The following is a 114,705-nucleotide window of genomic DNA, read 5'->3' on the forward strand; positions in this document are numbered from 1 at the left end:
AAAAGAACCACGAACAGCTCGATTCACAGCGCAGCTGATGAAACCGAAGCACAGAAGGGCGGCAGGCAACTGCCGCCTTTTTCAGACCACTAGTAACTTTATGAATCTATAGGATTTTTTTGAATTTGGCGTTTGAAACGGGATTAACATCGGACGGGTATCAAACGTCAAATTCAATCCACTAGAACTGTCTACCGATCAATCGGTCTACTGACCAACGTCCGCTGCCCTGTGTGCTCAGATAGGCGAAGACACCTAGCCAGACGGTTGAAAGCTGAAAGCCGGAGCCGCGCGGGATCATGACCATGACCAGAATGACAATCATCTGAATGAAAAGCATGAAGGAAAGCGGACGGGTCAGCAGGCCAAGCGCAATGGCAATGCCGCCGAAAAACTCCAGCCCACTGGTGAAATAGGCCAGCGGCACTGCGGGTTCGAGACCCAGCTGCTGAAACAGCTCGATGTCGCGGGGCATGTCGCCATTGAAGAGTTTCTCCCAGCCAAACCAACTCATGATACCGCCGCTGGTTACTCTCAGCGCCGTATAGGCTGAATCGTGAGTCTTGCGATATAAAGGCGCTAGAAATGGAAATATCAGCGGTGTGTCGTGGTTCGGGTCTGTCGCTGTCATGGGTCCTCCACCCTGAAAATGGAAGACAGATCATTACGCACCGGGATCACCCTTATCTGATAAAATTCACGTTATCGCAGCATCTCTACGTTCACGTTTCAGTGTGTTTCGCCGCTCCCGGCCAGAAAATACTTTCATCGATGGCTTTGCGTTGCACAGCGCATTCCCTTGCCAGAAAGTCGATCAGGGTCCGCACTGAAGGCAACAGGCCGCGCCGAGATGGAAATACCGCATGCACAATGCCCGATGCCGGACGCCATTCGGGTAGAACCGGCACCAATGTGCCTGCCGCCAGATCCCGCCAGATCATCATCGTTGGCAATTGTACGATCCCGGCTCCGTCGAGTGCTGCGTCGCGCAAGGCTGCCATGTCGTCAGTCAGAAGACGGGGGCGGTGCGGAATAACGGCACGCTCACCATTATGCTTTTCAAGCCGCCATTCATAATTATGGGAGGCCGATGTCCATGCAAGGCTTGGCAGGCCTGTCAGGCCAGCGGGTGTTGTGACCGGCGTTTTAAGAAATCCCGGCCGCGCGACCAGATATTGCGAGCTGTCATCCAGTTTCCGCATCAGAAGATCGGTCTGCTCCAGCGGTGGAAACCGCACGCGGATGGAAACGTCGAACCGTTCGCCGATCACATCAACACGGCGATTGGTGCTTTCAAGATGCAGATCCACCTTTGGGTAGGCTGTGAGAAATTTTGCGAATAACACACCGAACTGGAATGAAATCAGCGCTGTCGGGCAGCTTACCCGCACCACGCCCTGCGGCTCGTCGCGATGTTGTGCGATGAAAGCAGTCGCGGCTTCCGCTTCCACCAGAACGGCGAGACAGCGGCGGTAATATTCACGTCCGATATCGGTGACGGAAAAGTGGCGCGACGAGCGCTGAATCAATCGGACACCCAACCGCTCCTCCAGAAGCGCAATGCGGCGGCTGAGTTTCGATTTATGCAGGCCCATGGCGCGGCCTGCCTGCGCGAAGCCGCCATGATCCACCACCTGCACAAAGTAATAAAGGTCGTTCAGGTCTTCCATCGTTCTATTGATAGAACGCAACGTCGATTTTTACAATCTTTTGCGCTTTTCGTTGCTGAGATAGCTTTCATTCATTCCACTAATGCCAACCGTAACACGAATATACGGGCGGCGATCCAAACTCTGGCTTCCAGAAAGGAACCGTCGATGACCAAGCCATATGTACGCCTCGACAAGGATGACGTTGCTGTTCTTCTCGTCGATCACCAGACCGGCCTGCTGTCGCTGGTACGGGATTTCGATCCGGACAAGTTCAAGAACAACGTGCTCGCCCTTGCCGATCTTGCCAAATATTTCAAGCTGCCGACCATTCTGACTACCAGTTTTGAAAACGGCCCGAACGGCCCATTGGTGCCGGAACTGAAGGAAGCGTTTCCCGATGCGCCTTACATTGCCCGACCGGGACAGATCAACGCCTGGGACAATGAAGAGTTCGTCAAGGCGGTGAAGGCTACCGGTAAAAAGCAATTGCTGATCGCCGGTGTCGTGACCGAAGTCTGCGTGGCCTTCCCGGCATTGTCTGCCATCGAGGCTGGTTTCGACGTCTTTGTCGTCACCGATGCGTCAGGTACTTTCAGTGAAGTAACCCGCCATTCGGCCTGGGACCGCATGAGCGCAGCCGGTGTGCAACTGATGACCTGGTTCGGTGTGGCTTGCGAACTGCATCGCGACTGGCGCAACGATATTGAAGGTCTGGGCACGCTGTTTGCAAACCACATTCCGGATTATCGGAACCTGATCACCAGCTACAACACGATGACGACCGGCAAATAATCCGCCTGCCACAATAATCCCGGTCAGCGAGCCTTGCTTGCTGACCGGGATTATGAGGTTTTTATCGCCTCACGGAGAATGGAGCGCAACCAGGCAACAGCCGGATGCGCCCCGAAAGTATTGTGCGACAGCATGTTGATCTGAGTGGCTGGCAGCGGATAGGGCGCCTCATGCAGAACGAGGCCATAAGTGTCTTTATAGGTTTCCGCCACGCTACGCGGCACAAGGGCGATCATGTCGGTTGACGCCACAAGCGGCGGCACGGCAAGAATAAGGGAAACTGTTGCGCCGATGCGGCGAGACAGCCCCGCGTCCCGCAGCAGACCCTCAAGAAACGGTGGATTGCTGGTTACAAATGCGCGTTCAAGACCTTCTTGCTCTTGCATGCCAGCAGCTTCCATTGCCGCGCGGCCCGACAACAAGACGTCAATATGCGGATAATGGCCGAGCGTCTCAATCGTCAGTGCAGCAGAAGAGGCCGGATGGCCTTCGCGCATGATCCAGACACTATCGACGGATACGAGCGGTTCACGCCTGAAGCGGCTGGGAACGCGCCCGAATGCGCCAACAACCAAATGTAACGTTCCCCGATCCAGTTCTTCAACGAGATTGAGATCGTTGAATAACCGCAGCCAAAGCCGGACACCGGGCGCTTCCCGTTCAAGCCGCGCCATGACAGCCGGGAAGAGAGTGCCGATATAAAAATCGGAAGTGGCGACCACGAAACTCATATCCGCCGTGGCAGGATCAAATTGCACCGGTGAAAGTGCCGCCGATATATCGGCAAGGGCGGCACGCAGCGGCTGCGATAATTCCTCCGCTCGTGGCGTCGGGTGCATCCCCTGCGGCCCACGCACGAACAGCTCGTCCGACAGCGCTTGACGCAACTTCCCGAGAGCATGACTGACTGCGGACTGGGTGAGATTAAGTCTTTCCCCCGCCTTGGTCACGTTCCGCTCTTCCATCAGAGCATTGAAGACGCGGATGAGATTGAGGTCGATATTATGAATACTGCTCATAATTCAAATTATAACAAATCATTTCAATCATGGAAGGGTAGGCGCCATATTCGCTTCATCGAACGGCTTCGATTTTCTCGAGCCGAAAGCAAGGTCCAAGGAGACAGAAAATGAAAAAGATTGCTCTTGCCATCACCGCGATTGTGTTCAGCACAGGCATCGCTTCGGCTGAAAACCCATTCGTTGGCCAGCCGGAAGCCATGGCTGCACAGGACAAGGCATTTGTTCTGCCTGGACGGAGCGTGAACACTTCGTTCCGCAAGCTCGATTTCACGAGCACGGCTGCGATCACTCCTGCAAAACAGGTCACAGAGAACGGTTCGGCACATCGCTTTGGTGATGCTTCGCCTTCCAGTTACCAGAACTAACGACACCCGTCCTGTGTCGAAACCGAAAGGCGAAGCCACGGCTTCGCCTTTCGGTTCTCACCATCGGGCACCGATTCAGACAATCAATTCAGGAACTGCGTGTTATGAACAAGCCAGTTGTTCTCTTGCAGCAGCCAGCTCCAGCCAAGGAAAAGCCGGAGACCCCAAAAGCAACCAGAAAGTCTCGCCGCCGGGTCTATCTCAGCCTTGCACGTGCGTCTGTGATTGTTGCCGGGATCGGTCTTGCCATCGTCATTCCGCTTGGCTGGGGCAGTTGGGTTGCCGGCATGACCAGCCAGACGACCGATAATGCTTATCTGCGTGCCGACACAACGCCGGTCAGCGCTGAAGTTGGCGGGCGTGTCGTGCACCTGCTCGTAGAAGACTACCAGCACGTCAAGGTCGGCCAATTGCTGATGGAGATCGACCCGACTCAGTATCAGGCCAAGGTGGATCAAGCCAAGGCAAGTGTAACCGCCGCACAGGCTGCAATCCGCAATGCACAGAGCAACATCACCTTGCAGCAGCGTGTGATCGAGCAGGCAGAAGCGGGGCTGGCCGCGCTCAATGCTGATCGCGAACGTATCGTAAGCGAGGGCCAACGCCAGACGTCTCTGACGAAAAACGGCTGGTCGACCGCGCAAAAGCTGGAGGCCGCAATTGCCGATGTCAAACGCATAGAAGCGCAGATTGCCGAGAAGCAAGCCGAAATAGGAGCCGAGCGCCAGAAGCTGGACGTTCTCGCAACCCAGTCCGATCAAGCGCAAGCAGAACTGTCCAGTCAGAGGGCTGCATTGCGGCTCGCGCAGATCGACCTGGATCGTACACGCATCACAGCCCCGGTCGATGGTGTCGTGGGTGTCAGTAGCGTACGTGAAGGGCAATATGTGCGAGTCGGATCACAGCTTGTTTCGGTCGTGCCTGTCTCGAAGCTTTATGTGGTCGCCAACTTTAAGGAAACGCAGTTGGCCAAGTTCAGGCCGGGGCAGGTTGTCAGCGTGACGGTGGATACATTCCCGGGCAAGGAATTGCGCGGTCATGTGGAGCGGCTTTCACCGGCAACAGGTTCGGAGTTCAGTCTGCTGCCGCCGGACAACGCGACCGGCAATTTCACGAAGGTGGCTCAGCGCGTCGGCGTACGCATCGCACTGGAGCGGGATAATGAACTCGACAGCCTGCTTCGTCCAGGAATGTCGGTTATTGCAACCGTGCATACTGACCAAAGCATCGAGACGACTGCCAGTCTCATCAAATAGCTAGTTAGACCGCGTGTCGCGAAACTTGGTTTGAAACCGGCAGGCGGCGGGAGCAGAAAAGCCATGTCCATCGCTACGACCGTTCAGGGTGCCGCCCAATCGCGCCCCACAGGACTGCCCGACATGCGGGCTCTGGTCGGTGTCGCCGCCGTCTTGCTCGGCACGACGACATCCCTGTTGAACTCCCGCCTTACCGATATCGGACTTGCTGATATTCGCGGAGCACTTGGCGTCAGTATGGATGAGGCAAGCTGGCTGACGACAGCTTATGTCGTGGCCGAAGTGGCAGCTATACCATCTGCCGTCTGGTTGCGCTCCATCCTCTCACCTGCCCGTGGCGTTATGATCGGTGCACTCATTTTCACGGTTGCATCGATGGTGGCGCCACTCAGCCCCAATCTCCAGACACTTATCAGCGTCCAGGCGATACGCGGCCTGAGTGCAGGTATCCTGATGCCGATGGCTTATGCCGTGATTATGCGGCATCTGCCGCAGCACTTACGGCTTTATGGATTATCGCTTTACGCGCTTGCCTCGTCTCTTACGCCTAATCTTGCCGTCAGCATCGAAGGATGGGTAATTACCCATCTTTCATGGGAATATCTGTTCTGGATCAATATCGTGCCTGGCAGCCTTACCCTGCTGGCCGGAGCGTACGGACTTGCCAACGATCCTATCAAGTTCCTGTGTTTCCGCAGACATGACGGGTTCGGTCTGCTGGCGCTGTCTTTCGGGCTGGCGGCATTGGTAACGGCACTTGATCAGGGCAATCGCCTCGACTGGCTTGGATCGGGATTGATCGTGGGTCTGCTGGCTTCAGCCTTGTTCTTTCTAAGCATCTATCTCATCCATGCATTGTGGCATCCAGACCCCGTCGTCAGCCCGCGCCTGCTTGCCAGACGCAATATTGGTTTCAGCTTGTTCTTGATGTTCGCCATGCGTATCGGGCTGATGACCTCTGCTTTTCTGCTGCCGCAATACCTGATCCGTATTCAGGGGTATCGTGCACTGGAAAGCGGCACAATGTTCTGGGTTTCGGCTTTGCCGCAGATCGTTCTGACACCATTTGTCGCCTGGCTGGCTTATAGAATGGACCCACGCAGTATGGCCGCTTTCGGACTGATGCTGTTCGACGCAGGCGTTCTTATACTGTCCAATCTGACGCATCTGTGGACGTCGGATCAGATATTGCCTTCGCTGTTCGTGCAATCCATCGCCGCACCATTTACCGCAGTGCCGTTGATGGTGCTGATAACGGAAGATATCAGCGTCAGGGAAATACCATGGATTGCTTCTCTCGTTCATATCGTTCGTACAGTCGGCACAGCCATCGGGCTTGCTGCGGTCAGCACATTCACACGCATACAGGAACAGGTGCACTCCAATCTGCTCGGTTTACACCTGGAACGGGGTGCTGCTGATGTGCAGGCTCGCATCGACCAAACCGCTGCCATGCTGGAAATCCATAACAGCGACCCGGCGACTGTGACTGCACAAGCCACGGCCATGCTCGCCAGAACCGTTCAACGTGAGGCTTTTGTGCTGGCTTACAGCGACATGTTCGTCATGATCGGCCTCGGTATCGCTCTTGCTGCGCTGGTGACACTCTTCATGCGCCGTCCACCGCTGCCGGGAAAATTCCTCTAATCCGAGCAGCATTCTGCACCGCCTCGATTCACCTGTCGGCAACCGTCCTATTTATAGGACATTGAGTACCGAAATCCGCACTACTCAGCGTTGGGCCGTGAAGCTACTTACAAAGGCATCGAAGCATGACTGCTTCAGGCGGACTATCAAAATTTCGCTCGCATTCACGCTTCACCATTACATCTCGATAAGGAAATAGACATGAGAGTATTCGCACTGCCGATCTTCGCCTCGTTGCTGTCCATCTCGGCTGCTCAGGCGGCAGATTACAAGCTGGACCCAACACACACAAAAGCTGTTTTCTATATTGATCATTTCAATACATCGACCAACAGCGGCGGTTTCTATGAGATCAACGGCGATATCTCGTTCGATCCTGAAACCATGGATGGGAAGATGGATATTTCAATCCCGGTAAAGACGCTGAATACAGGCATGGCCGCATTTGATAAGCACGTGACAGGTGCTGACATGCTGGACGCGGAAAAGTTCCCGACCATTGAATTCAAGTCGACCAGGTGGAATTTCGCCGGAGACAAGCTGGTATCGGTCGATGGCAATCTGACCATGAAGGGAAAGACACAGCCAATTCAGCTGACCGCCACCAAATTCGGTTGTTATCAAAGCCCTATCTTCAAAGCGGAGGTCTGCGGCGGCGACTTTGAAACAACTATCGATCGCACCCAATGGGGCGTGGACTTCCTCGTCAAGGAAGGTATGGCCAAGATGGTCAAGCTTGAAATTCAGGCTGAGGCAATCAAGCAGTAAATCAACTGCACTGTCGACATATATAGGCTTATAGTTCTTGGTTCCCATATGTAGCCCGCGAGCCAATGGCTCGCGGGCTACAGGGACAGCTTGGTGATAATCAGCCACTCGCTTAAAAGCCGATTGTGGACTCAGTTGAGGAGTAACTTGACGAGCAACGGAACCACAAGCGAGGTTGCAATCGCATTCAGGGCCATGGCAATCCCGGCAAACAGTCCCGCCGTTTCGTTGACATCGAAGGCGCGCGCAGTTCCAATGCCGTGCGATGTCAACCCAACGGCAAATCCCCGTGCCGCATAATCCGTTATCCGCATCGCATTCATGAAAGGGGTGACGACAAGTGCTCCAATAATACCGGTCAGTACGACCAGTACTGCTGTGAGTGAGGGTGTGCCGCCAAGCGTGGAGGAAATTGCCATCGCCACGCCTGCCGTTGCCGATTTTGGAAGGAAAGAAATCAACACTTCATTGGAGAGATTGGCCCATTTGCCCATCACGACGATGGAAAAAACAGCAAAGAAGGAACCGACGACCAATGCGGCCCCCATCGGAATGAGGGCTTTCCGCACCTGATGCCATTGGCGGAATAGAGGCACTGCGATGGCGACAGTAGCTGGACCAAGCAGGAAGTGGATAAACTGGGCTCCCTCAAAAAAACTTGTATAGGGAACATCGAAAATCACAAGCAGGCTGGACAGCAACAAGATGGAAATCAGAACCGGGTTGGCCAGCGGATGGCGCCTCAGCCGGACCGAGATTTGTGTTGCCACGATCCATGCGCAGAGTGTGAGAGTGAGCCAGAGCAATGGCGAGGCTGAAAGGTAAACCCATAGTTCAAGTGGATGTTTCATAACGCTATCTCCGCCCCATGAAGCGCTGTACGAGAACGAATGTCCAGACCGTCACCGCCAATGTAAGAATTGCAGAGACAACGACGATTGCCAGAATTGCGGTAGCTTGTCCCTGAATCTGGCTCCACATCGCCACCACCCCAACGCCGGCCGGAACGAAGAGCAGACCGAGATTGCTGAGAAATGCATCCGCCGCTGTTTCAGCTTCGGCAAAGATATTCCAGTTGAATGTCTTGCACAGTTGCATGGCTACGAACAGAAGCACGAGTCCCACAACAGGGCCCGGTACGGGGAACCCGCTCATGAAGATGATGCTTTCGCCAAATAGCTGGAACAACAATAGAAGCGCTATACCCTTGATCATGAAGGCTTCGTCTCCAATTAAAGCATGCTTCCCGCAAGCGGGCCGGTTTCAGGATGAAACACGCTTAAAAACAAAAGGATAGAGCATTTCCAATAATTCAGGAAAACCGGAAATGCTCTGGAATCTGAACAACCAAGTTAAACGACCGATAATCCGGCAGTCTACATGATCTCCGACGATAGTGTTTTTCTGGTTTGCGAGAAAATTTACTCGTCGAATTGATCTCATCACAGGCACTTTCAGGATACCGGGTTTCGAAAATGTGCCTTCTTGCATGTCGGCAGGTAGTACCGATATTACACTCAGTCACTAATATATACCATTAGGCGTATGGTGTTCCCTGCGCCTCAAGGAGAGAACGACATGGAGCTAGGCGTATATAGTTTCGGGGACGTGCAGAAGAATACCGCTACTGGCGAGCTCGGCTCTACGGCGGATGCAACGCGCAACTTGCTTGAAGCCATTCAGCTCGCCGATGAGGTTGGCCTCGATTATTTCGGTATTGGCGAGCATCATACACGTGAGATGCCGGCTTCGGCTGCGACCGTCATTCTGGGCGCCGCGGCGTCGACCACCAAGAACATCAAACTTGGCAGCGCTGTAACAGTGCTGAGCACCGATGATCCCGTACGGGTCTATCAGCAGTTTGCTACGGTGGACGCGCTGTCTAACGGTCGTGCTGAAATTACGGCTGGTCGAGGTTCTTCAACCGAATCCTTTCCGCTTTTCGGACATGATCTGAACGACTATGACGAGCTTTATGCTGAGAAACTCGATCTGCTTTTAAAGATCAATGAAAGCGAGAACGTCACCTGGCAGGGTAAATTTCGTCCGGCGTTGAACGACGCGCTTGTTGTACCGCGTCCAGATAGCGGTTCGCTGCCAGTCTGGCTCGCAACCGGGGGAAATCCGCATTCGTCGGTTCGTGCTGGCCTGCTCGGTTTGCCAATTTCCTACGCAATCATCGGTGGGCAGGCATCGCGTTTTGCACCGCTGGCTGATCTTTACCGGCGCGCGGCCGCCCAGGCGGAAATCGCACCGGAAAGAGTGAAGGTCTCGGTCGCAACACCGGGCTTCATCGGTGAGAATGCCACGGAAGCAAAAGAATTCTTCTGGACTCACTGGCATGCAGTCATGGAACAGATCGGCAAAATCCGGGGCTTCGCTCCACCGCCCCGCTCGCATTACGACCGTGAGGCAAGGGGTGCAGGTGCGATTTTTGCGGGCAGTCCGGAGGAAATCGCCGAACGTATTGTCGAGTTGCACAAGCACATCGGTCATATGCGGCAGTTCTTACAGATGGACGTCGGACAAATGCCGCACAAGGCATTCCTGCGTTCGATAGAGCTGCTGGGTACCAAGGTAAAGCCGCTTGTCGATGCGGAACTGGGTTCTGGAAAATAAACAGGAGTAAACGGAATATGCCAATATCTCAGGTCAGGACCATCGGCATATTGGGGGCGGGCCGTGTTGGCACCGCCATAGCTCGCCGTGCAATTGCGGCGGGCTATGAGGTGCGGCTGGCAACGTCCAAAGCGCCGGAAGATATCGCACTTGTGCTGGAAATCATGGTGCCAGGCGCGCGGGCCGATACGGCCGAAAGCGTGATTGCGGCTGCGGATATCGTCGTGCTTGCATTGCCGCTGTCCAAATATCGCAATCTTGCGCCGGAATTGATGCAGGGCAAGATCGTTATCGACGCCATGAACTACTGGGCACCGACGGACGGAATGATCGCAGAGTTCGAGGGTGAGCGTTCAAGCAGTGAGGTTGTGCAGGATTTCCTGCCGGGTGCACGACTGGTGCGGAGCTTCAACCACATGGGCTATCATGAAATAGATGAGGAAGCTCGTTTGAAAGGTGATCCCGAGCGCCGTGCGCTTGCTGTTGCCGGGAACGATGCGGATGCACGCAGGGAAGTGGGTGCCTTTATCGACCGTATCGGGTTCGATCCTGTCGATGCAGGACCGCTGGTTTTCAGCCGTTTGTTCGATACCGGCACTCCCTTGTTCGGTGCGACAGTCAACCGGGCGGATATGGAGCGCGCCCTTCAACTGCAACGCGCGGCATAGAGCCGGTTTTAAACAGCCGGGACGATCAGTTCCGTTCGTATCATTTCAGGCAGGTCGGTTGTTTGAGCCGGTTCGTCCAGAAGCTCAAATGCACGCTCGATCATAGCCTGAACATTCTGGCGGATCATGACAACCGGAAAATGCAGAACCTCGATGAAGGGATCCCAGTCGAAACACCCGATGGAGCATTCTCGAACTTCATCGACCGGAAGCGTCTTGAGAAAGCTGACGACGCCCTCGAAGGGGCTCGTCGAGTTGACGAACAGGGCCTCGGGTAGCCCATTCAGCTCTTTGTAAATATCACGGATCGTCCTTGCGGCGATATCGGGATCGTAGCCATTTGTCATGATGGCATCAGCGTGTACCGGGAGGTTCAGAGCGTCCAGCTCATCTCGGTAGCCTTGAACGCGTGCGCGTGTATTGTGGTCACTGTCCACTCCGCCAATGAAATAGAAACTGTTATCCTTTCGACGGGGGCGACGATGGGCAATCTGATGCGTGAGTTGGCGGGCGCCATCATAATTGTCGCTGATCACAGACGCGCCGCGCTTTCCTGGAAGATCGACATTGATATGTTTCAGGTGAGCCGTTTCACAGAGTCTGGCGACGCTGTCCGGATCGGTTGCGCCTGCGATCAAGAGGGCATCGACATTATGGGCGATCAGCGTTTCCACAGTGCTGCGTTCCTGTTGTGGGTCGCGCAACGTGCTGGCCACAACGGGGATAAGATTGCGTGAGCGCGCCACCGTTTCGAACGATGCTGCCATGGAGCTGAAATAGCGATTGTCCAGCATCGGCAAGATCATGCCGATAAGGCCGGAATTCGATATACGTAGTCCACGCGCCTGAAGATTGATTGTATAGCCGAGATCGTCGGCTATCATTCGGATTTTATCGGCCGTTGCTTTGGTAATTCTCCGATTTTTCCATGAACCATTCATAACGGAAGCAACGGTTGAGGCAGATACACCTGCCCGCTCCGATATATCATAGATGGTTACTTTCCGGGGAATACTCATCAAGCGCGCTTATCCGTCTGAATTGGAGCCCGATCTTAACGGGCAGACACCATTCACCGCAAGTGGGGGCGGGATCTAATCCGACCTATTCCTCCGTCATTTTCCTCTTGACCAGATGTGGGGTGTTGAGCAATGTTAATGCTGCACTATCGATGGTGCAGCATAATAATGCCCCGGTGATGCGATGAGTTGCAAAACGAAGCGACGCCGAAGAAGCGGCATTCATGGAGTGGAGGCCGCTGCGGGGAGAAATATGGGTGGAGCAGCGAATTTTAATTCGCCCGCAAGTTGGTCGAACCAGAAATGGAAAAATGGTGGGAGTGAGATATGAAGAATATGTTCGGTAAGGCAGCTTTTGCTGCAGTGGTGCTGTCATCTTTCGCAAGCAGTGGCGCACAGGCGGAAGTGAAGGATGCAGTGGTTGGCTTTTTGATGCCGGATCAGGCATCGACACGCTATGAGGAGCGCGATTATCCAGGCTTCGCTGCCGAGATGAAGAAGATCTGCGAAAGCTGCAAGGTGCTTTATCTTAATGCCGATGGCGATGCGAGCAAACAGCAGCAGCAGTTCAATTCGGTCATTTCGCAGGGTGCGAAGGTGATCGTGCTCGACGCGGTCGATACGGCAGCGGCAGCTTCGCTGGTCAAGCTCGCCCAGTCGCAGGATATCAAGGTCATCGCCTATGACCGTCCGATCCCGGATGCGACCTCCGATTTCTATGTCTCGTTCGACAATGAAGCCATTGGCAAGTCGATTGCGGAATCGCTCGTCAAGCACCTGAAGGACAAGGGGGTGCCGGGTGACAAGGGCGGCGTTCTGCAGATCAACGGCTCGCCGACCGATGCCGCAGCCGGTCTCATCAAGAACGGTATCCATGCCGGATTGAAGGACAGCGGCTACAAGACGCTTGCCGAATACGACACGCCTGAATGGGCGCCAAGCAAGGCCCAGCAATGGGCGAGTGGCCAGATCACCCGCTTTGGCGATCAGATCGTCGGCGTTGTGGCTGCCAATGACGGCACCGCAGGCGGCGCGATTGCGGCCATGAAGGCGGCTGGCATCGATCCGCTTCCGCCGGTCACCGGCAATGATGCGACGATTGCGGCACTTCAGCTCATCATTTCGGGCGATCAGTACAACACGATCAACAAGCCGTCCGAAATCGTTGCTGCAGAAGCTGCACGCGTCGCGGGTCAGCTTCTGAATGGCGAAACCCCGAAGGCCGAAGCTACGCTTTACAACACACCGTCGAAGCTTTTCGTCCCAGTGGTTGTGACGGCTGAAAACCTCAAGGCTGAGATCATCGACAAGAACATCGTTCCCGCCGCTACGCTCTGCGTGGACCGTTATGCCGAAGGCTGCAAGAAGCTCGGTATCACCAACTAAATAGCGACACGCCCGGCCGGTTATCCGGCCGGGCAATTCGGTGCGGAATGGCATGTCCTGCTATGTGCCAGGGAAAGTGAGATCATGTCCCAAGATCACAAAGCCGCCGCGACATCATCGCAGCCTGTGCTGCGTCTTAGCGGTATATCCAAGAATTTCGGCGCCGTTTCAGCGCTGACCGATATCGATCTGGAAGTCTTTCCGGGCGAGGTTGTCGCTCTTGTCGGCGATAATGGCGCGGGAAAATCAACCCTCATCAAGACGCTGGCTGGCGTCCATCAGCCGACATCCGGCACCATCGAGTTCAACGGTGAGAAAGTCACGCTTTCCTCGCCCGGCGTTGCTCTCGATCTCGGCATTGCGACGGTCTTTCAGGATCTGGCGCTGTGCGAGAACCTCGATGTCGTCGCCAATATCTTTCTTGGCCGGGAGATGAGCCCATACCGCCTCGACGAGGTGTCGATGGAAATCAAGGCGTGGAAGCTTCTGAACGAATTATCCGCCCGCATTCCAAGCGTGCGCGAGCCGGTGGCCTCGCTCTCCGGTGGTCAGCGCCAGACGGTTGCGATCTCGCGCTCGCTGCTGCTCGATCCGAAGCTCATCATGCTCGACGAGCCGACGGCAGCGCTGGGTGTGGCACAGACGGCTGAGGTTCTCGATCTTATCGAGCGTGTGCGGGACCGCGGGCTCGGGGTTCTGATGATCAGCCACAATATGGAAGACGTGCGCGCCGTGGCAGACCGCATCGTCGTGCTGCGGCTTGGCCGCAACAACGGTGTTTTCTACCCGGATTCCTCGAACGAGGAACTGGTCGCAGCCATTACCGGCGCGAGCAGCAACTCCGTTTCCCGCCGCGCCGAACGGCGTCAGGCGCAGCATGAAGCCGGTCAGGTCCATGATCGGGGAGAAGCATAATGAACCAGGCAACCGGAAATACCCCTCTCGACCGCCAGGATACACGCGTGCGCCATGATGAAGGCGTTTTGGGCGCGCTGCGCAATTTCTTTGACCGTGTTCGTTCGGGAGATCTTGGATCGCTGCCGGTTATCGTCGGCCTCGTCATCATCTGGACCGTTTTCCAGACGTTGAACCCGGTCTTTCTGTCGAGCAACAATCTCGTCAATCTGCTGTTCGACTGCTCCACCATCGGCGTTATTTCGCTCGGCATCGTCTGCGTGCTGATGCTGGGCGAGATCGATCTTTCGGTCGGTTCGGTCAGCGGTCTGGCTTCGGCCATCGTCGGTGTGCTCTGGGTCAATCACGGCTGGCCTGTCGGCTTTGCGATGCTGGCAGCACTTTGCAGCGGCGCGCTGATCGGCCTGCTTTACGCATTTCTCTATAACCGCTTCAGCATGCCGAGCTTCGTTTCCACGCTGGCCGGCCTGCTCGCAGCCCTTGGGCTTCAGCTTTATCTTCTCGGCAATACCGGCTCCATCAATCTGCCTTACGGCTCGTGGCTCGTGAGCTTCGGCCAGCTTCTGGTCATGCCGCGCCCGCTTTCCTATGCATTTGTACCAGTTGCGGGACTGGCCATCTTCTTCACCGGTTTCCGCGCCGCTGGGCGCCGCCGTGAAGCCGGTCTGTCGGCGCCGTCGTCAGCCGGGATCGCGCTCAAGGCCATTGTCATCACGATCATCGTCGGTGGTGCGGTGTTCTATCTCAACCAATCGCGCGGTGTGCCTTGGATGTTCGGCCTGTTCGTGGCGCTGGTGATCGCGATGAACTATGCGCTTACCCGCACCAGATGGGGCCGCTCCGTGCAGGCAGTCGGCGGCAATCGCGAGGCCGCGCGCCGCGCCGGCATCAATGTGAATTTCATCTATGTTTCGGCTTTCATGGCGTGCTCCACACTGGCGGCGGCAGGCGGCATCATGGCTGCGGCGCGTCTGGCATCTTCCAGCCAGCAGGCAGGCACCGGCGACGTCAACCTCAACGCCATTGCGGCGGCGGTTATCGGCGGCACCAGCCTCTTTGGCGGGCGCGGCAGCGCATGGTCGGCCCTGCTCGGCATTATCGTCATCCAGTCGATTGCCAGCGGTTTGACGCTGCTCGATCTGTCATCCTCGCTTCGCTACATGATTACAGGTGCCGTGCTTGCAATTGCAGTGATCGTCGATTCCCTTGCCCGCCGCTCGCGCCAGTCGCACGGTCGCGCCTAAACCTCTAAGGACTGAAAAATGGCTCAGGATCTCAACGGAAAAGTTGGCGCCGTTACCGGTGCTGCCTCCGGCATTGGCTTTGAATGTGCAAAGCACATGATCGAAGCGGGCATGACAGTGTTTCTCGTCGATCGCGACGAGAAGGCGCTGGTCGAAAAATGCGCCGAGCTTGGCGACAAGGCAAAGCCGCTGGTCGTCGATCTGCTTAATCCGGCATCTGTCGCCACCATGATGCCGCAGATACTTGAACAGGCGGGGCAGCTCGACGTTTTCCACGCCAATGCGGGTGCCTATATCGGTGGTCCTCTGTGGGAGGGCGACCCGGATGCCTGGGACCGCATGCTGAATCTCAATATCAATGCGGCCTTCCGCACCATCCATGCAGTGCTACCGCATATGATGGAACGTAAGACCGGCGATATCATCATGACGAGTTCCGTCGCAGGTGTCGTACCGGTGATCTGGGAGCCAATTTATACGGCTTCCAAGCACGCCGTTCAGGCTTTCGTGCATACGGTTCGCCGTCAGGTCGCCCCGCATGGTATCCGCGTTGGCGGCGTTCTGCCGGGTCCGGTCGTGACCGCGCTCATCAGTGATTGGCCGAAGGCCAAGCTCGACGAAGCGCTTGCCAACGGCAGTTTGATGGAAGCGAAGGAAGTGGCTGAATCGGTGATGTTCATGCTGACCCGCCCGCGCAACATCACCATTCGTGATCTGGTCATTCTTCCGCAGAGCCTCGATCTGTAAATGGGAGAGACCATGAGGAGCTATTATCTGGGCGTCGATGTCGGCACTGGCAGCGCCCGCGCCGGTCTCTTCGACGCCAGCGGTACCATGCTTGCTTCGGCCAAAAGCGATATCACTATCTGGCGTGAGGCGGGCAGCATCGTGGAACAGTCGAGCGCTAATATCTGGCAGGCCGTTTGCGAAAGCGTGCGCGAAGCGGTCAAGCTTGCGGGTGTCGATCCGGCCGACATTGCCGGTATCGGCTATGACGCCACCTGCTCGCTGGTTGTGCTGGGCGATGGAGGCAAACCGCTTGCCGTCGGCCCGTCCAACGATCCCGCGCGTGACATCATCGTGTGGATGGATCATCGCGCAATCGCTCAGGCCGAACGCATCAATGCGACGAGGGCCGGGGTTCTCGATTATGTGGGCGGCGCCATTTCGCCCGAGATGGAAACGCCCAAACTGCTGTGGCTCAAGGAAAACAAACCTGAAACTTTCGCCGTAGCCTGGCAGTTTTTCGATCTGACTGATTTCCTCACATGGAAATCCTGCGGCAGTCTTGCCCGCTCCGCCTGCACCGTCACCTGCAAATGGACCTATCTCAGCCATGAAAATCGCTGGGACGAAGCCTATTTCCGCGAAGTTGGCCTTGGCGAACTGGCGGATGAAAATTTCGTCCGCATCGGTACCGACGTTCGCGCTGGTGGTGAGAAACTTGGCGGATTGAACGAACAGGCTGCAGCTGAACTGGGCTTAAAGCCGGGCATAGCAATTGCCGCCGGTCTGATCGACGCCCATGCAGGCGGTATCGGCACGGTGGGGGCGCGCGGTTCGGAAGGCCGGATATTGTCGCGCATGGCCTATGTGTTCGGCACGTCGGCCTGCACCATGACCACTACCGAGCAGCCGGTCTTCGTGGATGGCGTCTGGGGACCATATTATTCGGCTATGGTGCCGGGTCTGTGGCTGAACGAGGGCGGACAATCGGCGGCGGGTGCTGCTATCGATCATCTGATCCACATGCATCCTTTCGCGGCAGAAGCTGAAAAGCAGGCGGCGGCTCAGGGCAAAGGGCTGGCCGACAGCCTTGCTGCCGAAGTCGAGGCGAGGGGCGGTGTTGACAAAGCGGCTGCGATCATCGGTGACATTCATGTCGTGCCGGAATTCCTCGGCAATCGCGCACCGTTCGCGGATCCTGATGCGCGCGCGATCATTGCCGGGCTTGATCTCGATGCCGGGATCGACAGCTTGACGGCACTTTATCTCGCCGGTCTGTGCGGACTTGGTTATGGTGCGCGGCAGATCGTCGAGGCGCAGAAGGCAAAGGGAATCGAAACCGATACTATCGTGGTTTCGGGCGGTGCCGCGCGTTCAAATCTCGTGCGGCAGGTACTCGCAGACACGACGGGTCTCGTCATCGCTGCCTCCACATCGCCGGAGCCGGTGCTGCTTGGTTCGGCCATGCTGGGCGCGGTGGCGTCTGGGGCCTATCCGGATCTTGCCGCCGCCATGCATGCTATGTCGGAACTTGGCGCGGTGAACAGGCCGGATGCAGAGCGCGCCAAATGGCACGACAGGCGTTTCGAAGCGTTCGCGCTACTGCAGGCAACCGCACGCCAGATACGCTCCATGGACAGCTGAACTAACTTGAAAATAAACAGGTGGCGATAAGAAAACTTCTGTCGCCGCCTGTCTGCTTGGCTGAAGTCGTACCCGGCGGGCCGTGCATCTCTCTCGATCCGATCAAAGCGGCCCCTGCAAGCTGATGGTTCTGCTGCGACGAGTTCCTTCATAACCAGTACGACGCGTGATCTGGTTTTAGCTGTCGCCAATCGCCCAGACCGCGGCACCGGCGAGCATTCCGGCACCCGCTGCCGACAGGAGCAGCTGTTCACCGGGCTGAAAAGGCCGTGATCGGGCGGCGAGCGACAGCGACAGCGGTATCGTTGCCGCTGACGAATTGCCGAATGCGCAAATCGTTCTGGCAGCGATGGAAACAGGCAGCTCAAGCTGGTCGCAGACCGTGTCGATGATCCGCGTATTTGCCTGATGCGGAAAGAACCTGTCCACATCAGCGGTACCAAGCTGCGCTTGTTCCAACGCATCCCTGGCGCAATGCGTCATCAGGCGCACGGCCTGCGCGAAGACGGCTTTTCCATCCCGCATGGTCATTTTCGTGTCGCCAGCGGAAATGGATATCAGGCCGTAATTTCCGCCATCCGACAGGAGTGACGATCCACGCAATCCGGCCTGCGGATCGTTCGATGGCGCAAGCAGGACGGCCCCGGCGGCATCGGCAAACAGAATGGCCGTGTTGCGCTCCTCCATATCGATGCGGCGGCTCAATATATTGGCGGCGACCACCAGAACCGGCTTGCCGGTATTTCTGACGAAACCGTCGGCCAGCACGAGCGCATAGAGGAAGCCTGAACAGGCGCCCGCCAGATCGATCGCGCCGCAATTTTTGAGTCCCAGCTTGTGGGCGAGAAGCGGCGCGGAAGGCGGCAGAAGATGGTCGGGCGTCGATGTAGCCAGAATGACGAGCGCCACCGAATTGTGTGGAACACCTGCATCATTGAGCGCCATTTTCCCGGCCTTCATTGCCATGTCTGTCAGGGTTTCGCCGGGTGCCGCCCACCGCCGTTCTCGAATGCCGGTGCGCCTTTCGATCCAGCCGGATTCCAGCCCGAGCCGCTGTTCCAGTTCGGCATTTTCAACCCGGCGCTCCGGCGTATAATGGCCGAAGCCCGCCATGCGGCTTGCACTCTTCATCGCGCCGCCATCCCGATCCTGTCGGCTGCCGCATCGATGGCATCATAGGCAAGGTCCAGATCGGCAGGCGTCACGCAATAGGGCGGCATCAGATAGATCACATTGCCGAGCGGACGCAGGAGCACACCCTGTTCGCGGAAAAAGGTTTTCAATTTCGGTCCCGCATCGGAAAGATAGCCGGTCTGCCCGACGGCAAGATCAAGGGCGGCAATCGTGCCTTGCTGGCGCAAATTGGTGAAACGGGGGTCGTCCTGAAAGCGGGCAAGCCTTTGCGCATGCCATTGCGCCAGCGTCTCGATACGGTTTGCGACGGGTTCGGTCTGCCAGACGTCGATATTGGCGCATGCGGCGGCGCAGGCAATCGGATTGGCCGTATAGGAACTGGAATGAAAGAAGGCGCGGCTGCGATCCGTCGAAAAATGCGCGTCGAAGATTTCAGCCGTGCTGAGTGTCGCAGCCAGCGGCAGCGCACCGCCGGTAATGCCTTTGGACAGGCACAAAATATCCGGCGTGATGGATGCCTGTTCGCAAGCAAACAGGGTGCCGGTGCGTCCCCATCCTGTCATTACTTCGTCGGCGATGAGCAGCGTTCCATAGCGGCGCGTGATCCGCCGGAACTCGGACAGGAGATGCGCGGGATAGATTTTCATTCCGCCTGCCCCCAGCACCAGCGGCTCTATCAACAGGGCAGCAACATCGCCGCTGCGACAGAACTGCTCCAGCGCATCAAGCGTTTCCTGTTCCCGCCCCGCAATTGGAAACGGGATGGTGTCAACCTGAAACAGCAGAGGCTCATAAGCCGCGTTGAACACTCCGCGCGCGCCTGTGGACATGGTGCCGATGGTATCGCCGTGATAGCTGTGCTCCATCACCACGATGCGCGAACGCGGTTCTTTTCTGTTGTGAAAAAAACCGAGCGCCATCTTGATCGCCACCTCGACCGCAGTGGAGCCGCTGTCGGAATAGAAGACGTGGGCAAGGCCCGGTGGCGCAAGCCTGACCAGATCACGCGCAAGCCTTTCTGCCGGTTCGTGGGTGAATTCGGCAAAGATGATCTGGTCAAAGCGTTCCAGCGCATCGCGGATCGCCGTCATGATTTTCGGGTGACGGTGCCCATGGGTAATCACCCACCATGAGGAGATGGCGTCCAGCACCGACCGGCCGGTTTCATCGTGCAGATAGGCGCCGTCGGTTTTGACGATCCTGCGGAAAGCTGGTTCGGTGGCGTGCTGGGTGAAGGGATGCCAGACAGGAGAAGAATGCCCGGTCATGCGGAAGCCTCGTTAAAAGCGTTCATGTCGAAATGTTCGCGAAAGGCGCGGCGGAGCCCGTCCCGGTCAAGTTTTGCCAGATGCGGCAACCGGCCCAGCCTGCGCACGCCGCTCATGTCCGGGATAATCTCCTCGGTGTCGGGTTGCGGTTCGCCGATAAAGGCGATGCCGAGTACGGGAATATTGCGCCGGCTCAATGCCTCCAGTGAAAGCAATGTGTGGTTGATGGTTCCAAGGCCGGTTCTAGCACACAGGATGACCGGCTTTCGCCAGCGCGCAAAAACATCGATGAATGTCGTGCGGCGCGTCAGCGGGACATGCAATCCGCCTGCCCCTTCGATCACCAGAGGCGCATCGAGCATCGGCACTTCCAGCGCATCCGCATCGATTTCCACGCCATCGATCCGTGCGGAGAGATGCGGCGAAGCCGGTGTTTTGAGCCGCCAGGCTTCAGGGATGATCCGATGCCGCGAAAGCCCGGCCAGCCTTGCCACGGTTTGGCTGTCGGTCGCCTCGTCCAGCCCCGATTGCACCGGCTTCCAGTAACAGGCATCGAGCGCATCCGTCAGCGCAGCGGAAAAGACGGTCTTTCCGATACCCGTATCGGTGCCGGTGACAATGAAAGTGCGGTTCATATCGTTTCCTCTCCCATGATCGCGGCAAGGCGCTCGAACATGCGCGCTATTGTGGGTTCATCGACATTGAGCGTGATGGTGATGCGCAGGCGCGCCGTGCCGGAGGGCACTGTCGGCGGGCGGATGGCGCGTATGTCGAAGCCTTCGGCCTGTAAGCGGCGTGCGATGCGCAAGGCGCACCCGGCATCGCCGATGATGAGCGGCAATATCTGCGTTCCGCTGCCGGCCCTGCCGAAAAGATCGGCGAAACGCGCATTGGCGAAAGCGACAAGCCGGTGCAATTCCTGCCGCCGATGGTCTTCTGCAACCATGGTTTTCAGTGCCAGCCGGGTTGCGAATACCTGCAAGGGGGACGGCGCGGTGGAATAGATGAAGGGCCGCGCGCGGTTGACGAGATAATCACGCAGGATCGGATCTGCTGCAACCAGCCCACCGGAACTGCCCATGGCCTTGCCGCAGGTGTGGAGCACAATCACATTTGGCCTGCCTTCCAGCCCCGCCGCAAAACCGCGCCCGTCCGGTCCGTGCACGCCGGTGGCATGGGCTTCGTCGATGAAGAGAAAGGCATCATGGCGGTCGGCGATTTCAACGAGATCGGAGACCGGCGCGCAGTCTCCATCCATCGAATAGAGGCTTTCCACCACAATCCATGGCGTGCCGCTTCCGCCCTTGTTGCGCCAGGTGCGGATCGCCGTGTCGAATGCCTCCGCATCATTATGCGGGATGGAAACGGTGTCGGCCTTTCCGGCCCGCATCCCCTCATGCGCGCTGGCATGGACCAGCGCGTCATAGGCGATCAGGTCGCCGCGTTGCGGCAAGGTTGAGAGAACGCCAAGATTTGCTGCATAGCCGGTGCTGAAATAGAGCATCGACGGCGCGCGAAAAAAGGTGGCGGCTTCGGCCTCCAGCAGCGTGTGTTCCGGGTGGTTGCCGCGCAACAGCCGTGACCCGCCCGCCCCGCTGGCAAGGCTGTTTTTAAGCGCGTCGATCAATGCCTCGCGGAGTGACGGCGCGGCGGCAAGGCCCAGATAGTCGTTCGAACTGAAATCCGCGCCGCCATGATGCGAAAGCCTGCGCAGATGCCCGCGCCGCTCAAGGCTTTTCAGCCTGGCGGCATAGCGGGCCAATGGATCAGCGTTCATGCATGGGCGTCCGCTGTGTCGGCGGTGAGGCCAAGCCGGCGCATGAGGCTGGTGTCGCGGTCTTCGCCCGGATTGGCGGCGGTCAGCAGCGTGTCGCCGATAAAGATCGAATTTGCGCCCGCGAAAAAGCAGAGCGCCTGCATTTCATCGCTCATCGCATGGCGTCCGGCGGTCAACCGCACATGCGATTGCGGCATCATCAGGCGGGCAAGCGCGATGATGCGGATAAAGGCGATTGGGTCGACAGGCTCGGCTTTTTCCAGCCGCGATCCCGGCATGGGGATCAGCATGTTGATCGGCACGCTTTCGGGCGGGGTGGGCAGATTTGCCAGCGACACCAGCATGTCGATGCGGTCGTCCTCGGTTTCTCCAAGACCGAGAATCCCGCCGCTGCAAACCTTGATCCCGGCGTCGCGGACATTGGCAAGCGTTTCCAGCCGGTCATCGAAACTGCGCGTCGTGATGACCTGCGGATAGAAACGCTCAGATGTATCGATATTGTGGTTGTAGTAATCGAGGCCCGCTTCCGCGAAGGTCTGTGCCTGATCCGGGTTCAGCATACCGAGTGTCATGCAGGTTTCCAGCCCAAGCGCCTTAACCTGTTTGACCATCTCGACAATCGCCGGTTCGTCGCGCGGCTTCGGGCTGCGCCAGGCAGCGCCCATGCAATAGCGGGTCGCACCGCTATCCTTTGCCTTCCGTGCTTCTTCAAGAACCCTATCAAGGTCCATCAGTTTCGAGGCTTTCAGGCCCGAGGCATGATGCGCCGACTGGCTGCAATAGCCGCAATCTTCGGGACAGCCGCCCGTCTTGATGTTGAGTAGCTTGCTGAGCTGAACGCGGTTCGGGTCGAAATTGGCACGATGGACGCTCTGTGCCTCGAAAAGAAGATCATTGAATGGGAGATCGTAGAGCAAACGCGCGTTTGTGAGCGTCCATGTGTTTTCATCCGGTTTGGACGCCGTTCTTTCAGCGCTTTCAGTGGCCAATTTCACCGTCTTCATCATGCTTTCCTAGTTTTATCTATAAAAATAGAAAGAATCTATGAAATATAGATTATCTTGATGTGCGTTGATGACTCAAGCTAAAATATTATAGATAATTTTACGGTGCCCATATGGCGTGCCGCTTTATGGCTGTGCCAGAACGAAGAACGCCGCGATCTTTTAATCGCGGCGTCAGATTGATTACAAACCCCTCGATTTTTGGAAGCAGTCAAAAACGAGGGGTTTTGATTCCGATTTGTTCACGTTCTGAATCTGGGACGTTCCGTGAATCTGAGGTCATTTTGACCCTGCCGGAGGTTTGTCAGCAGCCTGACGCCGCGATCTTTTAATCGCGGCGTTATGGAATCAGCGGTCGGAGAGGTTTGCAGTTGCGGCTCAGGTGATTACGCGTCTGAAGATTCGAGCCGGGTTTCAAGTTGCTCTTGGCGGAGGCGATGTCGTCCCAATGGCAGCATGATGGGGCGGCCGGAAGTTGGATCGGTCATGATACGGCTCTCGAGATGAAAGACCTCGCGAACAGTCTGTTCTGTCAGTACTTCGTCAGGAGTCCCGGTTACGTGCAGCTGTCCGTCAGCCATTGCGACCAGAAAATCTGCATAGCGGGCGGCAAGATTGAGATCGTGCAAAACCATGACAATTGTGGTTCCACGTTCCCGGTTAAGATCGGTGAGGAGGTCCAGAACTTCGACCTGATGGCTGATATCGAGGAAGGTCGTCGGCTCGTCCAGCAGGAGAATGTCGGTCTGCTGCGCCAGCGCCATTGCAATCCACACGCGCTGACGCTGGCCGCCGGAAAGTTCGTCTACCGGCCTGTCGGCCAGTTCGGTTGTCCTGGTTGCTTCAAGTGCCGCAGCGATTGCTTCGTCATCCGCCCGAGTCCATTGCGAGAAAACGCCGTGATAGGGGTTTCGGCCCCGGCTGACCAGATCGGCAACCAATATGCCTTCCGGCGCTATCGGCGATTGGGGCAGCAGGCCAAGTGTCTGTGCCAGTTGCCGGGAGGGGAGCGTGTGGATCGATTTGCCGTCAAGCAGTACCTGCCCGTGGCGTGGAGCCAGAAGCCGGGACATCGTTCGCAAAAGCGTGGATTTTCCGCAGGCGTTTGCTCCGACTATTGCGGTAACCTTGCCGGAGGGCACCTCAAGATCGAGGCCGTCCAGCACAAGCCTGTCGCCATAGGCGGTGGTCAGTTCACGCACGACGAGAGTGTGATCGGTCATAGGGATGCCCCGCTGCGGTTGGCGCGTATGATGAGGTAAATGAGATAGGGAGCGCCCAGAGCTCCGGTGACGACGCCGACCGGATAGCGGCCCGGCAGCAGGAATTGTCCGCAATAATCGCCAGCGAGAACGAGTATGGCTCCGATCAGCGCAGACGGGACGAGCAGGGAACCGTTATTGCCGATGATGCGCGCGGCAATCGGGCCAGACAGAAAGGCGACGAAAGCAATGGGGCCTGCAACGGCTGTGGCGAAGGCTATCATGCCGACGGCCGCAATGATGATGACAATCCGGGTTCGCCCGACATTCGTTCCCAATGCTGCGGCGCTGTCGTCGCCCAGCCGCAATGCTTCGAGATCGCGCGACCGGCTTATAAGCAAACTGCCGAAAACGATCAGCGCGACCAGAAGCGGAAGCATCTGGTCCAGCCTTGCGCCATTGACGCTGCCGGTCAGCCAACGCATGGCCTCCTGCAGGCTCCAGGCGGGCGCGTTTGAAAGAATATAGGCGATGACGCTTTCGAGCATCGCCGACACACCGATGCCAACGAGGATAAGACGGGTTCCGGCGATCCCGTTTCTGAAGGAAAGACCATAGACGGCCAGCGCTACGGCGAGCCCAGCGACAACGGCAAGGATTGAAACAATCGGGCCGCTCAGCGAGAGCACGACGATGGCAAAAACAGCCGCAGCACTTGCACCGGAACTGATGCCGATAATGTCAGGGCTTGCGAGCGAATTACGAAGCATGAGCTGGAAAGCGATGCCGCCGAGACCGAAACTCAGCCCCGCCAGCACGGACAGGACGGCGCGCGGCAGGCGCAACTTGCCAACCGTGAAGCTTGCCCCCTGAACATCTGCGCCCAGAAGTACTCGCACAACATCCTTCGGTGGGGTGAACGATTGTCCCAGCATCAAAGTGATGAGAAAGAGGGCGACGACAATGACCAGAAGAAGACCGATGACAAGATTGCGCTTGCGGGTGCGGCTGCGACGGTTTCGGGCGATGAGATCGGCAGTGGAATGCAGCATGGTCACAACTCGCGAACCCGTTGGCGCCTGACGATCCAGATGAAGAACGGTGCACCGATCAGGGCGGTGACGATCCCGACATCGAGTTCGGCAGGGCGGGCAATGAGGCGTCCGACAATATCGGCAGCAAGTAGAAGGCAGGCCCCGCTGAGGGCCGAGAACGGCAACAGCCAGCGGTGATCCACGCCGACCAGCAGGCGGCAGAGATGCGGCACAACGAGCCCAACGAATCCGATGGGGCCGCAGATGGCGGTCGTTGCGCCGCAAAGGAGGATCGCGCCGAGCGCCGCGACAGCGCGCGCGACGGCGACCTTCTCTCCCAACCCGGCGGCAAGTTCATCGCCGAGCGCGAGCGAGTTCAGCTTGCGCGCCGACAGAAGGCTGACGCTGAAACCGACAGCGAGAAAGGGCAGCACATAAGAGAGCCGGTCGAAAGTCGCACCGCCAACGCCACCGATCTGCCAGGCGCGAATGCCGCCGGCAATATCGTTGCGAGGCAGCACGATGGCGATAACCAGCGAGGAAAATGCGACCGACGTAGCTGCACCGGCTAGCGCGAGTTTAAGCGGCGTCGCGCCGCCACGGCCAAGCGATCCGACCATATAGACGAAGACGGCAGCACAGCCGGCGCCGAATATGGCCGTCCAGATATAAGCCGGTGCGGAAACGATGTTGAACCAGGCCACGCCGATGACGATGGCGAGCGATGCGCCCATATTGACGCCCAGAATGCCGGGGTCCGCCAGCGGATTGCGGGTAATACCCTGCATGATTGCGCCTGCCAGCCCGAGTGCCGCTCCGGCGAGAAGTGCGAGCAATGTTCGCGGAATGCGCATGGCGACAGCGGCCTGTCCGACCGTGTCCATATGGCCGCGCAGGGCAGCAAAAATGTCAGGCCACGGCACTTCGCGTGTGCCAAGCGACACGGATAAAACGCAAAGGATCGCGAGGAGAAACACGACCGCGCCGAGCCAGCCGGTCCTCGCTCTGTTGGACCGATATGTGGTGATCGGCTGGCTTGAACGCCGGATGTGGGCGAAGCTCATTTTGCTTTATCGGCCGCACCGGCGAGAAGGGCAGCATAGTCCTTCAGCACCCAGGAAATGGAAAGTGGAGTGGGATTGGCCGCTGTTCCGAGCGGGTTTCTGCCCAGCATGACGACTGCATTGTTTTCGACGACAGGCATTCTGGCCAGAAGCGGATTGCGCTTCATGGCATCCAGCAATTCCTGACTGCCATAGGTCACGACGATGTCAACGTCATCGAACATATCGACGCGCTCGGCGCTGACGGAGCCGGAGAACTGGCCCGGCTTGGAGGCGTCGACCACGCTTTTGGGCGAGCTGAGGCCAAGATCCTTGAAAAATCTCACCCGCGTATCGTTGGTGGTGTAAAAATTGACCGTGCTCAGGTCCGTCGTGTCGAGATGCGTGACGAACATGGCCGATTTGCCCTTGAGATGCGGATACTGGCTGACCGTCTCGGCAATCTCGCCTTCGATCTTTGCAATCAGTGCTTCGCCTTCTTCCGCCATGCCCATGCCTGCGCTGTTGAGGCGGATCATGTCGCGCCAGTCGGTAGACCAGGCCGCTTCGGGATAGGCAACGACAGGGGCGATCTGGCTGAGCGTGTCGTAGTCGGACTGGCTCAGGCCGGAATAGGATGCGAGGATGACGTCGGGCTGCGTTTCGGCCACTGCCTCGAAATCGATCCCATCGCCTTCATCGAAAAGGACAGGCGTGTCGGCGCCCAGTTCCTTCAACTTTGCGGCCACCCATGGCAAAAGACCATCATTGTCGTCATCACCGAAATTGGCTCGCGCAAACCCAACCGGAACCACGCCGAGCGCAAGGGGGACCTCATGGTTAGCCCAGGCAACGGTGACGATCCGCTCCGGCTTTTTTTCTATCGTTGTTGTTCCAAAGGCATGTTTGATAACAATTGGATAGTTTGTTTTATCGCCACCTTGAACCGCTTGCGGTGCGATGATTGCGAAGCAGGACAGAGCAACGAAAACGAGAGAGCGAATGGACCAAGTCATCCGGCGCATTCTCCTTGTGTATAAAGTGGCCTTTCACTCTCAAGTTAAACCCATCGCGTCAAGGCCGAAGCTCACACCTTGATAAAGCTGTTGCGAATTAACCGTGATTTCCTACAAAAAAGCAGTTTTCTACAATACTGGATAAAGATTATCAAGTTAGTGGCGATCCGGGGACAACTCAGCTTCTTTATTGTTTCGATGATCGGACTCATCCGGTCATTGATGGCAACGCTGGTCGATGTTTCCACGATTTGAAAACCGTCGCCGAAAGCGATCGTCGCAAACTGCATATCGGACCTGACCATGGACATTGAAAAGACCGCTGAGATGAAGAAAACCACCCCGGTCCGTTACCGCAGGGCAATTCTTCTGGGGTGCACGGCGCTGGTCATATCCATGCCGCGTCTGGCTGTAGCGCAGCAGATGACGACGGAAGCGCCGACGGTGCTCAAGACCATTACAGTTGATGGGTCTGGTGGAAGCGACGACGATTCCAGGTCGATTGTCGCAACGAGAACCACCGGCGGCGGCAAGATGGCAACGGATATCATGGATACGGCGGCTTCCGTATCGGTGATTACCGCCAAGGAAATTCAGGAGCGCAACGCGCAGACCGTCGAGCAGGTGCTGCAATATACGGCAGGCGTTTCCACCAATTTCTACGGGTCGGATGATCGTTTCGACTTTTTCCAGATCCGCGGTTTCGATGCCAACACCTATCGCGATGGGCTTTCCCTCGGCCGTCCCTTTGGCGGCATACGCGAGGAACCCTATGCGTTTGAACGGATTGAAGTTCTGAAAGGCGCCAGTTCCACGGCTTTCGGAGTCTCCGATCCGGGCGGCATGGTCAATTATGTGACCAAGCGACCGAAGCGCGAGCGCTTTGGCGAAGCCTATGTCACAGGTGGCTCCTTCAACCACAAGGAAATCGGCTTCGATTTCGGTGACAATCTGACCGGCGACGAAACGCTGTCCTATCGCCTGACCGGCAAATTCAAGGATTCCGACGCCGAATATGATTATTCGCGCGACGATGAAAAGTTCATCATGGGCGGGCTGACATGGCGTCCGAGCGATGCGACCAATCTGACGGTGATTTTCGATCATCTTCACCGCAATGGCGTGCCTGGAAGCGGAGGCCACCCCGCCGGCACCGATTTCAACAGAAGCCGCTTTTTCGGTGAGCCTGATTTCAATTATCGCGGCACCGACAGAAATACTTTCAGCGCCATGTTCGATCATGATTTCGGCAATGGTTTGAGCGTGAGCGCCAACGGGCGTTACAGCAAGCAGGACACCGATTTCGGCTATGCCTATATTTCGGCCACGCCGACCGATGGCTCAACGATTGCCAGACGCGATTTCTTCGGAAATGAAGCTTCAGCCGAGAACTTCGTGGGCGATGTGAACCTGAAATATGAGACGAGCTTCGACCGGTTTGAAAGCCGGACGATGGCGGGCGTCGAATACAACAATTATTCGGCCACCAACAAGACGCTCTGGGGACCGGCGCCGAGCATCGACTGGACCAATCCGGTCTTTACCGGCGCTCCGGTCAACCTGCCTCTGACCGGCAATACAGCGACCAGGCAGAAGACCAAGGCGGTCTATTTCCAGCAGGATCTGACATTCGCCGAAAAGCTGATCGCCAGTGTGGGCCTGCGCAATGACTGGCTTGACCTGTCGCAGACGAACAACCTCAGTAACAAGACGACAGATGGCGATCTGAGCGAGTTCACCAGCCGCTTCGGCCTCACCTATCGGGTAACCGATGAATGGGCGGTCTATACGAGCTATGCTGAATCGGTCGCCCCTCCGGCCATCGGCGTCGATCCTGAGCGGGGCGAACAGATCGAAGTCGGCGTGAAATACCAGCCTACCGCATTTCCGGCCCTTTTCACCGCGTCCGTTTACGACCTGACCAAGAACAATATTTCGGTCAACGATCCAATCACGCTTCAACCATCCACGATAGGTGAGGTTCGTGTTCGCGGTATCGATCTGGAAGCCAAGGCCGAGCTGACGAACAATCTCAACCTGATCGCGGCCTATTCCTATATGGACCCGGAGATTGTCGAGAACGGCACCGGCGGCAATGAGGGCAATCGTCCGCAGTTTGTTTCCAAGCACCTTGCCTCGCTTTGGGCGAACTACAAGATCGAGGGCAGCGGTCGTCGCGGCGACATGACATTTGGTGTCGGCGGTCGCTATATTGGTGCTTATTACTTCACGCCTGCCAATACATCGGGCACCAGCGGCAATGTCCTGTTCGATGCCTCATTCACCTACGAATTCCTCGATAATTCGGCACTTCAGGTCAATGTCAGCAATCTGTTCGACAAGAAATACGTCGCCTATGGCGGTTTTGGAGCGGATTTCTACAATCCCGGTCGCGAGATCACGGCAACGCTTCGCCGCACCTGGTAAGATGAGCGGCTCCGTTGGAAACAGGCGGCGGAGCCTGCAATCCGGGAATGATTACCGGTTCGACTGGAAGCGCCGCCATGCGGCTGGCGTTTCCCCGACGATCTGACGGAAAGCCTTGGTCAGATGCGCCTGATCGGTGAATCCGAGCTGGGCCGCGATACCCGCAACGGTCATATTGCTATCCGCCAGCAATTGTTGCGCCAGATCGATGCGCTTCGCCATTTGCCATTGCAGCGGAGTTTTCCCGGTTGTCTGCTTGAAGACATTGGCGAACCAGCTTTCCGACAGGCCTACCGCTGCGGCCATTTCGGCGACACTTAACCGGCGATCACTGCAGCTGTCGAACCGTGCGTTCAGCTTGTTCATCTGCGCCATGGTGAGGCGGCCATAGCCCTGCTTGTTGTCCTCACCCGTTATATCGAGAAGTCCGGTCAGAATGCTGCCGATGAGGTTTTCCGCATAAAGCCCGTGTTTTGTCGGGTTGGCTGTTTCATCGACAAGCAGGCGGGCAAGCGTTTCTATGGCGCCAAGATCCTGAATTTCCACCGGGTTGCGCATGGCGGCCATGGCCATGGAGGTGCCGAGTGTCGGGCTCAGATATTTGAGCAGCCGATCCTTGTGGAAATGCAGGTTCAGGTGCGAAAAACGGTGGAGCGAAACCGTATTCGTCCACATCGGCACGCCTGCGGGTATATAGATGGCGCGCGTCATCGGGCGATGATGCTGGGTAAAGAGGCCGCTGTCGTTCGATATGCGAATATTGGACGAAACATCCTGGAAAAAGATCATGATGCGGGGATCGTGCGACAGGAAATAGCCGCTGGCTCCCGACTGACTTTCAGCCTCCCAATAGACGCTGACCAGCCCGTCCAGCACGCGCCATTGAACCGGCGCAACCACCCGGATGCCTTCGGCTTGCCAGATCATCGAATGCCAAAAGCCCAAAACGTTCCGATCCGTATGTGACAGCGCTTCAGTGAAATCCCGGCTTCGTTGCCGGAGGTGTTTCGTGAGAAATGCGTCGGGATATCGTCGCATTAATATGACTAAAATTATCATCTTTATGCGTTAAGACAAGATAATTCTGCCGAAATGCGGTGGAGGCGTTGCTCCTATTTCACTCGAGGTCTTCCTGCTCGAAATGTTGGGTGACGTGAATATCGGTTGTTTCCAGACGTCCGGGGCCGAGATTGACGAATTTGTGCGGTATGTTTGCCGGACCGAAGACAACCTGTCCTTCTGTTACCTCAATCTGTTCGTCGCCAACGATGAACAGTGCATTTCCCTGGCGGACGATGAAAATCTCGTCATAGGGGTGCCGGTGCAGTTTGGGACCATGCCCGACAATATCGGTCGAGAAGAATATGATCGACGCATCGGTACCAAATCTCTTGCCTTCGACGCGCCCGGACCAGGCGTCTTCGCGCCGCGCCCATTCTTCCCTTTTCAAGACAATGGCTTGTTTCGTCAAAGCGGTTCTCCCGGCTTTTCCACGCGCTGGAATTGCGACCCTGCTGTTTCCTGATCGGGAACGGAAGATCAAATTCTAACGAGGCCGGAGCGCTTCAACAACCCCATCAGGACCAGCGGCAAAAGCGTGGTGATGAGAATGGCGATGAATGCCATGGCCATGCCGAGGCCGACCGATCCTTGCTCGAACTGACGCCAGATGAAGATCGAGATGGTTTGCATTCCCACCGGAGCCACCAATATCGATGCGACGAGTTCACGCGTGGCGACGGCGAAGACGAGCAGCATCGCCGTTATCAGGCTGGGGGCGATCAGCGGCAGCATGATGCGCCGGAAAGCGGTGAAGCTGTTTGCGCCGCAAACACGTGCCGCAGCTTCCAGATTGTCGCCGATCTGGTGGAAGGCTGCTGTTGCGTAACGGATTGGCTGCGGCAGAAGAATGCAGCAATAGGCAAGCAGCAGGATCAGCGGCGTATTGTAGGGCGAGACGGGCAGGGCTGGCTGGTTCCATGCCAGAATGAGACCAACCGCGACAACGACGCCAGGCAGGGCATTGGGCAGGACGGTCAGCACATCGAGCCAGAAACGCCCGCGAAAGCGCATCTTCACCACGGCATAGGCAGCAATCGCGCCGAGTAGTCCTGTCAGCAGGGCGCTTGCAACGCCAAGAGACAGGCTGTTGACGAGTGCGCGCATGCCGCCAGCGCTGTTTTCGGCAATGGCGGCAAAATTGTCGAAGCCGAGGTTTGATGGCGTCAGCCCACCAGATATGGTTTTGGAAAGAGCGGTCGCCAGAATGGCCAGCAGCGGAATACCGGTGGCAGCAAAGGCGACGATGACGAACAGCGACACCACGGGAATTGTGAGCACGCCGAGCGGGCGCTTGTCTTTCGCCTGCGGCTTGCCGCCGGTCGTCACATAGGAGCGGCGCGTCAGTATCCAGCGCTGGACCAGAAAAGCGGCCAGCGACAGGCAGACAAGCGCCAGTGAAAAGACGGCAGCTCCCGCGAGGTCAATGGGCCAGTCGGAAATGCGAAGATCAATTTCCGTCACCAGAACTTCAAAGCCCGAGCGGCGTCCAAGGGCTGCGGGCGTACCATATTCCTCAATGGCTGCGGCGAAAACCAAGAGCAGGCTTGCCGCGAGGCCCGGTGTCGCCAGCGGCAGGGTAATACGGAAAAAGGAGCGCCAGGGCGAAGCCCCGAACACGCGTCCGACATCGGAATAGCGCGCGCCGACCGCTTCAATCGTGCGCGATACCGCAAAATAGACGAGCGGAAACGTGTTGAGCGCCATGACAAAGCTCATGCCTGCGACCGAGAACAGGAAGGGAGCCAGACTGAACCCGGCGAGTTGTTCAAGATAGCCGCGCGGCTGCAGGGTCATGATCCAGCCAAGTGTGGCGATATAGGGCGGGATCATGAACGGCACGAGCATCAGCACGTCCCACAGCACGGCGAACGGCACCTTGTAGAGTGCCCGGAACACTGCAAGCGGTACGGCGATAAGGGCGGAAAGCACGACCACCGAAAGCCCGAGCAGAACGGTATTGCCGCTCATGCGCAAAAGCTTCGGGTCTTCAAACAGGGCCGAGAGATGCAGGAAAGGCTCGGCCAGCGAGCCTCTCCCCAGTTGCGGAAAGATTGCCTGAAGGACGATGAAGACAAATGGCACCGCGACGATGAATGCGAGCCCGGCGACCGCAACGAATCCGAGCGGATTGCCAGCCGCCGCACTGCCTGTCTTCATGTCTGCTGATCCTTCAAGAGTTAGTTGCTGGCGGCGAAAGCGGCGCCGAATTCCTTCAGCGTTTCGTTGCGCTTGCCATAGACTTCCTTGGCGTCGACCGGCAGGATTTTTAGATCGCCGATCAGCGGGCGATTGGCCGGAATGTCGGTGCGCGACGGCATCAGATAGGTGTCGGCAACCATTTTCTGGCCTTCGTCGGACAGCATATAATCGATGAACTGCCTGGCCTCGTCCTGGTTCTTCGACCATTTGAGGATCATGGCCGGGCGCGGTGCAATCACTGTGCCGGATGCCGGGAAAATGACGTCGATGGACTCACCCTTGGCCTTGCCAGCGAGCGAGATGTAATCGACGGCGCCGAACACAGCGGCCTTGGCGCCCTGAAGGACGGGGTTCAACGCTTCCGCATTGGCGCCGGCGACAGTGGCGCCGTTTTCATGCAGGTTCTTGAACAGGTCCCAGCCCTGCTGCGCCTGAAGGGCGGCGACGAGCTCGAAGGTCGCGCCCGACTGGGCCGGGTCCGGCAGATTGACGAGATCCTTGTATTCAGGCTTGGCGAGATCGGCCCATTCGGCGGGCTTCGGCGTCTTGCTGGCCGGGTTCCACGCGATGCCCAGCGCAGAGACGCCCTGCGCAACCGCCGTTTCATTCTTGAGGAAATCCGGCACTTTTTCGGCATTCGGGCTGGCATAGGCGAGCAGCCAGTCACGCTTGGCGAAGTCGGTTGCCGTATCCCATGATGCCGAGATCAGAACATCGACAACCGGATTGGCAGCTTCTGCTTCGATGCGGGCCATGACCTTACCGGTGGTTGCCTGAAAGACGTTGACCTTCGCACCGGTCTTGGCGGTGAAGCCTGTGGCAAGCTTTTCGATCAGGCTGCCCGGACCTGCCGAATAGACCGTGATATCTGCATAGGCCGCCGTGCTGGCCAGCAAAGCGGTGACAAGCGCAAGCCCCGCGCCGAGAATTGATTTTTTCATGTTTGCCTCCTGAGATATTGCCCAATGGAATGGTCTTGTTTTGAGAACCAGCGCAGTTGGCTGGCATCAACTGAAATGCCGACCGGAATGCCCGGTGAAAGGCGGACGCTGTCGAGATATGTCAGTTCGTGGCCGTCCTGCTGCGAGCCGATGCGCACTGTGGTCAGATGACCGTCGCCGCGAAACTGCGAGCGCAGGACTGTTGCCGGGATTGCAGCTTCGTTGACGGGAACGCTGCGAACCGAACGCGACGGCAGCAGCACATGCGTTGCCCTGTCGCTGATGGAACTGTGGGCGACGTGGATTTCGGTGCGTGCAATCCTGTAGGCATTGTCGCGCTGTTCGACCGGCATGACGCAGCCGAGCCGCAGAAAATCGGCGACCTCCGGTGTCGTCGGTTCTGCGACAAGCGCCTCAGGTGCCGCCAGTTGTTCGATCACCCCGGCGCGCATGACAGCCACCTGATCGGCAAGCGAAAAGGCCTCGCTCTGGTCATGGGTGACATAGATCGCGGTCAGGCCGAGATTGGCCACAAGCTGCCCGATCTCGGTGACCATGTTTTCACGCAGTTCGCGGTCGAGATTGGAAAGCGGCTCGTCAAACAATACCAGTCCCGGTTCTGCAACGATGGCGCGGGCAATGGCGACGCGTTGCTGCTGGCCTCCCGACATATCGCTGATGGCGCGCTGGCCGAAACCGGAGAGGCCGACGCGATCGAGCGCCGAGGCAACGCGCTTTTCGCGCTCGGCGCGTCCGAGCCTCCGCATTTCGAGCGGAAAGGATATATTGCCGAAAACGGTCATATGCGGCCACAGCGCATAATCCTGAAACACCATGCCGAGATGACGCTTTTCAGGCGGGACGAAAGTGCCCGTCGCGGCATCTGCAACGGTGACGCCGTTGATCGTGATAGAGCCCTTTGTCGGGGCGAGAAGACCGGCTACGAGACGAAGCAAGGTGGTCTTGCCGCAACCGGATGGCCCGAGCAAAGCGAGCGTCTGCCCTGTGGGTAGCGAAAGGTTTATATTTTTCAAGATGGTGGCCGGACCATAGGCAAGGTTCAGCCCTTCGGCCCGAACGGCGATATCCGCTTTAATATTCGAGGAATGCAACATTTTCCCACAATCCAAAAGATTGGGAGCTTTTATTCCGATTGCATGACAGTGGCATGACGCTGCGGAAGCCTGCGTTTTCTGGGTTCGGAACCAGCCGCCATCACATCGGTTCGTCCCTTCATGCCAGAAGGGAAGGGAAGACGATGATCCGCACGGCGCGCATCGAGATTCTCGCTGAGATAATAGAGTACCTACGCCCGGCTATGCGCCGTGGCGGCACCCAGCTTCCAGCCATGCTTGCCGCTTCCACCGCGTTGCGGATGTCTCAGCGGGGCGCACCTGTTCGCACCATGCAGCGTGCTGTCGAGAAACATCTCCTCATCGATAAGAGCAAGTACGGCAGGATGCGCGCCGCGCGTTTCGCGGACATGGCCGACTTTACGTCGATCGTGTCCGGTTGAGCATTTCCGGTTTGAATTGAAACATTGGAAATGCTTCATCTCTTGTTTTCGCGCATTATCCTACGCAAATCCGCTTCGCACTTTTGCTGGAAATGCTTTCGCTCAATTTTTCCGCTTCAACAGGCCTTCCAGAAATGTCCGGAATGCCTTGACGGCCCGTTTCGATGTGGCTTCGGGATCGTCGGAATTTGCAATCCACTGTGCAGCAGTGCTGCTGGCCGCATTGATCAGCCGCGCGGCGGCTTCCGAGTCGATATCAACAATGACGCCTTCTTCACGCAAGGCGTCGAGACTTGCGGTTATCGTGCGGATACAGCCGTTGGCACTCGGCCAACTGGACGGATCGCCGAAAACCGCCGGCCCGTCGCGAAACATGATCCGCTGGATTTCCGGTTCAAGCGCCATCTCGATATAGGCTGCATTCTCGTCGACAAAGCCCTGCCAGCGGTCGGGAGCCTTCGCAGAAATCGTGCATAGTCTTGCGGCCATCTCGCAATCGATTTCGTTGATCACGGCCTGCAGAAGCCCCTTCTTGTCACCGAAATGGTGATAGAGCGCACCGCGTGTCAGCCCGGCAGAGGCTGTAAAATCATCCATCGAAGCCTCAGTGTAACCAACGGTCCCGAAAGCCTTGCGGCCCGCAGCCATCAGCTTCGCCCTTGTCTCGGCAATCATTTCGCTTCGCGGTTTACGCATCATGATTCCTTTTATTGGCATACGTTGCGTATATTAGTTGACATACGCCGCGTATCAATTATTTAATTAACATACGGACCGTATGCAAGTGATGTAATTTCCCCTTTCAAGGACCCACTCCGATGTCCAATCCCTATAGAGAAATTTTCAGCGCCCCAGGCGCTATCGGCTTTTCGGCGGCGGCTTTCTTCGCCCGTCTTCCCTTTGCGATGGCGCCTGTCGGCATTGTGGCCATGCTTGCGCAGACCCATGGCGAATATTGGCTGGCTGGCGCGGTTTCGGCCACTTTCGCGCTCACGAATGCATTCATATCGCCGCAAATATCGCGTCTTGTCGACCGTTACGGGCAAAGCCGCATCGTCATGCCTGCCACAATCGTTTCGGTGATAGCCTTCGCTCTTCTGATCGTAGCGACAAATCAGGGCTGGGCAAACTGGACATTGTTCGTCTCGGCGTTCTTTGCCGGTGCCATGCCCAGCATCCCGGCAATGGTGCGGGCACGATGGACGGAAATTTTCCGTAACCGTCCCGAATTGAATACCGCTTTCGCGTTCGAGTCGGCAGCGGACGAACTGGTCTATATTTCAGGAGCTTCACTTTCCGTGGCTTTGGCGGTTTCGTTATTTCCAGAAGCAGGGATGCTCATCAGTACGACGTTTCTGGCCGTGGGTACGATTGCCTTCCTCCTGCAGCGTTCCAGTGAGCCGCCGGTTCGTGCGCTCGATCAAAATAGTCCGCAACGTTCCGCGATCTGGTCGCGTCCTGTTCAGATCATCACACTGGCACTCATCTTCGTCGGTTCCACCTTTGCGACGGCTGAAGTCAGTGCCGTGGCGATTACACGTGAGCTTGGTCAGCCCGGCGCAGCCAGCCTTGTGATCGGCGTCTATGCAATCGGTTCGTTCCTTGTGGGGATAACGCTTGGGGCATTGGCGCTTCGCATACCCTTGCAACGCCAGCTGATGATTGCCGTCAGCGTACTGGCATTGACGGCCTTGCCGCTGCCCTTTGCAGGCACATCGACGATGCTTCTTGCAACCGCAGTGTTCGTCAGCGGCGTTGCGATCTCTCCGACATTCATCACGGCCTTCGGTTTGATCGAACGCCGTGTACCGGAGACGATGCTGACCGAAGGCATTACCTGGGTCATGACCGGCATCGGTATCGGGATGGCGTTCGGTGCATTCGTTTCCGGCTGGGTGGTTGATAATTTCGGTGCCGCAAACGGCTTCTGGGTTTCTGTCGTCGCCAGTTTCAGCGCGGCTGCAATCGTCGCGCTTGGTCAGGCCAGCCTGTCCGGAGCAACGGAAGCCGTTGAATGCGATGCGCTATGTGCAGCTGAAGCGGCGGAATAATCCTATAGGGCGAGCGGGTAAGACCCGCTCGTCAATCTCCGTAAATACGTTTTTCCAGGGGGGTGGAGGCAATCAGCCCCTTCAATCCGGCCAGCATGGCCTTTTCGGCCTTGTTGAGATTGGTTTCCGGATTCTGGATCAGGAAAACATCGATTGCGGGAGGGTTATCGTAAGGTGGCAAACGCCAGAGGAGGCCGTCATCGATCTCGCGTCGCGCCACATGCAATGGAAGCGGGCCGATGCCAAGCCCGGTGATAATCATCCGGCGCACTTCTTCAAGGCTCGATGACGTGCCGACCACATCCGGTGAAAGCCGCGCTTCACTGCGCAACAGGGCTACGGGTCGCAGTGCGTCGGCAATATGGTCCGTCTGGAACGAAACCGACGGCTCCCCTTTCAGATCGGCAAGCGTCAAGCCTGACTGCCCGAACATCCGGTGCCGGGGTCCGCAGAAAAAGCCGAAGAACTCACGATAGACCATGGTGTAATCCAGCGCGGGATCGCGATTGCTCACCAAGCCAAGGCCGAAAGAGGCGCGCTTCTCGCGCACCAGCCGGGCGACTTCGGTGCTGGCGGATACGTTGATCGTCAGTGTCGCGCGGGGATGCTGTTCGTGAAAGAGTGCAAGCGCCTGATCGAAGATGGGCGAGATAATGTGGCTGGCGACCGATATGGTGACATGGCCGGTCACATCATCTCCCACCCCGCGCACCAGCTGCGGCAATTGCGAAATGGCGCCGAAGACCTCGATGCTCTGTTCATAGAGGAGTTTGCCAACTTCCGTCAGCTCAAAATGGGTGGCGTCACGCTCCACCAGCCGCTGGCCGATGCGGTCTTCCAGCCTGCGCAGCGCATTGCTCACGCTCGGCTGTTTGAGGTTGAGGCGCTCCGCGGCGCGGGTGATGCTTTTGACTTCGGCGATCACCACGAAACTGCGCAGAAGGTTCCAGTCCAGATCCCAGACAAGGCGTTCGGGGCGGTGCAGCGACATGGTTTTATCCATTCATGAGATCTATGTAATCCATTCCCATTATCTATTTGCGAAATGCATCCATAAAAGCAATCATGAATATTGGAAGGCATAAACAAGCCTCAGAAAAACAATTAAGAGGAAGTCGGGAACAGCATGTTTAACAAATTCACGGGTTTCATTGCCGCTGCAGCGATTGCCGCCACCGCAGTCTTTGCGGTTGCGCCCGCACAGGCGGATGATCTGGAAAAGATCAAGGCATCGGGCGAGTTGAAAATCGCCATGAGCGGCCAGTACCCGCCGTTCAATTTCGTCAATGAGAAGAACGAGGTCGTGGGCTTCGACGCTTCCATCGGTTCGGCCATTGCCGAACGTATGCAGTTGAAGCCGCAGCTCATCACTACGGCCTGGGATGGTATCGTTGCCGGTCTTCGGGCGGGCAAGTTCGACACGGTGGTCGGCTCCATGACCATCACGCCGGAACGCGAGAAGGCCGTGGACTTTGTCGGACCGTATTATCACGCGGGCCGCGCGGTTTTCGTGAAGGAAGACTCTGCCGTTCAGAAGCTTGACGACCTCAAGGGCAAGACGCTGGGCGTCACGCTTGGTGAAACCCATGAGAAGTGGGCGCGCGAACAGGGTGGTTGGACCATTCGCACCTATAAGGGCCTGCCGGAACTGATGCTCGAACTGAATTCGGGTCGTGTCGACGCCATCGTCGTCGATAACATCCCGGTCATGGTGGCAATCAAGGAAACCGGGCAGAAGGTCCGCAGGCTCGATACGCCGGACATTGAAGGCGGCAGCGTTGCCATCGGCATTGCCATCCGCAAGAACAATCCGGAGCTGAAGGCTGCGATGCAGAAGGCGCTCGACGAGATCATGGCCGACGGCACCTATGAGAAGATCTCGATGGAATGGGTCGGCAGCGACATTCGCTGATATGTCGTCATCCCGGCCCGGCATATGTCCGGGCCGGTTGAGAACCGATTGACCGGAGTTTCCCGATGGATTTTGCGTTGATGCAGCGCGTCCTCCCGTTTTTTCTGGAGGCGGCATGGGTAACTGTGCAAATTTCCGCTATGGCCCTGATCCTGGGGCTTGCAGTAGCAGCACTCCTTGTGGCCGCGCGCCTGTCGCGATCAGTCATTCTGCGGGGATTTGCAATCGCCTATGTCAGCGTCTTTCGCGGCACGCCCTGCCTTGTACAGCTCTTCATTCTCTATTTTGGCGGTCCGCAGATCGGCATCAATCTGGAACCGTTTACCGCTGGCGTCATCGGGCTGGGGCTGAACATCGGCGCCTATATGTCGGAATCGATCCGCGGCGCGATCCAGAGTGTGGACCGCGGGCAAAGCGAAGCGGCGCGCTCCATCGGCTTCGGGCGCGGCCAGACCATGCGGTTCGTCGTGCTGCCGCAGGCCGCCCGGCTGATGATCCGTCCGCTCGGCGTCAATGCGATTGCGCTTTTGAAAGGCTCTGCGCTGGTCTCCACCATTTCAGTGGTTGAACTGACCTATACGGCGCAGCGTTTCATCGGCTCGACCTACAAGCCGTTCGAGATTTTCGGCGTCGCCGCCGTTCTCTACATGGTTATCATCTATGTCGTGGCGCGCGGGGTCGATCTTCTCGACAAGCGCTTCGCGGCGCAGTGAGGGAGGACCGGATGCAAGCTCTCGATTTCAGCATCGTCGCTCCCTATACGGATCTGCTTCTGACGGGCCTTTGGTGGACGCTGGTTCTGACCGTTTCGTCGGCGTCCTTAAGCTTCGTGCTCGGGATCGCATTTGCGCTGGTGGTGCTTTATGCGCCCGCCATCCTCGCCTGGCCGGTACGGTTCTTCATGTGGCTGTTCATGGGAACGCCGCTTCTGCTGCAACTGTTCCTGATCTATTTCGGGCTGGTACAGATCGGCATCAATATTCCGGCTCTTGGCGCGGGCATTATCGGCCTCAGCCTGCACTTCGCGGTCTATAATGCCGATATCATCCGGGCAGGTATCGTGGCGGTCGATCCCGGCCAGATGGAAGGCGCCCGTTCCATCGGTTTCAGCCATGGTCAGGCCTTGCGCTACATCGTCATCCCGCAGGCGATCCGCAACACGATCCCGCCGATCGGCAACAATATGATTGTTCTTCTGAAGGATACGTCGCTGGTTTCGATCATCGGCATTGCGGAACTGGTGCACAGCGCCCAGCTCGCCATCAGCGAAACCTTCAGCCCGTTCGAATTCTATATCACCGTCGCGGCCATCTATTATGTGGTCAATCTCGTGCTCGAGGCAGGCCTGCGGCGCATTGAAAGAAAAGTGGAGGTCACGCGATGAGCAGCTCCCAATCTGCAAAACCGATGGTCGAAGTGAAGGATGCCCGCAAGGCTTACGGCGCGCTGGAAGTGCTGAAAGGCATAGACCTTTCCGTGGCGCGCGGCCAGATCGTCGCGATCATTGGCCCGAGCGGCTCCGGCAAAAGCACATTGTTGCGCTCGATCAATCATCTGGAAACGCTGAATGGCGGTGAGGTCTGGCTTGATGGCGTGCAGGTCAACCAGCCGCTGACCGGGCAGGCGTTTGAAAAGCACATCAATGCGGTGCGCCAGCAGATGGGCATGGTGTTCCAGCACTTCAACCTGTTTCCGCATCTGACGGTGCTGGAAAACATCACGCTCGGCCCGATCAAGCTCAAAGGCATGGGCAAGGACGCGGCACGCACGCTGGCGCTGGAACTTCTGTCGAAGGTGGGACTTGCCGACAAGATCGACGTCTACCCTTCGCGCCTGTCGGGCGGCCAGAAGCAGCGCGTGGCCATTGCGCGTGCGCTTGCCATGCAGCCGAAGGTGATGCTGTTCGACGAGGCGACTTCGGCGCTCGATCCCGAGCTGGTGGACGAGGTCAATGCCGTTATGAAGCAGCTTGCCGCTGAACATATGACGATGCTGATCGTCACGCACGAAATGCGTTTTGCGGGCGAGGTCGCCGACCGCATCCTGTTCATGGATGGCGGCGTGGTGGTGGAAGAGGGACCGCCGGATCAGATTCTCAGCAATCCGGTACAGGAGCGCACCCGCTCCTTCCTCAAGAAATATCTGGCTGCGTGAGGTGTCGGAATGAGCGAGAGAAACATTAACGAGTTTCCCGATTTCGGGCTGACGCCGGCGCAGCGGCGTGAAGCCGTCCTTGGCCATTATTACGAATATCCCGGCATGGATGGTCCGCGCGGCGAAATCTGGTGCTATACAGATGCCTATTCCTATCTTCCGGGCGCGACTGTCAATCTTCAGGTGAGCGCGACCGCCTCGCGTTTCGATATCGAGATCGTACGGGATGGAGCGGTGGAAACGCCGGTCTTCTCCAAGCGCGGGATCGACTGCAAATGGCAGGAAACACCGGCGCAATGTTCGGTTGTCGGCTGCGGCTGGGAAACGACATTTGCCTTCAAGACGGATGAGAACTGGCCTTCCGGCGCTTATCGCATCACCTTGAAGGCGCATGGCAATGACGGACAGCCGATCCATTGCCATCACCTGTTCATCCTGCGCCCGGCGGCGGGGCGCAAGCCCGGACGTATCCTGCAGGTCGCCGCGACCGGCACATGGACCGCCTATAATACCTGGGGTGGTTCCAACCATTATCAGGGCATTACCGGGCCGAATGGCGATCAATATGCGACGACGGTGAGTATCGAGCGTCCTTTCTGCCGTGGCTTTGTTGTCCTGCCATCCGACGCGCCGCGCGTACCGCTGGAATTTGTGACGCCGCCAGCCAGCCCCCCACGCTACCCGCATATGGAATGGGCCTATGCCAATGGCTATTCCAAGAAATATACCTCTTCCGGCTGGGCAAGCTATGACAGCCTGTTCTTCCGCTGGGCCGAGCGGGAAGGCTTTGCGGTCGATCTCGCCAGCCAGCACGAATTGCATTTCTCGCCGGAAATCCTCGACGGTTACGATTGTGTCGCCTTTGTCGGTCACGACGAATACTGGACATGGGAAATGCGCGATGCCGTCGATCATTATGTTGACGGCGGCGGTCGTGCGGCGCGTTTCGCGGGCAATTTCATGTGGCAGACCCGGCTTGAGGACAACGGCAAGCGCCAGACCTGCTACAAATATCGCGCCCGCGCCGAAGACCCGGTCTATCGCTCCGCCGATCCGCGCCGCACCAGCGGCTGCTGGGAAGCGAAAGAAACCGGACGGCCCGCAGCGGAGACATTCGGGCTCAACGCACTGCGCGGGCTATATGTCGGCTGGGGCGGCTGCGCTCCGCGCGGCGTGCGTGGTTTCCCGGTCTATCGTCCAGAACACTGGGCCTTTGCTGGTACCGGCATCTATTACGGCGATCTTCTCGGTGCCGACGGTCATGCCTTCGGCTACGAAGTCGACGGGCTTGATTATGTGATCCGGGGTGGATTGCCGGAACCGGAGGAAGGCAGCGGTGCACCGGATGGATTGCAGATATTGGCGCTTGGTATGTCGTCTCTCAAGGAAGAGAGCGCAGATATTCCAGCCGACGACCAGTTTCTCTCCGATGCCGATGCCAAATTCGTTGCCGATACGCTGATCGGCGACAATGGTGATGCAGCCGTCGAACGCATCAAGCGCGGCTGTGGCATGATCGTCAATTTCCCGCGCGGCAAGGGCGAGGTTTTCCACGCCGGAAGCTGCGAGTGGGTAGCGGCTCTCAAACGCGGCGACCGCATGGTCGAGCGTGTAACCGCCAATGTTCTCAACCAATATCTCAAGCGCTGACAGAGTAACGCCATGCTCAACACAAAAGCACAGAACGAACGCCCCGCATCGCATCTTTTCTACCAGTCGCGCCTGCGCAGGCCGCTGGTGGATCGTGCCGAAGGCATCTACATCTGGGATCAGGACGGACGCCGCGTCATCGACGGATCGAGCGGCGCGATGGTGGTCAATATCGGCCATGGCAATCGCAACGTGCTCGATGCCATGAAGGCGCAGATGGACCGCGTGACCTTCGCCTATCGCCTGCATTTCGAAAACGAACCGGCTGAAGATCTGGCGCGCATGGCCGCCGAGCGGATGCCGGAAGGTCTGGACAAGATATTCTTTGTTTCCGGCGGTTCGGAAGCGGTGGAATCTTGCATCAAGCTTGCCCGCCAATGGGCGGTTGCGACCGGGCAGGGCAAACGCTGGAAAGTGATTTCGCGCTTTCCATCCTATCATGGCGGCACGCTTGGCGCGCTCGCCGTCACCGGCTATGCGGCCTTGAGCGAACCTTTCGCGCCCATCATGCGTGAAATGCCGAAAGTCCCGGCGCCGACCGCCTATCTTGACCGCGACAATCTTTCGATGGAACAGCGCGGGCAGAAATATGCCGACATGCTGGAAGAACGGATTCAGGAGGAAGGTCCTGAAAGCGTGCTCGCCTTCATCATGGAGCCGATCGGCGGGGCGTCCACCGGCGCGCTGGTTGCGCCCGACAGCTATTATCCGCGCATCCGCGAAATCTGCGACCGTTATGGCATCCTGCTGATCCATGACGAGGTGATGAGCGGCGCTGGGCGTACTGGCAAGTTTCTCGGCGGCGATCACTGGAACTGCAAGCCTGATCTCATCGCGCTTTCCAAGGGCTTTGCCTCCGGCTATTGCCCGCTGGGCGCGATGGCCGCACCGGCCCGCATCGTCCAGCCGGTTCTGGATGCCGGGGGCTTCCTGCATGGCTTCACCTATGCCGGCAACCCGCTGGCCTGCGCGGCGGGCAAGGCCGTGTTGCAGGAAATCGACCGTCTTGATCTGGTCGGCAATGCCGCCCACATGGGCGATGCGCTGAAGGGCGAACTGGAAGGGCTTGCGAAGCGCTTCCCGTTCATCGGCGATGTGCGCGGCAAGGGGTTGTTGCTGGCTGCTGAGTTCGTCTCCGATCCCGAAACCATGAAGCCGCTGCCAAAGGAACTGAACGCCCATCAGCGCATGGTCGATCTCGCCTATGAACGCGGGCTTATCATCTATTCGCGTCGCACGCGCGGCGGTGTCGAGGGCGACCATTTCCTCGTCTGCCCGCCAGTGATTGTGAGCCGCGAACAGGTCGGCGAGATTACGGCCATCCTTGGCGACACGCTGGAGGTTCTGGCGCGTGAACTCAAACTGCCCGTGAATGCGTAAGGAAACCGGATCATGACCGACAAGAAGAAGACGCGTCGCAAGGTGATTATCACCTGCGCGGTGACGGGCTCCGTCCATACGCCCTCCATGTCGCCGCATCTGCCGGTCACGCCGGACGAGATTGCGAGCGAAGCCATTGCCGCAGCAGAAGCGGGCGCATCCATCCTGCATCTTCACGCCCGCGACCCGCGCGACGGCAGGCCGTCCGCCAATCCGGACCTGTTCATGCAGTTCCTACCGCGCATCAAGCAGTCGACCACGGCAGTGGTGAATATTTCCACCGGCGGCTCGTCATTGATGACGCTGGAAGACCGTCTGGCCGCGCCGCTCAAGGCGGAGCCGGAAATGTGCTCGCTCAATATGGGCTCGATGAATTTCGCGCTGTTTCCCGCACTCGACAAGCCGCGTGAATGGAAACATGCATGGGAGCCGGAACTGCTGGAGGCTACCCGCCATTCGATTTTCAAGAACACTTTCGCGGATATGGAAGGCATTCTGACCAGCCTCGGGCAGGGCTGCGGCACGCGCTTCGAGTTTGAATGCTACGATGTCGGCCATCTCTATTCGCTGGCGCATTTCCGCGACCGGGGGCTGGTGTCCGGTCATTTGTTCATCCAGTTCGTCTTCGGTGTTCTGGGCGGTATCGGAGCCGATCCGGACAATCTCATGCATATGAAACGGATTGCCGACAAGTTGTTCGGTGACGACTATTCCTTCTCCGTACTGGCGGCGGGACGGCACCAGATTCCGATGATTACCATGGCGGCTGCCATGGGCGGCAATGTCCGCGTCGGGCTGGAAGACAGCCTTTATGACGGGCGCGGCCAGCTTGCCAAGAGCAATGCCGATCAGGTGCGGCGCATTCGCAGTATCCTTGATGGCCTGTCGCTGGAGGTGGCAACGCCCGACGAAGCGCGCGACTATCTGGGTCTCAAGGGTGGAGACAGGGTGGCGTTTTGATGCCGAAAATCGTGCTGGATAACAAAACAGGCGTTACGGTCCGGCTTGGCGAAGCCGCCGACGCGGAACTGATCCATGAGGCAATCCGCATCATGGGCGAAGGGCTTGGTGCTGCCGACAGGATTTCCAGCACGGTCGAGGATTTTCGCCGTTACGGTTTCGGTCCCTATGCGGCATTCACCAGCCTGATTGCCGAGGTGGACGAGAGCTTTGCCGGGCTCGCCCTGTTTTTCCCGATCTTCTCGACATGGTTCGGCAAACCCGGCGTCTACGTGCAGGACCTCTATGTCGATGAAGCCTTTCGCGGCAACGGGATCGGTGAAGTGCTTCTGCGCCATGTCGCCTCCTGGTCGATGGCGCGGGGCGGCGTCTATCTGCGGCTGGCCGTGGACCGGGACAATGTTGCTGCACAGAGATTTTACGAGCGGCTGGGTATCGGCTGGATCGAAGCCGACCGCGATCACGGAGCCTATGGCGATGATTTCGCCCGTCTGGCGCATATCAATAAAAACAGGGAGCAGTCATGAAAGCCTTTTACGCCGTTGAGCAGAAGCGTCACGACCCAAAAGCCTTTCTTTCCAGCGGCGCGCCGCAACCGAATCCCGAACAGCCGGAGCGTGTCGAGCGCCTGCTCGCCGGTGCGAAGGCTGCAGGATGCGAGATTATCCGTCCGCAAAATCATGGTCTGGGCCCGATTGCAGCCGTGCATACGCCGGAATATCTGGAATTCCTTCAATATATCTATGCCCGCTGGCGGCGCATCGAGGAGGCGCCGGAAGAGGTGATCCCGAACATCCATCCGCTGGCGCGTGATGGCCGTTATCCAGCGTCAGCCGTGGGGCAGGTCGGCTATCACATGGCTGACACGGCTTGCCCGATTGCCGAACATACATGGGAAAGCGTGTGCTGGAGCGCGTGGAGCGCGGTCGATGCCGCCGATGCGGTGCTTGCGGGCGAGGTCGCGGCCTATGCGCTCTGCCGTCCGCCGGGGCATCATGCCTTTGCCGATGTGGCAGGCGGCTTCTGCTTCGTCAACAATTCGGCTGTCGCAGCAGAGCGCCTGCGCTCGAAAGTCGGGCGTGTGGCGATCCTCGACGTCGATCTGCATCACGGCAATGGAACGCAGGGCATTTTCTACGCCCGCCCCGACGTGCTGACCGTCTCGATCCATGCTGATCCGGTGCGCTTCTATCCATTTTTCTGGGGCCATGCCGACGAGCGCGGCGAAGGCGCGGGGCTTGGCTACAATCTCAACCTGCCGCTGCCGCGCAAATCCGGCGACGCCGAATTCCTTGCGTCACTCGCCACGGCATTGCGCCGCATCGAAGCCTTCGCGCCGGATGCGATTGTGGTCGCACTCGGCCTCGACCCGTTTGAGGGCGACCCGTTCGGCGGATTGTCGGTCACCACCGGTGGTTTCGGATGCATTGCCGAAGCAATCGCAAAACTGCGTCTGCCGACCGTCATCGTGCAGGAAGGCGGCTATCTGTGCGATGCGCTCGGCGATAATCTCACGGCCTTCCTCGGCGGCTATCGGTCGGTGGCGCGATGAACGGTCTTGTCACCTTTGTCGGCGTCGCGCATCCGTGGATGTGCGATGTCATGGGACATATGAATGTCCGCCATTATGCTGCGATGTTCGATGATGCGAGCTTTCAGCTCCTGGGTCACATTGCCGGGAAAATTCCCGACGACGGTTTTGGTTGGGCGGATGTGCGTTCGACAACCGAATACAAGCAGGAAGTGCCAGCCGGGGATCTGCTGACGATCCGTGCGCATGTGCTGAAAATCGGGCGCTCGTCGATCACATTTCGCCAGATGATGGTGGGATCGCTCGATGGCGAACTGCGCGCGGTTAACGAGACGACTACGGTTTGTTTCGATAAGGTTGCGCGGCGCTCAGCCGAACTCGAACCGGACATGCGCGTCCGGGCAGAAAAGCTGCTTGCGGATCATCCCGTCGGCTGACACGAAAAATGCAGCACGCTTTTTGTGCAATCGCATTCAAGGTCGCGCAACAGGCCGTCCCTGAGGCCGTAAATCCAGCCGTGCACGACGATATCCTTGTTCTGTTTCCAGGCCGATTGCAAAACCGGCGTGCGCGACAGGCTTTCCACCTGCGATGCGACGGTCAGTTCGCAAAGCCGGTTCAGACGTTCTTCGGGATCGGTAAAATTGTCCAGCTCCTGCTCGTTTGCCTGTGCAATATCGCGAACCGGCTGGAGCCAGTTGTCGATGATGCCGTGCCCATAACCGGCCATGGCAGCACGCACACCGCCGCATCCATAATGGCCGCAGACGATGATGTGTTTGATCTCCAGCACCTCGACGGCAAATTCAAGCACCGACAGAAGGTTGAGGTCGGCGCGATGGACGAGGTTGGCGACGTTGCGGTGTACGAACACCTCGCCGGGCTGCAATCCGGTGACGACATTGGCCGGAACGCGGCTGTCCGAACATCCGATCCAGAGATATTCCGGGCGTTGCATCGATGACAGCCGACTGAAATATTCAGGGTCTTCCTGCCGCTTTTCCGCCGCCCATTGCCGGTTATGCTCGAAAAGGTCTGATATCATGAACCCGTCTCATTCGGATGATCTTCATTCTCAGACATAGAGCATTATAGAAATACAGTACTTGATGCGGATCAAGCAGGAAGTGCCTCGGCATGGAAGGAGCGGGCCGGATGCCCGCTCCTTTTGTTTACGCCGCTGGGTTATCGCAACGACTGATGCCGAGCAGCTGGTAGAAGACGAGGGCCGCCAGCGTCGATGTTGCAATGCCGCCAAGGGCGAATTCGCCGATCTTCAGCGTGAAATCACCTGCGCCGAAAATGAGCGCCACGCCAGCGGTGAAGAGGTTGCGGGAATCCGCGAAGTCCACCTTGTTGACGATCCAGATGCGGGCCATTGCCGAGGCGATGAGGCCGAACACCGAAACGGCAAGGCCAGCCAGAACCGGGGCCGGGATCGTTTGCAGGATCGCGCCGAATTTGGGAGACATGCCGAGGATCAGCGCCATGATGGCGGCAATGACGAAAATCAGCGTGGAATAAACCTTGGTCATCGCCATGACGCCGATATTTTCAGCATAGGTGGTGACGCCGGTGCCGCCGCCCGAACCGGAAATCATGGTGGCTATGCCGTCGCCGAGGAAGCCGCGACCGATATAACGGTCCATGTTCTGACCGGTGATCGAACCCAGCGCTTTGATATGGCCGAGATTTTCAGCCACCAGAACGACGGCGACCGGCGCGATCAGCGTAATCGCCTGCCAGTTGAACTCCGGCGTGGTGAAATGCGGCAGGCCGAACCATGCGGCATTGCTGACGGCGGTGAAATCGATACCGGGCACGATGCCGAGGCCGTTGCCGAGGATCAGGACCAGCAGATAGCCGAACAGCAGCGCGAAAAGCACCGACAGTCGTTTTGTTCCACGGGGGCCGTAGGCGGCGATCATCGCCATGCAGAGAACCGTGAGCAGCGCGATTGTGATATGCGTGCCGGTTCCCTTCAACTGGCCGACAGCGACCGGTGCAAGGTTGAGACCGATGGAAACGCCGATGGCGCCGGTGACGACCGGGGGCATCAGCCGTTCGACCCAGCCCGTGCCAATGGCCATGACCACAAGGCCGATCAGGGCATAGAGCGCGCCGCAGGCGATAATGCCGCCGAGCGCGATTGCGATATTGGGATTGGGGCCTGAGCCGCCATAGCCGGTCGCGGCAATCACGACCGCGATGAAAGCGAAGGACGAACCGAGATAGCTTGGTACACGGCCTGCCGTTAGCACGAAGAACAGAAGCGTGCCGATACCGGAGAAGAAGACGGCCACATTGGGATCGAAACCCATCAGAAGCGGCGCAACGATGGTCGAGCCGGACATTGCAAGAAGATGCTGCACGCCCATCGGTATGGCGGCGGCGGCCGGCAGGCGCTCGTCAGGAAGCACGACGGCGTTTGATGTCAAACGCCAACTTGGAAAATAGCCCATGATGTCCCTCTGGAAAATATTATCCGTTTGTTTTTAACGCGCATCTTTTCCGAAAACCGCTTCGCACTTTTCGGGACGCGCTGTTGCCTTTATCGCCTCATGGCGGCGATTTCCAGAGGCGAGCGGCTCAAAAAGCAAGCGAGTTGTTGATGAGTGATCTCAACAGTTTTCAGCCTGTCACCGTCACGTGGCCCTTACCATCCGTCACCTTGCCGATGATGCTGGCAGATGGATAACCGGCGCCGCGGATACTGTTCAGAAGCCTTTCGGCGTCCTCCGGCGCACAGGATACGAGAAGGCCCCCGGATGTCTGCGGGTCGGTCAGCAATTGCAGTTTCCAGAGCGGATAGTCGTCCGGAAACTGCACGCCATGGCCGTAGCTGGCCCAGTTGCGGGTGGAGGCTCCGGTCACGAAACCGGCTTGTGCCAGATGCTCGGCCTGTTTGAGAAAAGGCAGCGCAGCATAATCAATGGCAATTCCGGCATTTGAACCATGGGCCATTTCGAGTGCATGGCCGAGGATGCCGAAGCCGGTGACGTCGGTGACGGCGTGGACGGTGTCATCCTTGCCAAGTTCGACGCCAACCCGGTTCAGTAAGGTGACCGACGCCATCATTTCATCATAACCGGTGCCGTCGAGTTCCTGTTTCTTAAAGGCGGCGGAATAGATACCGACACCGATTGCCTTGGTCAGGATCAGCATGTCTCCGGGACGCGCGCCGCTGTTCTTGCGAAGGCTGGAAAGCTTGCAGGTGCCGATGACCGCCAGCCCATAGATCGGTTCCGGCGCATCGATGGAATGCCCGCCCGCCACCGGAATGCCAGCTTCAGAACAGATGCTGGAACCGCCTTTCAGGATTTCGCGGATCATTTCGGCGGGCATCTTGTTCACCGGCATGCCGAGGATCGCCAGCGCCATGATCGGCGTTCCGCCCATGGCATAAACGTCGGATATCGCATTGGTGGCTGCAATGCGTCCGAAATCGAACGGATCGTCCACCATCGGCATGAAGAAATCCGTGGTGGCGATCACGCAGTTTTCGTCATCGAGCTGCCAGACGGCGGCATCGTCGCCGGTTTCCGTTCCGACGAGAAGCTGGCTGAAAGGCTGCATGGCCGGCTGGTCGGCCAGCAGATCCTGCAAAACGGCTGGAGCCAGCTTGCAGCCGCAACCGCCGCCATGGGCAAGGGTGCTGAGACGAATAGGCGATGCGATATCCATGATGTCCTCAAAATTTATATGGTTATTTCGCGTGCGGTCATCGCGTAGCGGAAAGTATCCGCATCGAGACAATCAAGACGGGCGCTTGCGACTTCGGCCTGCGGATACATCAGGAAACCGAGTTCCGGTCCTTGAGCAGATGGCAAGGCGATATCGCTGCCATCATTGAAGGCAATCCAGTTACCTTCCCATGAACCGAAAAGCTTTTGCCGCACGGCTGCGACACGCGGATCATCGGCGGTCAGCCCATCCTTTTCCTCTTCCAGCATCACCTTGCGCACATCAGCCGGATCGGTTGCGACCCAGCCAATGCCGTCGAGATAGATTTCGGCGCGGCAGTGCTGGGCCTTGGTGATGACTTCATTCTTTGCGCCAAGGCTCTTGTAGCCGAAGGCGGAGGGTGCAACACGCACGCCATAAAGGTCGCGGGCCGGAATTCCCGCTGCCCTGACCAGAGCTACGAATAGCGGATTGATGTCGGCGCATTTGCCGCCGAGATCGCCGCTACCAAGCATGGCGACGATGTTTCCATCACCGCAGCCGCGCGTCGAGGCGCGCCGGTAGGTATTCGCGACAACCCAATCATAGATCAGGCGCGCCTTCTCCTGATCGGTGTCGGCACCTGCAACGATCTTGTCGGAGGTTTGTTTGACGATGCCATCAATCGGTGCAAGGCGCGTCCCGGCCAGATAGCGTTCGCGTTCTGCTTGGGTTAGCGGCACGGCCTTTGCCGAAGCATCGAGGCTGCTTGCACGGTCGCGCGTAGAGATGAGGCTGATGATCTCGGCTTGCGGATTTGCTTCGTTTGCGTCCCATTCGAGATAAAGCAGGCCGGTGCCGCTGTCCGGATCGCGATCAAGCCGTGCGATTTTGGCATTTGTCGTCCAGCGATTGCCTTCGGGGCGGTTCCAGTCATTGCCATTGAACCCCGCCATCGGAACCCATACACGAATGATCTCTCCCGAAGCGGCAGGCGTAACGCTGGTAGTGATCTCGAAGCTGCGCCAAGCCGAGGGCTCCGGCGCGTATGTGTTGCCGGTTGCAGACGCAAAATTCGGCAGCATGCTGAAAGCGGCGCAAGCCGCGCCGGATTTAAGAAGTTCCCGACGGTTCATGACGATCCCCTTTTTGCTTTGAATTGTTCCTGTTGCGATTGCGCGAGAAAAAATCGCTTCGCGGCCTTCGGGCCGGAAAGTGACGAACATGCAATGATTGCAGGAAATCTGGATGCGGCTTTGTGCGATTGAAGAGAGCCTGAACCGAGGACCGCACAACACCGTCGCATCGGAGCAAGGAAGCCGACGCGAGGCAAGAGCCACTCAAAATTCAGGCCCCGAAACTCGGGAGCAATATAAGAAGCCACGACGTCAGTCTGGCGTTTTTACACAGGAACGTCAATCAGCCAGCGCGCTTTCAAGTCATTCCTGTGGTAAGGCTTATGTATTAATACATGACTATGAAAGTCATGTTATTGATAAAGGTACCATATTGTTAATTTTTTTAGCCTCCTGTTCGGTTGACAACTTGGTTTTATTGCGGTGAACTGATGTCAGGCAAGTCCAATTTAAAGAAGAGCATGCCTCGGCATTTTCTTCTGATGATCAGGGAGGTGCAGCGCAATGAATGTGGAGCTCTCACGCCGCCAGTTTCTGGGCGGAACGGGAGCGGTAGTGGCGGCTTCGGCGCTTGGGTCTTTCGGTTTCGGTGCGGTGGAAAGCGCCTATGCCGAATCCATTCGCCCCTTCAAGCTGACCAACACGACCGAAACCCGAAATACCTGCCCTTACTGCTCGGTCGCCTGCGGCGTCATCCTTTACTCCAAGGGTGATGTCAGGAAAGGCGAGAAGGCCGAGCTGATCCACGTCGAAGGCGACACGGATCACCCGACCAATCGCGGCACGCTTTGCCCGAAGGGCGCGGCGCTGAAGGATTTCGTGAAGGCGAAGACCCGCCTGCAATATCCGCAGGTGCGCGAGCCGGGTTCATCCGCGTTCAAGCAGATTTCCTGGGAAGATGCGCTCGACCGCATCGCGCGGCATCTGAAAGACGACCGCGACGCCAATTTCATCGCGAAGAACGCGGCAGGCACCACGGTCAACCGCTGGACCTCGACAGGCTTCCTTGCGGCTTCGGCCACGACCAATGAAACGGCGTTTCTCACCTATAAGGTGGTGCGCAGCACAGGCATAGTTGCATTCGATAACCAGGCACGCGTCTGACACGGCCCGACGGTGGCGAGTCTCGCCCCAACATTTGGCCGCGGAGCAATGACCAACTCCTGGACCGATATCAAGAATACCGACCTCGTCGTCGTCATGGGCGGCAATGCTGCGGAAGCGCATCCGTGCGGCTTCAAATGGGTGACGGAGGCCAAGGCCAATCGCGGGGCGAAACTGATCGTCGTCGATCCGCGTTTCACGCGCACGGCATCGGTCGCGGATTTCTACGCGCCTATCCGGCAGGGCACGGATATCGCCTTCCTGCTCGGCGTCATCAACTATTGCATCCAGAATGACAAGGTGCAGTGGGATTATGTGAAGCATTTCACCAATGCCAGCTACATCATCAAGGATGGCTTTGAATACAAGGACGGGCTGTTTACCGGCTATGACGAGGAAAAGCGGGATTATGACCGCTCGAGCTGGGATTATGTGATCGGCGATGACGGCTATGCCGCCGTCGACGATACGCTGCAGAACCCGCGCTGCGTATGGAACCTGCTCAAGCAGCATGTTTCAATCTTCACGCCGGAAATGGTGGAACGCATCTGCGGCACGCCGAAGGAGAAATTCCTGAAAGTGGCCGAGATGATGTCCGAATGCTCGGCGCCGGACAAGACGATGACGTCGATGTATGCGCTTGGCTGGACGCAGCATTCCAAGGGGTCGCAGAATATTCGCTGCATGGCGATGCTGCAGCTGATCCTCGGTAATATCGGCGTGCGCGGCGGCGGCATGAATGCGCTGCGCGGTCACTCCAACATTCAGGGACTGACCGATATCGGCCTCATGTCCAATCTTCTGCCGGGCTATATGAACATCCCGGTCGAAAAGGAAACCGATCTCGAGACCTATATGTCGACACGCGGTTTCAAGCCGCTGCGCCCGAACCAGACGAGTTACTGGCAGAACTATCGCAAGTTCTTCGTCAGTTTCCAGAAGGCGATGTGGGGCCGTGCTGCGACTGTCGAAAACGACTTCGTCTATGACTGGCTGCCGAAGCTCGATGTGCCGAATTACGACATGCTTCGTATCTTCGACATGATGTATGAAGGCAAGGTCAACGGCTATATCTGTCAAGGCTTCAATCCGCTGATGGCGGTGCCGAACCGCAAGAAGCTGACCGACGCTTTGTCGAAGCTGAAATTCCTCGTGACGATGGACCCGCTGGAAACGGAAACCTCGCGTTTCTGGGAAAACCACGGCGACTATAACGATGTGGATTCAGCTTCCATCCAGACGGAAGTGTTCCAGCTGCCTTCCACCTGCTTCGCAGAGGACGAGGGTTCGCTCACCAATTCCGGGCGCTGGCTGCAATGGCACTGGCCTGGTGCTACGCCGCCCGGCGACGCGAAGACCGACAACTGGATCATGGCGCAGATCTATCTGCGGCTGAAGGAGCTTTATAGTAAGGAAGGCGGGGCCTTCCCCGATCCGATCCTCAATCTCGTATGGGATTATGAGGATGAAGGCGAACCGACGGCGGAAGAACTGGCCAAGGAACTGAACGGTCGTGCTCTTTCCGCGGTGACCGACCCGACCGATCCGACCAAGGTCGTTGCCGAGGCGGGCAAGCTTCTGTCCGGCTTTGCGGCGCTGCGCGACGACGGTTCGACGGCATCGGGCTGCTGGATTTATTCCGGCTGCTTCACCGAGGCTGGCAACAATATGGCCCGCCGCGACAATCATGATCCGGACGAGACAGGCGCCTATCTCAACTGGTCGTGGGCATGGCCTGCAAACCGTCGCATTCTCTATAACCGCGCCTCTGCCGATCTCAACGGCAAGCCGTGGGACCCGAGCCGCAAGCTCCTCGAATGGGACGGTTCGAAATGGACAGGCTATGACGTGCCGGACATCGCGCCGACCGCCAGGCCGGAGGAGGTCGGGCCATTCATCATGAACCCGGAAGGCGCCTCGCGTCTGTTCACCCGCGCCATGATGCGCGACGGTCCGTTCCCGGCCCATTACGAGCCGTTTGAATCGCCGCTCGCCAATGTGATCGCGCCGAAAATCCGGGGCAATCCGGTGGCACGCGTCTTCAACGATGACTTCAAGCAGTTTGCGGAAACGGCGTCGGAGGAGTTCCCCTATGCGGCAACGTCCTACCGCTTGACCGAGCATTTCCACTACTGGACGAAGCACGTCACGGTGAATGCCGTCCTGCAACCCGAGTTCTTCGTGGAAATCTCCGAAGAGCTGGCGAAGGAAAAGGGCATTGCCAAGGGCGACTGGGTGCGGGTGTGGTCGAAACGCGGATCGGTCAAGGCCAAGGCCGTGGTGACCAAGCGCATCAAGCCGCTCATCTGCGACGGCAAGACGGTGCACGTTGTGGGCATCCCGCTCCATTGGGGCTTCATGGGTGCTGCCCGCAAGGGCTTCGGCCCCAATTCGCTGACACCTTTCGTCGGTGACGCGAACATCGAAACGCCGGAGTTCAAGGCGTTTCTGGTCAATATCGAGCGCTCAAGCGCGCCTGTAGCTTAGGAGGGATTAGAGATGTTTCCACCCGTTCCCAATCCTAGCGTCCAGCCGCAACAGCCGCGTTTCGGTGACAAGGACCTCATCAGACGGTCGGCGTCGAATGTGACGCCGCCTGCCGAACGTCAGACCGAGGTGGCAAAGCTCATCGATGTGTCGAAATGCATCGGCTGCAAGGCTTGCCAGTCGGCCTGCGCCGAATGGAACGACACGCATGAGGAAGTCGGCATCAATGTGGGTGTCTATGACAATCCGCACGATCTGACGCCGAATACCTTCACGCTGATGCGCTTTACCGAGTGGGACAATCCCGATACCGGCAATCTGGAATGGCTCATCCGCAAGGATGGCTGTATGCATTGCGAAGACCCCGGCTGCCTCAAGGCTTGCCCGGCGCCCGGTGCAATCGTGCAATATTCCAACGGTATCGTCGATTTCATCCACGATAACTGCATCGGTTGCGGCTATTGCATCAAGGGATGTCCGTTCAACATTCCGCGCGTTTCGGAAGTGACCCACAAGGCCTATAAGTGCACGCTCTGCTCTGATCGTATTGCAGTCGGACAGGGGCCTGCCTGCGCCAAGGCATGCCCGACGCAGGCCATCGTCTATGGCACCAAGGACGAGATGAAGGAATGGGCCGACGGACGCATCAAGGATCTGAAATCGCGCGGCTTCGAGAATGCCGGTCTTTACGATCCGCCGGGCGTCAGCGGCACGCATGTCATGTATGTGCTGCACCATGCCGACAAGCCCGAAATCTACGCCAATCTGCCGAACAATCCGCGCATCAGCCCGGTTGTCGAAGCGTGGAAGGGCGTATCCAAATATGCGGGCATGGCCGCAATGGGGCTGGCCGCAGCAGCGGGTCTGCTGCACTATATCTTCAAGGGTCCGAACGTCGTGACAGAGCATGACGAGGAACAGGCCGAAAAGCTCACGGGAGAGAAAAGCTCATGAGCAAGACCGACTTTGACGATGTTGAACGCGGCGACGGGATAGAACCCGGCAAGCCGGTCAGGGTGCACCGCTATTCAGGCGGTGCACGCATCAATCATTGGATCACCGCCATCAGCCTCGTGCTGCTGGCCTTGTCCGGCCTTGCCATGTTCCACCCTTCGCTGTTTTTCCTGTCGGGCCTGTTCGGCGGCGGACAATGGACACGCGCCATCCACCCATGGATCGGCGTGGTGTTGTTCTTCAGCTTCCTTGGGCTTTTCGTGCGTTTCTGGAGTGCCAATCTGTGGAAGCGCGAAGACAGCCAGTGGCTGGCGCAGGCTAATGACGTGCTTGCCGGCCATGAGGAAAAACTGCCCGAAGTCGGCAAATATAATGCCGGTCAGAAGCTCGTTTTCTGGTCCATGTCGCTGCTGATCATCATTCTGATCGTTTCCGGCGTGATGATCTGGAACGAATATTTCGGTGCCTACACCAGCATCAACCAGCAGCGCTGGGCCCTGCTTGTCCATTCCATGGCGGCGGTGGCGGCGATCTGTGTGTGGATCGTGCATGTCTATGCCGCGATCTGGGTCAAGGGCACGATCCATGCGATGACACGCGGCACGGTTACTGGCGGCTGGGCATGGCGGCATCACCGCAAATGGTTGCGCGAACTGACATCGAAGCAGAAAGTGAAACAGGGCGGCAGAAAGCCCGCCGCCTGAATTTACGCGGTCGTCATTCGAGGGCGATCATATTCAGTGGTCCACGTGGCCCGTTGGGTTCGTGAGGAGTGACATGGCAGGCAAGAAAGATCTGGTGCCGGACCCGACGGTCATCGGCGAAATATCGGCCCCACCCTTCGTGCAATTGCCGGACCCCGGCGCGCTTTTTGCCAAAAGAGCAGAGCGTCTGCGCCTTTTGGGCTCGGTCAGCCCGCTGAAACCCTATCTGGAATTCATTGCCGATCTGAGCGAGGCGCAGTCCGACATAGCGGCTAGTCTCGGTCCTGTCGCTACGCGGCACGGCAACGACCGGGGACGGGAATTCGACATGCCGTCGATCGATCGTGCGGATGCCATATCGGATGAGGCGCTGGATACCATCTTCGACCGGCTCTTCGCGCGCGCCCGCACAATCGCCAAGCCGCAGGATGCCGCCGATGCACTGGAGCGTGTGGCGCAAAGCAGTGCGGGTGAACGTCGCCGGATGATCGAGGCAGTCTTCGCTGGTATTCTGCCACCGGAAGCAATTGCCGAACATATTTATATATGGGCAGGCTTGCAGCTCCATTTCACGCGGCTTGCAGCGGCGCTTGATCCGAAGTCGCTGAAGCCCGTTGCCGATGGCGTCTGTCCGACTTGCGGCAGCATACCGTCAAGCTCGATGGTGGTGGGCTGGCACGGTGCGCATGGCGCACGCTTCTGCTCCTGTTCCGTCTGCAATACGCTCTGGCATTATGTGCGGGTCAAATGCGTGTGCTGCGGCTCCACAAAGGGCATCGGCTACAAGGAAGTTGAAGAAGGCGGCGGCATTATCAAGGCCGAAACTTGCGACGAATGCCAGCGTTGGGTCAAAATCATCTATCAGCAGCTTTCGGCGGATGCCGATCCGATGACCGACGATATTGCGAGCCTCGGTCTCGATATATTGATGCGAGAGACGCCTTACAGGCGAGGCGGATTCTCCCCGCTTCTAGCCGGACTGTGAGGCAGCATGGACCAGATCAAGGCTTCGCTGCGCCATCTTCCGTCCGTGGATACTATCCTGCATTTGACTGAGCTTGCCGCAGCATTGGAGAGTTTTGGCCATGCGGCGGTGACGGAGGCGGTACGGAAGGCGCTGGGCGATGAGCGCGAGGCGGTGAAATCCGGGGCCTCGCTTTCCAGCAATGCGCATTTGGCTGAACGGGTTCTCCATTTGCTTGAAGCGTCGGGGCAATCGAGCCTGCGCCCGCTGTTCAATCTGACGGGAACCGTTCTGCACACCAATCTGGGGCGCGCGATCCTTGCAGAAGCCGCAATCGAGGCTGCCACGCAAGCCATGCGGCAGGCGGTTTCACTTGAATTCGACCTCTCGTCGGGATCGCGGGGCGAGCGGGACGACCATCTGCGCGCACTTGTCTGCGAACTGACGGGGGCGGAAGATGCAACCATCGTCAACAACAATGCCGCCGCCGTGCTGCTGGTGCTGAACAGTCTTGCCTTGGGCAAGGAAGCCATTGTATCACGCGGTGAACTGATCGAGATCGGCGGCGCATTCCGCATGCCGGACATCATGACCCGCGCCGGGACACGGCTTGTCGAAGTCGGCACCACGAACCGCACCCATCCGCGTGATTACGACAATGCAATCGGCCCCGATACCGGGCTGGTACTGAAGGTCCACACCTCCAACTATCGGATTGAAGGTTTTACGCGGGAAGTCTCAGCATCGGAACTGGCGGCAATCGCGCGAGGCAAAGGCGTACCGTTGGTCAATGATCTCGGTTCCGGCACGCTTGCCGATCTGACCGCTTTCGGCCTTGCCCATGAGCCGACCGTGCGCGAAGCGGTCGCCGAAGGTGCAGATATCATCACCTTTTCCGGCGACAAGCTTCTCGGCGGACCGCAGGCGGGTTTCATCGTCGGGCGGCGCGACCTGATTGCCCGCATCAACAAGAACCCGATGAAGCGCGCTCTGCGGGTCGACAAGATCAGGCTCGCAGCCCTTGAAGCGACGCTGAAACTTTACCGCAACCCGGAACGGCTTGCCGAAAAGCTGCCGACCATTCGCACTCTGGCGCGTCCGCAGGCAGAAATTGCTGCGCAGGCAGCACGGCTCAAGCCGGAGCTGGAGAAAATACTCGGCCCGGCTTTCACCGTGGCGGTGACAGATTGCGCCAGCCAGATCGGCTCCGGCGCATTGCCGCTTTCAACCGTTCCAAGTGCCGGATTGTCGATTGTGCCGAAGGATGGCAGCGGCTCCGCGCTGACAGCACTTGGCGGTTCATTGCGTGCGCTGCCTCTGCCGGTCATCGCGCGGATCGAAAAAGGCGCATTCGTGCTCGATCTGCGCTGCCTTGATGACGAGAATAGTTTCATCAGGAACCTGTCATCCTATGCGGCTCGCTGATCTTTTCACCCGAAAACCGAAGCCGGACACGACGGCGCAGACGCTGGAGAATGCGCTTGCCGCTGCCAAGGCGGGTGATTACGCAACGGCGCTTTCCATATGGGAGCCGCTGGCACGTGCAGGCAATGCCCGCGCGCAGAACAATATCGGCGCCTGTTTTGCAGGCGGCATGGGCGTTGAGAAAAATATCGGCCTCGCGCAGCGCTGGCTGGCGCTTTCAGCGGCGGCTGGCGATGCTTCCGGCCAGCGCAATCTCGCTTCGCTCCTCTTCAAGGGTGAAGATATCGAAGCCGATTATCCAGAAGCTGCAAGGCTGTACCGGCTTGCCGCAGAACAGGGCGATCCGCAAGCGCAGGATATGCTGAGCTGGATGCTCATGGAAGGCGAGGTTATAATTGCCGACCCGGTTGAGGCACGCGAGTGGGCGCTGAAAGCGGCGGAAGGCGGCATAGCCGCAGCCATGACCCGGCTTGGCATGATCTATCATAATGCTCTTGGCGTACCGCGCGATCCGTCTCAGGCCGTACACTGGTGGCGGAAGGCGTCCGCTGCGGGCGACCCGGACGGAGAAGCCATGCTTGGCGCGGCGCTTCATCTTGGCATGGGCGTGGAACGCGACCCGGTTGCGGCTTACGAATATCTGCTGCGCGCTGAGGCGGGCGGCAGCGCACTTGCCGCTCCCTTCATCGAAGCAGCGCGCAGTGCGCTGAAAGAAAAGCCATGATCGTCGGAACGGCGGGGCATATCGATCATGGCAAGACCTCGCTGGTGCGCGCGCTCACGCAGGTGGATACGGACCGGCTGAAGGAGGAAAAGGCGCGGGGCATTTCCATCGACCTAGGCTTTGCCTATCTGCCCCTGTCCGGCGACGAAAAGGATATACTTGGTTTTGTTGATGTGCCGGGGCATGAAAAGTTCGTGCATACGATGCTGGCCGGGGCGGCAAGCATCGATTTTGTCATGCTGGTTGTCGCTGCCGATGACGGAATTATGCCACAAACGCGCGAACATCTGGCAATCGTCAATCTGCTCGGTATCCGGCGCGGTGTCGCCGTTATCACCAAATCCGACCTTGTCGAATCTGACCGTCTTGCCGAGGTTGAAACCGCTATCCGCAATGAACTGGCGCTGACAGGGCTTGCCGACATTCCTGTTCTGGCGGTCTCCACTGTATCGGGTGCCGGGATCGACAATCTGCAGGCGATGCTGGAAATTGAAGCCCATGCATTCGGCGCGCGGCGCGCAAATGGACGCTTTCGTCTTGCCGTGGATCGTTCTTTCACGCTCAAGGGCGCTGGCACGGTCGTCACGGGCACGGTGCTTTCCGGCAGGGTCGCAATTGGCGACCATCTGCTCATCAGCCCGTCCGGCAAGGAGGTGCGTGTCCGCACCATTCATGCGCAAAACAGGCCAAGCGAAACTGCTGAGGCGGGTGATCGCTGCGCGCTCAATCTGGCAGGCGACGGCATATCGAAAGAGGCGGTGCACCGCGGCGATATGCTGGTACAGCCCAGCCTTCATCGCCCGACAGACCGCATCGATGCATCGTTGCAAATCCTGTCTTCGGAGAAAAAACCGATCAGGCAGTGGTTTCCGGTTCGCCTGCACCATGCCGCAACAGAGGTTGGGGGGCGCATCGTGCTTTTGCGGGACGAGGAACTGCGGCCCGGCACCGAAGACCGGGTGCAGCTGGTGCTGGATCGTCCTGTTGCGGCGGCGGCAGGAGACCGTTTCGTCATCCGGGATGTTTCCGCGCAACGCACCATCGGGGGCGGACGCTTTCTCGATCTGCGTCCGCCGCAACGCAAGCGCCGCAGTCCGGAACGCATGGCACAGCTTGACGCCCATTCCATTGACGCGCCTGTGGAAGCGGCACGCGCGCTGTTATCTGTCGAGCCTTATTATCTGGATGCGGCGGCATTCCTGCGCGACCGCGCTTTGCCGGACGATCCGCAAGGTCTTGCACAGGCGCTCGATGCCCTGATGCTTTCGCAGGCGAACTCCGTGCTCTTGCTGTTGCCGGAACGATGGAATGCTTTGCGTGAGGATATTGCCGCGCGGCTCGGTGCATTCCATGACGAAAATCCAGACCTGATCGGCATGGGTGTCGAACGATTGCGGTTGTTGTTGAAGCCGCGCCTGCCTGCGCCAGCCTTTCGCGCCGCCATCGCTGCGCTGGTCGAGGCGGACCTGCTGAGGCTGGACGGCGCCTGGCTTCGCCTCCGCGATCATGAAGTGACAATGAGCGATGCCGATGAGACGCTCTGGCAACGCATCGCGCCGCTGCTTGGAGGTGAGGCCCGTTATCGACCGCCGCGTGTGCGCGATATTTCGGGTCTGCTTGATGAACGGGAGGAAGATATTCGCCGCCTGCTCAAGCTTTCAGGGCGCATGGGCCGGGTGCATGAAGTGGCACACGACCATTTTTTCCTGCGGGCGACAATTGCCGAAATGATCGGAATCCTGTCGGATATGGATGCGGCCTTCGACAGCGGCTGGTTCATTGCGGCGCGGTTTCGCGACCGGGTGGATAGCGGTCGCAAGGTGGCGATCCAGATACTGGAATTCTTCGACCGTAACAGCGTCACGATAAGGCGCGGGGACATGCGCCGCCTGAACCGCCGCAAGCTGGACTTGTTCGGCGATTTCGCGCAAGGAGAAACAGCGCAAACCGGAGAAACGAAGTGAAATCTCTTTCCACAACCATCTGCCTGATACTGGTTCTGGCCACCATCAGTGGCTGCGCCAACCGGCAGTGCAATGAATGGCCGGGAACCTGCATCATTCAGTGATCGGCGGCTGGAATCCAGCCGTCCAGATTGACGCTCTGATTGCTGGTGCTGTAGGAATGAAATGGTAGCAACCGGGCGGAAAACCGCCTGCCGCTACGGTAGCTGATCAATATATGGAAGGGATACATGCCCGGTGGCATGTCCGGACTTCAAATCCGGGAGGGGCCGATAGACGGTCTTTGGTGGGTTCGACTCCCATTCTCTTCCGCCAATCGGCTTTTCAGATCATCTTGAGCGTACGATGCGCAGCACATTGCGCACCACCTCGTCTTGAAGCGGGCGCTGTTTCTCGATGTTGAAATGACCGATATCCTTCATGCCCGAGAAATCGCGATTGTCGAGGCTTCCCTTGAAGCGCGGCCCGGCTGTCAGCGGCAGACCCCAGCCGTGCTGCTTGAAATAGAAGTTCACGACACGCCTTATATTGCCGGGCAGAGGGGCAGGCGCGGTGGCGGCGAAGGTCGCCATATAACTGACCTGAATGCCCTTTTTTTCAAGAGCGGCTGCAATGTCGATGACGGCATTGGCACCGAGCGAATGGCCGATCAGAATGACGGGCGCGCGTGGGTTCTTCTGCTGGTCGGCGAGTATCTGGTTCAGCACGAAGCGCCATGCCTGATGCCCTTCGACATGCGCATCGACACCATTAGCCTGCAACTGCTTGCCAATCTCGTCGATGCCGGTGGAGAAGATGTCCCCGAAGCCACGCAGGAGATAGACATCGGCCTGCGGCGCGTTTCTGGAAGGCGTTTTGGGCGCTGCCTGTGCCGCGCTGCCATAGAGCGCAAGTGCAGCACCGGCAAACAGCAGACTGCGACGGGTCAGGTCTTTTAAACGCAAACTATTCGGCTTTGAAATCATCTTCGACTACCTGTTGGAGCGCGTCCGAGAACCGTGAAATGGCTTTCGAACGAGGCGTATCAAGACGGATATCTAGAGCGCCGGGCTGTTTCAGCCAAATCACTAGAACTTGAGTTTTGGAATGACACGACCGGTTCGGCTCGCATATTCGTCATAGGATGTGCCGAATGCCGCGCGCATCATCGCTTCCTCGTGGCCGACACGATAGAAATAGAGGATGCCAACGCCGACAAGCCCCGCCAGACCGGCGAACCAGTTCGGCAGCAGGCAGAATTGCGCAATCGCCCACAGCCAGAACGACAGATACATCGGATGGCGGACATATTTGTAAAGGCCGCCGGTTACCAGCTTGTGCTCGCGGCGGATTTCAAGCGAGACAGACCAGTTTTTGCCCAATTGGCGATGACTTGCATAGAAAAGCCAGAGGAAAGCGATTTCGACAATCAGCCCGATCCAGGCCAGCCATGGCTGGAAAGCATAGTCAGCAAGGGCGGGAAAGCCGGTTGCGACATAGACAATCGGGATCAGCGACAGACCGACAGTCGCTGCGCCCAGCGCCAGCCTGTCGGCCAGCGTCTTTGCATTATTGGCAACCTTGATCTTGCGCGCACGCCGTTGATGCGGAATGCGGATAACGACCCAGGCGACAAGCCCGATGCCCCAAACGATTGCGGCCAGTGTCGGTGTCATTCAGCAGTACTTTCTTTCATTGGCAAGGCACCGACTATTCGGTCCTCCGTCCGGTCTCTGAGCGAGGTCGGCCCACAGCAAATCTGAAAGAAATCATACCAATAGGGCTTCGTATTTCCGAATACATATTGATAGTGCACGCGAAAAAGATTGCGCTTCACGCGCTTGTAGATTTCCGGCTGCAGCATATCCTTCATTCGCACAGTCTTTGTGACAGGAAAAGGCCGCTGCGGCTCCCGCTTCAGGCCCATTTCAGCCACGGGGTCGGTCTTGTAGAAATTGATCGCATCGGTCAGGCACTGGATTTCCACCCAGTCGATTTTGCCGTCGTCCACCAATCGTTGCACGCCTTCGCGAAAATGCTTGCCCGCCGGGTGATAGCCTGCCTTGAGCGCGGTCGATCCAAGGGTGAGGACCGTCACTTTGGGCGCGCGGCCGCTGAATTCCGGGTCGATGGCAAGACAGCGCGCTGCAACGTCCAGCATCAGCATGCCGCCGGTGCTGTGGCCGATCAGAATGACTTCGTCATAATGTTTCGCGGTGATGCGTGCGACGATATCGGCTGCAAATCGCTGCATCAGGGATTCGGCATCCTGTCGTCTTCCCCGAATGAAATTGAGCGAAAACGACCATAGATCCATCAGATGGTTGGTTGACCATCGCTTGCCCAGAACGGCAAGCGCTGTGGAAAAAACCACCAGGCCGACGAGCCAGCTGACGACGCCCAGCCATTGGACCGTCCAGCGTGCCGCTGCATAGCCTGCGGCAGCAAACAAAGCGAGCACGAGAAACGGGTAGAGGAAATAGAGCCCGAAGCGCCAGGCTTTCGCAAAGAAGCGAAAAGCTGTGCCGGTTACGACGAAATCGCCGAAGGCGAAAAGATATTTGGCCAGCCTGACAGGAAGAGGGCGGTCGAAATCCGCCAGCACTATTCTGTCCAGAACGAGAAAATTGAAGTCTGTTTCAGTGTCCCAATTATCGTCCGCGGGAGCCGTCTTGATCGACACGGAGCCGATCTCGCCGTCAGCCGAAATGCTGACATCCGAAACGTCGGAACGAACGCCCCAGAGCGCCTCGAACCTTTTGATTTCTCTATTCAATCGACCGAAAAACGCCTCCGGCGTTTTCGGATCGTAGCCGCCAATGAAGAAGACAGCGCGTTGTCGAACCGGTTGCTTCATGCGCAAACCGTAGTTTGGGGCTTTCGGATTGTCGAGATCATTGCCGGTCATCCCCAAACAAATATGTTTGAATTTACTCGCTTATCTCATATCGACCAGACCGCGCCTGATTGCTTCACGGGTTGCTTCGGCGCGGGAAGAAACGCTCAGCTTTTGATAGATGGCCTTTACATAGTCGCTGACCGTGTGTTCCGACAGCCCAAGCTTGCGGGCAATCTCGCCATTCCTGTGTCCGACTCCGATCTCTTTCAGCACTTCGGTTTCCCGGCGTGAAAGGTGGATGAACTCACCTTCCGGTTCTGTTGCTGCCGGATGGGCGGATATGGCTTTCACCCGCGCGACCAGATTGAGCCTGGCGCGGATTGTGAGAATGAGGACGTCGAAATCGATCGGTTTCGTGAGATAGTCATCGGCGCCTGCTTCCCTGCCAGCCAGCTCGTGGCTGCGGTCCGCGAGCGCGGTCAGAAACAGGAACGGCGTTCCGGCAAGGTCGGCGCGGGAACTGCGAATCTGTTCCAGAAACTGCAAGCCGTTGGTGCCGGGCATCAATATATCGCAGATGATGATGTCGGGTATCGTCGTGCCCAGAGTGTGCAGCGCCTCGGCTGCGTTGGCTGCACCGACCGCGTTGAAACCCGAAGTGCTCAGTTCATCGATCAGTTCTTCAAGAATATGCGCCTCGTCCTCGATGCAGAGGACGGTGGGCGTGCGAGGAGTTTCAGGCAGTCGCATGGGGGGCCACCTTTGGTAGAGACAGAATGAATACCGTACCTTGTCCTTCAATCGAAGTGAAGACAAGCGTTCCGCCGTGCAATTCGGCCAGCGCGCGTGACAGGCTGAGGCCAAGGCCCGTACCGGCCATGTGCGATGCGTTGCTGGCGCGGAAAAAGCGGGTGAAGATGCGGTCGGTATCCTCCGCCGGTATGCCGATGCCATAATCGCGAACGATGCAGCGGAATTCGTTGTCGTCTTCTTCCGTGGTCACTTCGATAGGCTTGTCGGCAGGGGAATATTTGGTGGCATTGCCGAGCAGGTTGACCAGAATTTGCTCGACCAGAATACTGTCGCAATAACAGAAAGTCTCGCTGTCCTGTATGTCTGTCACCAGTTCCAGTTCGGGATGCAGCTCCTGATGGTAAGCGCAGGTATTGCGGACCAGTTCCGAAAAATCAACCGGCTGCCGGTTGATCTGGAAGCCATTCTCATCGAGACGTTCCGCATTGGCCGTGCTTTCCAGAAGCAGGATCAGGCGGCGGCTGGCATTGCGCATACGTTTTGCCTTGTCGATGATGATTTCTGGCGTGAATTCGTCGGCACGGCGGATGAAGCGCTGGGCAATGATGTCGATGATCGATACGGGCGTGCGGAACTGGTGCGAGACGGTAGTAATGAAACTCTTGTAGAGTTCCTTGGCCTTGCGCTCGCTTTCCAGTGCCTCGCGCAGGGCAGCGGTGCGGTCGGCAACAGTGTGTTCCAGTTGCTGCTTGTACTCCTGCAGCGCCTTGTGGGCGCGCTCGGCCTTGCGCATGTTGGAAAATACCTGCCATGACAGAATGCCCCCGGTGGCCATGATGCCCAGCACCGCGAACATGATGAGATAGATCGATTGCAACTGCTGGTCGCGCTGCGCGCCGCCGCGGTCGCGCTCCAGGATCATCGCATCATTGGCAACCTTGGTCAGCTCCTCGCGCATGGGAACGAGTGCCTCGTAAATGGCAACCGGGTCGAATTTTTCCGGCTCCGCGTCGATCATCGCCTCGATCTCGGGAAGCCGGTCGGCATTGCGCTGGATGGTTTGGGCGCCGCCCGGAATGCGCGCGAAATATTTCTTCTGCGGGGCATCGGCCAGAAGCGCAAAGCGGCTGTAAAGCACGTCAAGACGGAGTGAGAGATCGGCGGTGTTGGCGTTGCCGCTCGGAAATGTCAGTGCCGTTTCACCCAGGCGCCCGGCGTCGCGCTCGGTCTGGGTGATCGCCCAGACCATGTTCTCGCCGACATAGGTCGCGAGCGACTTCTGGATTTCGAGAAGCTGGATGAAAGCATAAGCGAGCAGGGCTGCAAAACCCACCATGACCAGGCCGGAAAGAATATAGCCCCGCTTGAGTCTCATTTCACCTCGATCTGCTTCAGCTGCCATGCCCAGCGATGATCATAGCGCGAATCGTTCAACTCCTCATGCTGGTCGCGCGGGTAGACGATCCAGTATGGTCCCTTGTCACGCCGGTTCAACTCCTTGCCGTTCATCTTGTGTGCAACGAGGACGTCGTATTTATAGGCGTCTTCCAGCGGAATGCTGATACTGTAATCGTTGAGCGCCAGCACCGTAATCGAATGGCTGGTCGCATCTTTTCCGTCGACGCCCACCGTCGCCAGAACGTCGCGCAGCAGGACCCCGTCAAAACTCTGCGGGCCTTCGGTCCAGGCCGTGTTCGTCTGCAATGTGTTCTGCGGCAGTTTTGTGAAGTCTTCGCCAGTCAGCGCGCGTGTCGTGCCATCCGGAGCGACGATGGTCAAAATGGTGGGTGGCGCAGCATTGGCTGCGCCGGTGAAATGGGTGATTTGGCAGATGGCGAAAAGCGCGATCAGTGCCCGGAGCGCCAGAAGACGCCGGAAAGCGAACATCCAGTTTGCGCATGACACGTGAGATTCTCCAGAAACGAAAATTGCGAATGTATCGAAGCTTAAATGGGAGGACGCGCGCAATTTCAAGATTCTCTTGAACTTGCTGAGTGAAATCCCCCTTCAAAAGCATCAACTCACACATAACATAAAAAAATTTGGTCCAATTCTAAATAAATATCAAACGGATTCACGGGATCTTTCAATATCTACCGGTGGTTACAAGTCATTTTTGAATGAAATGGTGGGTTCTTCTTTGTGGCGCACCCCCCTGAATAGGGGAATTGTTTTTAGCTACTAGAGCGTTCACTAAATGAGCGTCGGCCTGTTGGGGCTTAGGAGGCTGGCGCAAAAATTGGGCGGGGGCTGCTTATCGACCGCGGGGAGTCGGGGTCGATAGGCAGCCAACCAGTCCGGATAGCGCGGAAGCGGCGATAACGGTTACTCTCGGAACGATACGTTTCGAGCTACGAATAAAAACCGATCCTGCCTTTAACGAATGCTTTCTGGACAAGAATGGCCGACTGCATCTGGTCGAGCCTTGTGAACCTGCCGTTCGGGTTCGTCGATCAGAGCGAGCTTGCAACTCTTTCGCGTCCTTCATCTGGAGGGCGCGCTTTTTTTGCTTTTTATCCGTATTGTTGCTGGAAACGCTTCAATAAAATTTGTGACGATTGCTGCTCATGGCAACGACCGTCACAAATGAAGATATGGCAGTTCAGCTTCAAACAGTTTCCGGCGTTTATTTCTGTTCCGGTGCCGTTGTCTGAATGCTTGCAGTGGTTTGGGGCTTCTCCATCTTCGTGGAGGATTGAGCACTATGATAGGTGCAGTCTGCCATCGCAGCTGTAACCGACAGAGCGAGGACAGCGGTAGTCACGAACACGACTTTCATGTCTGTCTCCCTTCAGTTTGGATGTGGCATTGCAACGGCAAGTTTAGCAGAGCCTGGCCAGCCTGTCGCATCACATCATTTTTCGAAAGTCGCCCGCCACGTTTTGGCCGTAATTTCGCCGGTTCTTCGCCGCAATTCCTGATGGGAAAATATATCGTTTCTTTTCGCAAAAACGTATTTGGCGCGAAAATCGCGCCAAATCATGGTTCTGCCTTAATGTGATTTCGGCCTCGTTCAGGAGGCGCAGCGGCTCACCACTGCGCGCTTGCCGCCCATGGACAGGAACGAGATATGTAGCGTCTGGCCAACGGGTGAAATGGTGATGTTTTCTTTTGACTGCTGGCCATTGGCATTGCAGGACATGGCGACGGTAAACGTGCCTTCGTAATTGTTCATCCGCGTGACCGAACATTGGCTGTCGCGGCTGTCGAAACGCTCGCCGGAAATGGAGAAGCGCTGGCCATCGGGGCTGCACCAGTTGCCGGTGATGGGTGTGGGGTCGACGGGCGGTTTTGCAGGCGCGGCACTTGCCGAAGGACCGGGCGTCGTTTCGGAACACGCAGTCAATGCTGTGACAACAAGGGCGAGGGCAAGCAAACCGGGCTTCTGCAACAATCTTCTCCTTCATGCATTGGGCAAGCCTCCTCTTAAAAAAGAGATTCGGGCGATATCGCGACCATGGCACGCCGGTCCACAATTTGCATGGAGAAAGGGCCGGATTGCTCCGGCCCTTCATGAAGATGTGGGGAAGACGCCACCAGCTATTCGCCCGGAGCCAGATGCGGGGCCTCGATCCTGGCGCCTGCATGTTTCAACGGACGTTCGCCGGAGAGCTTGCGGATCAGCACATAGAACACCGGCGTCATGAAGATGCCGAAGGCAGTCACGCCGATCATGCCTGCGAAGACCGCGATACCCATGGCCGAGCGCATTTCCGCACCGGCACCGGTCGAAGTCACCAGAGGCACCACGCCCATGATGAAGGCCATCGAGGTCATCAGGATCGGACGCAGACGCAACCGGCTTGCCTCGACTGCAGCTTGCACGACACTTCGTCCGGAAAGCTCCAGCTCGCGGGCGAATTCCACGATCAGGATCGCGTTCTTCGCCGATAGTCCCACAAGGACGATCAAGCCGATCTGGGTGAAGACATTGTTGTCACCTCCGGTCAGCCAGACGCCGGTGAGCGCTGCCATGATCCCCATCGGCACGATCATGATGATCGACAACGGCAGGGCAAGGCTTTCATATTGCGCAGCCAGCACCAGATAGACCAGCAGCAGCGCCAGCGGGAAGACGAGGAAGCCCGAATTGCCGGCCAGGATCTGCTGGTAGGTCAGATCCGTCCACTCGAAAGCGATGCCCGGAGGCAAGGTTTCCTGTGCAATCCGTTCGATGGCAGCCTGCGCCTCACCGGACGAGAAACCGGGGGCCGGGTTGCCGTTGATATCGGCGGAAAGGAAGCCGTTATAACGGATGGCGCGTTCTGCACCCACGGTTTGCTCGACTTTCAGGAGGGCCGACAGCGGGATCATCTCGCCCGATTGCGAACGAACCTTCAGCTTGCCGATATCCTCGGCATGGCTTCTGTAATTCGCATCAGCCTGAATGCGCACGCTATAGGTGCGTCCAAAGGCATTGAAGTCGTTGACATAGAGCGAACCGAGATAGATCTGCAGGGTTTCAAACACATCGGTCACCGCTACGCCTAACTGACGCGCCTTCGTGCGGTCGAGATCGGCATAAAGCTGCGGCACGTTGATCTGGTAGCTCGAATAGAGACCGGCCAGCTCGGGCGTCTGATACGCCTTGGCGAGAAACGCCTTGGTCGCATCGTCCAGCGCCTTGAAGCCAAGCCCGTTGCGATCCTCAAGCTGGAGCTTGAAGCCGCCTGTCGTGCCGAGACCCTGAACCGGCGGCGGCGGGAACATGGCGATGAAAGCATCCTGAATGGCACCGAACTGCTGGTTCAGGTCTGCCGTGATCGCATTGGCCGAAAGTTCCGGGGTCTTGCGCTCCTCAAACGGCTTCAGCGTCACGAAAACGATGCCGGAGTTCGACGAGTTGGTGAAACCATTGATCGATAGGCCGGGGAAGGCGATGGCATTGGCCACACCCGGATGCTTGAGCGCGATGTCACTCATGCGGCGGATCACGTCTTCCGAACGGTCGAGCGTTGCCGCATCCGGCAATTGCGCAAAGCCGATCAGATATTGCTTGTCCTGCGCTGGAACGAAGCCGCCGGGCACCGCACGGAACAGCACGAAGGTGACGCCGAGCAGCACGACATAGAGCCCCATCACCAGCGACTTGCGCGAGAGAATGCTGCCAACGCCGCGCCCATAGGCTTCCGAGCTTGCACCGAAGAAACGGTTGAAGCCACGGAAGAACCAGCCGAACAGCCTGTCCATGATGCGGGTAAGCCGATCCTTCGGTGCATCGTGACCGCGCAGAAGGAGAGCTGCCAGGGCAGGCGAAAGCGTCAGCGAGTTGAAGGCGGAGATCACGGTCGAGATCGCGATGGTGAGCGCGAACTGGCGGTAGAACTGGCCGGTCAGGCCGGTGATGAAGGCAAGCGGCACGAAGACAGCGACCAGCACCAGCGCGATGGCGATGATCGGTCCGGACACTTCCTGCATGGCGCGATAGGTGGCTTCGACCGGGGACAGCCCCTGCTCGATATTGCGCTCGACATTTTCCACCACCACGATGGCGTCATCGACCACGATGCCGATGGCAAGCACGAGGCCGAAAAGGCTGAGCGCATTGATGGAGAAGCCGAACACATACATCACCGCGAACGTGCCGACGATGGAGACGGGAACGGCGACCAGCGGGATGATGGAGGCGCGCCATGTCTGCAGGAACAGGATAACGACGATCACCACCAGCACGATGGCTTCAAGCAGGGTATGAATGACCGATTCAATCGAGGCTTTCACAAACGCCGTCGTGTCATAGACGATGTCGAAATCCACGCCTTCCGGCATGGTTTTCTTCAGGTCGGCCATGGCGGCATGGACGTTTTCGGAAATTTCAAGCGCATTGGAGCCGGGTGCCTGAAACACACCCATGCCAACCGCTGACTTGTTGTCGAGGAGCGAGCGCAGGGAATAATCAGCGGCGCCCATTTCGACACGCGCAACATCGCCCAGCCGGGTGATTTCACCTTCGCTGCCCGATTTCACCACGATATTGGCAAATTCCTCCGGTGACTGGAGACGGCCTTGCGCATTGACGGATAGCTGAAGGTCGAGGCCCGAAACGGACGGCGATGCACCGATGACACCGGCAGCGGCCTGAACGTTCTGCTGGCGGATGGCATTGGCGATGTCGCTTGCGGAAAGTCCGCGTTCGGCAGCTTTCTGCGGGTCAATCCAGACGCGCATCGAATAATCACCGCCGCCGAATATCTGCACCTGACCGACGCCCGGAACACGGGCGATACGGTCCTTGACGTTCAAAACGGCATAGTTGCGCAGATAGTTCACGTCATATCGCCCATCGGGAGAAATAAGGTGTACGACGAGCGTGAGGTCGGGCGAGCTTTTGGCGGTGGTAACGCCAAGCGTGCGCACTTCTTCCGGCAGGCGCGGTTCGGCCTGCGATATCCGGTTCTGCACCAGCTGCTGAGCCTGATCGGGATCGGTGCCGAGCGCAAACGTGACGGTCAGCGTCATGACACCATCGGCGGTCGCCTGACTCTGCATGTAAAGCATGCCCTCGACACCGTTGATCTGTTCTTCAAGCGGCGTGGCGACGGTTTGGGAAATAACGGCCGGGTTGGCGCCCGGATATTGCGCGCGAACCACGATCTGCGGCGGCACGACTTCCGGATATTCCGAGATCGGCAGACCTGTCATGCCGATCAGACCGGCAACGAAGATCAGGACCGACAGAACGCCAGCGAAGACCGGACGGTCGACGAAAAAGCGAGAAAAGTTCATCTGTTTATCCCCCTTTAGGCGGATGGGCAAAGACTCTCCCGGCCCGCGAAATCGGCAGATTTCGCGGGTTGTGCTGAGGCTGAGCATTTGCGGTTAGCGCGCGCTCAGGCGCGCCGTTTTAATTCAGTTTTTGGCAAGTGTTTCGGTGACGGGCTGCGGTACGACGACCACGCCCGGACGAATGCGCTGCAGGCCGTTGACGACGATATTCTCGCCGGGCTTCAACCCGCTTTCGATAATGCGCAACCCGTCATAATTGCGACCGAGAACCACTTGCCGGTATTCAATCTTGTTATCCGCACCGACCACGAAGACGAACTTCTTGTCCTGATCGGAAGAAATCGCCCGGTCGCTCACCACCAGTTTTTCATCCGGTTCCGGTGTGCCGAAGCGGATGCGGACAAACTGGCCGGGTATCAGCCTTCCATCCGGGTTATCGATTGCCGCACGAACGCGGATCGTGCCGGTCGTGGCATCGACTTCATTGTTGATGAGCTGGATATGGCCGGAAATCGGCGTGCCTTCATCGGAAGCCGTGCCGATCTGCACCGGAATGCGCTCGATCGCGTTTCCGCCGGGCGAGGCGGCAAGCCTGGCAAGCGCTCTGGTGACGACTTCCTCATTGGCGCTGAAGCTTGCATAGATCGGATCGACCGAAACGAGCGTGGTCAGGACCGGAGAGGCGGAACTTGCGGCAACCAGATTGCCTGCGGTCACTTCCAGTCGCCCGACGCGACCGGAGATAGGCGCGCGCACTTGCGTATATTGAAGGTCAAGCTCGGCGGAGCGAAGGGTCGCCTTGGCGGAACGCAGGCTTGCCTGCGCCTCGTCATAGGCGCTGGAACGCTGGTCGAGGCCGCTCTGGGCGATGGTGCGGGTGGTCACGAGCTGGCGCCCGCGTTCCAGTTCGGTCTTGGCCAGCGCAACGCGGGCTTCTTCGGCGGAAACCTGCGCTTTCGCCTTTTCGACCGCTGCCGCATAGGGCTCTGGATCGATGGTCACGAGCAGGTCGCCCTGTTTCACCAGCGCGCCTTCGCGGAAATGAGCTTTGAGGATAGCGCCGCCGACGCGCGGGCGAATTTCAACCCGGTCAATCGCTTCCAGACGACCGGAAAATTCTTCCCAGGTCGCAATGCGACGCGATTCCGCCTTGGCAACAGAAACCGGAACGGCAGGCGGTGGAGCGGAAATATCGGTTGCGGCATCGGCTTTAAGATGCGGAGCACCAAAGAAGATGGCGGTGCCGCCTGCCGCAGACAATAGGATACTCAGACCGGCGCCCCAGAGGGCCCGGCGGGCTGTGATCGATGTCATTATAGTCTCTCCTACAGCATAATCCGACCGGAGTGGAACGAGGATCGGTCAGATTATGCTTTCAATAAAGGAGGTTAGAGCTTTGCTCTAACCGGTGGGGGCCGGCTTCAATGGGGCATCAGGTCAAAGCTTGGGAGGACTTCAGATCTGATGTTATGCTGCGATTGGCTTTGCGCCTGCCTGCCGGAAGAAATCGGAAAACAGGTCGATGAGTTTATGTTCCTGTGGCGACCAGTCGGTGCCCGCCACCTTGTTTTCGGGTATCCAGCCCGCTTTTCCGGACAGGACATGCGATTGGACTTTCACGCCCGCCTGACGAAGACGCTCGGCATAGGCCTGCGTTTCATCGCGCATCGGACATTCGGCACTGGTGACGAGTAATGTCGGCACCAGACCGGCAAGACGCGTACACAGAGCGGGTGCCGCATAGGGGTGGGCGAAACCCGCACACTCGCCCAGATAATGCTGCCAGCCATCCGACATCGTCTGAACGGCGCTTTCCGGGCAGTATTTGCGGAAAGACGCCGTGGCGAGGCAGGGATCGAGCATGGGCGAAAGCAGTATCTGACCCTTGAGGTCCGTCAGATTCTGATCGCGCGCCATGAGGGCCACGCCAGCAGCAATATTACCGCCCGCCTCTTCACCGGCGACGAACAGCATCGACTTCTTGTGCGCAAATTCGGGGCAACGCGCGCGCATCGAAGTCAGGATAGAATAGGCCACCTCAAGCGCCGCCGGAAACGGGTTGAGACAGGCCGACGAATATTCCGGCGAAACGACCACCGCACCTGCCTCGGCAAGTGTTTCGGCAACGCGCTCGCAGGCGCCAAGGCAGTTGACCGAGAAAGCCCCGCCGTGAAGGTGCAACACCACCGGCGGCGGAGAGAGCAATTTGGCACCGCGATAAACGCGCGCCGTGCAGGTGGAGCTACCTGCCTGCCCATGGGCTTGCCCATGAACTTGCAATGTCTCAACCGTAAACTTCTCACACATCTTTCCTGGCCTTCATGTATAGCGGCAAACCGCCATGGTTAGATATTAGCATTGTCTATAGACTGGAATAGTCCCCTATAATTGGTTACACTGTCCAGAATCTCGAACAATGACGGCTTTTTGATAATGGACCAGCTCTCGGCCATGCGCGCTTTTCTCCGGGTTGTCGAAACCGGGAATTTCACGCGCGCCTCCGCCTCGCTCAATATGCCCAAGGCAACGATCAGCAATCTCATTCAGGGATTGGAAGCCCATCTGCGCACAAAACTCCTCAACCGCACGACCCGCCGTGTTCTCGTAACACCGGATGGTGCACTTTACTATGAGCGCGCTGCACGATTGCTGGCCGATCTGGCAGAACTGGACGGCAGCCTGTCGAGCGCGCAGACCCTGCCCAAGGGTCGCCTGCGCGTTGAGATGGCAAGCGCGGTCGCCAATCTCATCATCATTCCGGCGCTGATCGAGTTTCACCAGCGTTATCCCGATATCCAGATCGATCTCGGCGTATCGGACCGGCCTGTCGATTATGTAGCGGAAAATGTCGATTGCGCTATTCGCATCGGTGAGCTGACAGATCAGTCGCTGATTGCGCGCCGCATCGGCGACATGCATTTCATCGCCTGTGCTTCCGCCGAATATCTCGACCGTTGTTCCATGCCGCTCCACCCGTCCGATCTGAGCCGTAATTGTACGGTGGTCGGCTATTTCCGGCCATCGACCGGCCAGCAGATGCCGTTCCGTTTCAAAAAGGGGACGGAGGAAATCGAGGTTAGCGGGCGTTATGTCGTGGCGGCCAATGAGGCGACCACCTATCTCGCTGCCGCGCGCGCCGGGCTTGGCGTGGTGCAAGCACCCCTATTCATGGTGAAGGACGACATTAAAAACGGCACGTTGCGCCCCGTCCTTCAGGAGTGGGAGATCGATCCGATGCCGATCTATCTGGTCTATCCGCCCAACCGGCATCTGAGCAACCGCCTGCGCGTCTTTGCCGATTGGGTCGTCAAGACAGTTGCCAAGTCTCAACTCAACGGGAATTAGCGTGCACAGCGCCGCTTGTTGAGCCGGACCTTGATCTTGTCGGGAGAGGTGCTTTTCGCCTTGTGTCCCGAGGAGACGATATGCGCGCGCACCGTGCAGTCGCCTGCCAGAACCTCGAAATTGTTGGAGCGGATATACATCACCGTATTGATCGGCTGGTCGGGCATCTTCTGCGCGACGGCGTCGACCACGGCGGTGACTTCCTTCGCCCTTTGTTTCGAGCTGCCATTGCTGGCAGCCAGCGCCGGGCTGAGCGCGGATGAAAATGCGAATATGCCCGCAAACAGAAAAGCAGTCTTAGCTTTCTTCATTGGCATGGCCTCCGATTGAGCTGGAATTGAATGGACCAACATAAGCCCTAATTGCGTCAATACCAGTACCGGAAAGCCGTTTTACCCGCTCTTTGCTTCGTTTATGCCGTTTGCGATGCGCTTGACAGTGGTTGCGGCCAGAAGCAGGCAAAGGAGCGGCTGCAGCCAGAAAACCCATTGTGGCAGAATGCCATCAATGGCAATCCACGCGCCGAGCACGCCAAAGACGACGGCGCGGTCGCTCTTGCCCATCGGGCCGTCATAACGGCGGCTCGCACCCGCGGACGCACCGGCAACGCCTGCAAATTCCGTCAGGGTGGCCAGAAAGATGATTGCGAAAATCCACGGGCCGGTGAACGGCGCAATCAATGCGAAAGGGGCATAGAGGGCAGCATCGGAAACCACGTCGCCAATCTCGTTGAGATAGGCGCCCAGCGTCGATTTCTGCCCATGTTCACGCGCCAGCATTCCGTCGACGGCATTCAGCGCCATGCGCAGAAACAGCCAGACCGGGACGAGTGCAAACCATGCCGCATTCTCGCTCCAGGCCAGAAAAGCGCCAAGTATGACCGAGACGAGCGCGGCGGCGACTGTAACCTGATTGGCCGTTACACCGCCTGCGGCAAGTCGCACGACAAGAGGTCTCAGTAAATTCTGGAAACGCGACTTGAGTTGATAGACCGACATCAAGAATCTCTTGGGAAACGAAGAATAAGTATTGAACAGCTATTTGCGGTTCGCTCCAGCTCGTTTATTCAAACATTCTGTTTCACTCAATAGAAATTGGCGGCGATTGTCCCATGAGGAAACAGCAGGAGAGGGGATGGCATGAACGAGCACACAGTAAAACCGCATCGCGCGGCGCAGGAAAGCCAGTTCGTTACCCATGACGGCACGTCGCTGTTCTACCGTTTCTGGCCGTCACTCTCCGGTAAGCCGAAAGGCGTCATCGTCCTGCTGCATCGCGGGCATGAGCACAGCGGCCGCGTCGCGCACCTCGTCGACGAGCTGGGGCTGGACGACTACGCCTTCTATGCCTGGGATGCGCGCGGTCACGGCCAGTCGCCGGGTGTGCGGGGCTTCTCGCCATCCTTCGGCGCGTCGATCCGCGACCTAGACAGTTTCGTCACCCATATCCGTCAGGAAACCGGCACCGCCATCGAGGACGTGGCAATTATCGCGCAGAGCGTCGGCGCGGTGCTTGCTGCCGCATGGGTGCATGACTATGCGCCGAATATCCGGGCGCTGGTGCTGGCTTCGCCCGCTTTCGACATCAAGCTCTATGTGCCATTCGCCAAGGAAGGCATCGGCCTTTGGCAGAAGCTGAAAGGCACGTTCTACGTCAATTCCTACGTCAAGCCGCAATTCCTGACTCACGATCCGGAACGCATCGAATCCTATCGCACCGATCCGCTCATCACGCGGCCCATCGCGTCGCACATCCTGCTGCAACTCTACGAGGCGGCAAAGCGCGTGGTGGACGATGCGCGGGCGATCACCGTTCCGACGCAGCTTCTTATTTCCGGCAGTGACTTTGTCGTGCGTCCTGCGCCGCAACATCGCTTCTTCGAGAATCTCGGCAGCCGTATCAAAGAGCGTCATGTTCTGAAAGGGTTCTATCACGACACGCTGGGCGAACGGCATCGCAAACCGGCAATCGAACGCATTCACGATTTCATCGAGGCCCGTTTTGCAGAAAAGCCGCAGCGCGCCGATCTGACCGAAGCGCATATTGCTGGCCACACGCGCGACGAGGCCGACCGGTTGTCGAGCCCGCTGCCGCTTCTGACCGCGCAGGGGCTTTACTGGGCATCGACACGCGCTTCGATAGCCTTCGGTGCGTTGTTTTCGGAAGGGTTGAAAGTCGGCAAGCGCACCGGTTTCGATTCCGGTTCCACGCTCGATTATGTCTATGAGAATGAAGCGCGCGGCCTCGGGCCGGGCGGCAAGCTCATCGACAAACAGTTTTTGGAAGCGATCGGCTGGCGGGGTATCCGCCAGCGCAAGGTGCATCTGGAAGAACTGATCGGTGCAGCGATCAAACGGCTCAAAAGCGAGGGCCGCTCGACCAATATTCTCGACATTGCCTGCGGCCATGGCCGCTATGTCATCGATGCGGTGGTGCGTGCCGACGAAATGCCGGATAGCATTCACCTGCGCGATTATTCGCCGATCAATGTGCTGGCGGGCAACAAGCTCATCCGGGATCGCGGGCTTGAAGCAATCGCTCATATGGAAGAGGGCGATGCTTTCAACGAGGAAAGCCTTGCAGCGGTCACGCCGCAGCCGGACCTTGCCATCGTGTCCGGTCTTTACGAACTTTTCCCCGATAATACGTTGATCAATCGTTCGCTGTCGGGGCTTGCCCGCGTGCAGAAACCCGGCTCATTGCTGATCTACACCAACCAGCCATGGCATCCGCAGCTCGAAATGATCGCGCGGGCGCTGACGTCGCATCGTGGCGGCGAGGCATGGGTCATGCGCCGCCGCACGCAGGGCGAAATGGACCAGCTTGTCGAGAAGGCGGGTTATCGCAAGATCGAACAGCGCGTCGATCAGTGGGGCATTTTCACTGTCTCGATTGCGGAGCGGGTGGGAGACGGCGAAGCGTGACAGTGCATTTGACGGAACTTGAAGGATCTTCGCGGCGGCCTGTGATCCGTCGCGCGATCCTTTGGCTTCTGTTTCTCGCCCCCTTTTTCTACCTGACCTACGGTACGGCCAACTGGCTCGCATCGCAGCAAGGCCATGTGCCGAACCTTGCTTTCGGATGGGAAAGCCAAGTTCCGTTCATCGCGTGGAGCATCGTTCCCTATTGGTCGGTCAATCTGTTTTATGCGATTGCGTTGTTCGTCAATGACAGTCCGGACCAGGTGGACCGGCTGGCAAAGCGCTATCTGACGGCGCAGATTATTGCCGTTCTCTGCTTCGTCGCTTTTCCGTTGACCGCAACCTTCGTAAAGCCGGCAACGGCTGGTCTTCCGGGTTTCATGTTCGATGTGCTTGGCGGCTTCGACAAACCCTTCAATCAGGCGCCTTCACTGCATATCGCGCTCTTGATTATCATCTGGGACCAGATGCGCCGCGTGATGGGCGATGCCATGCGCGTGGTCTGGCATGTCTGGTGTCTGCTGATCGGTCTGTCGGTGCTGACCACCTATCAGCACCACGCGGTCGATATTCCGGCAGGCGCTTTGCTTGGCCTGTTTGCCTTGTGGCTTTTTCCCCGCAGCGGCCCTTCGCCGCTGGCAGAGTTTCGGTTCACATCAGACCCCAAAGCCAGAAGGATCGGATTTTACTATCTGGCAGGCGCAATCCTGTTTCTGGTGCTTGCCATCCATGGCCTGACCGTCACCGGCTATGCGATTTTCTGGCTCTGGCCTGCAACCGCACTGGCCATCGTGGCTCTTGGCTATTCCGGTGCGGGCGCTGGCATTTTCCAGAAGCAGACAGATGGATCGGTCAGTCTCGCAAGCCGCTGGCTGCTTTGGCCTTACCGGCTTTTTGCCCGGCTGAATGTGCGGTTCTGGACACGCAAGCTGCCGCCGCATGTCGAGCTTGCCGACGGGGTGTTTCTCGGGCGTTTTCCAAAGGCCGCAGAACTCTCATCCTTTGCGGCCGTCATTGATCTTGCTGCTGAAATGGTGCCGCCACCCCATTCTATCGAATGGAAAAGTTTCGGCACGATTGATCTGATCGCGCCGTCATCGGAAAAGGTGCAACTGGCCTCCGATGCCGTTGAATCCGCACGCCATCACGGCCCGGTTCTTGTCTGTTGCGCGCTTGGTTTTCAGCGCAGCGCAACAGTTGCGGTCAGATGGCTCGTCTCTACTGGCCGTGTCGCCAATGCGCGGGAAGCCGAAGTGCTGATCCGCGCCAAAGGCTGGCCGGTCCACCTGCATATGGCCGGGGGACTGGAATGAATACGCCTGCAACCTCCATGGCAATTGTTCTGCGCCGCAATGCCTTTCTCGGCATTGCTTTCGCAGTCGTTCTTCTTGCGGTCGCGCCCTTCATGCGTCCGGTGCATGATCTGGCCTTCTGGCTGATCTGGCCGCTTTTGTTGGTAAGCGCATTGATCGTGCTTGGTATTGCAGCGCATCTTCTGTTCGATGCTGCGCTCTTCAGGTTGATCGTCAGTTCCGATGAAACGGGCTTAGCTGAAGTGGACCATATTCTGGAGCGCATGGGCCTGCGTTCCAATGACGGCGCGGTCCGTCCGTTTGCGGCAAGGATTGAAGGCTCGCGACGGATCATAGGGCGTCTGCGGTTCTTCATGGGGCTTGGTATTGTGCTTTTCATTTTGCTGGCCACAGTGCCGTTGGGGCAGCCATTGGGATGGGGGCTGTAACATGCGGGAACTGGTCCGCCATCAGGTGCAATCGATTTTCGGTTCGTTTCTGGCAATCCTGTCGCGCGGGATTACCGGCGTGCGGCCAATCTGGAGCGGCACAGGTCCGTCGCGCAATCAGCGCATCTATTTTGCCAATCACACAAGTCATGGCGATTTCATCCTGCTTTCCTCCTGTCTCGATCAGGAAGAACGCGCGCGCACCCGTGCCGTCGCTGGTGCCGATTACTGGCGGGGCAACCGCGTACGCCAGTTCATGGCAGAAGTTCTGTTGCGCACCGTACTCGTTGAACGCAACTGGGTGGAACGCACGCAGGACCCGATGGAGGTGATGCTGAAAGCGCTGGCCGATGGCCATTCGCTCATCATTTTTCCCGAAGGCACGCGCAACATGACCGACGAGGCGCTGCTGCGCTTTCGTTCCGGCATCTATAATCTGGCGCTGGCGCGCCCCGATGTCGAGCTGGTGCCGTGCTGGATCGAAAACATGTCGCGCGTGCTGCCCAAGGGCGCCATGCTGCCGGTGCCGCTTCTGTGCCGGGTCATTTTCGGTGCGCCGGTGCAGCTTCGCGACGGCGAGGACCGTAAGGAATTTCTCGCCCGCGCTCGCCAGAGCCTTCTCGATATTCAGCCTCAGAATGGTAATCACTCATGAGTGAAACGACCCGGTTATTCCTTGGCCTCATGGGCGTTCTGATAACGGCAAGCGCCGTTGCCGGTGTTCTTGCATGGCGCGCGCCGAAGCCGCTTTCATCCACGCTGGTCAATCTCAATGCCCGCATCAAGGCGTGGTGGATCATGGTCGGTGCCATGTGCATCGCCTTCCTGTTCGGGAAGGGTGGCGTGATCGTGCTGTTCGCGCTGATCTCATTCGCCGCCTTGCGCGAATATGCGACGCTGACGCAGACACGACGCGCCGACCACCGCGTGCTGCTCGGCATGTTCCTGCTGGTCATTCCGGTGCAATATTATCTGATCTGGATCGACTGGTACGGGCTCTATTCCATCTTCATCCCGGTCTATTGCTTCCTCGCCATGCCGGTTCTGACTGCCCTTTCAGGGGATACGTCGCGCTTTCTGGAGCGCATTAGCGAGCAGCAATGGGGCATCATGCTGTCTGTCTATTGCATCAGCCATGTGCCCGCCTTGATGACGCTGGACATTCCCGGTTTTGACGGCAAGAAGCTGCTGCTGATCGCGTTTCTGGTGGCCACGGTGCAGGGCAGCGATGTGCTGCAATATATTTTCGGAAAGCTGTTCGGAAAACATCGCATCGCGCCCGGCATATCGCCATCCAAGACCTGGGAAGGGTTTGTGGGCGGGGTGGCCGCAGCCTCACTTCTGGGGGCAGGTCTTGCATGGCTGACGCCGTTTTCGCCGGTTCAGGCGGGCGCCCTTGCGGCGACGTCATGCATCATGGGCTTCTTCGGCGGGCTTGTTGCTTCCGCCATCAAGCGCGATCGCGGCGTGAAGGACTGGGGCCATATGATCGAAGGACATGGCGGGATGCTCGACCGCGCCGACAGCCTTGTCTTTTCAGCCCCGGTCTTCTTCCATATCGTGCGCTATTTCTGGACCTGAGACGCTGTCCTATCAGGGGAGTTTCAAAGCGATGAACTGCGAGGCCTGACCGTGGTTGAAATTATTGTCGGAAGCGAGGATCAGCGTTCTCTTGCCGTCAACCATCGGCCCGAAGGTGATGGCCTCGATATTATCGATGTCGAGGCCGAAATCGCCTTCGTTGAGCTGGAGGAGAAGTTTCTTGCCGAGCGGTGCCACGGACTGGTTGGCCAGTGAGGGCATATCTTTCACATTGCTGGCGCCTCCGAAGGATGCGTGGTAGAGCGTAATGCGATTGCCCACACCCATGGCGAAGGATCGTTCGACAGTGAGGAGATCGTTTCCATCGGCAACGAATTCCGACAGACCGTTATCGTTCCAGAAGGGCGGCAGCGTCGCCTTGGTGAAGATCGGGTCGGTGTCATAGGCATATTCTGCCGTTACATTGCCCGATGCGAGCTCAAAAGCGATGATGCGTGAACGGCTGCCATGGTCGAGCGTCGCCTTGTTTCCATCCTGTATCAGGGCGTTTTCCGTTCCCGCCAGAAGCGTCTTTCCGTCCGGTGTAATGGTCAGGCTTTCAAAAGACAGATTGTTGCGGACGCCGCGTGTCTTGCTCTCGTCGGGGATGTAGGCTTCCGGCAAAGCAAATTCGCGAATGAAGCTGCCGTCGGTCTTTGCTTCGCCGATAAAGGGCCTACCGTTCTTATCGCCTTCGCTCGACCAGTAGATCGTGCCGGTGGCCGCGTTGAAGCGGATGCTTTCAGGGTCCACATCCTTCAGTTCAAATGGTTTGCCGGCCTTGTCCAGAAGCGTGACAGTTTCCAGAATATCAAGGCTTTGCACGCCGGAACCGTCGATGGCGAGCTTGAGCTTGTAGAAGCGCGCAGGTGCGTTTTCCGAACGATCGTCGGATATGGCGTAATAGACATCTTCACGCGGGTCGTAGTCGAGGCCGGAAATTCCGCCGAATTCGATGCCGCCAATTTTGAGCCCCGTCGGCAACGTGATAGCACCGATGAGTTCCGGCTTCGGCATGTCCTGTGCAACGGCACTGGTCGCAAGGGTAAGAAACAGTGCAACAAAAGGTGCTTTCATGGCGGATATCCATTCGATCAGGAAAGTCACCGGATAGTCGTTCTGTTTGACAGGAAGATGAAAGCGGGCCTTAAACCCTGTCGGCCGTACGTGTCGGTTCTTCCCTGTCGATCAGATGGGAAGGGGCTGCAAATTGCAGCAGCTTGTTCTTGTTCGTGATCTTGATCGCGGAGGCCTGCACACTGACGCCGTGCGAGCCGAGCGTCGCAAAATTGCGCGACAGGTTCTCCGGCGTCATGCCGAGATAGGCGGCAAGGGTCCGTTTTTCATAAGGGATCATCACGACCTCCGCGCCGTTGTTTAACACCGATTCCCTGACGATCCAGTTGGCGAGGCGCTGCACGCTGCTTCGCAGCTTCTGTGTCTTCAGTTCCTTGACCAGGCGGCGATATGAGCGTGCGGTTTCAAAAACGACGGCGCGCATGAAGCCGACATCCTCGCTCATCAAATCCCGGACAAGGCTGGAGGGCACCATCAACACGCGGGTGGGCGTGAGTGTCTGCGCGGTTTGCAGGCACACGTCGTCATTGAGCACTGCCGCCAGAATGAAGATGTCGTCGGCGCGCAGTATCTCCAGCGCGGTCTCGCCGTCATCCGATTTCGCCGACATCAGCACAAGGCCGTCGAGGATCGCGAACAGAAAGTCCGCAGGCTCGTCCTCCTTGATCAAGGTCGTGCGCGGTGGAAATGACTGTACGAAGCTCGGACGCATGATCCGCTCGAACGTGGCATCTGCCATATCCATAAAAAGCGGCAAATTCCTCAATGCGTCGATGTCTTCCTTCCGCATTAAACCTCACTTTCAGCCTCAAGTTTTTACCAATCAATTATGCTTGATAAATATCAATTATGCAATATGAATTAATCAATACTTGGGTCAAACTAAATCTATTTTTGGTGTTAACGTACGATTATCTAAAATTCAACTTGAATAGTCTACCGATATTGATCTTAATCAATGTATTCATCTGACAGTCGACGCATAAGTGCAAACGAAACCTTCCATGGTATTCAATTCGGAGTACGCCTATGCAACATGTCGCAGGGGAAAATCCCAGGGCGCAGACTACGGCGCTAGCGATGAGTACGACCGCTTTTACTGTCTGTTTTGCGGTCTGGACCATCTTTGCAATCATCGGCATTGAAATTCGATCCGAGCTTGGCCTGAGCGAAACCCAGTTCGGCCTGCTTGTCGGTACGCCTATCCTGACCGGGTCGCTGATCCGCGTCATTCTGGGCATATGGGCGGATCGCTACGGCGGTCGCGCCATTTTCACGCTCACAATGCTGGTCTCGGCAGTCGCCACCTGGCTTCTGACCTACGCCACCACCTATCCGCAGATGCTGATTGCAGCACTTGGCGTCGGCGTGGCGGGCGGGTCGTTCTCGGTTGGTGTCGCCTATGTCTCGCGCTGGTATCCACCGGAAAAGCAGGGCGTCGCGCTTGGCATTTTCGGCGCGGGCAATGTCGGCTCGGCGGTGACGAAGTTCTTCGCGCCGATGGTCATGGTTGCATTCGGCTGGCACGCGGTTGCCGAAGTCTGGGCGGCCGCGATGGTCGTCATGGCGCTGATCTTCTATTTCACCACGAGCGACGATCCCGTTCTGGTCGAGCGCCGCCGCAAGGGTGAAAAGCCGACCAGCACGCTGATGGAGCTGGAGCCGCTGAAGAACATTCAGGTCTGGCGTTTCTCACTTTACTATTTCTTCGTCTTCGGCGCCTTTGTGGCTCTCGCGCTGTGGCTGCCGCAATATCTGATCCATGTCTATGGCGTCGATATTCGCCTGGCAGGCATCATCGCGGCGTTCTTCTCCGTCCCGGCCAGCCTTTTCCGCGCCTATGGCGGGCATCTTTCGGATGTCTACGGTGCGCGCCGGGTCATGTACTGGACCTTCGCCGTCTCGCTGGTCGCGACATTCATACTGTCTTATCCGCCGACGGATTATGTCATCCAGAGCGATAACGGCCCGCTGGCCTTCCATGCGGAAATGGGCGTGATCGGCTTCACGATCACCGTCTTCATCCTCGGCTTCTTCATGGCCTTGGGCAAGGCAGCCGTCTTCAAGCATATTCCGGTCTATTATCCGGGCAATGTCGGCTCCGTCGGCGGTCTGGTGGGCATGATCGGCGGTCTTGGCGGCTTCATTCTGCCGATCCTGTTCGGCGTGCTGCTGGACCAGACTGGCCTGTGGACAAGCTGCTTCATGCTGCTCTTCGTCATCGTCGCGGTTTCCTTTGCGTGGATGCATGTCTCGATCCGCCAGATGGAACGCGCCACGCAAGGCACGACGACGGAAGAGCTTCCGGCCTTTGCCGAATTGCAGGGCCTGAAGAAGGCTGAGGTCAAGCCTGCAAAGGGCGATTCCGTTCTGACCGACTGGCGTCCGGACGATCCGACCTTCTGGGAAGAGAAGGGAAGGAAGATCGCCAAGCGCAATCTGTGGCTTTCGATCCCGGCACTGCTTCTGTCCTTCGCCATCTGGCAGGTCTGGTCCGTGGTGGTGGCGAAGCTGCCGCTGGTCGGCTACCAATTCACGACCGACCAGCTGTTCTGGCTGGCAGCGCTCCCCGGCATTTCGGGCGCGACCTTCCGCATCTTCTATTCCTTCATGGTGCCGATCTTCGGCGGCCGCCTGTGGACCACCCTGACCACCTGGTCGCTGGTCATTCCGGCCATCGGTATCGGCTATGCCGTGCAGAACCCCAACACGCCTTACTTCATCTTCTTGGCTCTGGCGCTCTGCTGCGGCTTCGGTGGCGGTAACTTTGCCTCCTCCATGTCCAATATCTCGTTCTTCTTCCCGAAGCATGAGAAGGGCAATGCGGCAGCGCTCAATGCTGGCCTCGGCAATCTCGGCGTCAGCGTCGTGCAGTTCGTGGTTCCGCTGGTCATCACTGCCGGTATCTTCGGCAAGCTTGGCGGCGATCCGGCAATGGTCGCAACCGAAGCCGGCAGCACGCCGCTCTGGCTGCAGAATGCCGGTTTCTTCTTCGTGCCGTTCATCGTCGTTACGGCTTTCGCCAACTGGTTCGGCATGAACGATATCGCGTCAGCCAAGGCTTCGTTTGCCGATCAGGCTGTCATTTTCCGCCGCAGGCACAACTGGATCATGTGCTGGCTCTATACGGGAACCTTCGGCTCGTTCATCGGCTATTCGGCTGGCTTCCCGCTGCTCACCAACATCCTGTTCCCGGAAGTGAACGCGCTTCAGTTCGCCTTCCTCGGACCCCTCGTCGGCGCGTTGTCGCGGTCGGGTTCGGGCTGGCTTGCCGATAAATATGGCGGCGGTCGCGTCACTATCTGGGCATTCGTCCTGATGATGATCGGTGTGGCGGGTGTGCTGTACTTCGTCGGCATCAAGGATCAGCCGAATGCGTTCTGGGGCTTCTTCGCTTCCTTCATCCTGCTGTTCTTTGCAACGGGCATCGGCAACGCCTCCACCTTCCAGATGATCCCGGCGATCATGTCGAAAGAGATGGACAGGCTTATGCCCAACGCCACCCCGGAAGAACGCCGTCACGAAGCGGACAAGGAATCTGCTGCCATCACCGGCTTCACCTCGGCCATTGCTGCCTTCGGCGCCTTCTTCATCCCGAAGGGTTACGGCACCTCGATCAGCATGACCGGCGGACCGGAAGCCGCACTCTGGGCCTTCCTGATCTTCTACGTGACATGCCTCATCATCACCTGGGGCGTCTACACCCGAAAAGGCGGTCTGCTCTACGACGTGGAGCATCGCAGCAAACCAGCCGCTGCCGCTGCCTGAAGAAATAAAGTGAGGATAAAATCATGAGTCTACTCCTCGATCGCCTGAACTTTCTTGCGCGCAAGAATGTCGGCACCTTCTCGGAAGGCCATGGCGTCACGACCAATGAGAATCGTGACTGGGAAGACGCCTATCGCAAGCGCTGGCAGCACGACAAGATTGTCCGCTCCACCCATGGCGTGAACTGCACCGGCTCCTGCTCGTGGAAAGTCTACGTCAAGGGCGGCATCATCACCTGGGAAACCCAGCAGACCGATTATCCGCGCACGCGCGCCGATCTTCCGAACCATGAACCGCGCGGCTGTTCGCGCGGGGCAAGCTATAGCTGGTATGTCTATTCTGCTAACCGCGTGAAATATCCGCTGATCCGCTCCCGCCTCCTGAAATTGTGGCGCAAAGAACGCGCGCTGAAAACGCCGGTCGCAGCCTGGGCCGCGATCCAGCAGGACCCGGCCAAGCGCGCCGACTATATGAAGGTGCGCGGTCTCGGCGGCTTCGTGCGCGCAACGTGGGAAGAGGTCAACGAGATCATCGCCGCGGCCAATGCCTATACGGCCAAGACCTATGGACCGGACCGCGTGATCGGCTTCTCGCCGATCCCGGCCATGTCGATGGTGTCCTATGCGGCGGGCTCGCGTTACCTGTCACTGCTCGGCGGCGTCTGCATGTCGTTCTATGACTGGTATTGCGATCTGCCGCCCGCTTCGCCCATGACATGGGGCGAACAGACGGACGTGCCGGAATCGGCTGACTGGTACAATGCCGGTTTCCTGATGCTCTGGGGTTCCAACGTACCGCAGACCCGCACGCCGGATGCGCATTTCTATACGGAAGTGCGTTACAAGGGCACCAAGTCGGTCGTTGTCTGCCCCGACTATTCGGAAGCAGCGAAGTTTTCCGATCTGTGGCTGCATCCCAAGCAGGGCACCGATGCCGCGCTTGCCATGGCGCTTGGCCATGTGATCCTGCGCGAATATCACCTTGACCGGCAGGTTCCCTATTTCGAGAATTACTGCCGTAAATATTCTGACTTCCCGATGCTGGTCATGCTCTCGAAGAAGGACGGACGTTATGTGCCGGACCGCTTCCTGCGCGCTTCCGACTTCAAGGGCGATCTCGGCGAAGGCAATAATCCGGACTGGAAGACGGTCGCCTTCGACACGAAGTCGGGCGCCTATGTTGCGCCGCAGGGCTCCATCGGTTTCCGCTGGGGTGACGATGGCCAGTGGAACCTTGAAGAAAAGGACGGCAAGGGCAAGGATGTGGAGCTTGCCAAGAGCTTCATCGACAAGGACAGCCACGATGCCGTTGCCGATGTGGCTTTCCCCTATTTCGGCAACCGCGAGCACGATTATTTTGAAGGCACGGACCATGACAGCGTGCTGGTGCGCAAGGTTCCGGCCCGCAAGCTGAAGATCAAGGGCGGCGACGTCATGGTCGCGACTGTGTTCGACCTGTTCGCGGCCAATTACGGCCTCGATCGCGGGCTTGGCGACGAGAATTCCGCCAAGTCCTATGACGAGGGCCTGCCATATACCCCGGCCTGGGCAGAGAAGATCACGGGCGTCCCGCGCGACCAGATCATTGCTGTCGCCCGCGAATTTGCTACCAATGCCGAAAAGACCAATGGCCGTTCCATGGTCATCCTCGGTGCCGGTCTCAATCACTGGTACCACATGGACATGAACTATCGCGGCATCATCAACATGCTGGTGATGTGTGGCTGTGTGGGTCAGTCCGGCGGCGGCTGGAGCCATTATGTGGGTCAGGAAAAGCTGCGTCCGCAGACCGGCTGGACAGCGCTTGCCTTCGCGCTCGACTGGAATCGTCCGCCGCGCCACATGAACTCCACCTCGTTCTTCTATGCGCATACCGACCAGTGGCGCTACGAGACTGTGAAGGTGCAGGACATTCTTTCGCCCACCGCGCCTGAGGGCGCGTGGGACGGCACGATGATCGACTACAACATCCGGGCCGAGCGCATGGGCTGGCTGCCTTCCGCGCCGCAGCTCCAGACCAACCCGCTGGAGCTTGCCAAGGAGGCCGCCGCATCGGGCAAGGAGCCAAAGGACTTCATTGCAAATGCTTTGAAGAACGGCACTGTCACCATGTCCTGCGAGGACCCGGATCACGAGGCCAACTGGCCGCGCAACATGTTCGTCTGGCGCTCGAACCTGCTCGGTTCGTCAGGCAAGGGGCATGAATATTTCCTGAAGCACCTGCTCGGCACGTCGAACGGCCTGCTTGGCAAGGATCTGGGTCAGGAAGGCGCACAGGAAAGCCGTGAGGCCGTGTGGCATGAGAATGCTCCGGAAGGAAAGCTCGACCTGCTGGTCACGCTCGATTTCCGCATGTCCACAACTTGCGTCTATTCCGATATCGTTCTGCCGACTGCCACCTGGTACGAGAAGAACGACCTCAACACTTCCGACATGCACCCCTTCATCCATCCGCTGTCGAGCGCAGCCGACCCGGCATGGGAAGCACGCAGCGACTGGGAAATCTTCAAGGGTATCGCGAAGAAGTTCTCGGAAGTGGCGCCGGAAGTGCTGGGTGTCGAGAAGGACATCGTTCTTGTGCCGACCCTGCATGACACGGCAGGCGAACTGGCGCAGCCGAAGGATGTTCTTGACTGGAAGAAGGGCGAGGTCGAGCCGATCCCCGGCAAGACCATGCCATCGGTCGTGGTTGTGGAGCGCGATTATCCAAACCTCTACAAGCGCTATACGTCCGTCGGGCCGCTTCTCGACAAGCTGGGCAATGGCGGCAAGGGCATTTCGTGGAATACCCAACACGAGGTGGAGCTGCTAGGCAATCTGAACGGCAAGGTTCATGAGCCAGGGGCAAGCGAGGGACGCCCGCGCATCTATACCGACGTCGACGCAACCGAGGTCATTCTGTCGCTCGCGCCGGAAACCAACGGTGAGGTGGCGGTCAAGGCATGGGAAGCGCTGTCGAAATTCACAGGTCGCGACCATTCGCATCTGGCCATTCCCAAGGAAGACGAGAAGATCCGCTATCGCGATATTGTTGCGCAGCCGCGCAAGATCATCTCCTCGCCAACCTGGTCGGGCATTGAATCCGAAACCGTCTGCTACAATGCAGGCTATACCAACGTGCACGAGCTGATCCCGTGGCGCACGCTGACCGGCCGTCAGCAGCTCTATCAGGATCACCTGTGGATGCGAGCTTTCGGCGAAGGCTTCTGCGTCTATCGCCCGCCGATCGATACCAAGACGGTCAACCCGGCAATCCGTGAAAAGGCGGACGGCAAGCCGCATCTGGTGCTGAACTTCATCACGCCGCACCAGAAATGGGGCATCCACTCCACCTATACCGACAATCTGTTGATGCTGACGCTCAATCGCGGCGGGCCGGTTGTCTGGATTTCGGAACCGGATGCAGCAAGGGCGGGCCTCGTCGATAATGACTGGGTGGAAGTCTACAATGCCAACGGCGCCATTGTGGCCCGTGCGGTCGTCTCCCAGCGCATGAAGGATGGAACCATCTTCATGTATCATGCGCAGGAGAAGATCGTGAACACGCCCGGCTCGCCGCTCACCGGCCAGCGAGGCGGCATTCACAACTCCGTCACCCGCATCATCACCAAGCCGACGCATATGATCGGCGGCTACGCCCACCAGTCCTATGGTTTCAACTATTACGGAACCGTCGGCGCCAACCGCGACGAGTTCGTGGTCGTGCGCAAGCTTGAGAAAGTGGACTGGATGGAAGGTCCGCTTGAAGACGGCAACCAGAGCTCCGCAGCTAAGGAGGCAGCAGAATGAAAATCCGTGCCCAAATTGGAATGGTGCTCAATCTCGACAAGTGCATCGGCTGCCACACCTGCTCCGTGACGTGCAAGAACGTCTGGACCAACCGCGAAGGCGTGGAATATGCCTGGTTCAACAATGTCGAGACCAAGCCCGGCATCGGCTTCCCGAAGGAATGGGAAAACCAGAAGAAGTGGAACGGCGGCTGGGTTCGCAAGAAGAACGGCAAGATCGAGCCGAAGATGGGCTCCAAGTGGCGCATCCTCGCCAAGATTTTCGCCAATCCGGACCTGCCTGAAATCGACGATTATTACGAACCGTTCGACTTCGATTACGGCCATCTCCAGACCGCAGGCGAAAGCAAGACGATGCCGACCGCCCGTCCGCGCTCGCTGATTTCCGGCGAGCGGATGGAAAAGATCGAATGGGGTCCGAACTGGGAAGAAATTCTCGGCGGCGAATTCGCCAAGCGCTCAAAGGACTACAATTTCGAGGGCGTGGAGAAGGAAATCTACGGCCAGTTCGAAAACACCTTCATGATGTATCTGCCGCGCCTGTGCGAGCACTGCCTCAATCCGACCTGCGTTGCAGCCTGTCCTTCAGGTGCGATCTACAAGCGCGAGGATGACGGCATTGTCCTGATCGATCAGGAAAAGTGCCGCGGCTGGCGCATGTGCGTCTCCGGTTGCCCCTACAAGAAGATTTATTACAACTGGAGTTCGGGCAAGTCCGAGAAGTGCATCTTCTGCTATCCGCGCATTGAAGCAGGCCAGCCGACTGTATGTTCGGAAACCTGCGTGGGCCGCATCCGCTATCTGGGTGTGATGCTCTATGATGCCGACCGTATTGCGGAGGCTGCTTCCACGGCCAATGAACAGGATCTCTATCAGGAACAGCTCAACATCTTCCTCGATCCGAACGATCCCGCTGTGATCGAACAGGCACGCAAGGACGGTGTGCCGGAAGCCTGGCTGGAATCCGCCAAGCATTCGCCGGTCTACAAGATGGCGATGGACTGGAAGATCGCCTTCCCGCTCCATCCTGAATACCGCACCCTGCCGATGGTCTGGTATGTGCCGCCGCTTTCGCCGCTCCAGTCGGCTGCTGCTGCAGGCAAGCTTGGCATGGATGGTCCGCTGCCGGATGTTCGCTCCATGCGCATCCCGGTCCGCTACCTTGCCAATCTTCTGACGGCAGGCAAGGAAGAACCGGTCATCTCGGCGCTGGAACGCATGCTCGCCATGCGCGCCTATATGCGCGCCAAGACCGTCGATGGCGTTATCGACGATGCGATTGCCGACCGCGTCGGCATGAGCGGTGCGATGATCGAGGAAATGTACCACATCATGGCGATTGCCAATTACGAAGACCGTTTCGTCATCCCGACGACGCATCGTGAAATCACCGAGGATGCCTATGATGTGCGCGGCTCCTGCGGCTTCACCTTCGGCAATGGCTGCTCGGGTGGAACATCGACCGAAGACCTGTTCGGCTCCAAGCGCCAGAAGGTGGTCCAGACGCCAACCGATATTTTCAGGGAGCAGGTGTAATGAACAAGACCCTGAAAATCATATCGTTGCTGCTGTCCTATCCGTCCGCCGAGCTGCAGCTTGGCGGAGAGGAACTGAAAGAGGCGCTTTCCGGGGAAAAGCTCTCGCCCGGCATCCGCAGGCTTCTCGACAGTCTTGTCGATTATGTCTGCGACTGCGACCTCTATGAAGCACAGGAACGCTACGTGCATCTCTTCGACCGGACGCGTTCGCTGTCACTGCATCTTTTCGAGCATGTGCATGGTGAAAGCCGCGACCGCGGCCAGGCCATGGTCGATCTCATGAAGATGTATGACGACAACGGCTTTGTCGTCGATGCCAAGGAACTGCCGGACTATCTGCCGCTGTTCCTTGAATTCCTGTCAACGCGCTCGCCGGAGGAAATCCACGATCTTCTCACCCAGACCGGCCATATCACGGCGGCCATCGGTGAGCGTCTGCGCAAGCGCCAGTCACCCTATGCCAACGCCTTTGCGGTGCTGCTTCATGTCGCCAATGCCAAGCCGGACAAGAACCTCGTCGGAGAACTGCTTCGGCAAGAGGAAGACGACCCGAACGATCTGGCCGCGCTCGACCGCATCTGGGAAGAAGAAGCGGTAACGTTTGGCGGCAATGCGGGCGACAATTCCTGCGGCCCGGACCGGTTGCGCACGCAGATGCGTGCAGCACAGCGCAAGCCCGGCTCCCCGTCCAACCCTTCACATATATAGGAGACGGAAAATGGCTTACCTCCATACGTTTCTTTTCGGCATCTATCCCTACATCGCATTGAGCGTGCTCGTGCTCGGCTCGATCTTCCGCTATGACCGCGAGCCCTATACGTGGCGTTCCGGCTCAAGCCAGCTTTTGCGGCGCAGGCAGCTCATGTGGGGTTCGGTTCTGTTCCATCTCGGCGTGCTGTTCATCTTCGCCGGTCATTTGGTTGGCCTGCTGACGCCGATCTGGGTTTTCGACATGCTCGGTATCAGCCATGAGGCAAAGCAGATTCTCGCTGTGGTGGCGGGTGGCATCGCCGGTGTGATGGCAATCGTCGGCGCCAGCATGCTTGTGCATCGCCGTGTATTCGATCCGCGCGTTCGCGCGTCCTCAAGACCGACCGACACGCTGATCATCATGCTTTTGTGGTTGCAGCTTCTGCTGGGTCTCGGCACCATTCCGATCTCGCTGCAGCATCTGGACGGCGGTGAAATGGTGACATTCATGAACTGGGCGCAAGGCATCTTCACCTTCAATCCGGCTGCATCGAGCTACATCACCAATGCGTCGATCGTCTTCAAGATGCATATCTTCCTGGGGCTTACCATCTTCCTGCTGTTCCCGTTCACGCGCCTTGTGCATATGCTGAGTGCGCCGGTACGCTACATCTGGCGTCCGGGCTATCAGGTCGTGCGTGAGCGCAACCATACGGCTCAGCCCTCGCATATGCGTATTCCTGCGGAGTAAGGCTCATGGTGACGCTTTTTGACCGGAAACAGCCAACCGAACAGTCGCCTGGGCAAGCTCATGCGCATAATACGGGCTACACGACCTATCAGGAGCCGGATACGCGCGTGCCGCCGAAGCCGCGCCCGGTCTTCGATGCGGTGTCCGTCAATGGCGTGGCGATCAACGAACCCGACATTCTGACGGAGGCGCAAAACCATCCGTCGGAAAATCCCGGCGCGGCGCTGCTTGCCGCCGCGCGGGCGCTGGCGGTGCGCGAGCTTCTTTTGCAGCGCGCAAGGGAAATCGGCATCGTCCCCGAGCACGAGAAGGATGCTGACGGGCGCAGTGAAACCGACGAGGACGCGCTGGTGCGCATGGTGATCGAACGGGAGGTGGAAGTGCCTTCCGCCACCCGCGAGGAAGCCCTGCGCTTCTACGAAAACAACCGCCATCGCTTCACCAGTGCGCCCATTCTGGAGGCGAGCCATATCCTGATCGCTGCCGATCCTGCCGACAGCCAAGCCCGCGAAAAGGCTCGCACGACCGCATCTCATCTGGCGTCGTCGGTGATTGCCGCGCCTGCCACATTCGCCTCGGTTGCGCATGAATATTCGTCTTGCCCGTCAGGCGCGCAAGGCGGCAATCTCGGTCAGCTGACACGCGGCAGCACGGTGCCTGAGTTCGAGCGGGCGCTGGAACGCCTGACACCCGGCGAAATAACGCCAGCCCCGATCGAAAGCCGCTTCGGCTTTCATATCGTGCGGCTTGACCGCCGTATCGAGGGCGAGGAACTGCCGTTCGATTATGTCGCCGACAGGATTGCCGGCTGGCTGGAGGCCTCCACCTGGTCGAAGGCTGTGTCGCAATATATCGCGATCCTCGCAGCCGATGCGGATATTACCGGTATCGATCTGCTGTCGAACGATGGAGCTGAGGCATGATGAGTGAACCGACGCTTGCAGCCATCCTGGCTGCAAAGGATGTGCCGGTGGACCAGCTTCTGGCTGGTGTGGCGCATCGGGCCAGGCAGGCGGGCTTACGCGTGGCGGGTTTTCTTCAGCACCGCGAAAACAATACGGATGAATGTTGCCGCGATATCGAGATCGAGCATATCGGCACCGGCGTGACGCAGATCATCTCGCAGTCGCTCGGCTCGGGGTCGAAGGGATGCCGTCTCGATCCGGCGGCACTCGCCGATGTGGCAGGCTCGCTTCTGGCGGAACTGGACGGCGGCGCCGATATGCTGATCCTCAACCGTTTCGGCAAGGGCGAGACGGAAGGGCACGGTTTCCGCGCCCTTATCGAGACGGCTTATGCGCGCCAGATTCCGGTGCTGACCGTGGTGCGGGAAACCTATGTCGAAGGCTGGAACGACTTCGCCGGTGAATGCGGCGTTCTTCTGGCTCCGGATAGCCAGGCAACGCTTGGATGGTTCGACCGGGTGATGGAACTCCGGAAATTGCCGGAAGCCGTTTGACGACGGCCTCTCTGCCGGAAATGCTCTATAGATCGAGCTGGTCGCGGCGGTCTTCCGCAATCAGCTTGCGGATCTGGTAGACGATCTGGTCTCCATGCGCCTTGCCAAGCAGATCGGCGGTATCCACGTCCCGTTCTTCGATGGCGCGGATCATGTCTTCATGCTCGGTGACGTAGCGCTCGGGCAGCCGGTCAGCAAAGGACTGGTAATAGAGACGCAACAGTCTGCGCCCCTCATCAAGCAGCCTCGAAAAGAAGGTGGTGTAGAAGGGATTGCGACCCGCTTCCGCAATGGCCGCATGAAAATCGCGGTTGGTCGCGATCATTTCCAGCGCATTTTGTGAACGGACTGCGCGGGCAAAAGCTTCCTGATGCGCGCGGATGTTTTCAAGATCCTTGTCGGTCCGGTTGCGAGCGGCAAGCCGCGTCGTTACGCGGTACATCAGCGTCACTGCGTCGAAAAATGCGGGGAGGCTCAGAAAGTCGATATTGGACACAACGGTCGAGCGATTGGGAAGCGTGGTTACGAAGCCGTCGCTTGCCAGCCGCACCAAAGCCTCACGTATAGGCGTGCGCGACATGGAAAAGCGTTCGGCCAACTGGTTTTCATCGATGGGGCTACCCGGCGCGAGCGAAAGATCGATGATCTCATCGCGCAGCACGTCGTAAACCAGCTTGACGCCTGAACCCTTCTTCCGGTCGGCTGTCTGGTTTGCGTCGTCTTTGTCCATGATTTTGTCGGTCCTTTATCTGTGCATTTGCCGCAGCACAACTGCGCTATCTCTTTATTTTAGCGCATGTCTTCATCCCAAAACCGGTTCCCACTTTTGGAAGACACGCTCTAAACACCAGTTTAAATCTCATCGGTCAAGCAATCCTAACCCGAAATAAAATTTTGGTCGACAAGAAAAATACAAAGTGTATATTTGATTCAATACAACGCTCGGCAGACCGATTGTAGATCCAGCCCGCGTGAAGAACGCTCAAGGAAAAACGTCCAAGGAACGACGCTATGACCTCTAACATTTTCTCCGGTTGCATTCCGGCCCTCATGACCCCCTGCAAGCCCGACCGCACGCCGGATTTCGATGCGCTGGTCCGCAAAGGCAAGGAACTGATCGCGAAGGGCATGTCCGCGGTCGTCTATTGCGGCTCCATGGGTGACTGGCCGCTCCTCTCGGACGAGGAACGCATGGCGGGCGTCGAAGCGCTTGCCAAGGCTGGCGTGCCCGTCGTCGTCGGCACCGGCGCCGTCAACACGAAGATTGCTGCGGCCCACGCCGCCCATGCGCAGAAAGTCGGCGCGAAGGGCCTGATGGTCATTCCGCGCGTTCTCTCGCGCGGTTCCTCCATTTCGGCGCAGAAGGCGCACTTCAAGGCGATCCTGTCGGCGGCACCCGATCTGCCGGCTGTCATTTATAACAGCCCCTATTACGGCTTTGCGACCCGCGCCGATCTTTTCTTTGCGCTGCGCGCAGAACATCCGAACCTCATTGGGTTCAAGGAATTCGGCGGCGCGGAACCGATGCGCTACGCGGCTGAAAACATCACTAGCGCCGATGACGATGTAACGCTGATGGTCGGCGTCGATACCGGCGTTTTCCACGGCTTCGTCAATTGCGGCGCAACCGGCGCGATTACAGGCATCGGCAATGTGCTGCCGAAGGAAGTTCAGCATCTGGTGGCATTGTCGAAGGCTGCGGCTGCAGGCGATGTCGAAGCACGCAAGCTGGCGCTGGAACTGGAAGCTGCGCTCAACGTCCTCTCATCTTTCGATGAAGGCCCGGACCTCGTCCTTTTCTACAAGCACATGATGGTTTTGACCGGCAATCCCGAATATGAGCTGCATTTCAACGAGACGGACAAGCTGTCCGATAGCCAGCGCGGCTATTGTGAAGCCCAGCTGAAGCTGTTCCAGGACTGGTATGCCGACTGGATCAAGCAGGGCGGCACGGCGGCGAAATACGCTGCCTGAGCCGGGCTGAGATAAAGAAAAAGGCGCCGAATTCCGGCGCCTTTTTGTTTGGGATCACGACACCGCGTCGAGACCCTTTTCCTTCAGCTTTTCCAGAAGCGCCATTTCGGCGGCGGTCAGCGTAATGCCCTTGGCAAGTGAATCGCGGCGAGCGGCAAAGCGGCGCTGCGATGGCAAGCGCGCGCCCTGTCCGGCAATCGCCTCAATCAGCATCTCGCCGCGTTCCTGCGGGTTGCCGCGCCCGCCCGCCATGCGGGCAGGATCGAAGGCAATGATGAGTTCGCCGTGGCGCGGCGCAAGCGTCGTCGTGCCAAGGAAGTCGAGCGCTTCCGGGCTGGTGAAATCACCGATCATCACGCCGGCCAGAAGTTCGATCATCGTGGAAATGGCCGATCCCTTGTGTCCGCCGAATGGCAGCATCGCGCCTGCAAGGGCGGCTTCCGGATCGGTGGTCGGGTTGCCGTCCGCATCGACGGCCCAGCCTTCCGGCAGCTGCTTTCCGGCGCGGCGATAAAGCTCCAGTTCGCCGCGTGCCGCAACGCTGGTCGCAAAGTCGAACACATAAGGGTAGTCGCCGGGACGAGGCCAGCCGAAGGCGAAGGGATTGGTGCCCAGAAGCGGCTTCGTTCCGCCCGCGGGCGCGACGGTGGCGTAGCTCGGGCACATGGCGATTGCCGCAAGGCCCTGTTCGGCAAGCGCTTCCACCTCGGGCCACAAAGCCGCGAAATGGGTGCAGTCATTGATCGCCAGCGCCGCAATGCCGAGCTTGCGCGCTTGTTCGACGAGGGCAGGCGTGCCGCGTTCGAAGGCCAGATTGGCAAAGCCACCCCTGGCATCGACACGAACGACCGCGCTGTCATCGGTCGTGACGACCGGGTCGGCATCGGCGACAACCTTGCCGCTCTTGAGTGTCCGCAGGCAGCCTTCGATGCGGTAGACGCCATGCGATTTGCAGCCGTCGCGCTCACCCGCCACAATCGTCTTGGCAATGGCTGCGGCATGATCGGCGCTGAAACCTGCCTTGTTCAGGATCTCTCGTACAAGCCTGGCGAGTTCTTCCGTTGAAATCGAAATGGTGTCGCTCATTCTATCCTCCCTTGCCAATGCGCATGTATCGTTCGTGGAATGCATACAAGATGCATGCAGGCTTGTCATGCCGTGCCGAGGTAAAATCAGCCGGTTTTATTCTGAGCGGCATTATCAGGAATAAACCCGCCTGTTTGATCCAGATCAAAGAGGTTGGCGAGCGAGAGGTCTAAACCCCGTTACGTGGCGTGTTAAAGCCGAGACGGCAGGTGCGCCAATCGATGGAGATCAGGACGAAAATGCGTAACCTCGCGATCAAATTTGCTGCAGCAGGCATTCTTGCTGTGCTGGCGGCGCCCGCTCTTGCCGAAAATATCGAAGTTCACATGCTCAACAAGGGCGCCGATGGCGCCATGGTTTTCGAGCCCGCCTATATCAAGGCCAATCCAGGTGACACGATCACCTTCGTTCCGGTCGATAAGGGGCACAATGTCGAGTCGATCAAGGACATGATTCCGGAAGGGGCAGAGAAGTTCAAAAGCAAGATCAACGAGAATTATGTGCTGACGGTTACCCAGCCCGGCGCATATCTGGTAAAGTGCACGCCGCATTATGCCATGGGCATGATCGCGCTGATCACAGTGGGTGACAACCCGGCCAATCTGGATGAGATCGTTGCGGCCAAGAAGCCGAAAGTGGTTCAGCAACGACTGGAAAAGGTTATCGCCAGCGCGAAGTGAAGACCGCAAAGTAAGAATGCCAATACTCTCGATGGGCCGAACTTGAACCGGCCTCATGACGAGGACATCATGACCAGACAGCCAAGCCTGCAGGCAGTACCTGCTGCGATGCCATCCGATCAAAAAGGTATGCCGCGCGGACTGAAAATGACCGGTCCCGTCCTCCTCAGCTATGGCTTCCGCCCATTCTTTCTGGGCGGAGCCATATGGGCCGTTCTGGCCATGCTTTTCTGGATATTGTCGTTGACGCTCGGAATGCCCCTTGGCGGCTCCTATGGCGGGTTGAACTGGCATGCCCATGAAATGGTGTTCGGTTTCTCCTCTGCCGTTCTCGCAGGCTTTCTGCTGACCGCCATCCCGAACTGGACCGGCGGCCTGCCGGTATCGGGAACACCGCTCGCTATTCTCTGCGGCATATGGCTTGTCGGCAGGCTCGTCTTTCTGGCGCCTGACCTTATCGATGTGCGCTTTGCCGTTGCCGTCGAGAGCCTGTTTCTCCCCTCCCTGCTTTTCATCTGCGCGCGCGAGATCATCGCTGGCCGTCAATGGAAAAACCTGAAAGTGCTGATGGGCGTGGCGGCGGTGATGGTCGCCAATCTGGCCTTCCATTATCTCATCCTGACCGATGGCGACGTGGCCATGGCCAATCGCATCGGTGTCAGCGCCTATGTCCTGCTGGTCATGGTGATCGGCGGGCGCATCGTGCCGAGCTTCACCCGCAACTGGCTCAACAAGATGGGAAAGACGCGCTTTCCGGTGCCGTTCAACCGCTATGACGGGGTGTGCATCCTTGTCGGCGTCGCTGCCTGCATCGGCTGGATCGCCATGCCCGACCAGACCATAACCGCCGTTGTGGCTTGGATTGCGGCGCTGTTTCATTTCGTGCGGCTTTATCGCTGGCGGGGATGGTCGGTGGCGCGTGAAAAGCTGCTGCTGATCCTTCACGTCGCCTATGCCTTCATCCCGCTCGGCTTCATCGCCATCGGCCTTTCAGCCATCGATCGGCTTAACCCTTATTCCGCCCTGCATGTCGTGACCGTGGGGGCGATCGGCTGCATGATGCTGGCGGTCATGACGCGGGCGACGCGCGGCCATACCGGACGCGAGCTGACGGCCTCGCCCGTCACGCAAGCCGCTTATCTTTGCCTCGTCGCGGCAGCGCTGATCCGCCCGCTGGCGGAAATCATGCCGAATTTCTTCCACACCATCCTTGCCGCCTCGGCCTTGCTCTGGATGGGCGCTTTCGGTCTTTATGTTCTCGAATACGGGCCAATGCTGGTGCGGGAGAGGCGCCAACGCATAGCAGGGGCTTAACCGGTTCATAGCGATGTCATTCCAAAGAGCAGTCCGTGGTCGTCTACGGGCTGCTTTTTCATGTTTCGGAAGGTGAGTCGCGGCTTCAAAGCGTTGATTCACCCCCGCAAAAGGCCCGGAAACCGGGCTGTGGAAAGAAAAATCACACTCAAGATCACATTTAAATCGTTATAATGTTATGGCCGTATTGTTATGCTTTTGAAACGGTGTTACCGGAACTGGTGCCTGAGGTTTTGGCTTCCAAACCGGTAGCGAAAAAGCCTCAGGCTCAAGGGTTTCCGATTGGCAAGGAGGTTGCCGTTCATGAATTTCGCCCCGCCCGTATCAGACAAGCTGCAAAGCGCCAATCGCATTCGCGCGCTTTCCTCCGATACCGTGCGCCTCGCAGGGGATTTTCAGGAGCAGGGCAAATGACAATGGCAGGTAACTTTTCTCCCCTGGTTCTGGTTGGCGATAGCGAGCGCGTGGAAGCGGAAGCCGTCGGCGCCTATCTCGACAACTGGGCAGGCAAGGACGCTCTGCGTCTTGCGACTGCCGATGCGATCAAGGCTATTCTTTCTGGCGCGACACGGCTTGCCGGTCGCATTGCACGCGGTTCGCTTCCCGGCGATCCGGGCAAGCTCGTCGGCGTCAACAGCGATCAGGACCAGCAGAAGTGCATCGATGTCGGTTCGCACAATCTGTTCGTCGAGCTGCTTATTGCGGCGGGTGCGGCCTCCATTCTTTCGGAAGAAGCGGACCTCCCCGTGGCGGGCAAGGCCGATGGGCTGGTGGCTGTCGCCATCGATCCGCTCGACGGTTCGGGCAATGTGGGCCTCGGCGCGCCGCTCGGCACGATCTTCTCGGTTTTCCCTGCCGATGTGGAAGAACCCTTCCTCCAGCCCGGCAACCGCCAGATTGCCGCCGGTTATGTGTCCTACGGCAATTCGGTCGATCTCGGCTTTTCGGTCGGCGAGGGCGTGATCTTCGCGACCTTCGATCCGGCAAGCGGGGTTTTCCATATTACGCGCCGCAATGTGATGCTGCCGGAACGCACATCCGATCTGGCGTTCAACGCATCCGTTTATCGCCACCTCTCAGACGGCATGAAAGCCTATGTGGACGATGCCTATAACGGCAAGGATGGTCCGCGCGGGCGTAACTTCAACATGCGCTGGCTCGGTGCTGCGGTGGGCGACATGCACCGCATCATGCAGCGCGGCGGCTTGTTCTTCTATGTGAATGACAGCCGCCCCGGCTACGAAAAGGGCCGCTTGCGGCTCGTCTACGAAGCCAATCCGATTGCCTTCCTTGCCCGTGAGGCAGGCGGCAAGGCGACCGACGGTTCGAGACCCGTTCTCGATATCGTCCCGCAAACCTATCACGAGCGCAGTGCACTGGTGTTCGGCGTTGCCGAAGAGGTGGATATCCTCGGCACATATTTCGCGAAATAATCTGATCTGAAGTCGACTAGGAGGCTAGAAATGGCGCGCATTACGCTGCGGCAATTGCTCGATCACGCCGCTGAAAAGGGTTACGGCGTCCCGGCATTCAACATCAACAACATGGAACAGGCGCTCGCCATCATGGAAGCGGCGGATGCCGTCGATGCGCCGGTGATCCTGCAGGCTTCGCGCGGCGCGCGCGCCTATGCCAACGACATCATGCTCCGTCACATGATGGATGCGGTGACGGAAATCTATCCGCATATCCCGGTCTGCGTGCATCTGGACCATGGCAACGAAGCCGCCACCTGCATGACCGCCATTCAGGCAGGCTTCACCTCCGTCATGATGGACGGTTCGCTGAAGGCAGACGGCAAGACGCCTGCCGACTGGGACTACAACGTCTCCGTCACGCGCCAGGTCAGCGAGATGTCGCATCTGGGCGGCATTTCGGTTGAAGGCGAACTCGGCGTTCTGGGTTCGCTCGAAACAGGCATGGGCGATGCCGAAGACGGCCATGGCGCGGAAGGCGTGCTGTCGCACGACCAGCTTCTGACCGATCCGGACGAGGCCGTGAAGTTCGTGCGCGAAACCAAGGTCGATGCGCTGGCAATCGCCATGGGCACCTCGCATGGCGCCTACAAGTTCAGCCGTAAGCCGGATGGTTCCGTGCTCGCCATGCATGTGATCGAGGAAATCCATCGCAAGCTGCCGAACACGCATCTTGTCATGCACGGTTCGTCTTCGGTACCGGAAGAGTTGCAGGAAATCATCAACAAATACGGCGGCCAGATGAAGCCGACCTGGGGCGTTCCGGTTGAGGAAATCCAGCGTGGCATCAAGCATGGCGTGCGCAAGATCAACATCGACACAGACAACCGCATGGCGCTGACCGGCCAGATCCGTCGTGTCCTGCAGGAAGACCCGAGCGAATTTGATCCGCGTAAATATCTGAAGCCCGCCATGGCTGCGATGACCAAGCTGTGCAAGGAGCGTTTCGAGCAGTTCGGCACCGCCGGTCATGCTGCGTCGATCCGTCCGATCCCGCTTTCCGACATGGCTAAGCGCTATCGCGATGGCTCGCTGGACCCGAAGTTCAGCTAAATTTAGCGGACACGACAAAAGAAAAGCGGAGGGGAAACCTTCCGCTTTTTTGCTTTCTGGGCCCGTTGATAATAGTTGATAAAGGCTTTAACCTGCGATCACGCAACCAATGGAGGCCAACCATGATTAGCGCAGACCTTGGCAAGCAGCTTGAAAGCTACATTCAAAACCTTGTCGATACGGGACGATACGGCTCGAAAAGCGAGGTTTTGCGAGAAGGCGTGCGGCTGGTTCAGGAGCGGGAAACCCGTCTTGCTGCGCTCGACGCCTCGATCATGCGCGGGATTGCCGACGCTGATGCGAACCGCACATCCGGTGCGGAGGAAGTATTCGGGGCCTTGCGTAAACGCTATCAGGCAATGCTGCCGGACACGACCGAATGAAGGTCCATTTCACGGACGAAGCGACGGATGATCTCCTGCGGATAGGCGACTATATCGCGAGGGACAATCCGCTCAGAGCTTTATCCTTTATCGATGAAATGGAACGGGAATGCCTGGCGCTTGCTGCCTCGGCGGAGGCTTTTCCACTGGTGCCCCGATATGAAAAGCAGGGCATTCGCCGCAAGGTCCATGGCAATTACCTGATCTTTTACCGTGTGGATGTCGATCAGTTGGTTATCGTCCATATCCTGCACGGCGCACGGGATTATGCCGCTATAATCCCTGAAAACTGAGCCGTTCAGTTCAACCCGGCCCGAAAATCATTTCGGGCCGGTGTGAAAAATTACGGGCGATCAGGCCTTGTTGTACTTCGCGTCAACTTCGTTGATCGCGTTGACATTGCCAGCCGAACGGCCACCTTCGTCAAAGGTTTGCGCGAGGAAGGCGTCGGCAATGGTTTTGGCCACTTCCGAACCAATGACGCGGGCGCCCATGGTGATGATCTGCGCATTGTTGGAGAGTGCTGCGCGTTCCGCCGAATAGGTGTCGTGCGTCAGCGCTGCGCGAATGCCGGGAACCTTGTTGGCCGCGATGCACACGCCGATGCCGGTGCCGCAAACGAGGATGGCGCGATCATAGGTGCCATCGAGAACGGCGGAAGCCACGCGGTCGGAAAGATTGGCGTAGAATGCATCCGCGCCAGCGTCCGTGCGCGAGATTTCCGAAACCTCGAAGCGATCCTTGAGGTGATCGGCCAGAACCTTGGCCAGACCTTCGCCGGCGCTGTCGCCTGCTACTGCTATTTTCATGACGTTACTCCTTATTTGGATGCAATTTTGTTGGCGCACCGGGCCAGAATGTCGAGATAGCCTTCCACGTTCCACGCCGAGCGGCCAATAAACAGGCCGTCAATGTGCGGGCAGGCGATCAGTTCCTCGCAATTGCCCGGATTGACCGAGCCGCCATAAAGGCACGGCACGCGGCGACCGAGCACGCTTTCTGCAACCGCGATGATTTCCGCCTGTCGCGCATCGGCATAGTCGGCGGAAGCCGGGATGCCGTTTTCGCCGATGGCCCAGACCGGCTCATAGGCAAACAGGATTTCAGCCTGCTTCTGGCTGTCGGAAAGTTTGGAAAGCGCGCCGCGCACTTCTTCTTCAAGCACGTGTGCCGCGCGTCCGCTTTCGCGGTCTTCCAGCGTTTCCCCAATGCAGATGAGCGGGATCAGGCCGTGGCGCACAGCGGCCTCGACCTTGAGGCCAACCGTTTCGTTGGTTTCACCGAAATGTTCACGGCGCTCGGAATGACCGAGTTCGACAATATCGAGATTGCAATCCTTGAGCATCAGCGGCGAAATCTCGCCGGTCCATGCACCCTGATCAGCCCAGTGCATGTTCTGCGCGCCAACCTTGACGGAGGTTCCGGACAGGATTTCCTTCACTTCGCGCACGGCGGTAAACGGCGGGATGACAAAGCGCTGGATGTCGGCGGAACGGCCTCCGTCAGCCGCCTTCAGCGCTTCCGCAAAGATGCGGGCTTCGGCCAGCGTCTTGTTCATCTTCCAGCTGGTGCCAATCCAGAATTTGGTCATGCGTAACTGTTCCTAGTCTGCTGCTATTGTCAGTCTGATCCCGGCCTGCTCAAGCTCGTCCAGAACCTCTGCGCCGGGGGATGAATCGGTTATGATCGCGTCGAAATCCGACAGATTGGCCATGACGTGAAGGGCCGGGCGCCCAAACCGCTGGTGATTGACCAGAAGGCAGGTACGGGCTGCGGATGCTGTCATCGCGCGCTTTGTGCGCACCACATTCTCATCCATATGATAGACGAGCTTGCCATTGACTGCGGGCGAGGAAATGAAGGCGATGTCGGCGCTGAGGTGTGACAAGGCGCCTTCCGTCAGAATGCCGAAGAACGCATTGAACTTGGCCGAGAAAACACCGCCAAGCGCGATGAGATTGATCCCGTTCTCGCCCTTCAGCTCATCGATGATGACGGCGTTGTTGGTGATGACGGTGAGCGGGCGCTTTTCCCGCAGCATACCGCCCAGAAGTGCGGCCATGGAACCATCATTGACCATCACGGTCATGCCCGGCTCCACAAGCTCAAGCGCGGCGCGGGCCATCTTCTGCTTGGCTTCGCCGTCCTGCCGCTCGCGGAAGCGGAAATCGCTCTCGAACTGCGTACCCGCGTCGATCGTCGCACCGCCGCGCACCTTGCGCAGCACACCGGTATGTTCCAGCGAATCCAGATCGCGATGAATCGTCATTTTGGAAACGGCAAACCGATCCGCCAGATCGTCGAGATCGACGGCCTGATTTTCGATCAGAAGGTTTATGATCGCCTGTCTTCTGTCGTCGCGCTTCACGCTTTATCCGATCTGTTGGGCGGAACATTATTGCATGAAGTTAGATCACAAAATCACAAAAAAATCCACGGCAAAAATGTGATTTTGTTATTTTCCGTTCGGTCGTCCGACAAGCGCCTTTGCTGTCCGCTCATCGGTGATGAGGCCGTAAAGACGCCCGCTTTTCAGCACGGCGCGAATGGCGTCCGCCTTGGAAAGGCCGCCCGCAAGGCCCACGATACGGCTCATATCCGCGTTTTCCACGGAAGCCGCGATGGTACGGGCCGTCAGTGCGGTTTCAAGGCGCTGGCCGTTGGCATCGAAAAAATGGCCGAGCATTTCGCCAACACCGCCGAGGCTGGCGATCTCTTCCACTTCGGCCAGTTCTATCATGCCGGATGTGACAAGCTGCGCCTGCGCATCGACTGTGCCGATGCCGACGATTTTCAGTTCGGCCTGGCAACCCATGTCGAAAACCGTGGTGACGCCGCGCTGCGCGAGCAGCACTTCGCGGTCTTCCGCTGTGTTGGCGAAGAAGGGCACCGGCATCACATAAGCGGGCATTCCGGTTTTTTCCGCGATGCGGTGCATCACATCATGCGGGTTGGCGGCGAAATTGCGCGTCAGTCCGCCGAGCAGCGAGACGAAACGCAGATCATTGGCGACGACACGCGGCATATAGCTGACCGCTGCCGAAAGTGTGCGGCCATGGCCGATGCCGATGACCTCATGATCGCCATGCTCGATTTCGCGGCGCATGAAATTCGCGCCCGCATGGCCGAGCGCCATCAGCGGCAGGCCCTCCTCACCAATGTCGGGCGCAACCTCGCAATAGTCGAGGTCGTACATATCGGCGAGGCGGTTTTCGAGGTCGATGCATTCGGTGATGTCGCCGTCGATACTGACCTTCACCGCGCCATCGGCAACAGCCTTGGCAATGAGACGGTGGGCTTTCACCGAAGGCAGGCCAAGGCGCTTGGCAACGGCAGACTGGGTCATGCCCGCCACGAAATGAAGCCAGGCGGCGCGAAGCGCCAGAGAATCGTCTGCATCTGCCATTATAGAAAGCGTTCCCGTCTTGATTTCCCTATATCTTCAAGTCCTTAGCGCCAGTGTCAATGTGCGGAGCCCAGAAAGCCACACTTTCCGCAATCTGCGGAATGACTTCACGGTCGTTCGGCTCGCGCTCCTTGAACGAAAGTTCGAGGCAGATTTCATTATCCACCGCGCCGCCTTCGGCAAAAGCTTTCAAAAGCGGTTCCGGCTGGATGCGTCCCTTGGCATTGAATGCGGCAGTGAATGGACGATGCCCGCCCTTGTCCATCAGGCTTTGCTTGATGTGAATGATGGGTGAGACTTTCGGCACGGCGCGCGCCCAGGCGTAAGGATCGAAATCGTCCGGATTGGCGGACGTCACATCGCCGTGGTCGATATCGGCCATCATCCACATCGGAATTGCCATGTCGGCAGCACTGAGGCGATCCTGAAGTTTCATGCATTCGGCAATCGTTTCGCCAAATTCGCGCCCGACGCTCATCGGCTCCCAGAACACATAGTCGAGACCGGCACGGCTCGCATGTTCGGCGACTTCCGCCCAGCAATCGATGGCGACCTTGACAAGCTCTTCGCGGCGCGCCGGATCGTCGAAATCCTTATAGGTGAAGATCGCAAACTGCGTGCCGACGGACTTGCCGCCGAGATCGCCGATGATATCGGCAAAAGTCTTGAACCAGTCGATATAATAGCGACGCACTTCTGCGTCGGGATGGCCGAAATGGTTGAGGCGGCCATAGGGGCCAGTCATGCCCGAAGTGACCCGGACGCCGGTGCGCTGTAAGGCCTTGTCCATGTCGCGGGTGAGGCGGCGGATGGTTGAAGCCTGCCAGCTTGGATTGATGAATTCATGCGTAAGCTGGAGGTCACGCAGGCGCAGGTCGCGGGCAACCGTTTCGATCAGGTCATCCGGTTCGGCAAAGCGGTTGACCAGCGGATTGGTGTTAAGCGAAAGCGTAAGGGCCATGTCGTCCTCAAGCAACTAGATTGGCGTTGTCGAACCATTCCACAAAGGCGGCGCGTTCGGCTTCGGTCAGGTGTAGGTAATGCTTGGTGCGGCGATAGAGAATGTCTTCCGCCGTCTTCGCCCATTCCTTTGCCACGAGATAACGCACCTCCGCCTCGTGGAAATCGCCGCCGAAATGACGGCCAAGCCCTTCGAGATTCTGTGCGCCAGCCACCACGTCCTTCGTGCGTGCGCCATAGAGACGGCCATAATGATGGACGAGCGTGCGCGGCATCCACGGATAGGTGTCGCGCAAACTATTGGCGAAGGTTTCATAATCGGCATTGGCGATTTCGCCGCCCGGAAGCGGTGCGTCATGCGTCCAGTCGCCGCCCATTTGCGGGAAGATGTGCTTGAGGCGATGCATCCCGCGCTCCGCCAGTTCGCGGAAGGTGGTGATCTTGCCGCCAAAGACGTTGAGCAGCGGTGCGCCGCCGGTTTCATCGAGGTCGAAGACGTAATCGCGGGTGACGGCGGAAGGGTTGCCCTTGCCATCGTCGAACAGCGGGCGCACGCCGGAGAAGGAGTGCAGCACGTCTTCGCGCCGGAGCTTTTCCTTGAAATAGCGGTTCACTGCAGTCAGCAGATATTCGATTTCCTTCTCATCCGCTGCAACGTCTTCCGCCCGGCCTTCATAGGCAATGTCGGTGGTGCCGATCAGCGCCTTGTCGCCCTCATAAGGATTGATGAAGATCACGCGCTTGTCGTGGTTCTGGACGAGATAGGCATTGGCGCCCGACCAGAATTTCGGAACGATGATGTGGCTGCCCTTGACGAGACGCACATTGCGCGAGGAGTTGGAGCCGGCGACATTGTGGATGACATCTGTAACCCATGGTCCGGCGCAATTGACGACGCAGCGCGCGCGGAATGTACGGGTTTCGCCGGTGTCGCGGTTTTTTGTTTCCACGGTCCAGCCGCCATTCTCGCGGCGTGCGGAGACGACCGGCGTGCGGGTGAGGATGGTTGCGCCCTTTTCGGCGGCACCCACCGCATTGAGCGCCACGAGACGGGCATCATCGACCCAGCAGTCGGAATATTCAAAACCCTTGGTGTACTGGTCGAGGATCGGCGTGCCTTCCGGGTCACGGCGCAGATCGAGCGTGCGCGTGCCGGGAAGCTTCTTGCGGCCGCCGAGATGGTCATAGAGAAACAGGCCGAGCCGCACCAGCCAGGCCGGGCGGTCCTGTGGGCTGTGCGGCAGCACGAAGCGCATCGGCCAGATGATGTGCGGAGCGGCGTTCAAAAGGACTTCGCGTTCGATCAGCGCTTCACGCACAAGGCGGAACTCATAATATTCGAGATAGCGCAAACCGCCATGCACCAGCTTGCCCGACCGCGATGATGTGCCTTGGGCCAGATCGTCCTTTTCCGCCAGCACGACCTTGAGGCCGCGCCCGGCAGCGTCGCGGGCCACGCCCGCGCCGTTGATGCCGCCGCCGATTACAAACAGGTCGCAGGTTTCCGGTTCAGCCATTTCAATGTTTCCTTATTTGCCGGAAGCGAGTTTGTCCCAGACCGGCGCAAGAGCCAGCCGCGCTTCCCGATAGGCAACGAAAAGTTCTTCATAATGCCGTGCACGTGCCGCATCCGGCGCTTCGCTTGCGCCCAAAAGCGGCTCCACCCATTCGGCGATGCAGTCGTCCATGCTTGGATAGGCACCGATGGCCACCGCAGCCATCATGGCGGCACCGGCAGCGCCTGCCTCCTCGCGGGCCGAAACGCGCACCGGGGCATTGACCGCTGCGGCAAGGGTGCTGCGCAGCGCTTTTGAGCGCGCCGCGCCGCCAGTAATGCGCAGTTCGGCGGGCATTTCACCCATGGCGGCGTAGCAATCGCGCGTCGCCATGCCGAGCCCTTCCACGACCGAACGCACCAGTTCCGGGAAACGGTCGCGGCTGGAAAGGCCGATGAACCCGGCGCGCGCATCGGCATTCACAAAGGGGCCGCGCTCGCCAGCTTCCGAAATGTAAGGGTGATAGAGGATCGCGCCGGGACGGCTGGCATTGAACCAGCCGTCGAGGCGCGGAATGAGGTCGCCAAGCGAAACCGGCTTGTCCGGCGTCGACATGAGATCGGCTGCGACCTGCAATATCCAGTCGATATTGATGGTTGCGCCCATATTGGTCTGCACCTGCGTGACAATGCCGGTAATCGGCAGCGCGATGACGTAGCCGGTGCCTTCCTTGTTCAGATGAATATCGGCGACCGGCTTTGCGCGCATGTGCACGCCTGTGGAACCGATGGTCGAGCATCCCGCGCCCGCCGTGCCGCCGCGAACACCCGCACCGAGCGCTGTCATGGCCATATCCACATAGGCAAGACTCACCGGCGTTCCTGCCCGCAAACCTGTTGCAGCTGCCGCTTCGGGGGAAAGCGGATGCTGCACTTGCGTCCCGTCGATGATCTCCGGCAGCAATCCGCGGCGTTTCGTCAGGCCGAGCGCGTCGATGACGACATCGTCATACTGACGATTGCGGAAATTGCCGAAGGTGAAGCTTGCTTCCGAGGGATCGGTGGCGCGAACGCCGGTGAGATTGAGATAGAGCCAGTCCTTGCAGTGAAGGGCGACCTCTGCATTGTCGAGCAGTTCCGGCGCGATTGTGTCCATATGCGCCATCTGCGCGCCCTGCTGGCAGGTATTCAGCCCGGTTCCGGTCGCTTCAAAGCGCGCGCGGTTCATGGGGCCAGCGGCAAGCCGCGTGACGGTCGTTGCCGCGCGGGCATCGAGCCACAACCAGGCATCGCCAACCGGCTGGTTGTCGCGACCGACAAGCCAGGTTCCGTCACCCTGTCCGGTGACGGCAATCGCGGCGGTGCGTTGGCCAAGGCCCGGCAGCTTGGCGCCAAGATCGCGCAAGGCGCGCGCGCAGTCATGCCATGTCTGGGAAAGTGATTGCGTGACGGCGCCATGGTCGCCGGTATCGTATTTGTTGCGAACGGCTGCAGACTCGATCTGACGTCCGCTGAGATCGAAAGCGACTGCCTTGAGCACGGAAGTGCCCGCGTCGATCCCGATGATGATGTCACCTTTCTCACGCATGGCGGATATGTGCTTTCATTGACATTTGGATTCCTCCCGCGACTGAAAATACGTCGCTCCCAGCCCCGTTTATAATGAAGTCGGGCAATGGCGTATGCCGGAGATAACATAACGCTATCAGCTTGTCTGTAAAATTTTCGAGAGAGCGAATTTTTTTTCACCAAAGAGTGATTGTGGGGAAAATCGCTATGCGTTCAAGCGCGTGCCTGGTTTCGTTTTCTTCAATCCATCGTCTTTTATTATCCGCTGAATTGTCCTCAATATACTGAAAACAAACGATAAAAATTGCAATTTCAATTGGTGTCCGGTTTGGCTTTTCTGGAAAACAGTGCACTGTGAATAGCACGTGCAGTAGCGAATTATGTAGTGGATTTCACTAGTCCGTGATCGGGATTCGGCGTGAAATTGTGCTAATTCACCGGTGTTTCGAAAACATCCGATTGACAGCTTTCGAGCTTTATAACATCATTATTGGAGTTAATAACACGCCGCTATCATAAGTTCCGATTGCGGCGCATCTGTTTCCAGGATGCACGGAGGAGCGGGGCCCTGGAATTCATGTGGAGGCTATCATGATCACGTCCGTCGCATCCTGCACCGCTTTGGCGGAGGCTTTCGCCTATCCGGCAAGCCCGATGGGTTTGGTCGAGGGTGGTCTCCAGGCGGTTTAATACAGCCGCATCATCCGTTTCCATAACGACAATCCGGCAGAATTGCTGAAGGCGTTTGATAATGAGTGCACAAACCAGTCAAGTTTCACAAAAACCCGCCAGGCTGAGCCGCGCCGTCGTCTGGAGCGTGATCGCTGCGGTTGTGGTTGTCGGTGCGATTGCTTTCGACACGAAGGTCGTGAAGATCGGGTCTGATTCCGATGTGCGCCAGCAGGCTTTCTCTCCCGATGCCTATGGCGCTTCCGAATTTCCCAAGGTGAAGGCCAGCGTTGAGCAGCGTGCCGTGGATGCTGTTGAAGTTGGAACGGCTCTTGCCGCCGACAAGGCAGCAGCCGGAAAGAAATATGGCGTGGGCGACGTCAATCCGGTTGTCCCGGTCAAGTTCACGGGTACGGTGGAAGAGCGCAAGTCCAACTACAATATCGTGAAGGTCGACGGCCTGCCTGAAGGCATGGTTATCCGTGTCCAGACCGGCCCTGCCGTCAACGGCACCGATCTGCGCGATGCGACCGGCGAAATCCAGTTCGGCCAGTTCAAGAACCAAATCGAATACCAGAATGCCGGTTCTGCCCTGAACAACGAGATGAAGAAACAGGTGCTTTCGGGCGTCGATGTCGAGAATCTCACCGGCAAGACCATATCGGTGGTCGGCGTGTTCAAGGTCGTCAATCCGAAGAACTGGCTCGTCACGCCGGTAGGGCTTGAAGTCAAATGAGCACGGCTTCCAAAATCGAAGGCAAAAACGGCGATGTCGTTCTTGCCGCGCATAACGTTGCCAAATCCTACGGTCGCATTCATGCCTTGAAGGGCGTGAATTTCGAAATTCGCCGTGGTCAGGTCACGACGCTTTTCGGTGAAAACGGTGCTGGCAAATCGACGTTGATGAAAGTGCTTTCGGGCGTCATCCAGCCGACCTCCGGCACGATCATTCTTGACGGCGAGCCGGTGACGTTCAATTCGTCCACCGAAGCGCGCGATCTCGGCATCTCGATCATCCATCAGGAATTGAGCCTCGCACCCAATATGAACGTGCGCGACAACATCTTCATGGGACGTGAAATCCGCACCGCCACCGGCGTCGATTTCGCCGAGGAAGAACGGCTGACGCGTGAGCTTCTGAAGGAACTGGAAGAAGACATCGACCCGCTGACGCCGGTCGAGGAACTTCGTCTCGGCCAGCAGCAGGTCGTTGAAATCGCCCGCGCTCTTTCGGTCAATTCGCGCATTCTCATCATGGACGAGCCGACATCGGCGCTCAGCGCCTCGGAAGTCGAGGTTCTGTTCAAGGTGATCCGCGATCTGACGGCGCGCGGCGTCGCCATCGTCTATATTTCGCATCATCTGGAAGAAGCCTTGCAGATCACCGATCATGCGGTGGTGCTGCGCGACGGAACCATGACGGCCTATGCGCCGCGCGCGGAAATCGATCTGGAATGGATCGTGCGCAACATGGTCGGCGAGAACTTCGATCTCGGCTCGCCGCCGACCGGCTATGACTGGGGCGATGTTGCGCTTTCGGTTGAGAACCTGACCGTTCCCGATCCGGCTGGCGCGGGTTTCTCGCTGGTCGACCGCATGTCACTCAATGTGCGTGCGGGCGAAATCGTCTGCATTTACGGTCTCATGGGTGCCGGTCGTACGGAGCTTCTGGAAACGGTTGCCGGTCGTCTCAGGGCAAGCGGCGGACGCATTCTGCTGAAAGGGCAGGATATTTCCGGTCTCACCATCGCTGAACGTATCGAAAAGGGACTCGTGTTGGTGCCGGAAGATCGCCAGCGCGACGGTCTCGTTCAGACGATGACGGTCGGCAAGAACCTGTCGCTCGCCAGCATTGCCGAAATGACCAAGGGTCTTTTCACATCGCGCAAGCGCGAAAAGCAGATTGTCGATCAGTCGATCAGGAATGTGCACATCAAGACGGACGGCGGCGAAGCCGCAATCGGTTCGCTCTCCGGCGGCAACCAGCAGAAGGTTGTGATCGGCAAGATGCTGGCAACCGAGCCGGAGGTCATCCTGCTCGATGAGCCGAGCCGCGGCATCGACATTGGCGCAAAAGCGGAAGTGTTCAAGCTTCTGGCCGAAAAGGCAAAGCAGGGGCTGGCCGTGGTCTACACGACTTCGGAAGTCGGCGAATGCCTCAGCATCGCGCATCGTATCATCGTCATGCACCGTGGACGCATCTCCGCCGAATTCGGATCGGACGTGTCCAAGGAGAAGATCATGGCCGCCTCGGGCGAAGCCATGGTCGGTCACTAAAATAGTTATGGAGCACTGATAGAATGTCAGTCACGAGCACCAACAAAGAAACAGCGGCTCCGAACGGCGCGAAGCGAAAACCCGGCATCGTGCATCTGCTGCTCGAAGGTCGTGCATTCTTTGCGCTGATCGCGATCATCGCCGTCTTCTCGTTCCTTTCGCCTTATTATTTCACGGTCGGCAACTTCCTCATCATGTCGTCGCATGTGGCCATTTTCGGCCTTCTCGCGATTGGTATGCTGCTTGTCATCCTCAATGGCGGCATCGATCTTTCCGTTGGCTCCACATTGGGGCTGGCCGGTGTGGTCGCCGGGTTCCTGATGCAGGGTGTGACCTTGCAGGAATTCGGCATCATCCTTTATTTCCCGGTCTGGGCCGTGGTTCTCATTACCTGTGCGCTCGGCGCGTTCGTCGGCGCGGTCAATGGGGTGCTGATCGCCTATCTGCGCGTTCCGGCCTTCGTTGCGACGCTCGGCGTTCTCTATTGCGCGCGCGGCGTGGCGCTTCTCATGACCAATGGCCTGACCTACAACAATCTCGGCGGACGTCCGGAGCTTGGCAATACGGGCTTTGACTGGCTTGGCTTCAACAAGCTGTTCGGCGTGCCGATCGGCGTTCTGGTTCTGGCGGTTCTCGCCATCATCTGCGCCATCGTTCTCAACCGCACCGCATTCGGCCGCTGGCTCTATGCATCGGGCGGTAACGAACGTGCGGCTGAACTGTCCGGCGTTCCGGTCAAGCGCGTCAAGGTGTCGGTCTATGTCATTTCCGGCATCTGCGCAGCCATTGCAGGTCTGGTTCTTTCTTCGCAGCTCACGTCGGCTGGTCCGACGGCAGGCACCACCTACGAACTGACGGCAATTGCTGCCGTGGTTATCGGTGGCGCTGCGCTCACTGGGGGGCGCGGTACTATACAGGGCACGCTTCTCGGCGCTTTCGTGATCGGTTTCCTTTCCGACGGCCTCGTGATTATCGGCGTGTCCTCCTACTGGCAGACCGTCTTTACCGGCGCGGTGATCGTGCTCGCGGTTCTGCTCAACAGCATTCAATACTCCCGGCGATGATCGATAGCGGCTCTGTCCACCGTTCCGGATGGAGCCGCGAAAACAGCCGGGTGTATCGAAAGACTTCCAGGAAGGCACAAGATCTCGAAAACGGCCTGATGGAAATGAGTACCGCCGGGGAACCGGCATAACGCAAACGAAAAATGTTAAGGGAGTGAGACCATGTTCAAGAAGGGAATGCGCGTTCTGTTCGCCGCTGCGGCAGCGTTGCCTCTCATCGCCAGCACCGCTTGGGC

At 58.2% G+C, this 114,705-nt stretch carries 105 protein-coding genes, 1 tRNA gene and 1 pseudogene (1 of these 107 only partly in view); 57 read left to right on the forward strand and 50 right to left on the reverse strand.

Annotated elements, in window-relative coordinates; genetic code table 11:
- Positions 1-181: 181 nt before the first annotated feature.
- A complete protein-coding gene (locus tag JNC70_RS03480; protein ID WP_104755713.1) occupies positions 182-631 on the reverse strand; it encodes a DoxX family protein in 450 nt (149 codons plus the stop codon).
- A 91-nt stretch (positions 632-722) separates the two neighbouring features.
- The gene (locus JNC70_RS03485; RefSeq protein ID WP_104755712.1) at positions 723-1,670 is read right to left on the reverse strand and encodes a LysR substrate-binding domain-containing protein; all 948 of its coding nucleotides are present in this window, start codon (positions 1,668-1,670) and stop codon (positions 723-725) included.
- 147 nt (positions 1,671-1,817) lie between these two features.
- On the opposite strand from JNC70_RS03485, the gene ycaC reads away from it, so the two are divergent.
- Complete coding sequence (gene ycaC / locus JNC70_RS03490; protein ID WP_104755711.1) at positions 1,818-2,444, forward strand: isochorismate family cysteine hydrolase YcaC; 627 nt, start codon at positions 1,818-1,820, stop codon at positions 2,442-2,444.
- 50 nt (positions 2,445-2,494) lie between these two features.
- On the opposite strand, the gene JNC70_RS03495 is transcribed toward ycaC, so the two are convergent.
- Positions 2,495-3,463, reverse strand: a complete 969-nt coding sequence (locus JNC70_RS03495; RefSeq protein ID WP_104755710.1) for a LysR family transcriptional regulator — start codon at positions 3,461-3,463, stop codon at positions 2,495-2,497.
- A 110-nt stretch (positions 3,464-3,573) separates the two neighbouring features.
- On the opposite strand from JNC70_RS03495, the gene JNC70_RS03500 reads away from it, so the two are divergent.
- The 4 genes from JNC70_RS03500 to JNC70_RS03515 all read left to right on the forward strand — a co-directional run bounded on the left by JNC70_RS03500 (position 3,574) and on the right by JNC70_RS03515 (position 7,502).
- Entirely contained in the window at positions 3,574-3,831 is a 258-nt protein-coding gene (locus tag JNC70_RS03500; protein ID WP_104755709.1) for a hypothetical protein, read from the forward strand.
- A 104-nt stretch (positions 3,832-3,935) separates the two neighbouring features.
- On the forward strand, positions 3,936-5,087 hold the full coding sequence (locus JNC70_RS03505) for an HlyD family secretion protein (RefSeq protein WP_104755708.1): 1,152 nt from the start codon (positions 3,936-3,938) through the stop codon (positions 5,085-5,087).
- Between the two features lie 63 nt (positions 5,088-5,150).
- Positions 5,151-6,734 carry a DHA2 family efflux MFS transporter permease subunit gene (locus JNC70_RS03510; protein WP_104755707.1) on the forward strand — a complete coding sequence of 528 codons (1,584 nt, stop codon included), beginning with the start codon at positions 5,151-5,153 and terminating at the stop codon, positions 6,732-6,734.
- 201 nt (positions 6,735-6,935) lie between these two features.
- Positions 6,936-7,502, forward strand: coding sequence for a YceI family protein (locus JNC70_RS03515; RefSeq protein WP_104755706.1), 567 nt, complete (start codon positions 6,936-6,938; stop codon positions 7,500-7,502).
- Positions 7,503-7,633: 131 nt separating this feature from the next.
- Here the strand turns inward: JNC70_RS03515 and JNC70_RS03520 are convergent, their stop codons facing one another.
- Both JNC70_RS03520 and JNC70_RS03525 read right to left on the reverse strand, forming a co-directional pair.
- Positions 7,634-8,353 carry an LrgB family protein gene (locus tag JNC70_RS03520; protein WP_104755705.1) on the reverse strand — a complete coding sequence of 240 codons (720 nt, stop codon included), beginning with the start codon at positions 8,351-8,353 and terminating at the stop codon, positions 7,634-7,636.
- 4 nt (positions 8,354-8,357) lie between these two features.
- A complete protein-coding gene (locus JNC70_RS03525) occupies positions 8,358-8,717 on the reverse strand; it encodes a CidA/LrgA family protein (protein ID WP_104755704.1) in 360 nt (119 codons plus the stop codon).
- 363 nt (positions 8,718-9,080) lie between these two features.
- Here JNC70_RS03525 and JNC70_RS03530 point away from each other — a divergent pair, with 363 nt between their 5' ends.
- A complete protein-coding gene (locus JNC70_RS03530) occupies positions 9,081-10,121 on the forward strand; it encodes an LLM class flavin-dependent oxidoreductase (protein ID WP_104755703.1) in 1,041 nt (346 codons plus the stop codon).
- A 17-nt stretch (positions 10,122-10,138) separates the two neighbouring features.
- Positions 10,139-10,789: an NADPH-dependent F420 reductase gene (locus JNC70_RS03535; RefSeq protein WP_104755702.1), complete on the forward strand. Its 651-nt coding sequence runs from the start codon at positions 10,139-10,141 to the stop codon at positions 10,787-10,789.
- A gap of 8 nt (positions 10,790-10,797) precedes the next feature.
- On the opposite strand, the gene JNC70_RS03540 is transcribed toward JNC70_RS03535, so the two are convergent.
- The gene (locus JNC70_RS03540) at positions 10,798-11,808 is read right to left on the reverse strand and encodes a substrate-binding domain-containing protein (protein ID WP_104755701.1); all 1,011 of its coding nucleotides are present in this window, start codon (positions 11,806-11,808) and stop codon (positions 10,798-10,800) included.
- A gap of 336 nt (positions 11,809-12,144) precedes the next feature.
- On the opposite strand from JNC70_RS03540, the gene JNC70_RS03545 reads away from it, so the two are divergent.
- The 5 genes from JNC70_RS03545 to JNC70_RS03565 all read left to right on the forward strand — a co-directional run bounded on the left by JNC70_RS03545 (position 12,145) and on the right by JNC70_RS03565 (position 17,723).
- Positions 12,145-13,194, forward strand: a complete 1,050-nt coding sequence (locus JNC70_RS03545) for an ABC transporter substrate-binding protein (protein ID WP_374788551.1) — start codon at positions 12,145-12,147, stop codon at positions 13,192-13,194.
- An 84-nt stretch (positions 13,195-13,278) separates the two neighbouring features.
- On the forward strand, positions 13,279-14,109 hold the full coding sequence (locus JNC70_RS03550; protein ID WP_104755699.1) for an ATP-binding cassette domain-containing protein: 831 nt from the start codon (positions 13,279-13,281) through the stop codon (positions 14,107-14,109).
- The gene (locus JNC70_RS03555; protein WP_104755698.1) at positions 14,109-15,353 is read left to right on the forward strand and encodes a sugar ABC transporter permease; all 1,245 of its coding nucleotides are present in this window, start codon (positions 14,109-14,111) and stop codon (positions 15,351-15,353) included. Before JNC70_RS03550 ends, JNC70_RS03555 begins: the two co-directional genes overlap by 1 nt.
- Before the next feature lie 18 nt (positions 15,354-15,371).
- Positions 15,372-16,100 carry an SDR family oxidoreductase gene (locus JNC70_RS03560; RefSeq protein WP_104755697.1) on the forward strand — a complete coding sequence of 243 codons (729 nt, stop codon included), beginning with the start codon at positions 15,372-15,374 and terminating at the stop codon, positions 16,098-16,100.
- 12 nt (positions 16,101-16,112) lie between these two features.
- Positions 16,113-17,723: an FGGY-family carbohydrate kinase gene (locus tag JNC70_RS03565; protein ID WP_104755696.1), complete on the forward strand. Its 1,611-nt coding sequence runs from the start codon at positions 16,113-16,115 to the stop codon at positions 17,721-17,723.
- A 177-nt stretch (positions 17,724-17,900) separates the two neighbouring features.
- Here JNC70_RS03565 and JNC70_RS03570 read toward each other — a convergent pair whose 3' ends face one another.
- The 9 genes from JNC70_RS03570 to JNC70_RS03610 all read right to left on the reverse strand — a co-directional run bounded on the left by JNC70_RS03570 (position 17,901) and on the right by JNC70_RS03610 (position 27,201).
- The gene (locus JNC70_RS03570) at positions 17,901-18,854 is read right to left on the reverse strand and encodes a beta-ketoacyl-ACP synthase III (RefSeq protein ID WP_104755695.1); all 954 of its coding nucleotides are present in this window, start codon (positions 18,852-18,854) and stop codon (positions 17,901-17,903) included.
- Entirely contained in the window at positions 18,851-20,125 is a 1,275-nt protein-coding gene (locus JNC70_RS03575; RefSeq protein ID WP_104755694.1) for an adenosylmethionine--8-amino-7-oxononanoate transaminase, read from the reverse strand. The genes JNC70_RS03570 and JNC70_RS03575 overlap by 4 nt, the downstream gene beginning before the upstream one ends.
- The gene (bioD, locus tag JNC70_RS03580) at positions 20,122-20,760 is read right to left on the reverse strand and encodes a dethiobiotin synthase (RefSeq protein ID WP_104755693.1); all 639 of its coding nucleotides are present in this window, start codon (positions 20,758-20,760) and stop codon (positions 20,122-20,124) included. The genes JNC70_RS03575 and bioD overlap by 4 nt, the downstream gene beginning before the upstream one ends.
- The gene (locus JNC70_RS03585) at positions 20,757-21,902 is read right to left on the reverse strand and encodes an 8-amino-7-oxononanoate synthase (protein WP_104755692.1); all 1,146 of its coding nucleotides are present in this window, start codon (positions 21,900-21,902) and stop codon (positions 20,757-20,759) included. Before JNC70_RS03585 ends, bioD begins: the two co-directional genes overlap by 4 nt.
- A complete protein-coding gene (gene bioB, locus JNC70_RS03590) occupies positions 21,899-22,906 on the reverse strand; it encodes a biotin synthase BioB (RefSeq protein WP_374788545.1) in 1,008 nt (335 codons plus the stop codon). The genes JNC70_RS03585 and bioB overlap by 4 nt, the downstream gene beginning before the upstream one ends.
- Before the next feature lie 386 nt (positions 22,907-23,292).
- Positions 23,293-24,129 (reverse strand): ABC transporter ATP-binding protein, encoded by an 837-nt coding sequence (locus JNC70_RS03595; RefSeq protein WP_104755690.1) that lies wholly within the window; start codon positions 24,127-24,129, stop codon positions 23,293-23,295.
- Entirely contained in the window at positions 24,126-25,160 is a 1,035-nt protein-coding gene (locus JNC70_RS03600) for a FecCD family ABC transporter permease (RefSeq protein ID WP_104755689.1), read from the reverse strand. The genes JNC70_RS03595 and JNC70_RS03600 overlap by 4 nt, the downstream gene beginning before the upstream one ends.
- Positions 25,161-25,162: 2 nt before the next feature.
- Entirely contained in the window at positions 25,163-26,206 is a 1,044-nt protein-coding gene (locus JNC70_RS03605; RefSeq protein WP_104755688.1) for a FecCD family ABC transporter permease, read from the reverse strand.
- Complete coding sequence (locus JNC70_RS03610) at positions 26,203-27,201, reverse strand: iron-siderophore ABC transporter substrate-binding protein (RefSeq protein WP_104755687.1); 999 nt, start codon at positions 27,199-27,201, stop codon at positions 26,203-26,205. Before JNC70_RS03610 ends, JNC70_RS03605 begins: the two co-directional genes overlap by 4 nt.
- Positions 27,202-27,504: 303 nt before the next feature.
- Here JNC70_RS03610 and JNC70_RS03615 point away from each other — a divergent pair, with 303 nt between their 5' ends.
- Complete coding sequence (locus JNC70_RS03615) at positions 27,505-29,628, forward strand: TonB-dependent siderophore receptor (RefSeq protein ID WP_104755685.1); 2,124 nt, start codon at positions 27,505-27,507, stop codon at positions 29,626-29,628.
- Positions 29,629-29,679: 51 nt separating this feature from the next.
- On the opposite strand, the gene JNC70_RS03620 is transcribed toward JNC70_RS03615, so the two are convergent.
- From JNC70_RS03620 to JNC70_RS03640, 5 genes are all read right to left on the reverse strand, one after another.
- Positions 29,680-30,573 carry a helix-turn-helix domain-containing protein gene (locus JNC70_RS03620; protein WP_208623451.1) on the reverse strand — a complete coding sequence of 298 codons (894 nt, stop codon included), beginning with the start codon at positions 30,571-30,573 and terminating at the stop codon, positions 29,680-29,682.
- Positions 30,574-30,745: 172 nt separating this feature from the next.
- Positions 30,746-31,099 (reverse strand): cupin domain-containing protein, encoded by a 354-nt coding sequence (locus JNC70_RS03625; protein WP_104755683.1) that lies wholly within the window; start codon positions 31,097-31,099, stop codon positions 30,746-30,748.
- Between the two features lie 68 nt (positions 31,100-31,167).
- A complete protein-coding gene (locus tag JNC70_RS03630; protein ID WP_104755682.1) occupies positions 31,168-32,847 on the reverse strand; it encodes an ABC transporter permease in 1,680 nt (559 codons plus the stop codon).
- Between the two features lie 20 nt (positions 32,848-32,867).
- Positions 32,868-33,830, reverse strand: coding sequence for an ABC transporter substrate-binding protein (locus tag JNC70_RS03635; protein ID WP_104755681.1), 963 nt, complete (start codon positions 33,828-33,830; stop codon positions 32,868-32,870).
- The gene (locus JNC70_RS03640; RefSeq protein WP_104755680.1) at positions 33,827-34,945 is read right to left on the reverse strand and encodes an ABC transporter ATP-binding protein; all 1,119 of its coding nucleotides are present in this window, start codon (positions 34,943-34,945) and stop codon (positions 33,827-33,829) included. Before JNC70_RS03640 ends, JNC70_RS03635 begins: the two co-directional genes overlap by 4 nt.
- Before the next feature lie 143 nt (positions 34,946-35,088).
- Here JNC70_RS03640 and JNC70_RS03645 point away from each other — a divergent pair, with 143 nt between their 5' ends.
- Positions 35,089-35,346 carry a sugar phosphate isomerase family gene (locus tag JNC70_RS03645; protein ID WP_245414756.1) on the forward strand — a complete coding sequence of 86 codons (258 nt, stop codon included), beginning with the start codon at positions 35,089-35,091 and terminating at the stop codon, positions 35,344-35,346.
- A 102-nt stretch (positions 35,347-35,448) separates the two neighbouring features.
- On the opposite strand, the gene JNC70_RS03650 is transcribed toward JNC70_RS03645, so the two are convergent.
- Complete coding sequence (locus JNC70_RS03650) at positions 35,449-36,042, reverse strand: TetR/AcrR family transcriptional regulator (RefSeq protein WP_167394059.1); 594 nt, start codon at positions 36,040-36,042, stop codon at positions 35,449-35,451.
- 122 nt (positions 36,043-36,164) lie between these two features.
- Here JNC70_RS03650 and JNC70_RS03655 point away from each other — a divergent pair, with 122 nt between their 5' ends.
- Entirely contained in the window at positions 36,165-37,397 is a 1,233-nt protein-coding gene (locus JNC70_RS03655; protein ID WP_104755679.1) for an MFS transporter, read from the forward strand.
- Between the two features lie 31 nt (positions 37,398-37,428).
- Here the strand turns inward: JNC70_RS03655 and JNC70_RS03660 are convergent, their stop codons facing one another.
- Entirely contained in the window at positions 37,429-38,388 is a 960-nt protein-coding gene (locus JNC70_RS03660; RefSeq protein ID WP_104755678.1) for a LysR family transcriptional regulator, read from the reverse strand.
- Between the two features lie 135 nt (positions 38,389-38,523).
- On the opposite strand from JNC70_RS03660, the gene JNC70_RS03665 reads away from it, so the two are divergent.
- The 10 genes from JNC70_RS03665 to JNC70_RS03710 all read left to right on the forward strand — a co-directional run bounded on the left by JNC70_RS03665 (position 38,524) and on the right by JNC70_RS03710 (position 47,421).
- A complete protein-coding gene (locus JNC70_RS03665; RefSeq protein WP_104755677.1) occupies positions 38,524-39,309 on the forward strand; it encodes an ABC transporter substrate-binding protein in 786 nt (261 codons plus the stop codon).
- A gap of 65 nt (positions 39,310-39,374) precedes the next feature.
- Positions 39,375-40,022, forward strand: a complete 648-nt coding sequence (locus JNC70_RS03670) for an amino acid ABC transporter permease (protein ID WP_104755676.1) — start codon at positions 39,375-39,377, stop codon at positions 40,020-40,022.
- 11 nt (positions 40,023-40,033) lie between these two features.
- Positions 40,034-40,693, forward strand: a complete 660-nt coding sequence (locus JNC70_RS03675; RefSeq protein WP_104755675.1) for an amino acid ABC transporter permease — start codon at positions 40,034-40,036, stop codon at positions 40,691-40,693.
- Positions 40,690-41,463 carry an amino acid ABC transporter ATP-binding protein gene (locus tag JNC70_RS03680; RefSeq protein ID WP_280952351.1) on the forward strand — a complete coding sequence of 258 codons (774 nt, stop codon included), beginning with the start codon at positions 40,690-40,692 and terminating at the stop codon, positions 41,461-41,463. Before JNC70_RS03675 ends, JNC70_RS03680 begins: the two co-directional genes overlap by 4 nt.
- A 9-nt stretch (positions 41,464-41,472) precedes the next feature.
- Complete coding sequence (locus tag JNC70_RS03685) at positions 41,473-43,113, forward strand: N,N-dimethylformamidase beta subunit family domain-containing protein (protein WP_104755674.1); 1,641 nt, start codon at positions 41,473-41,475, stop codon at positions 43,111-43,113.
- Between the two features lie 12 nt (positions 43,114-43,125).
- Positions 43,126-44,493, forward strand: a complete 1,368-nt coding sequence (locus tag JNC70_RS03690; RefSeq protein ID WP_104755673.1) for an aminotransferase family protein — start codon at positions 43,126-43,128, stop codon at positions 44,491-44,493.
- A gap of 12 nt (positions 44,494-44,505) precedes the next feature.
- Positions 44,506-45,453: a 3,5-dioxohexanoate:acetyl-CoA acetone transferase gene (gene kce, locus JNC70_RS03695; RefSeq protein ID WP_104755672.1), complete on the forward strand. Its 948-nt coding sequence runs from the start codon at positions 44,506-44,508 to the stop codon at positions 45,451-45,453.
- Positions 45,453-45,980: a GNAT family N-acetyltransferase gene (locus tag JNC70_RS03700; protein ID WP_104755671.1), complete on the forward strand. Its 528-nt coding sequence runs from the start codon at positions 45,453-45,455 to the stop codon at positions 45,978-45,980. The genes kce and JNC70_RS03700 overlap by 1 nt, the downstream gene beginning before the upstream one ends.
- Complete coding sequence (locus tag JNC70_RS03705; RefSeq protein ID WP_104755670.1) at positions 45,977-47,005, forward strand: histone deacetylase family protein; 1,029 nt, start codon at positions 45,977-45,979, stop codon at positions 47,003-47,005. Before JNC70_RS03700 ends, JNC70_RS03705 begins: the two co-directional genes overlap by 4 nt.
- The gene (locus JNC70_RS03710; RefSeq protein WP_104755669.1) at positions 47,002-47,421 is read left to right on the forward strand and encodes an acyl-CoA thioesterase; all 420 of its coding nucleotides are present in this window, start codon (positions 47,002-47,004) and stop codon (positions 47,419-47,421) included. Before JNC70_RS03705 ends, JNC70_RS03710 begins: the two co-directional genes overlap by 4 nt.
- Here the strand turns inward: JNC70_RS03710 and can are convergent.
- The 4 genes from can to JNC70_RS03730 form a co-directional block, all read right to left on the reverse strand.
- Positions 47,406-48,029: a carbonate dehydratase gene (gene can, locus JNC70_RS03715; protein WP_104755668.1), complete on the reverse strand. Its 624-nt coding sequence runs from the start codon at positions 48,027-48,029 to the stop codon at positions 47,406-47,408. The two genes, JNC70_RS03710 and can, sit on opposite strands and share 16 nt — an antisense overlap.
- 127 nt (positions 48,030-48,156) lie before the next feature.
- Entirely contained in the window at positions 48,157-49,446 is a 1,290-nt protein-coding gene (locus JNC70_RS03720) for a solute carrier family 23 protein (RefSeq protein ID WP_104755667.1), read from the reverse strand.
- Between the two features lie 169 nt (positions 49,447-49,615).
- Complete coding sequence (gene selD, locus JNC70_RS03725; RefSeq protein WP_104755666.1) at positions 49,616-50,668, reverse strand: selenide, water dikinase SelD; 1,053 nt, start codon at positions 50,666-50,668, stop codon at positions 49,616-49,618.
- A 14-nt stretch (positions 50,669-50,682) separates the two neighbouring features.
- Positions 50,683-51,783 (reverse strand): transglutaminase-like domain-containing protein, encoded by a 1,101-nt coding sequence (locus JNC70_RS03730; protein ID WP_104755665.1) that lies wholly within the window; start codon positions 51,781-51,783, stop codon positions 50,683-50,685.
- 504 nt (positions 51,784-52,287) lie between these two features.
- On the opposite strand from JNC70_RS03730, the gene fdnG reads away from it, so the two are divergent.
- The 8 genes from fdnG (at position 52,288) to JNC70_RS03770 (ending at position 62,424) form a co-directional block, all read left to right on the forward strand.
- Positions 52,288-55,374, forward strand: coding sequence for a formate dehydrogenase-N subunit alpha (fdnG, locus tag JNC70_RS03735; RefSeq protein WP_104755664.1), 3,087 nt, complete (start codon positions 52,288-52,290; stop codon positions 55,372-55,374).
- A 12-nt stretch (positions 55,375-55,386) separates the two neighbouring features.
- Complete coding sequence (gene fdxH / locus JNC70_RS03740) at positions 55,387-56,328, forward strand: formate dehydrogenase subunit beta (protein WP_061346744.1); 942 nt, start codon at positions 55,387-55,389, stop codon at positions 56,326-56,328.
- Positions 56,325-57,032: a formate dehydrogenase subunit gamma gene (locus tag JNC70_RS03745; RefSeq protein WP_104755663.1), complete on the forward strand. Its 708-nt coding sequence runs from the start codon at positions 56,325-56,327 to the stop codon at positions 57,030-57,032. The genes fdxH and JNC70_RS03745 overlap by 4 nt, the downstream gene beginning before the upstream one ends.
- Positions 57,033-57,105: 73 nt before the next feature.
- Positions 57,106-58,017, forward strand: a complete 912-nt coding sequence (gene fdhE / locus JNC70_RS03750) for a formate dehydrogenase accessory protein FdhE (RefSeq protein ID WP_104755662.1) — start codon at positions 57,106-57,108, stop codon at positions 58,015-58,017.
- Between the two features lie 6 nt (positions 58,018-58,023).
- Positions 58,024-59,421 (forward strand): L-seryl-tRNA(Sec) selenium transferase, encoded by a 1,398-nt coding sequence (selA, locus tag JNC70_RS03755; RefSeq protein ID WP_104755661.1) that lies wholly within the window; start codon positions 58,024-58,026, stop codon positions 59,419-59,421.
- Positions 59,408-60,145, forward strand: coding sequence for a tetratricopeptide repeat protein (locus tag JNC70_RS03760; protein ID WP_104755660.1), 738 nt, complete (start codon positions 59,408-59,410; stop codon positions 60,143-60,145). The genes selA and JNC70_RS03760 overlap by 14 nt, the downstream gene beginning before the upstream one ends.
- Entirely contained in the window at positions 60,142-62,109 is a 1,968-nt protein-coding gene (gene selB / locus JNC70_RS03765) for a selenocysteine-specific translation elongation factor (RefSeq protein WP_104755659.1), read from the forward strand. The genes JNC70_RS03760 and selB overlap by 4 nt, the downstream gene beginning before the upstream one ends.
- Positions 62,110-62,328: 219 nt before the next feature.
- Positions 62,329-62,424, forward strand: a tRNA-Sec gene (locus JNC70_RS03770).
- Between the two features lie 14 nt (positions 62,425-62,438).
- On the opposite strand, the gene JNC70_RS03775 is transcribed toward JNC70_RS03770, so the two are convergent.
- From JNC70_RS03775 to JNC70_RS03820, 10 genes are all read right to left on the reverse strand, one after another.
- Positions 62,439-63,074, reverse strand: coding sequence for an alpha/beta fold hydrolase domain-containing protein (locus JNC70_RS03775; protein ID WP_374788546.1), 636 nt, complete (start codon positions 63,072-63,074; stop codon positions 62,439-62,441).
- A 102-nt stretch (positions 63,075-63,176) separates the two neighbouring features.
- Complete coding sequence (locus tag JNC70_RS03780) at positions 63,177-63,764, reverse strand: protein-S-isoprenylcysteine O-methyltransferase (RefSeq protein WP_104755658.1); 588 nt, start codon at positions 63,762-63,764, stop codon at positions 63,177-63,179.
- Positions 63,761-64,945, reverse strand: a complete 1,185-nt coding sequence (locus tag JNC70_RS03785; RefSeq protein ID WP_104755725.1) for an alpha/beta fold hydrolase — start codon at positions 64,943-64,945, stop codon at positions 63,761-63,763. The genes JNC70_RS03780 and JNC70_RS03785 overlap by 4 nt, the downstream gene beginning before the upstream one ends.
- A gap of 81 nt (positions 64,946-65,026) precedes the next feature.
- The gene (locus JNC70_RS03790; protein ID WP_104755657.1) at positions 65,027-65,677 is read right to left on the reverse strand and encodes a response regulator transcription factor; all 651 of its coding nucleotides are present in this window, start codon (positions 65,675-65,677) and stop codon (positions 65,027-65,029) included.
- Complete coding sequence (locus tag JNC70_RS03795) at positions 65,664-67,055, reverse strand: sensor histidine kinase (protein ID WP_104755656.1); 1,392 nt, start codon at positions 67,053-67,055, stop codon at positions 65,664-65,666. Before JNC70_RS03795 ends, JNC70_RS03790 begins: the two co-directional genes overlap by 14 nt.
- Positions 67,052-67,585 carry a putative pterin-binding protein gene (locus tag JNC70_RS03800; RefSeq protein ID WP_245414755.1) on the reverse strand — a complete coding sequence of 178 codons (534 nt, stop codon included), beginning with the start codon at positions 67,583-67,585 and terminating at the stop codon, positions 67,052-67,054. Before JNC70_RS03800 ends, JNC70_RS03795 begins: the two co-directional genes overlap by 4 nt.
- 1,108 nt (positions 67,586-68,693) lie before the next feature.
- Positions 68,694-69,071, reverse strand: a complete 378-nt coding sequence (locus JNC70_RS03805) for a hypothetical protein (RefSeq protein ID WP_104755655.1) — start codon at positions 69,069-69,071, stop codon at positions 68,694-68,696.
- Between the two features lie 149 nt (positions 69,072-69,220).
- Positions 69,221-72,406: an efflux RND transporter permease subunit gene (locus JNC70_RS03810; RefSeq protein WP_104755654.1), complete on the reverse strand. Its 3,186-nt coding sequence runs from the start codon at positions 72,404-72,406 to the stop codon at positions 69,221-69,223.
- A gap of 123 nt (positions 72,407-72,529) precedes the next feature.
- Complete coding sequence (locus tag JNC70_RS03815) at positions 72,530-73,720, reverse strand: efflux RND transporter periplasmic adaptor subunit (protein WP_104755653.1); 1,191 nt, start codon at positions 73,718-73,720, stop codon at positions 72,530-72,532.
- Positions 73,721-73,873: 153 nt separating this feature from the next.
- Positions 73,874-74,713 (reverse strand): alpha/beta hydrolase, encoded by an 840-nt coding sequence (locus JNC70_RS03820; RefSeq protein ID WP_104755652.1) that lies wholly within the window; start codon positions 74,711-74,713, stop codon positions 73,874-73,876.
- 126 nt (positions 74,714-74,839) lie between these two features.
- Between JNC70_RS03820 and JNC70_RS03825 the strand changes: the two genes are divergently transcribed.
- A complete protein-coding gene (locus JNC70_RS03825) occupies positions 74,840-75,751 on the forward strand; it encodes a LysR family transcriptional regulator (protein WP_104755651.1) in 912 nt (303 codons plus the stop codon).
- On the opposite strand, the gene JNC70_RS03830 is transcribed toward JNC70_RS03825, so the two are convergent.
- Positions 75,748-76,062, reverse strand: coding sequence for a hypothetical protein (locus JNC70_RS03830; RefSeq protein ID WP_104755650.1), 315 nt, complete (start codon positions 76,060-76,062; stop codon positions 75,748-75,750). The genes JNC70_RS03825 and JNC70_RS03830 overlap by 4 nt on opposite strands.
- An 81-nt stretch (positions 76,063-76,143) precedes the next feature.
- Complete coding sequence (locus JNC70_RS03835; RefSeq protein ID WP_104755649.1) at positions 76,144-76,749, reverse strand: CDP-alcohol phosphatidyltransferase family protein; 606 nt, start codon at positions 76,747-76,749, stop codon at positions 76,144-76,146.
- 141 nt (positions 76,750-76,890) lie between these two features.
- Here JNC70_RS03835 and JNC70_RS03840 point away from each other — a divergent pair, with 141 nt between their 5' ends.
- The 5 genes from JNC70_RS03840 to JNC70_RS03860 are packed head-to-tail and all read left to right on the forward strand — an operon-like array spanning position 76,891 to position 81,994.
- Positions 76,891-78,675: a bifunctional alpha/beta hydrolase/class I SAM-dependent methyltransferase gene (locus JNC70_RS03840; RefSeq protein ID WP_104755648.1), complete on the forward strand. Its 1,785-nt coding sequence runs from the start codon at positions 76,891-76,893 to the stop codon at positions 78,673-78,675.
- Positions 78,672-79,985: a phosphatase PAP2/dual specificity phosphatase family protein gene (locus JNC70_RS03845; RefSeq protein ID WP_104755647.1), complete on the forward strand. Its 1,314-nt coding sequence runs from the start codon at positions 78,672-78,674 to the stop codon at positions 79,983-79,985. Before JNC70_RS03840 ends, JNC70_RS03845 begins: the two co-directional genes overlap by 4 nt.
- Entirely contained in the window at positions 79,982-80,413 is a 432-nt protein-coding gene (locus JNC70_RS03850) for a hypothetical protein (RefSeq protein ID WP_104755646.1), read from the forward strand. The genes JNC70_RS03845 and JNC70_RS03850 overlap by 4 nt, the downstream gene beginning before the upstream one ends.
- Position 80,414: 1 nt before the next feature.
- The gene (locus JNC70_RS03855) at positions 80,415-81,068 is read left to right on the forward strand and encodes a lysophospholipid acyltransferase family protein (RefSeq protein ID WP_104755645.1); all 654 of its coding nucleotides are present in this window, start codon (positions 80,415-80,417) and stop codon (positions 81,066-81,068) included.
- Positions 81,065-81,994 carry a phosphatidate cytidylyltransferase gene (locus JNC70_RS03860; RefSeq protein ID WP_104755644.1) on the forward strand — a complete coding sequence of 310 codons (930 nt, stop codon included), beginning with the start codon at positions 81,065-81,067 and terminating at the stop codon, positions 81,992-81,994. The genes JNC70_RS03855 and JNC70_RS03860 overlap by 4 nt, the downstream gene beginning before the upstream one ends.
- A gap of 12 nt (positions 81,995-82,006) precedes the next feature.
- On the opposite strand, the gene JNC70_RS03865 is transcribed toward JNC70_RS03860, so the two are convergent.
- Together JNC70_RS03865 and JNC70_RS03870 are read right to left on the reverse strand one after the other, a co-directional pair.
- A complete protein-coding gene (locus JNC70_RS03865; RefSeq protein WP_104755643.1) occupies positions 82,007-83,071 on the reverse strand; it encodes an esterase-like activity of phytase family protein in 1,065 nt (354 codons plus the stop codon).
- Positions 83,072-83,141: 70 nt separating this feature from the next.
- Positions 83,142-83,861 carry a cyclic nucleotide-binding domain-containing protein gene (locus JNC70_RS03870; RefSeq protein ID WP_211693519.1) on the reverse strand — a complete coding sequence of 240 codons (720 nt, stop codon included), beginning with the start codon at positions 83,859-83,861 and terminating at the stop codon, positions 83,142-83,144.
- A gap of 239 nt (positions 83,862-84,100) precedes the next feature.
- Between JNC70_RS03870 and JNC70_RS03875 the strand changes: the two genes are divergently transcribed.
- Genes JNC70_RS03875 through JNC70_RS03905 form a run of 7 tightly spaced genes read left to right on the forward strand, consistent with a single transcriptional unit; the run spans position 84,101 to position 95,064 of the window.
- Complete coding sequence (locus JNC70_RS03875) at positions 84,101-86,839, forward strand: nitrate/nitrite transporter (RefSeq protein WP_104755641.1); 2,739 nt, start codon at positions 84,101-84,103, stop codon at positions 86,837-86,839.
- Between the two features lie 23 nt (positions 86,840-86,862).
- Complete coding sequence (locus JNC70_RS03880; protein WP_374788547.1) at positions 86,863-90,627, forward strand: nitrate reductase subunit alpha; 3,765 nt, start codon at positions 86,863-86,865, stop codon at positions 90,625-90,627.
- Positions 90,624-92,162: a nitrate reductase subunit beta gene (gene narH, locus JNC70_RS03885; protein WP_104755639.1), complete on the forward strand. Its 1,539-nt coding sequence runs from the start codon at positions 90,624-90,626 to the stop codon at positions 92,160-92,162. The genes JNC70_RS03880 and narH overlap by 4 nt, the downstream gene beginning before the upstream one ends.
- Positions 92,162-92,872, forward strand: a complete 711-nt coding sequence (narJ, locus tag JNC70_RS03890; RefSeq protein WP_104755638.1) for a nitrate reductase molybdenum cofactor assembly chaperone — start codon at positions 92,162-92,164, stop codon at positions 92,870-92,872. Before narH ends, narJ begins: the two co-directional genes overlap by 1 nt.
- 10 nt (positions 92,873-92,882) lie before the next feature.
- Positions 92,883-93,605 carry a respiratory nitrate reductase subunit gamma gene (narI, locus tag JNC70_RS03895; RefSeq protein ID WP_104755637.1) on the forward strand — a complete coding sequence of 241 codons (723 nt, stop codon included), beginning with the start codon at positions 92,883-92,885 and terminating at the stop codon, positions 93,603-93,605.
- Positions 93,606-93,610: 5 nt separating this feature from the next.
- Positions 93,611-94,528: a peptidylprolyl isomerase gene (locus JNC70_RS03900; RefSeq protein WP_104755636.1), complete on the forward strand. Its 918-nt coding sequence runs from the start codon at positions 93,611-93,613 to the stop codon at positions 94,526-94,528.
- Positions 94,525-95,064, forward strand: coding sequence for a DUF2478 domain-containing protein (locus JNC70_RS03905; protein WP_104755635.1), 540 nt, complete (start codon positions 94,525-94,527; stop codon positions 95,062-95,064). Before JNC70_RS03900 ends, JNC70_RS03905 begins: the two co-directional genes overlap by 4 nt.
- A 25-nt stretch (positions 95,065-95,089) precedes the next feature.
- Here JNC70_RS03905 and JNC70_RS03910 read toward each other — a convergent pair whose 3' ends face one another.
- Positions 95,090-95,794 (reverse strand): GntR family transcriptional regulator, encoded by a 705-nt coding sequence (locus JNC70_RS03910; protein ID WP_006468363.1) that lies wholly within the window; start codon positions 95,792-95,794, stop codon positions 95,090-95,092.
- A 281-nt stretch (positions 95,795-96,075) separates the two neighbouring features.
- Here JNC70_RS03910 and JNC70_RS03915 point away from each other — a divergent pair, with 281 nt between their 5' ends.
- Positions 96,076-97,038 carry a dihydrodipicolinate synthase family protein gene (locus JNC70_RS03915; protein WP_104755634.1) on the forward strand — a complete coding sequence of 321 codons (963 nt, stop codon included), beginning with the start codon at positions 96,076-96,078 and terminating at the stop codon, positions 97,036-97,038.
- A 54-nt stretch (positions 97,039-97,092) separates the two neighbouring features.
- Here the strand turns inward: JNC70_RS03915 and JNC70_RS03920 are convergent, their stop codons facing one another.
- Positions 97,093-98,124, reverse strand: coding sequence for an Ldh family oxidoreductase (locus JNC70_RS03920; RefSeq protein WP_104755633.1), 1,032 nt, complete (start codon positions 98,122-98,124; stop codon positions 97,093-97,095).
- Between the two features lie 239 nt (positions 98,125-98,363).
- On the opposite strand from JNC70_RS03920, the gene JNC70_RS03925 reads away from it, so the two are divergent.
- From JNC70_RS03925 to JNC70_RS03950, 6 genes are all read left to right on the forward strand, one after another.
- Positions 98,364-98,804 (forward strand): pseudoazurin, encoded by a 441-nt coding sequence (locus tag JNC70_RS03925; protein WP_104755632.1) that lies wholly within the window; start codon positions 98,364-98,366, stop codon positions 98,802-98,804.
- Between the two features lie 69 nt (positions 98,805-98,873).
- A complete protein-coding gene (locus tag JNC70_RS03930) occupies positions 98,874-100,118 on the forward strand; it encodes an NnrS family protein (RefSeq protein WP_104755631.1) in 1,245 nt (414 codons plus the stop codon).
- Between the two features lie 410 nt (positions 100,119-100,528).
- A complete protein-coding gene (locus tag JNC70_RS03935) occupies positions 100,529-101,551 on the forward strand; it encodes a class 1 fructose-bisphosphatase (RefSeq protein WP_104755630.1) in 1,023 nt (340 codons plus the stop codon).
- Positions 101,552-101,581: 30 nt separating this feature from the next.
- Positions 101,582-102,646: a class II fructose-bisphosphate aldolase gene (fba, locus tag JNC70_RS03940; RefSeq protein WP_006472452.1), complete on the forward strand. Its 1,065-nt coding sequence runs from the start codon at positions 101,582-101,584 to the stop codon at positions 102,644-102,646.
- A gap of 122 nt (positions 102,647-102,768) precedes the next feature.
- Positions 102,769-103,029, forward strand: a complete 261-nt coding sequence (locus JNC70_RS03945) for a type II toxin-antitoxin system ParD family antitoxin (RefSeq protein ID WP_104755629.1) — start codon at positions 102,769-102,771, stop codon at positions 103,027-103,029.
- Entirely contained in the window at positions 103,026-103,322 is a 297-nt protein-coding gene (locus tag JNC70_RS03950) for a type II toxin-antitoxin system RelE/ParE family toxin (protein ID WP_104755628.1), read from the forward strand. The genes JNC70_RS03945 and JNC70_RS03950 overlap by 4 nt, the downstream gene beginning before the upstream one ends.
- Positions 103,323-103,382: 60 nt before the next feature.
- Here JNC70_RS03950 and derI read toward each other — a convergent pair whose 3' ends face one another.
- From derI to JNC70_RS03990, 8 genes and pseudogenes are all read right to left on the reverse strand, one after another.
- Positions 103,383-103,838, reverse strand: coding sequence for a D-erythrulose-4-phosphate isomerase (derI, locus tag JNC70_RS03955; protein ID WP_104755627.1), 456 nt, complete (start codon positions 103,836-103,838; stop codon positions 103,383-103,385).
- Between the two features lie 11 nt (positions 103,839-103,849).
- Positions 103,850-104,620, reverse strand: a complete 771-nt coding sequence (locus JNC70_RS03960) for a triose-phosphate isomerase (protein ID WP_104755626.1) — start codon at positions 104,618-104,620, stop codon at positions 103,850-103,852.
- Positions 104,621-104,632: 12 nt separating this feature from the next.
- The gene (locus JNC70_RS03965; protein ID WP_104755625.1) at positions 104,633-105,397 is read right to left on the reverse strand and encodes a DeoR/GlpR family DNA-binding transcription regulator; all 765 of its coding nucleotides are present in this window, start codon (positions 105,395-105,397) and stop codon (positions 104,633-104,635) included.
- Positions 105,398-105,484: 87 nt separating this feature from the next.
- Entirely contained in the window at positions 105,485-106,435 is a 951-nt protein-coding gene (locus JNC70_RS03970; protein WP_104755624.1) for a sugar-binding transcriptional regulator, read from the reverse strand.
- Between the two features lie 28 nt (positions 106,436-106,463).
- Positions 106,464-107,396 carry a TIM barrel protein gene (locus JNC70_RS03975; RefSeq protein ID WP_104755623.1) on the reverse strand — a complete coding sequence of 311 codons (933 nt, stop codon included), beginning with the start codon at positions 107,394-107,396 and terminating at the stop codon, positions 106,464-106,466.
- Positions 107,397-107,403: 7 nt separating this feature from the next.
- Entirely contained in the window at positions 107,404-108,912 is a 1,509-nt protein-coding gene (locus JNC70_RS03980) for a glycerol-3-phosphate dehydrogenase (protein ID WP_104755622.1), read from the reverse strand.
- 12 nt (positions 108,913-108,924) lie between these two features.
- Positions 108,925-110,478 carry an FGGY-family carbohydrate kinase gene (locus tag JNC70_RS03985; RefSeq protein WP_104755621.1) on the reverse strand — a complete coding sequence of 518 codons (1,554 nt, stop codon included), beginning with the start codon at positions 110,476-110,478 and terminating at the stop codon, positions 108,925-108,927.
- 633 nt (positions 110,479-111,111) lie between these two features.
- Positions 111,112-111,231: pseudogene (locus tag JNC70_RS03990) on the reverse strand (ATP-binding protein); the annotation flags it as partial.
- Here JNC70_RS03990 and JNC70_RS03995 point away from each other — a divergent pair.
- The 4 genes from JNC70_RS03995 to JNC70_RS04010 all read left to right on the forward strand — a co-directional run.
- Complete coding sequence (locus JNC70_RS03995; protein ID WP_104755620.1) at positions 111,211-111,864, forward strand: DUF2291 domain-containing protein; 654 nt, start codon at positions 111,211-111,213, stop codon at positions 111,862-111,864. The pseudogene JNC70_RS03990 and the gene JNC70_RS03995 overlap by 21 nt on opposite strands.
- A complete protein-coding gene (locus tag JNC70_RS04000; RefSeq protein ID WP_104755619.1) occupies positions 111,861-113,405 on the forward strand; it encodes a sugar ABC transporter ATP-binding protein in 1,545 nt (514 codons plus the stop codon). The genes JNC70_RS03995 and JNC70_RS04000 overlap by 4 nt, the downstream gene beginning before the upstream one ends.
- A gap of 23 nt (positions 113,406-113,428) precedes the next feature.
- On the forward strand, positions 113,429-114,469 hold the full coding sequence (locus tag JNC70_RS04005; RefSeq protein ID WP_104755618.1) for an ABC transporter permease: 1,041 nt from the start codon (positions 113,429-113,431) through the stop codon (positions 114,467-114,469).
- 162 nt (positions 114,470-114,631) lie between these two features.
- Positions 114,632-114,705: the beginning of a D-ribose ABC transporter substrate-binding protein gene (locus JNC70_RS04010; protein ID WP_010660875.1), read on the forward strand. Its footprint extends 874 nt past the window's final position; the window shows 74 of its 948 coding nt (coding positions 1-74); its start codon is at positions 114,632-114,634; its stop codon lies beyond the right edge, outside the window.

The organism is Brucella oryzae (genome assembly GCF_041929965.1).
Lineage (GTDB): Bacteria > Pseudomonadota > Alphaproteobacteria > Rhizobiales > Rhizobiaceae > Brucella > Brucella oryzae.

Bases quoted from the DNA above. Each gene is read 5' to 3' on its own strand.
- JNC70_RS03480 (WP_104755713.1), bottom strand. From the start codon at position 631: ATGACAGCGACAGACCCGAACCACGACACACCGCTGATATTTCCATTT.
- JNC70_RS03485 (WP_104755712.1), bottom strand. From the start codon at position 1,670: ATGGAAGACCTGAACGACCTTTATTACTTTGTGCAGGTGGTGGATCAT.
- ycaC (WP_104755711.1), top strand. From the start codon at position 1,818: ATGACCAAGCCATATGTACGCCTCGACAAGGATGACGTTGCTGTTCTT.
- JNC70_RS03495 (WP_104755710.1), bottom strand. From the start codon at position 3,463: ATGAGCAGTATTCATAATATCGACCTCAATCTCATCCGCGTCTTCAAT.
- JNC70_RS03500 (WP_104755709.1), top strand. From the start codon at position 3,574: ATGAAAAAGATTGCTCTTGCCATCACCGCGATTGTGTTCAGCACAGGC.
- JNC70_RS03505 (WP_104755708.1), top strand. From the start codon at position 3,936: ATGAACAAGCCAGTTGTTCTCTTGCAGCAGCCAGCTCCAGCCAAGGAA.
- JNC70_RS03510 (WP_104755707.1), top strand. From the start codon at position 5,151: ATGTCCATCGCTACGACCGTTCAGGGTGCCGCCCAATCGCGCCCCACA.
- JNC70_RS03515 (WP_104755706.1), top strand. From the start codon at position 6,936: ATGAGAGTATTCGCACTGCCGATCTTCGCCTCGTTGCTGTCCATCTCG.
- JNC70_RS03520 (WP_104755705.1), bottom strand. From the start codon at position 8,353: ATGAAACATCCACTTGAACTATGGGTTTACCTTTCAGCCTCGCCATTG.
- JNC70_RS03525 (WP_104755704.1), bottom strand. From the start codon at position 8,717: ATGATCAAGGGTATAGCGCTTCTATTGTTGTTCCAGCTATTTGGCGAA.
- JNC70_RS03530 (WP_104755703.1), top strand. From the start codon at position 9,081: ATGGAGCTAGGCGTATATAGTTTCGGGGACGTGCAGAAGAATACCGCT.
- JNC70_RS03535 (WP_104755702.1), top strand. From the start codon at position 10,139: ATGCCAATATCTCAGGTCAGGACCATCGGCATATTGGGGGCGGGCCGT.
- JNC70_RS03540 (WP_104755701.1), bottom strand. From the start codon at position 11,808: ATGAGTATTCCCCGGAAAGTAACCATCTATGATATATCGGAGCGGGCA.
- JNC70_RS03545 (WP_374788551.1), top strand. From the start codon at position 12,145: ATGTTCGGTAAGGCAGCTTTTGCTGCAGTGGTGCTGTCATCTTTCGCA.
- JNC70_RS03550 (WP_104755699.1), top strand. From the start codon at position 13,279: ATGTCCCAAGATCACAAAGCCGCCGCGACATCATCGCAGCCTGTGCTG.
- JNC70_RS03555 (WP_104755698.1), top strand. From the start codon at position 14,109: ATGAACCAGGCAACCGGAAATACCCCTCTCGACCGCCAGGATACACGC.
- JNC70_RS03560 (WP_104755697.1), top strand. From the start codon at position 15,372: ATGGCTCAGGATCTCAACGGAAAAGTTGGCGCCGTTACCGGTGCTGCC.
- JNC70_RS03565 (WP_104755696.1), top strand. From the start codon at position 16,113: ATGAGGAGCTATTATCTGGGCGTCGATGTCGGCACTGGCAGCGCCCGC.
- JNC70_RS03570 (WP_104755695.1), bottom strand. From the start codon at position 18,854: ATGAAGAGTGCAAGCCGCATGGCGGGCTTCGGCCATTATACGCCGGAG.
- JNC70_RS03575 (WP_104755694.1), bottom strand. From the start codon at position 20,125: ATGACCGGGCATTCTTCTCCTGTCTGGCATCCCTTCACCCAGCACGCC.
- bioD (WP_104755693.1), bottom strand. From the start codon at position 20,760: ATGAACCGCACTTTCATTGTCACCGGCACCGATACGGGTATCGGAAAG.
- JNC70_RS03585 (WP_104755692.1), bottom strand. From the start codon at position 21,902: ATGAACGCTGATCCATTGGCCCGCTATGCCGCCAGGCTGAAAAGCCTT.
- bioB (WP_374788545.1), bottom strand. From the start codon at position 22,906: ATGAAGACGGTGAAATTGGCCACTGAAAGCGCTGAAAGAACGGCGTCC.
- JNC70_RS03595 (WP_104755690.1), bottom strand. From the start codon at position 24,129: ATGACCGATCACACTCTCGTCGTGCGTGAACTGACCACCGCCTATGGC.
- JNC70_RS03600 (WP_104755689.1), bottom strand. From the start codon at position 25,160: ATGCTGCATTCCACTGCCGATCTCATCGCCCGAAACCGTCGCAGCCGC.
- JNC70_RS03605 (WP_104755688.1), bottom strand. From the start codon at position 26,206: ATGAGCTTCGCCCACATCCGGCGTTCAAGCCAGCCGATCACCACATAT.
- JNC70_RS03610 (WP_104755687.1), bottom strand. From the start codon at position 27,201: ATGACTTGGTCCATTCGCTCTCTCGTTTTCGTTGCTCTGTCCTGCTTC.
- JNC70_RS03615 (WP_104755685.1), top strand. From the start codon at position 27,505: ATGGACATTGAAAAGACCGCTGAGATGAAGAAAACCACCCCGGTCCGT.
- JNC70_RS03630 (WP_104755682.1), bottom strand. From the start codon at position 32,847: ATGAAGACAGGCAGTGCGGCGGCTGGCAATCCGCTCGGATTCGTTGCG.
- JNC70_RS03635 (WP_104755681.1), bottom strand. From the start codon at position 33,830: ATGAAAAAATCAATTCTCGGCGCGGGGCTTGCGCTTGTCACCGCTTTG.
- JNC70_RS03640 (WP_104755680.1), bottom strand. From the start codon at position 34,945: ATGTTGCATTCCTCGAATATTAAAGCGGATATCGCCGTTCGGGCCGAA.
- JNC70_RS03645 (WP_245414756.1), top strand. From the start codon at position 35,089: ATGATCCGCACGGCGCGCATCGAGATTCTCGCTGAGATAATAGAGTAC.
- JNC70_RS03650 (WP_167394059.1), bottom strand. From the start codon at position 36,042: ATGCGTAAACCGCGAAGCGAAATGATTGCCGAGACAAGGGCGAAGCTG.
- JNC70_RS03655 (WP_104755679.1), top strand. From the start codon at position 36,165: ATGTCCAATCCCTATAGAGAAATTTTCAGCGCCCCAGGCGCTATCGGC.
- JNC70_RS03660 (WP_104755678.1), bottom strand. From the start codon at position 38,388: ATGTCGCTGCACCGCCCCGAACGCCTTGTCTGGGATCTGGACTGGAAC.
- JNC70_RS03665 (WP_104755677.1), top strand. From the start codon at position 38,524: ATGTTTAACAAATTCACGGGTTTCATTGCCGCTGCAGCGATTGCCGCC.
- JNC70_RS03670 (WP_104755676.1), top strand. From the start codon at position 39,375: ATGGATTTTGCGTTGATGCAGCGCGTCCTCCCGTTTTTTCTGGAGGCG.
- JNC70_RS03675 (WP_104755675.1), top strand. From the start codon at position 40,034: ATGCAAGCTCTCGATTTCAGCATCGTCGCTCCCTATACGGATCTGCTT.
- JNC70_RS03680 (WP_280952351.1), top strand. From the start codon at position 40,690: ATGAGCAGCTCCCAATCTGCAAAACCGATGGTCGAAGTGAAGGATGCC.
- JNC70_RS03685 (WP_104755674.1), top strand. From the start codon at position 41,473: ATGAGCGAGAGAAACATTAACGAGTTTCCCGATTTCGGGCTGACGCCG.
- JNC70_RS03690 (WP_104755673.1), top strand. From the start codon at position 43,126: ATGCTCAACACAAAAGCACAGAACGAACGCCCCGCATCGCATCTTTTC.
- kce (WP_104755672.1), top strand. From the start codon at position 44,506: ATGACCGACAAGAAGAAGACGCGTCGCAAGGTGATTATCACCTGCGCG.
- JNC70_RS03700 (WP_104755671.1), top strand. From the start codon at position 45,453: ATGCCGAAAATCGTGCTGGATAACAAAACAGGCGTTACGGTCCGGCTT.
- JNC70_RS03705 (WP_104755670.1), top strand. From the start codon at position 45,977: ATGAAAGCCTTTTACGCCGTTGAGCAGAAGCGTCACGACCCAAAAGCC.
- JNC70_RS03710 (WP_104755669.1), top strand. From the start codon at position 47,002: ATGAACGGTCTTGTCACCTTTGTCGGCGTCGCGCATCCGTGGATGTGC.
- can (WP_104755668.1), bottom strand. From the start codon at position 48,029: ATGATATCAGACCTTTTCGAGCATAACCGGCAATGGGCGGCGGAAAAG.
- JNC70_RS03720 (WP_104755667.1), bottom strand. From the start codon at position 49,446: ATGGGCTATTTTCCAAGTTGGCGTTTGACATCAAACGCCGTCGTGCTT.
- selD (WP_104755666.1), bottom strand. From the start codon at position 50,668: ATGGATATCGCATCGCCTATTCGTCTCAGCACCCTTGCCCATGGCGGC.
- JNC70_RS03730 (WP_104755665.1), bottom strand. From the start codon at position 51,783: ATGAACCGTCGGGAACTTCTTAAATCCGGCGCGGCTTGCGCCGCTTTC.
- fdxH (WP_061346744.1), top strand. From the start codon at position 55,387: ATGTTTCCACCCGTTCCCAATCCTAGCGTCCAGCCGCAACAGCCGCGT.
- JNC70_RS03745 (WP_104755663.1), top strand. From the start codon at position 56,325: ATGAGCAAGACCGACTTTGACGATGTTGAACGCGGCGACGGGATAGAA.
- fdhE (WP_104755662.1), top strand. From the start codon at position 57,106: ATGGCAGGCAAGAAAGATCTGGTGCCGGACCCGACGGTCATCGGCGAA.
- selA (WP_104755661.1), top strand. From the start codon at position 58,024: ATGGACCAGATCAAGGCTTCGCTGCGCCATCTTCCGTCCGTGGATACT.
- JNC70_RS03760 (WP_104755660.1), top strand. From the start codon at position 59,408: ATGCGGCTCGCTGATCTTTTCACCCGAAAACCGAAGCCGGACACGACG.
- selB (WP_104755659.1), top strand. From the start codon at position 60,142: ATGATCGTCGGAACGGCGGGGCATATCGATCATGGCAAGACCTCGCTG.
- JNC70_RS03775 (WP_374788546.1), bottom strand. From the start codon at position 63,074: ATGATTTCAAAGCCGAATAGTTTGCGTTTAAAAGACCTGACCCGTCGC.
- JNC70_RS03780 (WP_104755658.1), bottom strand. From the start codon at position 63,764: ATGACACCGACACTGGCCGCAATCGTTTGGGGCATCGGGCTTGTCGCC.
- JNC70_RS03785 (WP_104755725.1), bottom strand. From the start codon at position 64,945: ATGAAGCAACCGGTTCGACAACGCGCTGTCTTCTTCATTGGCGGCTAC.
- JNC70_RS03790 (WP_104755657.1), bottom strand. From the start codon at position 65,677: ATGCGACTGCCTGAAACTCCTCGCACGCCCACCGTCCTCTGCATCGAG.
- JNC70_RS03795 (WP_104755656.1), bottom strand. From the start codon at position 67,055: ATGAGACTCAAGCGGGGCTATATTCTTTCCGGCCTGGTCATGGTGGGT.
- JNC70_RS03810 (WP_104755654.1), bottom strand. From the start codon at position 72,406: ATGAACTTTTCTCGCTTTTTCGTCGACCGTCCGGTCTTCGCTGGCGTT.
- JNC70_RS03815 (WP_104755653.1), bottom strand. From the start codon at position 73,720: ATGACATCGATCACAGCCCGCCGGGCCCTCTGGGGCGCCGGTCTGAGT.
- JNC70_RS03820 (WP_104755652.1), bottom strand. From the start codon at position 74,713: ATGTGTGAGAAGTTTACGGTTGAGACATTGCAAGTTCATGGGCAAGCC.
- JNC70_RS03825 (WP_104755651.1), top strand. From the start codon at position 74,840: ATGGACCAGCTCTCGGCCATGCGCGCTTTTCTCCGGGTTGTCGAAACC.
- JNC70_RS03830 (WP_104755650.1), bottom strand. From the start codon at position 76,062: ATGAAGAAAGCTAAGACTGCTTTTCTGTTTGCGGGCATATTCGCATTT.
- JNC70_RS03835 (WP_104755649.1), bottom strand. From the start codon at position 76,749: ATGTCGGTCTATCAACTCAAGTCGCGTTTCCAGAATTTACTGAGACCT.
- JNC70_RS03840 (WP_104755648.1), top strand. From the start codon at position 76,891: ATGAACGAGCACACAGTAAAACCGCATCGCGCGGCGCAGGAAAGCCAG.
- JNC70_RS03850 (WP_104755646.1), top strand. From the start codon at position 79,982: ATGAATACGCCTGCAACCTCCATGGCAATTGTTCTGCGCCGCAATGCC.
- JNC70_RS03855 (WP_104755645.1), top strand. From the start codon at position 80,415: ATGCGGGAACTGGTCCGCCATCAGGTGCAATCGATTTTCGGTTCGTTT.
- JNC70_RS03860 (WP_104755644.1), top strand. From the start codon at position 81,065: ATGAGTGAAACGACCCGGTTATTCCTTGGCCTCATGGGCGTTCTGATA.
- JNC70_RS03865 (WP_104755643.1), bottom strand. From the start codon at position 83,071: ATGAAAGCACCTTTTGTTGCACTGTTTCTTACCCTTGCGACCAGTGCC.
- JNC70_RS03870 (WP_211693519.1), bottom strand. From the start codon at position 83,861: ATGCGGAAGGAAGACATCGACGCATTGAGGAATTTGCCGCTTTTTATG.
- JNC70_RS03875 (WP_104755641.1), top strand. From the start codon at position 84,101: ATGCAACATGTCGCAGGGGAAAATCCCAGGGCGCAGACTACGGCGCTA.
- JNC70_RS03880 (WP_374788547.1), top strand. From the start codon at position 86,863: ATGAGTCTACTCCTCGATCGCCTGAACTTTCTTGCGCGCAAGAATGTC.
- narH (WP_104755639.1), top strand. From the start codon at position 90,624: ATGAAAATCCGTGCCCAAATTGGAATGGTGCTCAATCTCGACAAGTGC.
- narJ (WP_104755638.1), top strand. From the start codon at position 92,162: ATGAACAAGACCCTGAAAATCATATCGTTGCTGCTGTCCTATCCGTCC.
- narI (WP_104755637.1), top strand. From the start codon at position 92,883: ATGGCTTACCTCCATACGTTTCTTTTCGGCATCTATCCCTACATCGCA.
- JNC70_RS03900 (WP_104755636.1), top strand. From the start codon at position 93,611: ATGGTGACGCTTTTTGACCGGAAACAGCCAACCGAACAGTCGCCTGGG.
- JNC70_RS03905 (WP_104755635.1), top strand. From the start codon at position 94,525: ATGATGAGTGAACCGACGCTTGCAGCCATCCTGGCTGCAAAGGATGTG.
- JNC70_RS03910 (WP_006468363.1), bottom strand. From the start codon at position 95,794: ATGGACAAAGACGACGCAAACCAGACAGCCGACCGGAAGAAGGGTTCA.
- JNC70_RS03915 (WP_104755634.1), top strand. From the start codon at position 96,076: ATGACCTCTAACATTTTCTCCGGTTGCATTCCGGCCCTCATGACCCCC.
- JNC70_RS03920 (WP_104755633.1), bottom strand. From the start codon at position 98,124: ATGAGCGACACCATTTCGATTTCAACGGAAGAACTCGCCAGGCTTGTA.
- JNC70_RS03925 (WP_104755632.1), top strand. From the start codon at position 98,364: ATGCGTAACCTCGCGATCAAATTTGCTGCAGCAGGCATTCTTGCTGTG.
- JNC70_RS03930 (WP_104755631.1), top strand. From the start codon at position 98,874: ATGACCAGACAGCCAAGCCTGCAGGCAGTACCTGCTGCGATGCCATCC.
- JNC70_RS03935 (WP_104755630.1), top strand. From the start codon at position 100,529: ATGACAATGGCAGGTAACTTTTCTCCCCTGGTTCTGGTTGGCGATAGC.
- fba (WP_006472452.1), top strand. From the start codon at position 101,582: ATGGCGCGCATTACGCTGCGGCAATTGCTCGATCACGCCGCTGAAAAG.
- JNC70_RS03945 (WP_104755629.1), top strand. From the start codon at position 102,769: ATGATTAGCGCAGACCTTGGCAAGCAGCTTGAAAGCTACATTCAAAAC.
- JNC70_RS03950 (WP_104755628.1), top strand. From the start codon at position 103,026: ATGAAGGTCCATTTCACGGACGAAGCGACGGATGATCTCCTGCGGATA.
- derI (WP_104755627.1), bottom strand. From the start codon at position 103,838: ATGAAAATAGCAGTAGCAGGCGACAGCGCCGGCGAAGGTCTGGCCAAG.
- JNC70_RS03960 (WP_104755626.1), bottom strand. From the start codon at position 104,620: ATGACCAAATTCTGGATTGGCACCAGCTGGAAGATGAACAAGACGCTG.
- JNC70_RS03970 (WP_104755624.1), bottom strand. From the start codon at position 106,435: ATGGCAGATGCAGACGATTCTCTGGCGCTTCGCGCCGCCTGGCTTCAT.
- JNC70_RS03975 (WP_104755623.1), bottom strand. From the start codon at position 107,396: ATGGCCCTTACGCTTTCGCTTAACACCAATCCGCTGGTCAACCGCTTT.
- JNC70_RS03980 (WP_104755622.1), bottom strand. From the start codon at position 108,912: ATGGCTGAACCGGAAACCTGCGACCTGTTTGTAATCGGCGGCGGCATC.
- JNC70_RS03985 (WP_104755621.1), bottom strand. From the start codon at position 110,478: ATGCGTGAGAAAGGTGACATCATCATCGGGATCGACGCGGGCACTTCC.
- JNC70_RS03995 (WP_104755620.1), top strand. From the start codon at position 111,211: ATGAGTGCACAAACCAGTCAAGTTTCACAAAAACCCGCCAGGCTGAGC.
- JNC70_RS04000 (WP_104755619.1), top strand. From the start codon at position 111,861: ATGAGCACGGCTTCCAAAATCGAAGGCAAAAACGGCGATGTCGTTCTT.
- JNC70_RS04005 (WP_104755618.1), top strand. From the start codon at position 113,429: ATGTCAGTCACGAGCACCAACAAAGAAACAGCGGCTCCGAACGGCGCG.